General features: G+C 35.0%; 97 protein-coding genes, 2 tRNA genes and 2 riboswitches (1 of these 101 running past the window's edge). Of the genes, 89 read left to right on the top strand and 10 right to left on the bottom strand.

Annotation, left to right across the window (positions count from 1 at the left end; genetic code table 11):
* Nucleotides 1–576 precede the first annotated feature (576 nt).
* The 15 genes from AC1VAQ_RS05125 (at nt 577) to AC1VAQ_RS05195 (ending at nt 20,598) form a co-directional block, all read left to right on the top strand.
* Nucleotides 577–3,273: a glycoside hydrolase family 48 protein gene (locus tag AC1VAQ_RS05125; protein ID WP_302595942.1), complete on the top strand. Its 2,697-nt coding sequence runs from the start codon at nt 577–579 to the stop codon at nt 3,271–3,273.
* Nucleotides 3,274–3,389: 116 nt separating this feature from the next.
* Entirely contained in the window at nt 3,390–6,788 is a 3,399-nt protein-coding gene (locus tag AC1VAQ_RS05130) for a glycoside hydrolase family 9 protein (RefSeq protein WP_302595940.1), read from the top strand.
* A 452-nt stretch (nt 6,789–7,240) separates the two neighbouring features.
* Nucleotides 7,241–7,960: a LytR/AlgR family response regulator transcription factor gene (locus AC1VAQ_RS05135; protein WP_302595939.1), complete on the top strand. Its 720-nt coding sequence runs from the start codon at nt 7,241–7,243 to the stop codon at nt 7,958–7,960.
* A 1-nt stretch (nt 7,961) separates the two neighbouring features.
* Nucleotides 7,962–9,299, top strand: a complete 1,338-nt coding sequence (locus AC1VAQ_RS05140; RefSeq protein ID WP_479903582.1) for a sensor histidine kinase — start codon at nt 7,962–7,964, stop codon at nt 9,297–9,299.
* Nucleotides 9,300–9,402: 103 nt separating this feature from the next.
* The gene (locus AC1VAQ_RS05145; RefSeq protein WP_479903564.1) at nt 9,403–9,540 is read left to right on the top strand and encodes a hypothetical protein; all 138 of its coding nucleotides are present in this window, start codon (nt 9,403–9,405) and stop codon (nt 9,538–9,540) included.
* 402 nt (nt 9,541–9,942) lie between these two features.
* On the top strand, nt 9,943–10,197 hold the full coding sequence (locus AC1VAQ_RS05150; RefSeq protein WP_302595935.1) for a hypothetical protein: 255 nt from the start codon (nt 9,943–9,945) through the stop codon (nt 10,195–10,197).
* A 233-nt stretch (nt 10,198–10,430) separates the two neighbouring features.
* Entirely contained in the window at nt 10,431–11,732 is a 1,302-nt protein-coding gene (locus AC1VAQ_RS05155; protein ID WP_302595934.1) for an ATP-binding protein, read from the top strand.
* A 388-nt stretch (nt 11,733–12,120) separates the two neighbouring features.
* Nucleotides 12,121–13,083: a GHKL domain-containing protein gene (locus tag AC1VAQ_RS05160; RefSeq protein WP_302595932.1), complete on the top strand. Its 963-nt coding sequence runs from the start codon at nt 12,121–12,123 to the stop codon at nt 13,081–13,083.
* A gap of 283 nt (nt 13,084–13,366) precedes the next feature.
* On the top strand, nt 13,367–14,683 hold the full coding sequence (locus AC1VAQ_RS05165) for an ATP-binding protein (RefSeq protein WP_302595930.1): 1,317 nt from the start codon (nt 13,367–13,369) through the stop codon (nt 14,681–14,683).
* Nucleotides 14,677–16,029, top strand: a complete 1,353-nt coding sequence (locus AC1VAQ_RS05170; RefSeq protein ID WP_479903565.1) for a GHKL domain-containing protein — start codon at nt 14,677–14,679, stop codon at nt 16,027–16,029. Before AC1VAQ_RS05165 ends, AC1VAQ_RS05170 begins: the two co-directional genes overlap by 7 nt.
* A gap of 394 nt (nt 16,030–16,423) precedes the next feature.
* The gene (locus AC1VAQ_RS05175) at nt 16,424–16,729 is read left to right on the top strand and encodes a Dabb family protein (RefSeq protein WP_302595926.1); all 306 of its coding nucleotides are present in this window, start codon (nt 16,424–16,426) and stop codon (nt 16,727–16,729) included.
* A gap of 370 nt (nt 16,730–17,099) precedes the next feature.
* Nucleotides 17,100–17,885, top strand: a complete 786-nt coding sequence (locus tag AC1VAQ_RS05180; RefSeq protein WP_479903566.1) for a basic amino acid ABC transporter substrate-binding protein — start codon at nt 17,100–17,102, stop codon at nt 17,883–17,885.
* A 118-nt stretch (nt 17,886–18,003) separates the two neighbouring features.
* Nucleotides 18,004–18,747, top strand: coding sequence for an amino acid ABC transporter permease (locus tag AC1VAQ_RS05185; protein ID WP_302595923.1), 744 nt, complete (start codon nt 18,004–18,006; stop codon nt 18,745–18,747).
* An 11-nt stretch (nt 18,748–18,758) separates the two neighbouring features.
* Complete coding sequence (locus AC1VAQ_RS05190; RefSeq protein WP_302595921.1) at nt 18,759–19,481, top strand: amino acid ABC transporter ATP-binding protein; 723 nt, start codon at nt 18,759–18,761, stop codon at nt 19,479–19,481.
* Between the two features lie 127 nt (nt 19,482–19,608).
* Complete coding sequence (locus tag AC1VAQ_RS05195) at nt 19,609–20,598, top strand: hypothetical protein (RefSeq protein WP_479903567.1); 990 nt, start codon at nt 19,609–19,611, stop codon at nt 20,596–20,598.
* 46 nt (nt 20,599–20,644) lie between these two features.
* On the opposite strand, the gene AC1VAQ_RS05200 is transcribed toward AC1VAQ_RS05195, so the two are convergent.
* The gene (locus AC1VAQ_RS05200) at nt 20,645–22,900 is read right to left on the bottom strand and encodes a diguanylate cyclase (RefSeq protein ID WP_302595917.1); all 2,256 of its coding nucleotides are present in this window, start codon (nt 22,898–22,900) and stop codon (nt 20,645–20,647) included.
* Between the two features lie 318 nt (nt 22,901–23,218).
* A riboswitch (cobalamin riboswitch) is annotated at nt 23,219–23,432 on the top strand.
* A gap of 239 nt (nt 23,433–23,671) precedes the next feature.
* Between AC1VAQ_RS05200 and AC1VAQ_RS05205 the strand changes: the two genes are divergently transcribed.
* The 32 genes from AC1VAQ_RS05205 (at nt 23,672) to AC1VAQ_RS05360 (ending at nt 52,893) form a co-directional block, all read left to right on the top strand.
* Complete coding sequence (locus AC1VAQ_RS05205; RefSeq protein WP_302595915.1) at nt 23,672–25,225, top strand: cobyric acid synthase; 1,554 nt, start codon at nt 23,672–23,674, stop codon at nt 25,223–25,225.
* A complete protein-coding gene (locus AC1VAQ_RS05210) occupies nt 25,218–26,618 on the top strand; it encodes a cobyrinic acid a,c-diamide synthase CobB (protein ID WP_302595912.1) in 1,401 nt (466 codons plus the stop codon). The genes AC1VAQ_RS05205 and AC1VAQ_RS05210 overlap by 8 nt, the downstream gene beginning before the upstream one ends.
* Nucleotides 26,608–27,570: an adenosylcobinamide-phosphate synthase CbiB gene (gene cbiB / locus AC1VAQ_RS05215; RefSeq protein ID WP_330697483.1), complete on the top strand. Its 963-nt coding sequence runs from the start codon at nt 26,608–26,610 to the stop codon at nt 27,568–27,570. Before AC1VAQ_RS05210 ends, cbiB begins: the two co-directional genes overlap by 11 nt.
* A 14-nt stretch (nt 27,571–27,584) precedes the next feature.
* Nucleotides 27,585–28,706, top strand: a complete 1,122-nt coding sequence (locus tag AC1VAQ_RS05220) for a pyridoxal phosphate-dependent aminotransferase (RefSeq protein WP_302595910.1) — start codon at nt 27,585–27,587, stop codon at nt 28,704–28,706.
* Nucleotides 28,693–29,325 carry a cobalt-precorrin-8 methylmutase gene (locus tag AC1VAQ_RS05225; protein ID WP_302595909.1) on the top strand — a complete coding sequence of 211 codons (633 nt, stop codon included), beginning with the start codon at nt 28,693–28,695 and terminating at the stop codon, nt 29,323–29,325. The genes AC1VAQ_RS05220 and AC1VAQ_RS05225 overlap by 14 nt, the downstream gene beginning before the upstream one ends.
* Nucleotides 29,326–29,528: 203 nt before the next feature.
* The gene (cbiD, locus tag AC1VAQ_RS05230; RefSeq protein WP_302595908.1) at nt 29,529–30,671 is read left to right on the top strand and encodes a cobalt-precorrin-5B (C(1))-methyltransferase CbiD; all 1,143 of its coding nucleotides are present in this window, start codon (nt 29,529–29,531) and stop codon (nt 30,669–30,671) included.
* A complete protein-coding gene (locus tag AC1VAQ_RS05235; protein ID WP_302595905.1) occupies nt 30,668–31,282 on the top strand; it encodes a cobalt-precorrin-7 (C(5))-methyltransferase in 615 nt (204 codons plus the stop codon). Before cbiD ends, AC1VAQ_RS05235 begins: the two co-directional genes overlap by 4 nt.
* On the top strand, nt 31,272–31,841 hold the full coding sequence (locus AC1VAQ_RS05240) for a decarboxylating cobalt-precorrin-6B (C(15))-methyltransferase (protein WP_302595903.1): 570 nt from the start codon (nt 31,272–31,274) through the stop codon (nt 31,839–31,841). Before AC1VAQ_RS05235 ends, AC1VAQ_RS05240 begins: the two co-directional genes overlap by 11 nt.
* Nucleotides 31,834–32,586, top strand: coding sequence for a cobalt-precorrin-4 methyltransferase (locus AC1VAQ_RS05245; protein WP_302595902.1), 753 nt, complete (start codon nt 31,834–31,836; stop codon nt 32,584–32,586). Before AC1VAQ_RS05240 ends, AC1VAQ_RS05245 begins: the two co-directional genes overlap by 8 nt.
* Complete coding sequence (gene cbiG, locus AC1VAQ_RS05250) at nt 32,570–33,700, top strand: cobalt-precorrin 5A hydrolase (RefSeq protein ID WP_302595901.1); 1,131 nt, start codon at nt 32,570–32,572, stop codon at nt 33,698–33,700. The genes AC1VAQ_RS05245 and cbiG overlap by 17 nt, the downstream gene beginning before the upstream one ends.
* 120 nt (nt 33,701–33,820) lie before the next feature.
* Nucleotides 33,821–34,546, top strand: a complete 726-nt coding sequence (gene cobJ, locus AC1VAQ_RS05255) for a precorrin-3B C(17)-methyltransferase (RefSeq protein ID WP_302595898.1) — start codon at nt 33,821–33,823, stop codon at nt 34,544–34,546.
* Entirely contained in the window at nt 34,543–35,301 is a 759-nt protein-coding gene (cobK, locus tag AC1VAQ_RS05260) for a precorrin-6A reductase (protein WP_302595896.1), read from the top strand. Before cobJ ends, cobK begins: the two co-directional genes overlap by 4 nt.
* A 69-nt stretch (nt 35,302–35,370) precedes the next feature.
* Nucleotides 35,371–36,162: a sirohydrochlorin cobaltochelatase gene (locus AC1VAQ_RS05265; RefSeq protein ID WP_302595893.1), complete on the top strand. Its 792-nt coding sequence runs from the start codon at nt 35,371–35,373 to the stop codon at nt 36,160–36,162.
* 66 nt (nt 36,163–36,228) lie between these two features.
* Nucleotides 36,229–36,942 carry a cobalt-factor II C(20)-methyltransferase gene (locus AC1VAQ_RS05270; RefSeq protein ID WP_302595892.1) on the top strand — a complete coding sequence of 238 codons (714 nt, stop codon included), beginning with the start codon at nt 36,229–36,231 and terminating at the stop codon, nt 36,940–36,942.
* A gap of 165 nt (nt 36,943–37,107) precedes the next feature.
* Nucleotides 37,108–38,355: a glutamyl-tRNA reductase gene (gene hemA, locus AC1VAQ_RS05275; protein ID WP_302595890.1), complete on the top strand. Its 1,248-nt coding sequence runs from the start codon at nt 37,108–37,110 to the stop codon at nt 38,353–38,355.
* A 23-nt stretch (nt 38,356–38,378) separates the two neighbouring features.
* The gene (hemC, locus tag AC1VAQ_RS05280; protein WP_302595887.1) at nt 38,379–39,284 is read left to right on the top strand and encodes a hydroxymethylbilane synthase; all 906 of its coding nucleotides are present in this window, start codon (nt 38,379–38,381) and stop codon (nt 39,282–39,284) included.
* A complete protein-coding gene (cobA, locus tag AC1VAQ_RS05285; protein WP_479903568.1) occupies nt 39,271–40,818 on the top strand; it encodes a uroporphyrinogen-III C-methyltransferase in 1,548 nt (515 codons plus the stop codon). The genes hemC and cobA overlap by 14 nt, the downstream gene beginning before the upstream one ends.
* Nucleotides 40,819–40,838: 20 nt before the next feature.
* Nucleotides 40,839–41,807, top strand: a complete 969-nt coding sequence (hemB, locus tag AC1VAQ_RS05290; protein WP_302595884.1) for a porphobilinogen synthase — start codon at nt 40,839–40,841, stop codon at nt 41,805–41,807.
* 2 nt (nt 41,808–41,809) lie between these two features.
* Nucleotides 41,810–43,111, top strand: coding sequence for a glutamate-1-semialdehyde 2,1-aminomutase (gene hemL, locus AC1VAQ_RS05295; RefSeq protein ID WP_302595883.1), 1,302 nt, complete (start codon nt 41,810–41,812; stop codon nt 43,109–43,111).
* A 78-nt stretch (nt 43,112–43,189) separates the two neighbouring features.
* Nucleotides 43,190–43,404: riboswitch (cobalamin riboswitch) on the top strand.
* A 34-nt stretch (nt 43,405–43,438) separates the two neighbouring features.
* The gene (locus AC1VAQ_RS05300) at nt 43,439–44,164 is read left to right on the top strand and encodes an energy-coupling factor ABC transporter permease (RefSeq protein WP_302595881.1); all 726 of its coding nucleotides are present in this window, start codon (nt 43,439–43,441) and stop codon (nt 44,162–44,164) included.
* The gene (locus AC1VAQ_RS05305; RefSeq protein WP_302595878.1) at nt 44,154–44,462 is read left to right on the top strand and encodes an energy-coupling factor ABC transporter substrate-binding protein; all 309 of its coding nucleotides are present in this window, start codon (nt 44,154–44,156) and stop codon (nt 44,460–44,462) included. Before AC1VAQ_RS05300 ends, AC1VAQ_RS05305 begins: the two co-directional genes overlap by 11 nt.
* A 1-nt stretch (nt 44,463) precedes the next feature.
* Nucleotides 44,464–45,141 (top strand): cobalt ECF transporter T component CbiQ, encoded by a 678-nt coding sequence (cbiQ, locus tag AC1VAQ_RS05310; protein ID WP_302595876.1) that lies wholly within the window; start codon nt 44,464–44,466, stop codon nt 45,139–45,141.
* A 1-nt stretch (nt 45,142) separates the two neighbouring features.
* Nucleotides 45,143–45,406, top strand: a complete 264-nt coding sequence (locus AC1VAQ_RS05315; RefSeq protein ID WP_302595874.1) for a cysteine-rich small domain-containing protein — start codon at nt 45,143–45,145, stop codon at nt 45,404–45,406.
* Nucleotides 45,407–45,448: 42 nt separating this feature from the next.
* Entirely contained in the window at nt 45,449–46,261 is an 813-nt protein-coding gene (locus tag AC1VAQ_RS05320; RefSeq protein WP_302595872.1) for an energy-coupling factor ABC transporter ATP-binding protein, read from the top strand.
* 127 nt (nt 46,262–46,388) lie between these two features.
* Nucleotides 46,389–47,429 carry a nicotinate-nucleotide--dimethylbenzimidazole phosphoribosyltransferase gene (gene cobT / locus AC1VAQ_RS05325; protein WP_302595870.1) on the top strand — a complete coding sequence of 347 codons (1,041 nt, stop codon included), beginning with the start codon at nt 46,389–46,391 and terminating at the stop codon, nt 47,427–47,429.
* A 102-nt stretch (nt 47,430–47,531) separates the two neighbouring features.
* A complete protein-coding gene (gene cobU / locus AC1VAQ_RS05330; protein WP_302595868.1) occupies nt 47,532–48,119 on the top strand; it encodes a bifunctional adenosylcobinamide kinase/adenosylcobinamide-phosphate guanylyltransferase in 588 nt (195 codons plus the stop codon).
* 6 nt (nt 48,120–48,125) lie between these two features.
* Nucleotides 48,126–48,884, top strand: a complete 759-nt coding sequence (cobS, locus tag AC1VAQ_RS05335) for an adenosylcobinamide-GDP ribazoletransferase (protein WP_302595867.1) — start codon at nt 48,126–48,128, stop codon at nt 48,882–48,884.
* A 311-nt stretch (nt 48,885–49,195) separates the two neighbouring features.
* Nucleotides 49,196–49,513, top strand: a complete 318-nt coding sequence (gene ppnP / locus AC1VAQ_RS05340) for a pyrimidine/purine nucleoside phosphorylase (protein WP_302595866.1) — start codon at nt 49,196–49,198, stop codon at nt 49,511–49,513.
* 66 nt (nt 49,514–49,579) lie between these two features.
* Entirely contained in the window at nt 49,580–50,461 is an 882-nt protein-coding gene (locus tag AC1VAQ_RS05345) for a DMT family transporter (protein ID WP_302595863.1), read from the top strand.
* A 433-nt stretch (nt 50,462–50,894) separates the two neighbouring features.
* Nucleotides 50,895–51,428, top strand: a complete 534-nt coding sequence (locus tag AC1VAQ_RS05350; protein ID WP_302595861.1) for a QueT transporter family protein — start codon at nt 50,895–50,897, stop codon at nt 51,426–51,428.
* A 479-nt stretch (nt 51,429–51,907) separates the two neighbouring features.
* A complete protein-coding gene (hpf, locus tag AC1VAQ_RS05355; protein ID WP_302595860.1) occupies nt 51,908–52,453 on the top strand; it encodes a ribosome hibernation-promoting factor, HPF/YfiA family in 546 nt (181 codons plus the stop codon).
* An 80-nt stretch (nt 52,454–52,533) separates the two neighbouring features.
* Nucleotides 52,534–52,893 carry a hypothetical protein gene (locus tag AC1VAQ_RS05360; protein WP_302595859.1) on the top strand — a complete coding sequence of 120 codons (360 nt, stop codon included), beginning with the start codon at nt 52,534–52,536 and terminating at the stop codon, nt 52,891–52,893.
* Between the two features lie 285 nt (nt 52,894–53,178).
* Here AC1VAQ_RS05360 and AC1VAQ_RS05365 read toward each other — a convergent pair whose 3' ends face one another.
* Together AC1VAQ_RS05365 and AC1VAQ_RS05370 are read right to left on the bottom strand one after the other, a co-directional pair.
* Complete coding sequence (locus tag AC1VAQ_RS05365; protein ID WP_302595857.1) at nt 53,179–54,969, bottom strand: ABC transporter ATP-binding protein; 1,791 nt, start codon at nt 54,967–54,969, stop codon at nt 53,179–53,181.
* Nucleotides 54,966–56,708, bottom strand: coding sequence for an ABC transporter ATP-binding protein (locus tag AC1VAQ_RS05370; protein WP_479903569.1), 1,743 nt, complete (start codon nt 56,706–56,708; stop codon nt 54,966–54,968). Before AC1VAQ_RS05370 ends, AC1VAQ_RS05365 begins: the two co-directional genes overlap by 4 nt.
* 406 nt (nt 56,709–57,114) lie before the next feature.
* On the opposite strand from AC1VAQ_RS05370, the gene secA reads away from it, so the two are divergent.
* The 19 genes from secA (at nt 57,115) to lysS (ending at nt 82,708) form a co-directional block, all read left to right on the top strand.
* Nucleotides 57,115–59,685: a preprotein translocase subunit SecA gene (gene secA, locus AC1VAQ_RS05375; RefSeq protein ID WP_479903570.1), complete on the top strand. Its 2,571-nt coding sequence runs from the start codon at nt 57,115–57,117 to the stop codon at nt 59,683–59,685.
* 816 nt (nt 59,686–60,501) lie between these two features.
* Nucleotides 60,502–60,861, top strand: coding sequence for a hypothetical protein (locus AC1VAQ_RS05380; RefSeq protein WP_302595849.1), 360 nt, complete (start codon nt 60,502–60,504; stop codon nt 60,859–60,861).
* 406 nt (nt 60,862–61,267) lie between these two features.
* Nucleotides 61,268–61,344: transfer RNA gene (locus AC1VAQ_RS05385), tRNA-Met, on the top strand.
* Nucleotides 61,345–61,347: 3 nt separating this feature from the next.
* Nucleotides 61,348–61,420: transfer RNA gene (locus tag AC1VAQ_RS05390), tRNA-Val, on the top strand.
* Nucleotides 61,421–61,969: 549 nt separating this feature from the next.
* The gene (locus AC1VAQ_RS05395) at nt 61,970–66,436 is read left to right on the top strand and encodes a stalk domain-containing protein (protein ID WP_479903571.1); all 4,467 of its coding nucleotides are present in this window, start codon (nt 61,970–61,972) and stop codon (nt 66,434–66,436) included.
* Nucleotides 66,437–66,603: 167 nt separating this feature from the next.
* Nucleotides 66,604–67,596, top strand: a complete 993-nt coding sequence (locus AC1VAQ_RS05400) for an aromatic acid exporter family protein (RefSeq protein ID WP_302595954.1) — start codon at nt 66,604–66,606, stop codon at nt 67,594–67,596.
* Between the two features lie 141 nt (nt 67,597–67,737).
* Entirely contained in the window at nt 67,738–70,134 is a 2,397-nt protein-coding gene (locus tag AC1VAQ_RS05405) for a SpoIIE family protein phosphatase (RefSeq protein ID WP_479903572.1), read from the top strand.
* Between the two features lie 157 nt (nt 70,135–70,291).
* Nucleotides 70,292–70,564: a hypothetical protein gene (locus AC1VAQ_RS05410; protein WP_479903573.1), complete on the top strand. Its 273-nt coding sequence runs from the start codon at nt 70,292–70,294 to the stop codon at nt 70,562–70,564.
* Between the two features lie 532 nt (nt 70,565–71,096).
* Nucleotides 71,097–72,476 (top strand): tRNA lysidine(34) synthetase TilS, encoded by a 1,380-nt coding sequence (tilS, locus tag AC1VAQ_RS05415; RefSeq protein ID WP_302595842.1) that lies wholly within the window; start codon nt 71,097–71,099, stop codon nt 72,474–72,476.
* An 8-nt stretch (nt 72,477–72,484) separates the two neighbouring features.
* Nucleotides 72,485–73,003, top strand: coding sequence for a hypoxanthine phosphoribosyltransferase (gene hpt / locus AC1VAQ_RS05420; RefSeq protein ID WP_302595840.1), 519 nt, complete (start codon nt 72,485–72,487; stop codon nt 73,001–73,003).
* Nucleotides 73,004–73,040: 37 nt separating this feature from the next.
* Nucleotides 73,041–75,005, top strand: coding sequence for an ATP-dependent zinc metalloprotease FtsH (gene ftsH / locus AC1VAQ_RS05425; RefSeq protein ID WP_302595839.1), 1,965 nt, complete (start codon nt 73,041–73,043; stop codon nt 75,003–75,005).
* A gap of 82 nt (nt 75,006–75,087) precedes the next feature.
* Nucleotides 75,088–76,065, top strand: a complete 978-nt coding sequence (locus AC1VAQ_RS05430) for a biotin--[acetyl-CoA-carboxylase] ligase (RefSeq protein ID WP_302595838.1) — start codon at nt 75,088–75,090, stop codon at nt 76,063–76,065.
* A gap of 22 nt (nt 76,066–76,087) precedes the next feature.
* Nucleotides 76,088–76,528 (top strand): DUF6145 family protein, encoded by a 441-nt coding sequence (locus AC1VAQ_RS05435; RefSeq protein ID WP_302595836.1) that lies wholly within the window; start codon nt 76,088–76,090, stop codon nt 76,526–76,528.
* Between the two features lie 170 nt (nt 76,529–76,698).
* Nucleotides 76,699–77,325, top strand: a complete 627-nt coding sequence (locus AC1VAQ_RS05440) for an ECF transporter S component (RefSeq protein WP_302595834.1) — start codon at nt 76,699–76,701, stop codon at nt 77,323–77,325.
* 18 nt (nt 77,326–77,343) lie between these two features.
* Nucleotides 77,344–78,570: a bifunctional phosphopantothenoylcysteine decarboxylase/phosphopantothenate--cysteine ligase CoaBC gene (gene coaBC / locus AC1VAQ_RS05445; protein WP_302595832.1), complete on the top strand. Its 1,227-nt coding sequence runs from the start codon at nt 77,344–77,346 to the stop codon at nt 78,568–78,570.
* Between the two features lie 121 nt (nt 78,571–78,691).
* The gene (locus tag AC1VAQ_RS05450) at nt 78,692–79,462 is read left to right on the top strand and encodes a type III pantothenate kinase (protein WP_302595831.1); all 771 of its coding nucleotides are present in this window, start codon (nt 78,692–78,694) and stop codon (nt 79,460–79,462) included.
* Nucleotides 79,463–79,474: 12 nt separating this feature from the next.
* A complete protein-coding gene (gene dusB / locus AC1VAQ_RS05455) occupies nt 79,475–80,449 on the top strand; it encodes a tRNA dihydrouridine synthase DusB (RefSeq protein ID WP_302595829.1) in 975 nt (324 codons plus the stop codon).
* 226 nt (nt 80,450–80,675) lie between these two features.
* Nucleotides 80,676–81,149, top strand: a complete 474-nt coding sequence (gene greA / locus AC1VAQ_RS05460; RefSeq protein ID WP_302595828.1) for a transcription elongation factor GreA — start codon at nt 80,676–80,678, stop codon at nt 81,147–81,149.
* A gap of 35 nt (nt 81,150–81,184) precedes the next feature.
* Nucleotides 81,185–82,708, top strand: a complete 1,524-nt coding sequence (gene lysS / locus AC1VAQ_RS05465) for a lysine--tRNA ligase (RefSeq protein ID WP_302595826.1) — start codon at nt 81,185–81,187, stop codon at nt 82,706–82,708.
* A gap of 95 nt (nt 82,709–82,803) precedes the next feature.
* On the opposite strand, the gene AC1VAQ_RS05470 is transcribed toward lysS, so the two are convergent.
* Nucleotides 82,804–83,367 carry a TetR/AcrR family transcriptional regulator gene (locus AC1VAQ_RS05470; RefSeq protein WP_302595824.1) on the bottom strand — a complete coding sequence of 188 codons (564 nt, stop codon included), beginning with the start codon at nt 83,365–83,367 and terminating at the stop codon, nt 82,804–82,806.
* A 118-nt stretch (nt 83,368–83,485) separates the two neighbouring features.
* Here AC1VAQ_RS05470 and AC1VAQ_RS05475 point away from each other — a divergent pair, with 118 nt between their 5' ends.
* The 18 genes from AC1VAQ_RS05475 to AC1VAQ_RS05560 all read left to right on the top strand — a co-directional run bounded on the left by AC1VAQ_RS05475 (nt 83,486) and on the right by AC1VAQ_RS05560 (nt 104,234).
* Nucleotides 83,486–84,538, top strand: a complete 1,053-nt coding sequence (locus AC1VAQ_RS05475; protein ID WP_302595822.1) for a zinc-dependent alcohol dehydrogenase — start codon at nt 83,486–83,488, stop codon at nt 84,536–84,538.
* Nucleotides 84,516–84,713, top strand: a complete 198-nt coding sequence (locus tag AC1VAQ_RS05480; protein ID WP_302595820.1) for a hypothetical protein — start codon at nt 84,516–84,518, stop codon at nt 84,711–84,713. Before AC1VAQ_RS05475 ends, AC1VAQ_RS05480 begins: the two co-directional genes overlap by 23 nt.
* Nucleotides 84,714–85,019: 306 nt before the next feature.
* A complete protein-coding gene (locus AC1VAQ_RS05485) occupies nt 85,020–86,246 on the top strand; it encodes a putative glycoside hydrolase (protein ID WP_479903574.1) in 1,227 nt (408 codons plus the stop codon).
* Nucleotides 86,236–86,679 (top strand): hypothetical protein, encoded by a 444-nt coding sequence (locus AC1VAQ_RS05490; RefSeq protein WP_303243824.1) that lies wholly within the window; start codon nt 86,236–86,238, stop codon nt 86,677–86,679. The genes AC1VAQ_RS05485 and AC1VAQ_RS05490 overlap by 11 nt, the downstream gene beginning before the upstream one ends.
* Nucleotides 86,666–87,673 carry a hypothetical protein gene (locus AC1VAQ_RS05495; RefSeq protein WP_479903575.1) on the top strand — a complete coding sequence of 336 codons (1,008 nt, stop codon included), beginning with the start codon at nt 86,666–86,668 and terminating at the stop codon, nt 87,671–87,673. The genes AC1VAQ_RS05490 and AC1VAQ_RS05495 overlap by 14 nt, the downstream gene beginning before the upstream one ends.
* 147 nt (nt 87,674–87,820) lie before the next feature.
* Nucleotides 87,821–88,696: a diadenylate cyclase CdaA gene (gene cdaA, locus AC1VAQ_RS05500; RefSeq protein ID WP_302595815.1), complete on the top strand. Its 876-nt coding sequence runs from the start codon at nt 87,821–87,823 to the stop codon at nt 88,694–88,696.
* The gene (locus AC1VAQ_RS05505) at nt 88,689–90,077 is read left to right on the top strand and encodes a CdaR family protein (protein WP_302595813.1); all 1,389 of its coding nucleotides are present in this window, start codon (nt 88,689–88,691) and stop codon (nt 90,075–90,077) included. The genes cdaA and AC1VAQ_RS05505 overlap by 8 nt, the downstream gene beginning before the upstream one ends.
* A 199-nt stretch (nt 90,078–90,276) precedes the next feature.
* The gene (locus AC1VAQ_RS05510) at nt 90,277–91,281 is read left to right on the top strand and encodes a LacI family DNA-binding transcriptional regulator (protein WP_302595812.1); all 1,005 of its coding nucleotides are present in this window, start codon (nt 90,277–90,279) and stop codon (nt 91,279–91,281) included.
* Between the two features lie 360 nt (nt 91,282–91,641).
* Nucleotides 91,642–92,994, top strand: a complete 1,353-nt coding sequence (locus AC1VAQ_RS05515) for an ABC transporter substrate-binding protein (RefSeq protein ID WP_302595811.1) — start codon at nt 91,642–91,644, stop codon at nt 92,992–92,994.
* A gap of 207 nt (nt 92,995–93,201) precedes the next feature.
* Complete coding sequence (locus AC1VAQ_RS05520; protein ID WP_302595810.1) at nt 93,202–94,128, top strand: carbohydrate ABC transporter permease; 927 nt, start codon at nt 93,202–93,204, stop codon at nt 94,126–94,128.
* Nucleotides 94,121–94,969, top strand: coding sequence for a carbohydrate ABC transporter permease (locus tag AC1VAQ_RS05525; RefSeq protein ID WP_302595808.1), 849 nt, complete (start codon nt 94,121–94,123; stop codon nt 94,967–94,969). The genes AC1VAQ_RS05520 and AC1VAQ_RS05525 overlap by 8 nt, the downstream gene beginning before the upstream one ends.
* A gap of 22 nt (nt 94,970–94,991) precedes the next feature.
* The gene (locus tag AC1VAQ_RS05530) at nt 94,992–96,071 is read left to right on the top strand and encodes an SGNH/GDSL hydrolase family protein (RefSeq protein WP_302595806.1); all 1,080 of its coding nucleotides are present in this window, start codon (nt 94,992–94,994) and stop codon (nt 96,069–96,071) included.
* A 95-nt stretch (nt 96,072–96,166) separates the two neighbouring features.
* A complete protein-coding gene (locus AC1VAQ_RS05535) occupies nt 96,167–97,189 on the top strand; it encodes a glycoside hydrolase family 130 protein (protein WP_302595805.1) in 1,023 nt (340 codons plus the stop codon).
* Nucleotides 97,190–97,288: 99 nt separating this feature from the next.
* Entirely contained in the window at nt 97,289–98,491 is a 1,203-nt protein-coding gene (locus AC1VAQ_RS05540) for an AGE family epimerase/isomerase (protein WP_303243822.1), read from the top strand.
* Nucleotides 98,484–99,650: a glycoside hydrolase family 130 protein gene (locus tag AC1VAQ_RS05545; RefSeq protein WP_479903576.1), complete on the top strand. Its 1,167-nt coding sequence runs from the start codon at nt 98,484–98,486 to the stop codon at nt 99,648–99,650. Before AC1VAQ_RS05540 ends, AC1VAQ_RS05545 begins: the two co-directional genes overlap by 8 nt.
* A gap of 188 nt (nt 99,651–99,838) precedes the next feature.
* On the top strand, nt 99,839–100,798 hold the full coding sequence (locus tag AC1VAQ_RS05550; RefSeq protein ID WP_479903577.1) for an ROK family protein: 960 nt from the start codon (nt 99,839–99,841) through the stop codon (nt 100,796–100,798).
* 84 nt (nt 100,799–100,882) lie between these two features.
* The gene (gene glmM / locus AC1VAQ_RS05555; protein ID WP_302595797.1) at nt 100,883–102,235 is read left to right on the top strand and encodes a phosphoglucosamine mutase; all 1,353 of its coding nucleotides are present in this window, start codon (nt 100,883–100,885) and stop codon (nt 102,233–102,235) included.
* 394 nt (nt 102,236–102,629) lie between these two features.
* A complete protein-coding gene (locus AC1VAQ_RS05560; RefSeq protein WP_479903578.1) occupies nt 102,630–104,234 on the top strand; it encodes a hypothetical protein in 1,605 nt (534 codons plus the stop codon).
* A gap of 7 nt (nt 104,235–104,241) precedes the next feature.
* Here AC1VAQ_RS05560 and AC1VAQ_RS05565 read toward each other — a convergent pair whose 3' ends face one another.
* From AC1VAQ_RS05565 to AC1VAQ_RS05580, 4 genes are read right to left on the bottom strand one after another with little or no spacing between them, the layout of a single operon-like run.
* Entirely contained in the window at nt 104,242–105,642 is a 1,401-nt protein-coding gene (locus AC1VAQ_RS05565; RefSeq protein ID WP_302599441.1) for a DUF4340 domain-containing protein, read from the bottom strand.
* Nucleotides 105,642–107,087 (bottom strand): GldG family protein, encoded by a 1,446-nt coding sequence (locus AC1VAQ_RS05570; protein WP_302599440.1) that lies wholly within the window; start codon nt 107,085–107,087, stop codon nt 105,642–105,644. Before AC1VAQ_RS05570 ends, AC1VAQ_RS05565 begins: the two co-directional genes overlap by 1 nt.
* 12 nt (nt 107,088–107,099) lie before the next feature.
* Nucleotides 107,100–107,963, bottom strand: coding sequence for an ABC transporter permease subunit (locus AC1VAQ_RS05575; RefSeq protein WP_302599439.1), 864 nt, complete (start codon nt 107,961–107,963; stop codon nt 107,100–107,102).
* Nucleotides 107,944–109,020 (bottom strand): ABC transporter ATP-binding protein, encoded by a 1,077-nt coding sequence (locus AC1VAQ_RS05580; protein ID WP_302599438.1) that lies wholly within the window; start codon nt 109,018–109,020, stop codon nt 107,944–107,946. The genes AC1VAQ_RS05575 and AC1VAQ_RS05580 overlap by 20 nt, the downstream gene beginning before the upstream one ends.
* Nucleotides 109,021–109,257: 237 nt before the next feature.
* Between AC1VAQ_RS05580 and AC1VAQ_RS05585 the strand changes: the two genes are divergently transcribed.
* From AC1VAQ_RS05585 to AC1VAQ_RS05600, 4 genes are all read left to right on the top strand, one after another.
* Nucleotides 109,258–109,557 carry a DUF3892 domain-containing protein gene (locus AC1VAQ_RS05585; protein ID WP_302599437.1) on the top strand — a complete coding sequence of 100 codons (300 nt, stop codon included), beginning with the start codon at nt 109,258–109,260 and terminating at the stop codon, nt 109,555–109,557.
* Between the two features lie 787 nt (nt 109,558–110,344).
* Nucleotides 110,345–111,271, top strand: coding sequence for a ribonuclease HIII (gene rnhC / locus AC1VAQ_RS05590; RefSeq protein WP_479903579.1), 927 nt, complete (start codon nt 110,345–110,347; stop codon nt 111,269–111,271).
* A gap of 136 nt (nt 111,272–111,407) precedes the next feature.
* Nucleotides 111,408–111,722, top strand: coding sequence for a hypothetical protein (locus AC1VAQ_RS05595; RefSeq protein WP_302599435.1), 315 nt, complete (start codon nt 111,408–111,410; stop codon nt 111,720–111,722).
* Nucleotides 111,723–111,773: 51 nt separating this feature from the next.
* Entirely contained in the window at nt 111,774–111,929 is a 156-nt protein-coding gene (locus tag AC1VAQ_RS05600) for a hypothetical protein (RefSeq protein WP_302599434.1), read from the top strand.
* Nucleotides 111,930–112,100: 171 nt separating this feature from the next.
* On the opposite strand, the gene feoB is transcribed toward AC1VAQ_RS05600, so the two are convergent.
* Entirely contained in the window at nt 112,101–114,101 is a 2,001-nt protein-coding gene (feoB, locus tag AC1VAQ_RS05605) for a ferrous iron transport protein B (RefSeq protein WP_479903580.1), read from the bottom strand.
* Between the two features lie 132 nt (nt 114,102–114,233).
* On the bottom strand, nt 114,234–114,458 hold the full coding sequence (locus AC1VAQ_RS05610) for a FeoA family protein (protein WP_302599432.1): 225 nt from the start codon (nt 114,456–114,458) through the stop codon (nt 114,234–114,236).
* Nucleotides 114,459–114,725: 267 nt separating this feature from the next.
* Between AC1VAQ_RS05610 and AC1VAQ_RS05615 the strand changes: the two genes are divergently transcribed.
* Nucleotides 114,726–115,343 carry the 5' portion of a ribonuclease Z gene (locus tag AC1VAQ_RS05615; protein WP_302599431.1) on the top strand. It continues 294 nt past the right edge of the window, so 618 of the gene's 912 nt are visible here — the first part of the coding sequence; the start codon lies at nt 114,726–114,728; its stop codon lies beyond the right edge, outside the window.

Below are 115,343 nucleotides of genomic sequence, written 5' to 3' on the forward strand. Positions count from 1 at the left end.
TGAGGTTTTTAAGCAGAAGCTGAGTGAGTGGAAAAGATGAGTTAAGGGTGTATATATTTTTGCTGCTCCGTCGCTGCGCTCCAAGTCGCGATAAAAACATATATTCAAATTTATCCACACGTCGAAGTTAAGAGAAAGGCCTCAGGAAGTTATGCTGAGGTTTTTAAGCAGAAGCTGAGTGAGTGGAAAAGATGAGTTAAGGGTGTATATTTGCTTCTCCGTTGCTATGCTTCAAGTCGAGACAAACCTATATGGGGGAAAGTGGAAAAAATATCGCCTAAAACATGGGTAAATGAGTAAGAAATGAGGAAAAAGGTGCAAAAATTACCATCTTAAAAACACCAAAAAACACCAAGCGTAACAAAACCATACATCTCATTCGGAAAATATTGAATTATTTATTCAAAAATTTATAATGAAACCATACAAGGGGTTAAAACTTTTAGCAAAATGTATAATCTAGCTTAAGGGGTCATTAAGAGAGTTGGTAACAACTACTAATGAAATAAGTAGGTACAATAGATAAAACATGAGCAAGAAGGGAAACCCACTTTAAAAAACTAGGAGGAGTAATAAATGAAAAACAAAAAACTTTATGGTTTCGTAACAAGCGTTCTTGTTGGCGCACAATGTTTAGCACCTCTTACAACACTTGCAGCAACACAAGCAAGCGACAGTATCGATTATGGTGATCGTTTCTTACAATTCTATGACAAAATCGTTCCTGAAAAAGATGCAAGTGGTAAAGCAGTAGGGGCATTTTTCAGTGAAGATGGTATTCCTTATCATTCAATTGAAACAATGAACTGTGAAGCTCCTGACCAAGGACATGAATCAACTAGTGAAGCTGCTAGTTACTATGTATGGTTAGAGGCTATGAGAGGTAGATTAACAGGAGACTTCTCTGGTATCGAAGAATCTTGGAGAGTTATTGAAGACTACTTCATTCCAACAGAGAAAGATCAACCAACAAATAATGTAGGTAAAGCTACATATGCAGCTGAGTATCCATTACCAGATTATTATCCAAGTGAATTAAAATTCAATCAAACAGCTGGTACGGACCCAATTGCAAATGAACTTGCTAATGCATATGGTAACAAAATGATGTATGGTATGCACTGGTTAATCGACTGTGATAACTGGTACGGATATGGTCAAAGAGGAGATGGTACATCTACACCATCATATATCAATACTTTCCAACGTGGTGAACAAGAATCAACATTTGAAACAGTTACTCATCCATCATGGGAAGCTTTCAAATGGGGTGGTTCAAATGGATTCCTTCCATTATTTACAATTGATGCTAACTACTCTAAACAATGGCGTTACACAGATGCTCCAGATGCTGATGCACGTACAGTTCAAGCTATGTACTGGGCTAAAGAATGGGCTAAAGATTACAATGTAGACCTTTCTACATACACAGCTAAAGCTGCTAAGATGGGTGACTACTTAAGATACGCTATGTTTGATAAATACTTTGTAAAACAAGGTGCACAAAGCTTCACACCAGGTACAGGATATGATTCTTGTGGATACTTATTATCTTGGTACTATGCATGGGGCGGCGCTCTTGATGGATCTTGGGGTTGGAGAATTGGTTCAAGCTACAATCACTTTGGTTACCAATCACCAGTTGCAGCTTACATCCTTTCTACAGATGATGAAATCAAACCAAAATCAACAAATGGTGCAAGAGACTGGGCACAAAGCTTAGACAGACAAATTGAATTCTATCAATGGTTACAATCTGCTGAAGGTGGTATCGCTGGTGGTTCTTGTAACTCACTTGGTGGTCAATATCAAAAATATCCATCAGGAGCAAGTACATTCTACGGTACAATCTATGATGAAGACCCAGTATATCATGATCCATCAAGTAACAGATGGTTTGGTATGCAAGCTTGGTCAATGCAACGTATGGCTGAGTACTACTACTTATCAGGCGATTCAAGAGTTAAAGACTTACTTGATAAATGGTCTGCTTGGGCTGCATCAGAAGTTCATGTATATGATGACAGCTTCGAAATTCCAAGTAACTTAGCTTGGGAAGGTCAACCAGACACATGGACAGGATCATCTACAGGTAATCCAAATCTTCATGTAACAGTTGACACATATGGCGAGGACCTTGGTGTAGCTGGTTCATTATCTAATGCACTTCTTTACTATGCAGCAGCTACTAAGAAATATAGCCCAGAGCAAGATTGGGAAACATACTACAATACAGCTAAAGACTTATTAGACTGTATTTGGGATAACTACCAAGATGATAAAGGTATCGTATCTTCAGAAAATCGTCAAGACTTCGTTCGTATCTTCGAACAAGAAGTATATGTTCCATCTAACTTCCAAGGTAAAATGGCTAATGGCGATGAAATTAAATCTGGTGTAACATTCCTTGATATTCGTTCTAAATACAAAGAAGACCCAGACTTCCCAAGACTTCAAGCAGCTTATGAAGAATACCAGAAGACTGGCGAATTCAACTTCGAAATGAACTACCATAGATGGTGGGCACAATGTGACTACGCTGTTGCTTTAGGAACAATGGACTTCTTATTCGGTGAACACAAAGAAGTAGTACTTCCACAAGTAAATGTAACAGTAACACCAGCTACAGTTGATATTAAAGATGGTGCACAAACAGTAACAGTTAAAGTAGATTCTACAATTGCAGAAGGTTCTGTAGATAAAGTAGTCCTTAAAGCAAATGGTGAAGAAATCGGAACAGTAAATGCTGCAAGTGGTACATTTACTTACACAGCAGATACAGTTGGCGATGTAAAATTTGAAGCAGTAGCAACATCTGATCAAGGTAAAGATGGTAGAGGTAATGCAACTCTTACAGTAGTAAATACAGATGTACCACCTGTAAATGAAAATGTAAATGCAAATGTTTCTCTTACAGGCAATGGTAACACAGTTAGTGCTAAAGTAACTGTTACAGCTAACAAAGAAACAGCACTTAACACATTTACAATCAAACAAACATTCAAAGCTGATGGTGTAACAGGTACTCCAGTAGTATATATTGATAACGTTGGTGGTCAATTCAATAGTGCTCCTTGGTACTTAAGCCTTAACGGTAATACAAATGCTACAGTTGAATCACTTGGTAATGGTGAATACTGCTTAACAATAACATTCTCAAGCAGTCAAACAATCGCACCAAACAATGGTACAATTACAGCTGACTTACGTATCTGCCAAAGCAACTGGGCTAACTTCTCTAATGTAACTACAGGTACATTAACAGTTCAATAAGAAATAGTAAGAGTTAAAAACTCATTATATGTAACTAGAAAACCCGGCAAATAAGAGAGTTTGCCGGGTTTTCTAATAGTAAATTATGCAAATAAAACATAGGAAGGAAGAATGCTATGAATAAAGGTAAAAGAATATGGAGCAGTATGATTTCCGCTGCAATGGTTGCTTCTACAGTAGCAATGCCAGCTGCGAATGTTATGGCAGCATCTAGTAATTTTAATTATGCTGAAGCATTGCAAAAAGGTATTATGTTTTATGAATTCCAAAAGTCTGGTGATTTACCAGATAATCAACGTAATAATTGGCGTGGGGATTCATGCTTAGAGGATGGTGCTGATGCAGGATTAGATTTAACAGGTGGTTGGTTTGATGCAGGTGATAATGTTAAATTTAATTTACCAATGTCTTACACATCTACAATGCTTGCTTGGTCATATCTAGAAGATGAAGACATTTATAAAGCAAGCGGTGAAGATGAATTTTTATTAGATGAAATCAAATGGGCAAATGATTACTTCATTAAATGTAATCCAGATGCTAATACATATTATTTTCAAGTAGGTGATGGTAATGCTGACCATGCATTCTGGGGTGCAGCAGAAATCCTTCAAATGGATAGACCATCTTATAAAGTAACAGTAGGTCAGCCAGGTTCAGCAGTAGCTGGCGAAACAGCAGCTTCACTTGCCGCTTGTGCTATGGTATTTGAAGATATTGACCCAGCTTACTCAGCAGAGTGTTTAGCACATGCAAAACAACTTTATGCACTAGCAGAAGCTATGGGCGGTGATACATATTATGATAGTATTGCTGGTTCATTCTATAAATCATGGAGCGGTTATAATGATGAACTTGCATGGGCAGGTGCATGGTTATACAAAGCAACAGGAGATGAAAAATATTTAGCAAAGGCTGAGACAGCTGCAGCTAAATTTGGCCCTGAAGATCAAGGTGGTACAGAAGTAGCCTATACATGGGGACATAACTGGGATGATGTACATTTAGGCGCATCACTTCTCTTAGCACAAATTACAGATAAAGATGCATATAAAACAAACATTGAAAACCATTTAGATTATTGGGCAACAGATCATAATGGAAAATCTATCACACGTACACCTAAAGGACTTGCATGGCTTACAGAATGGGGTCCACTTAGATATGCAGCAACAGTTGGCTTCATGGCATCTGTTTATGCGGATTGGGATGGTTGTAGTGCACAAAAAGCAGAAGAATACAAAACTTTTGCTAAGACACAAGCTGATTATATGTTAGGAAGCACAGGTCGCAGCTTTGTAGTAGGATTTGGTGAAAATGCACCTGAAAGACCACACCACAGAACAGCACATGGTGGTTGGGAAAATAATCTTAATGGTGAACCAAAACAACACCGCCACACATTAGTAGGTGCATTAGTAGGTGGTCCAAATAGTAGTGATGGTTATAATGACGTTATCACAGACTATGTAGCAAATGAAGTAGCATGTGACTACAATGCAGGTTTTGTAGGTCTTATGGCTAAGATGTACAAACAATATGGTGGTACACTTGTTGAAAACTTAAATGCAATTGAAGAAGTAGGAGAAGAAATTTTCCTTGAAGCAGGTATTAATGCACAAGATAATACCAATGCAATTAACTTTGTTGAGTTTAAATTCATGCTTCGTAACCATACAGCATGGCCAGCAAGAGTAACAGATAAATTAACATACAGGATTTTCTTAGATTTATCTGATGTTATTGCAAAAGGTTATACAGCAGATCAAATGACTGCACAAGCTAATTACAAACAATACAGTGGCACAAAAGTATCTAAAGTATTACCACTTGATGAAGAAAACAATATTTATTATGTAGATGTTGACTTAACTGGTGCTAAAATTTACCCAGGTGGTCAATCAGAAAGTAGAAATGAAGTACAACTTAGAATTGCAGCACCATGCAAATGGGATTACACAAAGAGCTATTCATACCAAGGTTTAGCAGGTAGCAGTTCAAGTAATATGGTACGTGCTACAAATATTGCTGTATATGATGATGGCAAATTAGTATATGGTAGCGAGGCTGTTCCATCAGCACCACAATATGCACCAGTTGTATCACTTGTTACACCAAAAGATGGAGACGTATATGACTTCAGCGATGGTAATATTAGTGCAATTAAACTTGCTGCTAATGCAACAGTTCAAGATAGTACAGTTAAATCAGTTACATTTTATGTAAATGGAAAAGCTACTGAAACAGTAGTACCAACAGGGGATATGGCAGAAACACAGCTTACAGTACCAGACTTTAGTACAGCTAAAGATGGTGTAGAAACATATACAATTAAAGCAGTAGCAACAGCTGAAAACGGCAAGAAAACAGAAAGTGAAACAGCTACAATCACAGTAAAATTGCCAGTTAAAGAAGCACCAACAGTTGTAATTACTGAGCCAAAAGATGGTGATGTAATTGACTTTAGCAAAGGTAGTGATGAGATTACAGTTAAAGCCGATGCTACAGTAAAAGGCAGTACAATTGATAAAGTAGAATTCTTCGTAAATGGTGAAAGCATTGGAGAAGCAACTACAGATTATGCAGCAACATTCAAACCAGCTGGCTATGCTGATAAAGCAGGTGTAGCTAATGAATATGTATTAACAGCTACAGCAACAGCAGCTAATGGTACAGTAACTACATCAGAACCAGTAACAATTAAGGTACAATTACCAGAAAAACCAGCTCCAGTAGTAGAGATTATTACACCAGATGCTGGAGAGAAATTTGAAGAAGAAACAACAACAGTTCAAGTTGTAGCAACAGCAGATATTGCAGAAGGCAATGTTGACAAAGTAATCTTCTATGCAGATGGTAAGGCATTTGCAACTGTAGATAATACTGTAGATGGTGTATATACAGCATCATATACAGTAGAAGGTACAGTAACAGAAATGGGTATATTAACACCAGTTGTATTTACAGCTGTAGCAGTATCTGATTTAGGCGCAGAAACAACAAGTGAAGCAGTATCAGTAGAAATTCAAAAACCTGTTAAGGCAGCACCAGTTGTAAGCTTTGATTTAGGTATTGCAAATAGCAGCAATGGTGGAACAAATACTAATACAATTACAAATAACTTTGTAATTAGTCATTTAGGTGGAGATGAAGTAGATTTATCAAAACTTTCACTTCGTTATTTCTTTACAAAAGATGGTACAGCTGACCAAACTGTATGGGTTGATAATGCAGCAGCACAAATGAATTATGATCCTTGGTATGTATCATACACAGGTAAGATTCAAGGAAAAGCTGTAACGATGACAGCGCCAACAGAAGATGCTGACTCATATATTGAAATCTTATTTAATGGCACAGATACGCTTAAATCAGGTGCACAATTAACTATCGCAACAAGAACAGCCAAAAATGATTGGAGCAATTATGACCAAACAAATGACTTCTCTTATGGTGATAGCAATAAGATAGCAGTATACTATGATGGTGAATTAATAGCAGGTATGGAACCATAAAAAAGTAAGAAAAAGTCAATAAATTACTTTGTAAAGACAAAAGGAGGTGCACGAGATTTTAAATAATTTCGTGAGACCTCCTTATTTTTTTTAATAGCATAGGAAAGGCAGATTTTTAACTTTCTTATCTCTAAACTTAAAATGTGGGGTGAAAAATATATGCTATTTTGCAGCCAAAAAAATAGTATATATGAAGGAAAAGGAAGAATTGATGGTTAGATACTTTTAAGTTAAAAATAGATAGAGAAGTGAGTCAATGTAAACTGTACAAAAATTAGTTAATGTAAACTATAAAAATATACAATTTTTTATCAAAATAAAATTAAAAAACAATAAATTATATGAAAAGTCTATAAAATTATGTTAGAATAGTCGTAGAAGCATTATAGAGGGAAGTACTGATGTATTAGCTACAAAAAAAATCATTGAAAGAAGAAGGATGGGGGACAAAGATGATTAGAATAGCTATATGTGAGGATGAAAAGATTTTTAGAGATCATTTAATCAAACTATTGAAGGATTACTTTGAAGAACGAAAAATTGACTATTTCATAGATGACTTTTTAAGAGGAGAAGACTTACTTAAAGTGTCACTTGATCAATACGATATATTTTGCCTTGATGTAGCCATACAAGATGGTATGAGTGGTATAGAGACAGCTAAAAGAATACGTGAAAAAATTCATACGAGTGACATTATCTTTACAACAAGCCATCAAGAAGAAGCATATAAGGCTTTTGAGGTAAACACCTTGAGGTACTTATTGAAACCGATACAGAAGGACGAGCTAGAACAAACATTAGACTTAGCCCTAAAAAGAAAGGAGGAGAGAGAAAGCCAAATTCTTGTTTTAAACCAAGGACAAAAATTTATACAAGTACCGTTGGTAGATATTCTTTACTTTGAAACACAAGACCGTAAAATTAAAGTAAATACTATGAAAAAGCCATATGTTGTAGACAATAAAATTAATGAACTAGAAAAAAAACTAGTTGACCGTAATTTCTTTAGAATCCATAAATCATACTTAATTAACATGCACTATATTCGCGAACACGATCAAAGTACTGTTACCATGCAAAATGGCGATGTCGTCTACATAAGCCGACTCAAACTTAAGAACTTCAAAGAAAAATTCAGCGCATTCTTAAGGAGGGAGCGTGGTGAATAGCATGATAAGAGAGCTATTTATATGTGCCGTGCAGCTCTGTGCGTATGCAATTTCTGCATATTTAGTTATGGATTTATTTTCAGTGAGAGCGAAGATTACTAGGAAGAGAATTAGAAATTATATTATATATGGCATCATCATGTATACTGCGCTGATTGGTGTCCTAGGGATGCCTGTACCAAGGGGGCTTGTATTATACACAGGGGTATGGATCATTTGCTTTTTATTTGAAGAAAAACAAGTTTTAACGAAGGCATGGAAAGTAATAGCAGCTGTATGTATTGAAAGTTTATTAGAATTCGTATGTAATCTTTTTGGAGATTGGTTTTTTAATAATGTATGGAATCATTGGGTGGTATATAATTTAATGGTAAATGTATTGACTGCTTGTATCATAACAACTGCAGTAATAATAGTAAGGAAACTTAAAATATTTAAGCAAACAAAGGTTGAAAGCATCATATTTTTAAAGTCAGAAGCGATACTCCTATGTATGTTAGGCATCTGTGCATTAGTTACTAATCTAATAGCTAATGCAATATATGTGTATGATGGAGAAATATACATAAGTACGGTAAACTTAGCAGTTTGGGGAATAGGGAATACATTAGCCGCAATATGCTTGATATTAGGGATTGATAAAAATATTGCTGAAAATTATTATCAAAAGGTAAATGAACTTATTGAAAAGCAGTTTAAAAATCAAGTAAACTATTATGAAAAAATAGAAGAAAGCAACAAGGAAATCAGGGCTATTAAGCATGATATGAAAAATCACTTAATAAGTATGCAAGGCTTGCTTCATAATAACCAGTTACAGGAATTAGATGAGTACATAGAGGATATTCGTACGACAATTAGCAAAAAGGTGTCCCTTATAAAAACGGGAAACACGATTGTAGATGCCATATTAAATGAAAAAAGTGGCGTAGCTCATGATAAAAATATTGTTATGGAGATAGAAGCAAGCGTTCAGCAAAATATGGGCATTGAACTGATTGACCTTTGTATTATGTTATCAAATAGCATTGATAATGCCATAGAAGCCTGTGAGCGTATTGAAGATATAAGCAGTCGTAAGATTAAAATAAAGTGTAATTATCAAGCTGGTTATTTCTTTTATGAAATTACTAATCCCATGAAGGAAGAGAAAATATCGGGTGTAAAAAATAAACTGCGTACAATTAAGAAGGATAAGGAAAATCATGGATTTGGCGTAGGTAATATTACACAAAGTGCAAGGAAATATGGGGGGGAAGTTAGAACAAGTGCTGATAATTTTGTGTTTAAATTAGAAATAGAGATTAATACTAGGGAAATAGTTGCACTTCAGGCATAGAAAGGTTACATTTTAAACAAAAGTGTACAGTTTGTACTAAAAACATTGAAAATTAAAAATAAAATTGTATAATGTAATTAATAAATGAAGTTATCAAGGGAGGATGAAGGATATGTTAGATAATTTAAATGTTGAATTCGAAGAGATGGATATGGAAGAGTTACAGGAAGAAGTAGATGGAGGATTAGCTTGTGTATGTGATGGAGCCGCATATTTGGTTGTTAGACCTAAAAGACCTTAAGGTAAGGAAAAATTACCAACTTAAATAATACTTATCGAAATAAGTTCTGATTTCTTTTTATAATAGTTTTAAAAACGCCTACATAATGAACTAAAGGATGAAATAAAAAATAAGCTAACATACAAGTTAGCTTCAGATTGTTGACAAATGAATTTTCCCAAAATAAACTCACAAATTAAGTGAGGATTATTCAAGAAAATCTATTAAAATAGGGGTAAAAAGAGCAGTTTAGGTCCATTTTTACCTCTGTTTTCTATTTCTAGACTAGTAAAATACTATGGAAAAGTTAATTGTCTACAGCCTGAAGCTAACATACAAGTTAGCTTATTTTTTTGTCTGTAAGAACTTGTTATAATTAAAAAAGGTAGTACGAAAATGTATAGTGACTAAAGGAGGCATAGAATGTTTTTTAAACATAAATTTAAAAATTCACTAGAACAACAAATAGAAACGCTAATTAATGACCTTAAGCTTTATTTAGAAAATAATTATAAGGATTTGGCGATTCAATCTAGAAGAGAGGCTGTTGCATTAGTGGAGGAGAGCTATGAACAAGGAAAGCTTTCGGATAAGAGTTATGCCAAATATAAAGCTATTTTGAGTGAGTATACAGAGAATATGAAGGGGTATAATCATCAACAATTTTACAGAAGTTAAAGGGGAATATTATATAAATATATATATATTTATGGTAAAGGGATAGTGTACTAATAATATTTTAGTATATTATCCCTTATTTTTTTGTGAAAAATAATTGTTGAGGAGAAGAGTGCATAAATTTCTATTAAAAAATTCGGAATATTTTAGTATACTGAAGAAAAACGACTAAGGAATCTAAAGATAATATAGAGAATAAATAATAGTTGAAAGGGGAATGGGATGAGACACATATGATGAATTTTTTAAAGATTATTGGTTTGAGTTTAGAATGTGCTTTTTGTATGGGGATTATTACGAGGGTGTTTTTAGAAAGGAGTAAGATTACTTTTGAACGAACGTTGTTTTATGGCAGCATAGGAATCATAGGAACTATATTTATTCATTTTAATGTAGCAGATGCCGAGAGTGCAGAAATTCTTATATATGCGGCGTGGGCATTGCTGATTGTGTGCTTTATTTATAAGGGTGGTGTATTTTACAAAGCCTGGGCTATATGGGTTGCGAATATGATTATGTATATGGCCATAGGGATTGTGGACTTAATTGTACGTGTTATATTTATGCAGCTACTTGGATTTTCGCTAGCAAGGATGCAAGTCGTAGAGAATTACTTTTGGATCCCAGAGGTAATAGGCGCCATAGCTGGTGTATATATATTTAAGAAGACGCCTTTTTATTATAAAGATAAAGTGTGTTATAAGCAGCTGCCAATCATGAAAAAAATTATAATATTAGTCATTATGACGGGCGTAGGTGCTGTTGTACAAGCTAGTGTACTTGCACTAGATGGTGATGTAGCAGGTATTGCAAAAGGAAGTATTAAGGCATTTGTGAGGATCTATGCAGGGATTTTTGCAAGTGTATATTTAATTTTTGAAACGTATAAGGATATTCATAAGACGTATAACAATAGGGAGGAGTTGCTCATTAATAGCTTTTCCAAAAAGCAGGTAAAGACGGCTCAGCAAATGGAGAAGGTAGATAAGCAGCATCAATTGACTAAGGAAAACTTACATAAACAAGTGGTTCATTTAGCAGAAGCAGCGAATGAGGCGGGTCTGGAAGGGGTTCGGAATTATGCAGAACAAATAGCTATGACAGTAGAGCCAATGAATCAGGAATTTTTATTGACAGGCCATAGTGTACTAGATGCAGTATTAAAGGAGAAATATATTGCAGCACAGGAAAAAGGAATTAAGCTTGCAAATAAGATTAGCATTCCTGATTATGTGACATTAAGCAGTACAGATTTAAGTATTATTGTGGGGCAAACTTTAGATTATGCGATTAGAAGTTGTGAGGAAGTAAAAGGAGAAAAAAGTATTAAAGTAGAAGGTGTTTGGTACAAGGGATATATCATATTAAAGGTATGGTATAGTACCTTAAATGGGGAAGTAGAAGAAAAGATAAAGTGTAGGCAATCTGAGATTGGTATAGTACAGAAATATATTTTAAAGTATGAGGGAGATCTTAAAGAGAGTATAGAGGCATGTAAGCATAAGGTAGAGATTAGCTTTAATGCAACAAGATAGAAAAATATAGAGATAATAGGTGATAGAGATGGTGGGAATCTTAACCTGGAATTTGGATGAATGTATAATGTGGGTGCTTTATTTTTTTGGAAGCATGATTTTAAGTAGTGTATTCTTTGAAAAGAATAGATTTGATTTAAAAAGAGTGGTAGTACATTTAAGTTTAGTTACTATAGGCGTTATTTTGTATATAATGTTTTCTCACTGTAAAAGAGTTCTAGCAGTTATTATATGTATCATATTAGTGGACATGTTTTATAAAGGAAAGTATAAGTGTAAGCTATGGGCGATTTGCATAACCCAGTGCGTATATTTTATTATTTTTTCATTTATATGGGTACTGTGTGATTATATAGGGAAGCAGTTGGATATTAGGGTGTTACAGGTAATGAGTATTTCTGGAATTGTGACTATAGCCATATGTATTGTTATTATCAAAATCTTTAAAGGCTCATTTTTATATTATAAGAATAAGAATTTATATGAGAGTATAACTTGGGGACGAGGAGGATTTTATATTATTGTAAGTATAGCGGTTACTTTAACAGCTAATTTGAGCGTTAGGATTTATTGGGAGGGAATGGCTTTTCGTGGTGGAGATGTGAGAATTGCCCTTGTAGGTTATACAGCTTTATTTGGTGTTATTATATGTTATTTAAATAGCCGTAAGATAGCAACGCAGGAATGTGAGGAAGAAGAGGCTGCATTAATTAATAGCTTTTCTGAAAAGCAAATAGAGGCTTATAAACGCTTGGAACGTTTAGAGCGGGAGGGTAAATTTGTAGAGACAGAGTTAGAAGAGAAAATTACCAAGCTGATGGGGGTTGCAGAAGAGGAGGATTTAGTTTATGTAAAGCCTTATGTAGATGAAATACAAAGACAGCTGAGACATGAGAGCAATTATATTTTAACAGGGAATACGATTGTAGATTCTATTATAAATGAGAAGTATAAATTAGCGTGTGACAAACATGTGTTTATCAGCGTTAATATTAGTTTGCCAGAAGAAATTGCGGTAGAGGTAGGGGACTTATGTTTAATAATAGGAAATAGTATAGATTATGCGCTAGAAGCCTGTGAGCATATTAGTCTGGGAAAGGGTAGTAAAATTAAGATTCAAGGGATGTTATATAAAGGATATATACTCTTTAGAATCTGGTTTAGTAAAGCTAGGAGTCTAGAAAATGAAGAACATTTAAGTGTAGAAGAAGAAACAAGAAGTGCTACCCAAAATGATATATATGGTTTAGGGGCAGTTGCTAAATGTCTTGAGAAGTATGATGGAACACTTCAGTTTTATACAGAAGGTAAATGGCATAAGTTAGAGTTTTGTTTTAATACAGTAAAGTAGCATAATAAACAGTCTCTAGAAGGTAATGTCGTTAGATTTCTAGAGACTGTTTTTTTCTAGATTTCATATACTAGATTCCGTATAAAAGAAAGAAGAGAAGCAGAGAATGGAAAGATTTTGTTTATCATGTGTTAAAAACTGGATTAAGCTGAGTTTAAAAATTAAGTCAAATTAAATATAATATATTTATAAGCTAAAAAACTGATGATTTAGAAAAAATAAAGTAAATATAGAGTGAAAATAAAGTAAATCTAAAGAAACTAAGGTTAAAGGGGCTGATGAAGTGGTAGCAGTGCTAGGATTTATATTTCGTACCTTAATAATATGCACCTTATATACAGGCGAGTTATTTGTACTTACTGATTTATTTATGCCACATGCTAAATGGCGACTAAAGAGAGGCTTAGGACATGGTGTTATATTATTAGCACTGTATAGTTATCTGATTTATAAGTATGGTATGAGTGATGATTTGTGGTATGTAGGTCTTAGTGCTTTTGTGATTAATAACTTTTTACATGAAGGTAAGCTTAAGACACGTATATGGGTATTCTTTGTATCGTATGCAATTTCTGTAGGTGGAGAAGGCATTGTGTGCATTCTACTAGATCAGTTATATATGGCTGTGGGATATGAAGGGACGAGTTGGATACTAGATGATGTCGTACCTCATTTAAGTGCATTTTTAGTAGCTGTAGGAACAAGTAGTTTATTGAAAAAAACACCACTATATCATAAGAACTTATATATTTATAATGATTTAACGAAGCTCAAAGTTATAGGACTTGCTTTAATTGGTGTGATTTATGCTGTGATTTTTAATACGATAAGTATTATGTATATATATGAGGAGAATGTACAATTAGCATCAACTGTTATTTTCTTTGGTGTATATTTTACTTTGTTTCTTGTTGTCCTTGCAGTACTTCATAATTACTTTAGCTTAAAGAAACAGCATTCTTTTAGAGAAGATGGCATATTAAATAGGTTATTTGAAAAGCACATAGATGCCTATAGCCACTTAGAGGAAGCAGATAGAGTAAGTGAAAGTATAAAAGAAGAAATTGAAAAGGAAATCGAAGCGTTAACGCATTTAGTAGGGGAATCAGAAAGCAAAACACTCTTGCCTTATATAGAAAACATTAAAAAGCGTTTACAGCCCAATTTAACAAAGGTCATAACAGGTAATGAAATAGTAGATGCCATTTTACATGAAAAGGCACTAAGTGCAAAGGCATTAGGCATTGATTTTGAGACTAATGTGAGTATACCGAATACATTAAAATTAAATATCGTAGATTTATGCATTATCATAGATTGTACGATGGACTATATCATAGCTGCTTGTCATAAGGGAGATAAGACAGAGAAAAAAATTAAAGTAAAAGGGGTATGGTTTAAGGGGTATTTAATGTTTGAAGTTTGGTATACATTAGATGAAGAAGAGAATATAGAAATCGGATATGCTCAATTGCCACATGAATTAGGAAGCGTTGTTAAATGCTTGAATAAGTATGATGGTGATATAGAAATTGCAGCAGAGAATAATGTAGGGAAAGTAGAATTGAACTTTAATACGGTGGGAGGCGTCACATGTTAAATATAGTGGTAAGGCACATAATGATTCAGGGGCTGCTGTTTATGCTTATAGTATTAAATAGTATAGTGTTAGGACAAGTATTTTTAGAGAAAAGTAAGATTACACTAAAAAGGACGTTCTTTCATCTATTGGCATTAGCAGGCATATGTCTAGTAATATGGGATAAGAGAGATAACTTGAATTTTTCATATATAGTAAGTGCCTTATCTATTGTTACAATGAGTTTAGTTTTTAGGGGGAAGGTAAGTCATAAATTATGGGTTTATGTTGTTGTGAGTGATATTATATACACTTGTAATTTGTTTGCAGGTAAATTAATGAGAGTCATATTTAATATATCAAATTTAGAAATACATACAAATTTGCTAGTGATAGAAGGGTTAAGCACTGTACTCATTTTAATACTTATAAAATTATTTCAAGACATTGTATGTGAGCATCGGGTGAAAGATTTTGGGATGTCATCTAAAAGAAATTTGATGATTTTGGCCTTAGCGCTCATATATCTTTGTGTAATTGCAACTACGGATTATACGCTTAAAAATGGTAGTGGCATTGTGACTAAATCGGTATTTCCTTTACTAGGAATATATATAGTAGCTATAGGTGGGGCATGGTGTGTATTAATGAGTCATCATAGTATTAAAGCAGTCTATGAAGATAAAGAAAATACATTACAGAGAAATTTTTTTAAGAAACATCTCAGAACATATGCACAAATCAATAAGATTGAAAAGGAACAAGAAAGTTTGAAACAAGAAGCAACCCAAGGTGTGAATGCATTACTTGAAGCAGTAGATGAGGAGAAGCTGGAAGAATTAAAGCCTTTAGTTGAAAAAATAGAGGATAAAATGAAATCTTGTAAACCTTATATTATAACGGGAAATACAATGTTAGATATGGTGATTAATGAGAAGTATGATACAGCATGTAAACATAATGTAGAGATGAAAGTGAATATTAGTTTGCCAGAGAAAACAGGAATGGGAACTGTTGATTTGTGTATGTTGTTAGGGAATACTTTAGACTATGCTTTAGAAAGATGCGAGCGTATTGGAGAGGAAAGAGAAAAAAGCATTAGCGTAGAAGGTGTATGGTATAAAGGGTATTTAATGTTTAAGCTCTACTATACTACACCTAAGGAAGCATTAGATAAGGCGGAAAATAATTCAAATAAGTTAATTAAGAAGGCTATAGAGCAGGATCCATATGGCATGGGAAGTGTGATAAAACATATCAGGAAGTACGAAGGAGAGTTAAGTTTACAAGAATGTGGATGGGGAGAAGAAAAGTTGACCTTTAGTTTAAATGCAGCAAATAGTTATTCAAAAGTATTTGGATATTAGGTGAAAGAACTGAAAACGGTTAAATATTTAAGGGGTATCTCAAACTAGAGCATTGGTTTTGAGATACCTCTTGTTATATGTGTAAAAATGAATTAATATTTAGAATATAAAGGTTAAAATCGAAAAATTATAGAGAAACAAACTAAAACCTTGAAATATACATGTAGGCAAATAAGTTTCTCTCAATGATTTCACATAACTAAAAGCTATGAATAACTAAATTTTATAAATGTGAAATCTATATAGAGAAACCAAGTAAGACCTTGAAATATACATGTAAGTAAATAGGTTTCTCCCAATGATTTCACATTGCTAAAGATTATGAATAACTAAATTTTATAAATGTGAAATCTATAAAATTAGAAAACTTAAGGTATAAAGGAGAGAGAATGAGATGATTAAGCATATTGTAATGTGGCAAGTAAAAGAGCATGAGATACATGGAAGTAAAGAAGAAGTAATTAGCAAAATGAAAGTAGCATTAGAAGGTTTAAAAGGAAAGATTGAAGGGCTTTTAGAAATTGAGGTAGGGGGAAACTTTAATACAACTGATAGTGCTTATGATGTCGTACTATATTCAACATTTACAAATAAGGAAGCACTAGTAGGGTATCAAAATCATCCACTACATGTAGCAATCGGGCAAGAATTAGTAAGACAGGTTGCAATAAATCGTGCTGTAGTTGATTATGAAGTATAAACAACATTTCCACAAGTAGAGCTTGTTCAAATAACGTAAAATCAAGTTATGCACAAAGTTATACACATTATCCACAGGTTGATTCGGAGTTGCATTGAGGCTTATGTCAACAGAAAAGATGATAAACTGTGGATAAGTGTATTTAAGTGTCAGAAATCCTATATATAAAGGGGTTTAAATAGAAAATACAAGTTTGTAGAATTAGATTAGGAGAGTTTGTTACATAAAATAATATAAAAACTTATTGACTATAAATTCATATGTATGTATAATTATTCATAGATATTAACATAAAAATCAATAAAAATATAAATATTAAAGAATTTTTGGATTGAAGTAAGAATAAATAACTATTAAAGGGGCGATTAAAATGAAAAAAAGTAAATTATTAAAAATGATAACTGTATTAAGTACGAGTGCTTTACTTATGGGAATGTTAGCAGGATGTGGTAATCAAAGCGCTCAAACAAATGGTGAAGCAGGAAGCGGTAAAGACTATATTATAATGGGAACAAATGCTGAATTTGAACCATTTGAATATCGTGAAGGAACAGAAATTGTAGGATTGGATGTAGAAATCGGTAAAGCTATTGCTGAAAAACTTGGTAAAGAGTTAAAAGTTGAGGATATGGAGTTTAGTACATTATTAGCACAGTTAGATGCAGGCAGTGTAGACTTTGTAGCAGCAGGGTTATCTATAGATGAAGAAAGAAGTAAACAAGTAGACTTTTCAGATACATACTTCGAGTCTAAACAAGTTATTATCGTAAGAGAAAATAATACAGATATTCAAGTAGCAGAAGATTTAGCAGGTAAAACAGTTGGTGTACAGTTAGGGACAACAGGAGATAAATTTGTAAGCGATAATAAAGATATAACTTGTGTACCATTTGATAAAGGAGCACTTGCAGTAATGGACCTTGCAAATGGTAAAATTGATGCAGTTGTAATCGATGCAGAGCCAGCTAAACGTATGGTTGAAGCGCAAGGCGGATTAAAAGTATTAGATGCACCATTTGTAGAAGAAGAATATGCTATAGCTGTTAAAAAAGGTGATGAAGCGCTTCAAAAAGCTATTAATGAAACTTTAGCAGAAATTAAAGCAAATGGTAAATATGACGAGATTTATGCAAAATTCTTTAACGCAGCAGAATAATTCGATAAAACGAGAATAATTAGATAAACCGAGAATAATTAGAAAAACCAATAATAATTAGAAAAAACTAGAATGATTCAATAAACCGAAATAAAATAATTTAAAGTGAGGCAGCCATATGGAAAATTTCTTTTATAAATTATTAGGGCAAAAGACCTTTGATTTTTATGATACTTTTATAAATAATGCGTTTTATGAATTGATATTAAATGGTATTTTATGGACATTAGGCCTTACCATTATTGCTGCCTCAGTTGGTTTAATCATTGGGGTAGTGGTGGCACTAATTGGGTTTATTAAACCGAGTCGTAAAAGAGGGTTACTAGGTAAAGTGATTCGTGTGATACAAAAGATTTTAAAATGGATTGCAAGTGCTTATGTCTATATTATTAGGGGAACACCTACTACAGTTCAAGTTATCTTTTTATGGACAGTAGTTTTTGCGGCAGTACCCTCCGAATATCGTATTTGGGTAGGTGGGCTTGCCTTTGGGATTAATAGTGGCGCATATATGTCAGAACTTATCCGTGCGGGTATTCAGGGCATTGATAAGGGACAAATGGAAGCAGGACGTTCACTTGGTTTTACTTATGCACAAACCATGAAAAGCATTATCTTACCTCAAGCATTTAAACAGATGTTACCAGCTTTTGTAAGTGAATTTATCGTTCTTATTAAAGAGACTTCTATTGTAGGTTACATGGGTGGCATGGACCTGACACGTGCAGGAAATATCATTATCAGTAGGACATATAATGCAGTACAGCCTTTACTGATTGTAGCTATATGTTATTTAATCCTTACAGGAACACTTACATTCTTTATGAAACACTTAGAGAAAAAGTTGAACAGTAAAAATTAGGAGGGGCAAATATGATTGAAATTAAAAACTTACATAAAAGCTATGGCGCTCTAGAAGTTTTAAAAGGCATAGACGACAGCGTGAAAAAAGGGGAAGTCGTTGTAGTGATTGGTCCTTCTGGTTCAGGAAAGTCAACTTATTTAAGATGTATTAATCAAATGGAAGAAGTAACATCAGGAAATATCTTTATTAATAATGTGGATATCACAGATCCAGATGTAGATATTAATAAAATTCGCCAACAAGTAGGCATGGTATTTCAACACTTTAATTTATTTCCTCATATGACGGTTCTTGAAAATATTACGTTAGCGCCTATGAAGTTAAAAAAACTTTCAAAGGAAGAAGCAGACCATATTGGCATGGACCTTTTAAATAAGGTAGGACTTGCAGATAAAGCAGATGTTTATCCAAGTACCTTATCAGGAGGACAAAAACAACGTATTGCTATTGCTAGAGCTTTAGCAATGAAGCCAGAGGTTATGCTTTTTGATGAACCTACCTCAGCTTTAGACCCTGAGATGGTTAAGGAGGTACTAGAGGTTATTAAAGGTTTAGCAGAAGAAGGCATGACTATGATGATTGTTACACATGAAATGGGCTTTGCAAAGGAAGTTGGAACAAGGTTGATTTTTATGGATGGTGGTAAAATTATAGAGCAAGGAAATCCAGCAGATGTCTTTGCGAATCCACAGCAAGAAAGAACTAAGTTATTCTTTAGCAAGGTATTATAGAGAAATAGTCTATAAGATATAAGATTATAAATAGAGGAATTATTGCACTGGAATATAGTGTAATAATTCCTCTATTTTTCATATTATGCTAATAGAAATAATCAAAGTATAGTTTAAGGAGGATAAAATGAAATATAATTCGTATGATAGTCCTGAACATATATGTGGTATGAATAGTAGCTGCTCTTTTTTGGGGCCAACCGGGCCAACCGGTCCGACGGGGCCTCCAGGTGTAGGAATGATAGGCCCAACCGGTCCAACGGGACCAACAGGAGTAGGAATAATCGGTAATACAGGCGCCACAGGTCCAATGGGTCCAACCGGAGGTATAGGAGCAAGAGGATTAGCTGGACTTCAAGGGCCTACAGGCGCTACGGGACCAACAGGAAACATAGGGGTTATGGGACCAACCGGTCCAACAGGCCCAATAGGATTTATAGGTCCAACGGGAGTTACGGGCCCAACAGGACCACAAGGTGAGATAGGGCTTAGAGGAGCTACGGGTCCAATAGGGCCAACAGGAAATACAGGAATAAGAGGGGTGACAGGAGCTACAGGTCCTACGGGAGCAACAGGGGCAATAGGAACAAGAGGATTAACGGGCAATCAAGGATTAATAGGAGCGACAGGCCCAACAGGGCCAACAGGTCCCACGGGAGCGGCAGGCGTAAGAGGATTAACAGGGGCTACTGGTCCAACAGGAACAACACAGTATAACTATGCAAATTATGTAGTAAATGGAGTGGTACTTAATGGTGATTCATATTCATTAATAGAAGGATACAATTCAGGAGGAGTAATCAGTTTGGGTAGTGATGGCACTACGATTACTCTTCAACCAGGATATGTTTACCTTATCCTATATACTATTTCGGGTACACCAGGATATAATTCCTATTTTCAAACATTGCCATATATAAATGGTCTGTTGGGAGGATATTATACATCAACAGGTAATACGATAATATCACCAATAAGCCAAAATGCTACAACAACAGGAAACTTTATACTTAAGGTAACGAGTACAACAACAATTGCATTTAGAATAGGAACCAATGTAAGAACTAGAGTTTCGGTGATGGGTAATATTACATTTATGACGATTGCGACAGTATAAGAAAGAGAAAGGTGCTATGAAACTATAAATAGTTTCGTAGCGCCTCTTATCTGTGTTGCTTTTTGGATTTTTTGATGCGATAGAGCTTTTTATCAGCCGCACTTAAAAGTTCTTCTAGGGTAAGCCTAGAATGGGGAGAAAAGGTGACACCACCTATTGAAATGCTAAAGTGATAAGTTTTATCATGCTGCTCATTATATTCTTCACATAACGTATGAACTTGTTTTTGGATTTCTTCAATATATTCGGCATCACGACCTAGGCAGAGCATGGTAAATTCATCTCCTCCCATACGGGCAATGATATCATCAGGGCTTTGGAACACCTTTTTAAAAATGGTAGACATAGCTTTAATAGCAACATCTCCTTCATTATGCCCACAAGTATCATTAATGAGTTTAAGACCATCCATATCTGCATAGAATAAAACGCCGTGACGATTTTCAAATTTAGAATCACTATAACTACTAAGTGCCTTACTAAAGAAACCACGGCGATTAAGAAGACCAGTTAGTTCATCTGTTTGAGAGAGTGTTTCCAATTTGGTTTCAGTATTTTTTTGCGTCATAAAGATAGAAGAAAGTTTAAGGGCACAGCCCAGTTCTACAGTAAGTGTTTCAATTAAATTATAGTTATCAGGGGGTAGTTCTAGGACAATCATACCTAATTGCTCATTACCAAAGAAGATAGGATGAATAAAGGAAATATAGTTCCTATCACGCTTGGTTAGGCCATAGGTTACAACTTCATTAGGGGTGACGGTGGGTAAAATGTCTGAGGTATCAATAATTTCTTCATCTATATACCCCATATATAGAGAGAGATGAGAGGGCATTTTCCAATCGTCAGTTAGGTTGTGGGTAATACCTTGGTCATAAAGATAAATGAGACAGGTAGGAATGCCACAAGCAATAAGGCTTTTGGTAATTGAAGCAAGTTGTAGTCGTTTGTCGTGAATGTTAAGTGTAATGGTTAAGAGAACTTGACGAATAAAGGCAAAGTTATTTGTGAGCTTGTCCGTTTTATGACCATAATATTTAAGCGCATCATTAAAAAGTTGCTCTGTAAGTGTTTCAAATAAATCTGAGATGATAGTAGCTATTTTTAAATCAGGACATCTAAGGAGTAGATCTTTTTTTAGCGCAGCGAGAAAATGTTTTAAGTTTAATGTTGTATGTAAGGAGGGGGATAATTCATTTTTATAGGCTAAGAAGTCCGTGGTAAGTTCTTTTTGAAAGTCACTTTGTGCAGTGGGTAAAAATAAAAGCGAATACATTTTAAATACGAAATCCTTAAGTCTATAAGCGGTATGGTCTGGTAAAAAGTAAAGGCAATGTGCTAAGAAACAATCGGTTAATAGAGCAGCTTCTTTATGCGTAGCAATTAATCCTTTAACCGGTGCTGTGGAAGAAAAATCACAGCCACAAGATTCACGAATGATGATTTTACAAGGAACTAATTTATTTTGAACGACTTTACCTTGAATGCAGTCAAAAAGAAGGTTAAAAGCACAACGCGCAAAGTCTTCTAAGGGTTGCTCAATAGTAGATAAGCTAGGGACACAGTAAGACGAGCTATGAATATTATCAAAGCCTGTGAGTACTACTTCTTCAGGGACTTTGATGCCTCTTTTTTGAAGTTCATTTAAAACGGTGAGTGCCATGGAATCATTGGCACAGACGATGGCATCAATAGGCAACTTTTTTTTGTCAAAAAGGACCTTAACAGCTTCAATGGCAGAGTCTGGTGTGAAATCCCCAATTTGGATATATTCTTCACGAAAAGGAAGATGATTTTCAAGCAATGCTTCTTTGTAGCCTTTATAACGCTCAAGTGCATCACAGTTGCTGCTTGGGCCAGAGATAAAGGCGATATTTTCTTTGTGATGAGCAGTAATAAGATGAGAAACGAGTTCCTTTAATACTGCTTTATTATCAGTATAGACACTTGGAATGCCCTTAGCAGTTGCCCCAAGACTTACCATAGGAATAGGGGCATACTTAGAGTAAAAGTGGCTATATTCTGAAGAACTTAAAAACGAAGAAAGCACACCAGATGCCAGAATAATTCCATCTAATACATCCTCAGTAGCATAATTGAATGCAACATTACATTGATATTGATATTTATATTGTTGAAAAGAAAAATCAGGATTTAAAGAGCCACCTAAAAAGTTTATCAGATTTACATGGTATTCTTGGGCAACTTTTGCGACTGATTTAAATAATATATAAGAATATTCAAGTTCAACGCCTGTAGTAAAAAAGCCAATCGTATAAGATGGATGGACCTGATTGCTCACTTTTATCTCCTCCTAAAATATGTATATAGATTTCACATTTATAAAATTTAGTTATTCATGATTTTTAGTCATGTGAAATCATTTGGAGAAACCTATTTACCTACATGTATATTTCAAGTTTTTAGTTGGTTTCTCTACAATAAAAAGTATTGAATATTTTAAATTATACAATATTATACAGACGATTAATAGTCAAAGTCACATAAAAATGTGAAAGTTATATTTAGAGAATAAGTAATAAGAACAAGATTTGAGAGGAGGAGGTTGATTTATAAGGATAATATGCTAGAATAAAAAGATATAACAAAGAAGAGAAAATAGAATAGTAACGTTTTGGGTGTAAAGTTGATAGATGCATAGGCTAATCAATTAACTTTCGTAACAGGGAAATGTGTGAAACACTGCAGCCCCCGCTACTGTATATGAGGAGATGTATTTAATATGTCACTGAGACTAAAGGATATTAGACTTGGGAAGGCAAATACATTGATGATGCATAAGCCAGGAGACCTACCTAAAATAAGGATAATGCTTTCGGAGGGAAAGAAATTATGTATGAGGCAATCAGTGCCTAATCAAAAGTGTAAAATCTTATATATCTTACATAGATCACAAAAATAATTTTTTGAATTTTAGATTTAAAATAAGAGATAGCACCTTATTGAACATGCGTAAATTAGAGTTCCCGTGAGGGAACTTTTTTATTGGAATTTTTTAAGTGAATGACAATATAAATGAAGAAGTATAGTCGTATTAAAAGGAGAAATGATGATGAGTAAATGTATTATGTTTCAAGGTACTTGTTCAGATGCAGGCAAGAGCCTTATAACAGCGGCCTTTTGTAGAATTTTTAAGCAGGATGGATTATCACCTATTCCTTTTAAATCACAAAATATGGCACTTAATTCGTATATTACAGATGAAGGCTTAGAAATGGGAAGAGCACAAGTATTTCAAGCAGAAGCGGCAGGTATGAAACCACAGGTTTGCATGAATCCTATTTTATTAAAGCCTTCTTCAGACAGAAAATCTCAGGTCATTATCAATGGGAAAGTTTACAAAAATATGAGTGCTAGGGAGTATCATGAGTTTAAACCTGAACTTGCTGGAATGATTCGTGAGATTTATGAAGACATTAGCAGTAAGCATGATGTAGTCGTTATTGAAGGGGCAGGTAGCCCAGCTGAAATTAACTTACGTGCTAAAGATATTGTTAATATGGGGATGGCAGAAATTGCTGATGCACCAGTTATTTTAATTGGGGACATTGACCGTGGGGGTGTATTTGCTTCTTTAGCAGGAACGATTATGCTACTTACAGAAGAAGAACGTAAACGTGTTAAAGGGGTTATTATCAATAAGTTCAGAGGAGATAAGACGATTTTAGACCCAGGCATTAAGATGCTAGAGGATATTATTAAGATTCCTGTTCTTGGGGTTATTCCTTATACACATTTAAAACTTGAAGAGGAAGATAGCTTATCTAGTCGCTTTAATAATAAACGAGATAAGAGAAAGCCTATTGATGTGGCTGTTATTTACTTACCTCATATCTCAAATTTCACAGACTTCAACATGTTTGAGACGCAAGAGGATGTAAACCTTCGTTATGTAAGACGTGGGGAAACAATTGGTGAGACAGATATGGTCATTATTCCAGGGAGTAAAAATACAATCAGTGACTTAATGTATCTGAAGGAAAGTGGCTTAGATATAGAAATTCATAAGCTTCAAAGCCAAGGTAAACTTATATGGGGTGTATGTGGTGGTTATCAGATGCTAGGACATAAAATATATGATCCATATGGTGTAGAGGGAAGTCATAAAGAGTGTTATGGTTTAGGTCTCTTAAATATGGAGACAACATTTGCAGCAGAGAAGGTTACTACACAGGTAGAAGGTAAAATTAATCCGCATTTACCAGGAATTTTAAAAGATTTAGGTGGAAGAAAAGTAAAAGGTTATGAAATTCATATGGGTGTGAGTACAAAGATAGGGCCATGTCAGGACTTATTAACTATTGAAAATAGTTTAGGCGAAAAGGTAAGTCACTTGGAAGGCTGCATAAATGAGGAAGGCAATGTGATTGGTTCTTATATGCACGGTATCTTTGATGAAGCAGAGTTTTTAAGAAGTCTGCTTAATAAAATCAGGGAGACTAAGAATTTAGAGCATATTGAAAGTGAAGTAACTTCTTTTGCAAGCTTTAAAGAAGGTGAATATGATAAGCTTGCACAAGTTGTACGTGAAAACATGGATATGCAGGCTATTTATGAGATTTTAGGATATGAGCATATAGGACAGCAAGGAGTGTGTCATGAATAAAAAATTAAATAAGACAGGAAAGAAGCTATTAATTGCTGGTACAAGTAGTGGTGTAGGCAAAACGACGATTTCATTAGGGATTATGCAGGCATTGAAAAATAGAGGCATGATTGTACAGCCTTATAAAGTAGGGCCTGATTACATTGATACAGCTTATCATGGATATATTACAGGGCGCCCTTCGAGGAATTTAGATGCTTATATGTTAGAAGAAGAGCAGCTTAAATATCTTTTTAATAAGGCAAAATCAGATGCAGATGTGGCTGTTGTAGAAGGCGTTATGGGCTTATATGATGGCAAGGGTATAGATATTAATGTATGCAGTAGCAGCAGTATGGCGAAGCTTTTAAATATCCCTGTTGTGCTGGTAATTAATGCAAAGGCTATGGCAGCTTCTAGTGCAGCTATGGTATTAGGTTATCAGCAAATTGACCCACAGCTTAATATCTGCGGTGTTATTGCCAATAATGTACGTACAGAGGGGCATTATAAGTTAGTGAAGGAGTCTATTGAGAAGTATTGCAATGTAGAGGTATTAGGTTATTTTCCGCCAAACGAGAACTTTAGATTACCTTCAAGACATTTAGGGCTTGTACCAAGTGATGAGATGGAAGCTTTGGAAGAGAAGTTTATGTGTCTTGGAGAGGAGATTGAAAAGTATATTGATATAAATCGTCTCTTAGAACTTTGTGATACAGAAGATATTAGGGCAGACTATGAACCAGCATTACCGGAGCTAAAGAAATTAGTGAAGGGGAAAAAGATGGCTGTAGCTTATGATAAAGCCTTCAACTTTTATTATGCAGATAACTTAGATTTATTAAGGGATATAGGGTTAGAGTTAGAATACTTTAGTCCATTAAAGGATCCTAAGCTTCCAGAATGTGACTATATTTATATTGGTGGCGGCTTCCCTGAAGTATTTGGGAAGGAGTTAGCAGCTAATAGGTCAATGAGGGAATCAATAAAAGCTGCCCATGAAATAGGCATACCTATTTATGCAGAATGTGGGGGACTTATGTATCTAGGAGAATTACTTATGGACCATGATGAAAATACTTATGAAATGGTAGGTGTTTTTGAAGGGGTAAGTCGTATGACAAAGTCACTTAAACGCTTTGGCTACTGTTATGGTACAGCAAAGGAAGAAACGCTTCTTTCAAAAGCAGGTGAGGCTTTAAGAGGACATGAGTTTCATCACTCAGAGTTTGAAAGTAAAGAGCAAGGTATTTATATTATGCAAAAGACAGCTAAGGCGAGAGAAGAGGATAAATGGCTAGGTGGTTATAGCAAAGGAAATACATTAGCGACTTATTTACACATTCACTTTTATAGTAACTTAGCAGCATTGGCGCAATTTTTAAGTAAAGGGTGTGAGAGGGATGATAAGTAGTATACAGATTATTGTTGGCTATATACTGGATTTAATCTTTGGAGACCCTTATGAATTTCCACACCCAGTACGTTTCATAGGAAAGCTGATTCGTTTTGTAGAAAACAAGGTAAGAAGGACAGCGAAGTCTTCAAGGGGACTTAAGATTGGCGGTTTTATACTATGGTTTATCACAGTGTTTACAACTTATATCATCGTTTGGGGCATTGTAAAAGCTGCAAGTATACACCCAGTATTAGCCTTTGTAGTCAATGCGTTTCTTATTTATACAACACTTGCCACAAAGTGTTTAAAGGATGAAGCAGTTAAAATTTATAAGGTATTAGGAAATGGTGATATTGCAGCATCTAGAAAGCAGCTTTCTTATATTGTTGGACGTGATACAACCCAGTTAGATGAAGGTGAGATTGTACGTGCTACAGTAGAAACTGTTGCAGAAAATACAACGGATGGTATTATTGCGCCATTATTTTATGCCTGTATTGGCGGGGCACCATTAGCCTTTGCTTATAAGGCTATTAATACATTAGATTCTACGGTAGGGTATAAAAATGAAAAGTATGCTGATATCGGATTTGCATCAGCTAAAATTGATGATATTGCTAACTACATACCAGCTAGGATAACAGCTTTATTAATGATGATTGCCAGCTTTTTATTAGGATATAATGCCAGGGATTGTATAAAAATCGCAATGCGTGACCGTAAAAATCATAAGAGTCCTAACTGTGCCTATCCGGAAGGTGCTGTAGCAGGGGCACTGGGAATTCAGCTTGGTGGCACGAATGTGTACTTTGGAGAAAAGGTATATAAGCCAACTATAGGTGATAAAAAGCGTGAGACAGAAAGAGAAGATATTGTGAGAACTAATAAGCTAATGTATATGACATCCGTGGTAGCAGTGATTCTATTTGTTGGCGGGAAAGTTGCCCTTTGGTGGATGCTTAAGTAGGAGAGAGAAGGTGAATGAAGATGAAGGCTTTGGGACATGGTGCAAATGTGGAGGAAATGGCACAGGCTTATGGGAAAGAGGCTGGGGCTATTATAGATTTTAGTTCGAATATTAATCCAAAGATTCCCGAGGGACTGGAGGATAAATTAAAGGAAGCTTTGTATAAAGCTACAGCTTATCCAGATATTCACTATACGAAGTTAAGAAATGAGATTGCAAAATACTTGGGTGTAGCATCTCATGAGATTATCGTTGGGAATGGTGCGACAGAAGTAATGTATTTGCTCATGAAGACACTTAGTGAAAAGTTACCTGCTGGTGGGACTTTGGGCATTGTGAATCCTACTTTTTCGGAATATGAGAGAAGTAGCAGATTAAGTGGTATGTCAGTTTATGATTTCTATTTAGAAGAAGTACATAGTCATGAGGCAACAAGCAGCTTTAAAATTAATGAGGTGAAAATTAAAGAAGGTTTAGAAAAAGTCGATGCTTTATTTATTTGTAATCCTAATAATCCAACGGGAAATACAGTGTATTTAGCAAGTATATTGGAGATGATGGCAGAGCAAGAAAAGCTTCTGATAGTGGATGAAACCTTTATGGAATTTGTACCAGCAGAGGGAGAATACAGCTTAGTAAGTAAAGTGAAGGATTACAAAAATCTAATCATTATTAAGGCGGTAACTAAATTCTTTGGCTTACCGGGGCTAAGATTAGGTTATGGTGTAAGCAGCAATCGTGAATTACTAGAAGGTATGTATGAATATAAGGAGCCTTGGACTGTAAATAGTTTTGCAGAAACATTGACGCCAACATTATTTCAAGATGTAGCCTATATTAAAGAAAGTAAAGCTTACTTTGACTTAGAGCGCAAACGTATGATGACATCTTTAAAAGAAATAAGAGGACTTAAAGTCTATGAGACGGATACGAATTTTATACTTCTTAAACTAGAGACACTTAAGGCTTATGATTTAAAGAAAATTTTGTTTGAAAAATATGACTTACTGATTCGAGATGCTTCTAATTTTAAAGGATTAGATGCGCATTTTATCCGTATAGCAGTTAAAAGCGAAGAAGAAAATAACAAGTTAATAACAGCACTTAGAAAGGAAATAGACCATGAGTTATATTAAAGATCCAATGGCTATTGAACAAAAGAGTTTTGAGATTATTCAAGGGATTATTGATGAAATTAGTCCTGGTTATCAGTTCAAAAATGAAGTAGAAGAAAAGATTATTAAGCGTGCCATTCATACGACAGCTGACTTTGATTACCTAGAAATTCTTAAAATTTCAGAGACAGCTGTAGCAAGTATTAAAGATGCCCTTTTAAATGGTGCAACAATTTATACAGATACAAATATGGCGCTGAGTGGCATTAATAAAAATAGATTAAAAGCACTAGGCGTAGAAGTAAAATGCTATGTAAGTGATGAACGTGTAGCAGCTCTAGCAAAAGAAAAGGAGATGACACGTTCTATGGCGGCAGTAGAATATGCAGCTACCAAGCCAGGTCGCAAGCTCTTTGTATTAGGAAATGCACCAACAGCGCTTTATAAAGTAATGGAACTTCATGAAGAAGGCAAATTACAGGTAGATGCAGTGGTGGGGGTGCCTGTAGGATTTGTAGGGGCAGCGGAGTCTAAAGATGCTTTAGAAGCAACTGATATCCCTTATATTCTCTCTAAAGGAAGAAAAGGTGGCAGCAATTTAGCAGCAGCTATTATTAATGCTATTGTTTATAGTTTTTAAGGATAAATTATAAGCTAGATGCTAAGTAAGCCTTGTAAAACAAGTTTAATGCAAGGTTTACTTAGAAGGCTTATGAGATGTAAGCGTATGTAAAGCTAAGAAGTTTTGTTAAAGAATTTGTTAGATGACAGTTAAGGAGTTTTTTAAGAAGACTTTTTAGGAAGAATAAGTAGGATAGGAAGAATAAATAGAAGGAGATGCCTATGGAGGAATTTGTATATATAGATGGCAAGAAATATCGCAGGGGTTATACCACGGGAAGCTGTAGTGCAGCAGCAGCTAAGGCCGCAGCAATTATGCTTTCAGTAGGGAAAGAAATTGATGAAGTATATATTGATACACCTAAAGGAATTCCTCTAAATCTTAAGGTACATGATATTACAAGAACTAAGCAATCTGTGACCTGTGCTATTCAAAAAGATGGTGGTGATGACATTGATGCTACTCATGGGATGTTAATTTATGCTACAGCTAGATGGCAAGAGGAGATAGGTATCACCATAGAGGGTGGAATAGGTGTAGGACGCATTACTAAAAAAGGGCTAGGCTTAGAAATAGGGGCACCAGCAATTAATAAAACGCCACTTCAAATGATTAGATTAGAAGTAGGGCGAGTGATTGGTGAAAATAAAGGGATTCACATTACAATTTTTGCCCCACAGGGTGAAGAAATAGCTAAGAAGACTTTTAATCCTAGACTAGGCATAGTAGGTGGTATCTCTATTATTGGAACGACTGGCATTGTAGAGCCTATGTCAGATGAAGGCTGGAAGCGGTCTTTATCCATTGAATTAGAAATGAAGAAGGCACAAGGTATAGAAAATATTATATTAGTACCAGGAAATCATGGAGAGCGCTTTGTGGCAGATACCCTTCAACTAGAGAGCAAATATGTGGTACGTATGAGCAACTTCGTCGGATATATGCTTCTAGAGTGTAAGCGTATAGGGTTTAAAAATATTATTTTAGCAGGTCACCTAGGAAAATTTGTAAAGGTGGCAGCAGGAATCTTTCATACCCATAGCAAGGTAGCAGATGCTAGAAGTGAAGTGATGATAGCTAATTTGGCATTAATGGGGGCAAACTTAAATATTCTTAAAGAGGTAGAGCAATGTCCAACAACTGAGGCAGCTATGGAGATTATTGAAAGAGAAGGTTTAGAAGAGGTATACACCCTCTTGGCTGATAAATGTGAGCGCAGATGCAAGATGCATTTAAATGATGACACGATCAATGTAGGCGTACTGTTATTTTCAATGGCAGGAGAAGAATTAGGTCGCTCAAAAAGTACGAATGCACTTTTAGCGGAGTATAGTAAGATTGACGGCGGTGGAGGTGAAAGATGATTAAGATTGTAGGTTTAGGGCCTGGAAATATAGCATTATTAACGGTTAAAGGAAGAGAAGCAATTATAGAAAGCGAGGTACTTATAGGCGGAAGACGTAATTTAGAAAGCCTACAGTCACTTTTTAGCGGTGAGACTTTAGAAATAGGAAATAATCTTAAGGAAATCCTTCAGTTTATTAAAGCAAATAGTAAAGAGAAGAAGATAACAGTTGTAGCTTCTGGTGATCCTATGACTTATGGCATAGGTAAGTACTTAAGCGAGCAGTTAGAAGAAGGCAGTTTTAAGATTATTTCAGGCATCAGTGCTATTACGTATATGTTTAGCCAAATACCTATGAATATGAATGATGTTTATATCACAAGCAGTCATGGAAAAACACCTAACTTTCCTTTTATATTAGCCCACGAAAAGGTGGCTATGGTAACAGATGAAAAAATAGGGCCTTATGAAATTGCAAATGAGATTATAAAGAGCGGCTTAAAAAAGGTTATGTGGATCGGTGAGAACTTATCTTATGAGAATGAATGCATTACAAGGTTAAGACCAGAAGAGGTAATGAGACGTAAAAATTATGAAATGAATGTGGTGGTGATTGCAGATGAAGAATAGTGAATTTATTACAGGCCAGGTGCCTATTACAAAGGAAGAGGTAAGAGCCATTGCGATTAATAAGTTGGATTTAAAAGGTAAAAAACACTTTTTAGATATAGGTGCTGGAACAGGTAGTGTATGTATAGAAGTAGCTAAAACATATGAGGATATAGAAGTAGTAGCTATTGAGTGTAAGGTGGAAGCCTTGAGGCTTATTGAAAAGAATAAAGAAAAATTTCAGCTAGAAAATATAAAGATTGTAGAGGGCTATGCCCCAGTGTCCCTAGAAGATAAAATGGATGGCATCTTCATTGGCGGGACAGGTGGGAACCTAGAAGCAATCATAAAATGGTGTCATGAGCTTTTAAATGAAGGCGGCAGGGTGGTCGCAAACTTTATTATTTTAGATACATTTAATGAATGCTTACGTCTTATGAGACAGTATGGCTTTGTAGATATAGATGCAACGATGCTAAGCGTATGTAAGCTAGAGAAGTTAGGAAAAGGTGAATATTTCAAGCCCCACAATCCTATATTTTTAATTGAAGCAACGAAAAGGAGTGAAGAAAATGAATAAAGTACATTTTGTAGGTGCAGGACCTGGAGATAAAGAATTAATTACCCTTAAAGGATATAAGGCGTTATCAACGGCAGATATTGTTGTATATGCAGGTTCTTTAATTAATAAAGCATTATTAGATTACTGCAAAGAAGGCTGTGAGCTACATGACAGTGCTTATATGAATTTAGAAGAAATCACTAAGGTATTTGTGGAAGGCATTAAAGCAGGCAAAGAAGTTGTACGTCTTCAAACAGGCGATTTCTCAATCTATGGTTCAATACGTGAACAAGTAGAAGAGCTGGCAAAATATGACGTGGGCTATGACTGTATTCCGGGGGTGAGCTCTTTCTTAGGTGCAGCTTCAGCATTAGGCGTAGAGTATACTGTACCAGAAGTTTCACAAAGTGTGATTATTACACGAATGGAAGGCAGAACACCAGTACCAGCACTTGAATCATTAGAGTCCTATGCACAACATCAAACATCTATGGTCATCTTCTTATCAACACAGGAAATCGAGAAGGTAGTAGAAAAGTTAGTAGCAGGTGGTTACCCAGAGACGACACCAGCAGCAGTTGTTTATAAGGCAACATGGGAAGATGAAAAACAAATTCGCGGGACGCTTCAAGATATTGCAGTAAAGGTCAGAGCAGAAGGCATTAATAAAACAGCTCTTATTATGGTAGGTCGTTTCTTAGGCAAGGAGTACAATTATTCAAAGCTGTATGATAAGGACTTCAAACATGAATTCAGACCTTAATATTAAAAAGATAGCTTTCATTGCTGTGACTGAAAAGGGAAAGGCATTGGCTTATGAGTTAAAACAATTGATAGGAAGCGGAGAAATTTACGTTTCAAAGAAACTTGCTGGTGAAGGCAGTATAAGCTTTGGAGAAAGCCTTAAAGTGGAAGTTGGCAAACTTTTTAAAAACTATGAAGCATTAGTTTTCATTATGGCCACAGGCATTGTTGTAAGAAGCATTGCACCTTATATTGAAAGTAAATTTACAGACCCGGCTATTGTAGTCTTAGATGAACAAGGTCAAAATGTCATCAGCTTACTAAGCGGTCATATGGGCGGTGCTAATGAACTGACAAGGTTTATAAGTGAGGCAATAAGTGCCCATGCAGTGATTACCACATCTACAGATATAAATGAAGTGGCAGCTCTTGATAACATTGCTAAGAAGATGCATGGGTATATTGCAGACTTTAGAGAGAGTGTAAAAGAGGTTAACTATGCTTTGGTTCATCATGAGAAGATAGGACTTTATATTCAAGATGTGCCAGAATATGAAATAGATCAGCGCGGATTTATTGTACTAGAGCAGATTGATTTAGCAAGGGGGATAGGTGTTTCTAAGGCGTCAGGGCAAGCGGTGTTATTAAATGAACTAAAGATATTAGTTTATATTACACGAAAGCAGCTTAAGATATTGGAAAATCAAGACATAATAGAGAGAGCTAAACTGCCAAGGATTATTAAAGTGGTGCCTAGAGACTTAACTTTGGGAATGGGCTGTAAGCGAAATACCCTAAGTACACATTTTATAAATAGCTTTTATCAGTTTATGGATGAAAATGATATTGATGCAAATGCCATATACAAAGTAGGCAGCATTGACTTAAAGAAAGATGAAAAGGCAATGCAAGATTTAGCGCATATGCTTAAGGTACCCTTTGAGATTATAGACCGTAAAGAAGTTTTAGAGGTTGAAGACCTTTTTGAGAAATCCGAATTTGTGAAGAAGAATGTAGGCGTTTATAGTGTAGCAGAACCAGTAGCTTATTTGCTGAGTGGCAGACAGCTTGTGGTACATAAAGCAAAAATTGCAGGGACTACGTGGGCAGTGGGAAAAACAGTGAAAAGATAAAAGTGAAAAGATAAAAGAGCAAAAAAAATTAAAAGTGAAGAATTAAAAACAAAGAATTAAAAGCAATAAAATGCAATGAAATAAAATTTAAAATAAGAAGTAAGAGGAGAAAGAAAACGTATGATTTCAGTTATAGGGATAGGACCTGGCGGTAAAGAAACAATGACAGTGGAAGCTATTGAGGCCATTGAAAAAGCGGATATTATTGTAGGATATAAGACTTACATTAAATTGATTGAGGATATGCTGACACATCAGGAAGTTTTACAAAATGGGATGCGCCAGGAAGTAGCACGTTGCAAGGAAGCTATAGAGATTGCTAAGCGTGGTAAAAATGTAGCTGTTGTAAGTAGCGGTGATAGTGGGATTTATGGCATGGCAGGGCTTATCTTAGAGCTTGCCAGTAAAGAAGAAACACATATAGAAGTAAAGGTGGTACCAGGGGTGACAGCTAGTATTGCGTCGGCAGCTATCTTGGGGGCACCTATTATGCATGATTTTTGTCATATTAGTTTAAGCGATTTATTAACACCTTGGGAAGTCATTGAAAAACGTTTAAGACTTGCAGCTGAGGCAGACTTTGTAATTTGTCTTTATAATCCAAGAAGCAAGGGACGTAAAGACCATTTAGAAAAGGCCTTTGAACTTATGCGAGAATTTAAAGCAGGTGATACCCCAGTTGGCATCGTTAAAGATGCAGGACGTAAGGAGGAAGAGAAGATTATTTGTACTTTCGATACAATGAACTATGAAGTTGTAGATATGACAACAATGGTTATTATTGGAAATAAATCAACTTTTATTGCAGGAGATTTAATGATTACACCTAGAGGATATACTGTATGATTTTAGTTTTAGGTGGGACGTCAGATAGTCTTAGAATATGTGAGGCATTAAATGAATTGCAGCTAGACTACATAGTATCTGTTACAACAGAGTATGGCAAACAATTAGCACTTAAGGTAACAGCGTGTATTTTAGAAGGCAAAATGGATAATCAGCAGATGATAGCCTTTATGAAGGAGAAGCACATACATTTAATCATTGATGCAACGCATCCCTATGCCATAGAGGTTTCAAAAAATGGCATGATGAGTGCCCAAGCACTTAGTATTCCATATGTGCGTTATGAAAGACCTTCACTTTTAGAAGCAATAAAGGATGAAAATCTATATGTTGTGCAAAATACAGCCGAAGCCTGTGAGGTTGCATCACAAATAGGTCAAAATATTTTCCTGGGGACAGGTAGCAAAACATTAGGCGAGTTTATAAAAGCGTTGCCAGACAAAAATATCATTGCAAGGGTGTTACCAACGAGTGAGGTACTTAAAGAATGTGAAGCATTAGGACTAAATCCAGACCATATTATAGCGATGAAAGGGCCATTTTCAGAAGAAATGAATGCACTTCTTTATAAGGAATATGCTATTGATTGCATGATTACGAAGGAAAGTGGCAATGAAGGTGGGTTCTTGGAAAAGATTAGACCTTGTAAGCAGCTAGGGATTAGGACTATTGTTATAAAAAGGGCAGGTTTAGCGTATCCTTGTGTGTATCATGAAATTAAAGAACTTATAGCCTGTATCGAGACATTAAGATAAAAATGAAATATTAGATTAGATTAGATTAGATTAGATTGTGAAGTTAAGAAAGAAAATGAGGGAATAATTATGAAAAAAGCCGTATTAGTTGTGAGCTTCGGAACGAGCTATAAAGAGACAAGAGAAAAGACAATTACAGCCTGTGAAAATGAAATTAAAGAAGCTTTTAAGGACTATGACTTTTTTAGAGCCTATACATCAGGGATGATTATTAGAAAGATTGCGAGAGTAGAAAACTTAGTGATTGATAATCCAGGGGAGGCATTAGCGCGAATTTTAGAACTAGGTTATGAGGAAGTTGTGGTACAATCACTTCACATTATTTGTGGGGATGAATTTACTAAGTTAAAAAAAGAAGTAGAAGCTTATAAAGATAAATTTAAGAAAATTACATTAGGACGTCCACTTTTAACACGTATTGAAGACTATAAATTGGCTATTGAAGCCATCAAAGATGAACTGCCAAAGTTAGAAAAAGGGGAAGGCATTGTATTTATGGGACATGGGACACAACATGAAGCGCATGCTGCGTATTGTGCCCTTGATTACATGTTTGACCAAGAACATATGAAGGTTTATGTAGGGACTGTAGAAGGGTATCCTGAGATTGATGAAGTATTTCATAAGCTGAAGAAAGACAAAATAGAGACAGTTTATTTAACACCATTTATGTTAGTAGCAGGAGACCATGCGATTAATGATATGGCAAGTGATGAAGAGGATTCATGGAAGACTATTTTTGAAGAAGCGGGATATAAAGTGAAGATTATCTTAAAAGGTCTTGGTGAATATCATGGGGTACAACAACGTTTTATCGTCCATGCTAAAGAAAGTTTAACCCATGAAAATATGTGCTCATAGAATAGGATAATGCGTGAGATATAAGGTAAGGACTATGAATAGTTAACTTTAATAAAGGAGAAGATTATGGCAAAGTTTTATGGAATCGGAACAGGGCCAGGGGATAGTTCATTACTCACCCTAAAGGCTGTAGAAGTTTTACATCAATTAGATATTTTATATACACCTGAATCAAGTAAGGATGAGGGGAGTTTGGCACTTTCTATTGTGAAGCCACACTTAAAAGAAAACTTAGAAATTAAAACAAGACATTTCCCAATGACTTTTAATACAGCCGAAAAGGTAAAAGCATGGGATGCCATTGCAGATGAAGTCGTAAAAGATGTGGAAGATGGTAAGGAAGTAGGTTTCATCACATTAGGGGACCCTATGATTTATAGTACCTATGTATACATTATGGAGCGCCTTATGGAGAGAATAGAAGTAGAAACAGTACCAGGTATTTCATCTTTTTCTCATATTGCGTCTAACCAAAATTTTCCATTAGTTATGGATAAAGAGCCGCTAATTGTGTTACCATGTACTGCGGCAGAGGAAAAAATTGATTATGCTTTAGCAAATTATAATTCATTAGTGCTAATGAAGGTTTACCGTAACTTTGATAAAATCATTAATAAGATTGAAGAAAATAATCTATTGGAGTATGCTATCTTAGTGAGTAATTCTTCACAGGATAGTGAAGCTGTATATAGAGATTTAAAAGAAGTTGGATTAAAAGATAAAATTTCATATTTCTCAACAATACTTATTAATAAAAATGTATCAAAGTCTGCAATGTAGAGGTATAAAAAAGGTATGTCGCCAAACTATAAAGTTTGGCGGTAGCCTATTGTATGATTTAAGGTAAAAGAATGAAGTGTTATGAGATTTCTTAAGAAGATTTAAGAGAGAATAAGTCGTTTTAAGAAAGGGCATAAAGCTAAAAACGCTAGAAGGAGGTGCAATGTGGAGATTGCTGTAATAGGGGTTAATCATAAAGTTTGCCCTATTGAAATAAGAGAGTGTGTAGCATTTACGGAAAGTAAGAAAATAGAAGCTTTAAGCTTTTTTAAGGCTGTAGGTGTGGAAGAATGTGTTGTTTTATCTACTTGTAATCGTAGTGAAATTTATATTTGTGATGCACAGATTGAAGATAAGATTAGTTTAGTTCAGGATTTCTATGAGACTTATTTTAATATAAAAGAGATTAGAAACTATTTATTTGCCAAACAAGGTGAAGAAGCGCTGTTACATTTATACCGAGTAGCAGCTGGACTTGATTCTATTGTATTAGGTGAAGATCAGATATTAGGTCAAGTGAAGGCCGCGCAGATATTAGCTATGGAAGAAGGAACAAGTAAGAAAGTGCTTAATAAGGTCTTTCGTGAAGCTGTCACTACAGCTAAGGAGATTAAAACAGCGACAAAAATGTCAGAGCATCCGCTTTCAGTAAGTCATATTGCAGTAAAGTTTTTAAAGGAGATGCAAGGCGGACTTGAAGATAAAAAGGCCCTCATTATAGGTGTGGGTAAAATGAATGAAATTACTATTAAGTATTTAAAGGCTGAAAAGGTAAAGACGATTTATGTCACAAATCGCACCCATGCAAGGGCAGAAGCTTTAACAGACAAATATGAGGGGCTTACACCTGTAGTTTATGAAGACCGCTATAAGGTTTTAGAAGAGGTGGACTTCGTAGTTTCAGCTACAGCATCACCTCATGTGATTTTAAAGAAAGAAAATATAAAAGTACCTCATAAACCTCTTTATATTATGGATATTGCTATGCCAAGAGATATTGATCCAGCTATTAAGGAGCTAGAAGGTATACACTTATATGATATTGATGATTTAAAGGAAATTTCAAGTAGTAACAACGCTTTAAGGCAGCAGCTTGTAGGTCAGGCGGAAGAGATGATTAAGGTAAGTATGGAGAAGCTTAAGATATGGTTAGAGAACTTACGCATAGATCCGATTATATGGCAGCTTAATGAAAAGTGTGAAACTATTGGTAAACATACAATGCATCAAATAAGTAAAAAGGTTATGCTTTCCCAGGAGCAAGAAGAGGTTATTAATAAATATTTAATGAGCGCCCTTAGAAAGGTCATTCGTGAGCCTATAGTTAATTTAAGAGAAGCAAAACAGCAAAGTGGGGCTTATATGGATGTTGTAGAAAAGTTATTTGGCATTACGATAAACAACGAAAAGTGAAAAGAAAGGTAGGTTGAGGCGAGATGAAGGTAAGAGTTGGAACAAGAGGAAGCAAATTGGCACTGACACAGACAAATTGGGTTGTGGAGCAGCTTAGAGCACATAATCCAGGTGTAGAATTTGAGATACAGATTATCAAGACAAAGGGAGATATGGTGCAACATATTCCTCTTGATAAGATTGGTGATAAAGGATTATTTACTAAAGAAATAGAGATGAAACTTTTAGATGGCAGCATTGATATTGCAGTGCATAGTATGAAGGATATGCCATCAAGCTTACCTGAAGGGCTTAAGTTTTCTTATACACCACCTAGAGAAGACCCACGTGATGCTTTAGTTTTAAAAGAAGGATATCATAGTTTAGAAGACTTGCCACAGGGGGCCACTATTGGAACAGGAAGTAAACGTCGAAAGTATCAGCTTTTAACTTTAAGACCGGATTTGAATATTGTACCGATTCGAGGTAATGTGGATACTAGAATTCGTAAGATTGAAACAGAAAATTTAGATGGCGTAGTACTAGCGGCAGCGGGGCTAAAACGTGTCGGCCTTGAAGAGAAAATTAGCTGCTACTTAGAACCAGAACAGGTATTACCAGCACCAGCACAGGGGGTACTTGCTATTGAAGTGCGCAAGGAAAATCCAGAAGTAGATGCACTTATGGCGACGATTTACGACGAAGTTGCTGCGCTTCAAATAGAAGCAGAACGTACCTTCTTAGATACATTAGAAGGCAGTTGCCATATTCCAGTAGGGGCATATTGTAAAGTGGAAAGTGAAAACATTACCTTAACAGGCTTATATGGCGATGAGGAAGGCCATATTTTAATTAAAAGAAGTTTAAGTGGCAAAAGAACAGAAGCTAAAGCGCTAGGAAGAAAACTGGCAAAAGAGGTAAAGGAGGCATTTGAAAATGAAAAAGGGTAAGGTTTACCTCATTGGTGCAGGGCCAGGTGATTATAAATTATTAACATTAAAGGCATTAGAATGTTTACAAAAAGCAGATGTTATTGTTTATGACCGTCTAGCTAATAGTGAGTATTTAAAACAAGGTAAAACGGGCTGCGAATATATAGATGTAGGTAAGGCATCTAGCAACCATACAATGCCACAAGATGAAATTAATGAAGTGTTAGCTACAAAGGCAGCAGAAGGTAAAATTGTTGCAAGGCTCAAAGGTGGTGACCCTTATGTATTTGGCCGCGGCGGTGAAGAAGGGGAGTACTTATATGATAGAGGGATTGCCTTTGAAGTTATTCCAGGGATAACTTCTGCTATTGGCGGTTTATGTTATGCGGGAATACCAATTACACATAGAAATTGTGCCTCTTCATTTCATGTGATTACAGGTCACTTAAAAGATGAAAATAGTGAACTGGATTGGGAAGCTTTAGGAAGACTGCAAGGGACTTTAGTATTTTTAATGGGTGTAGCTAATCTGCAAAAGATTACTTCTAAGTTAATGGAAAACGGTAAAGATAAAAAGACGCCAGTTGCGCTAATTAGTTGGGCAACGCGTTACAATCAAAGTGTAGTTACAGGCAACTTAGAAAACATTTATGAAACTGCACTTAAAGAAGGTGTAAAACCACCAACACTTATTGTAGTAGGCGAAGTTGTCAATTTAAGAGAGAAGCTTAATTTCTTTGAGGAAAAGCCGCTTTTTGGAAAAAGCATTATGGTGACACGTGCTAGAACACAAAGCAGTACACTCGTTTCATGCATTCAAGATGAAGGCGGTAGAGTTATTGAGTTCCCAACGATTTATATCAAAGAAAATGAAGAAAAAGAAGCTTTAAAAGCAGCAATAGCAGAAATAGATACTTATAACTACTTAGTGTTTACAAGTCAGAATGCAGTAGAGATATTCTTTGAGCGTTTATTACAAGAGGGCAAAGATACGCGAGCACTTGGGAATATTAAAGTGGCAGCTATAGGTGCAGTAACACAGAAGGCACTTAAAGATAAAGGGATTTTAGTAGATATCATGCCAGAAAAGGCAGTAGCAGAAGCGTTGTATGAAAGTCTGGCAAAGGTGATTCAGAAGGAAGATAAAGTACTGCTACCACAAGCTATAAATGCAAGAGATTACTTACATGAAGCGTTAGAGAAAATCTGCAAGGTAACATCACTTCCAATTTACGAAACTGTAATAGAGACAAAAGCTTCTCTTGTAGGAAATGAGAATGTGAGCAGCTTGGAAGAAAGACGCAAGGAGCTTATAAGTCTGCTAGACCATAAAGAAGTAGATTATATTACATTTACAAGCGCGTCTACAGCAATTTATTTTATGGAGATTTTAGGTGAAGACAATCTTCATAAACTTGAAGGGGTAAGGCTTATTTCCATTGGTGAGATTACCTCGGCTAAGATGAAGGAATTAGGCATGAAGGTGTATAAAGAATCACCTAAGGCAAGAATAGAAAGTATTTTAGAGACAATTGCAGCAGATGAGAATTAAAGAAGAAGGGAAGTCTAAAAATGATTAAAAGACCAAGAAGATTAAGAAGCAGTCAGGCAATCCGTAACTTAGTACGTGAAACAAAGCTTTGTGTAGAAGACTTTATTTATCCACTTTTTGTAGTAGAAGGGGAAAATATCAAAGAAGAAATTTCATCTATGCCAGATGTATACCATTTTTCTATAGACCGTTTAAAAGAAGAAATTATGGAACTAAAAAGTTTAGGAATCCGTTATGTGATTTTATTTGGGATTCCAAATCATAAAGATGAATGTGGCTCAGAAGGCTTTGCACATGAGGGGATTGTACAGAAAGCTGTACGTGCCATTAAAGAATGGGACCCTGAAATGTTCGTTATTACAGATGTATGCATGTGTGAATACACAAGTCATGGTCACTGCGGCATTTTAACAGAATCTGGTTATGTGGATAATGATAAGACATTAGAATATTTAACTAAAATTGCTGTAAGTCATGCAGAAGCAGGAGCTGATATGGTAGCACCGTCCGACATGATGGATGGCCGTATTTCTTCCCTTAGAAAAGGACTTGATGAAGCAGGTTACTTAAATGTATCTATTATGGCATATAGTGCGAAGTATTCATCTAGTTTTTATGGACCATTTAGAGAAGCAGCCCATTCAGCACCAAGCTTTGGTGACCGCAAGACATATCAAATGGACCCAGCTAATAGTGATGAAGCCTTACGTGAAGGGGCTTTAGATTGTGAAGAAGGGGCAGACATTATTATGGTTAAACCAGCCCTTTCTTATTTAGATATTATCAGACGCTTTAAAGATAACTTTAATATGCCAATTGCAGCTTATAACGTAAGTGGTGAGTATTCAATGCTTAAGTTAGCTGTTAAAAATGGGCTGTTAAGCGAAGATGCTATTTATGAAAGTGTCATGTCTATTAAACGTGCAGGGGCAAGCATTATTATTACTTACTTTGCAAAAGATTTAGCTAAAAAGATAAAGGGGTGCTAAAAATGAAAAATGAAAGATCAAAAGCTATTTTTGAAGAAGCAGTTAAATATATTCCAGGTGGGGTAAATAGCCCCGTTCGAGCTTTTAAAGCAGTTGGTTTAGACCCTGTATTTATTGACCATGCCCATGGCAGCCGTGTAACAGATGTAGATGGCAATGAGTTTATCGACTATGTTTGTTCATGGGGGCCACTTATGCTTGGGCATAGCCCAGAAGCTATTGTAAGCGGCATTGAGGAAGTGGTTCGAAAAGGCACAAGCTATGGTTTCCCTACAGAGATTGAAGTAGAGATGGCAAAGCTTATTGTAGAGGCTTATCCAGCCATTGATAAAGTTAGAATGGTTAACTCAGGTACAGAAGCTACTATGAGTGCACTTCGTGTGGCAAGAGGATTTACAGGTCGTAATAAAATCCTTAAATTTGAAGGTTGTTATCATGGACACTCAGATGCCTTACTTGTTCAATCCGGTTCAGGGGCTTTAACATTTGGCGTGCCTACAAGTCCTGGTGTACCAGCTGATGTTGTAAAAGATACATTAGTTTCAAGATACAATGACTGCGAAGCTGTGAGAGAAATCTTCGAAAGCCAAGGCAAGGAGATTGCAGCTGTTATCGTAGAAACAGTAGCAGGTAACATGGGTGTTATTGAAGGAAAGAAAGAATTCTTACAAACACTTAGAGACTTATGCAGCGAATATGGTGCTGTTTTAATCTTTGATGAGGTTATCACTGGCTTTAGAATTGCCTACGGTAGTTCAGTAGAATATTTCGGTATTAAGCCAGATATGGTATGCTTCGGTAAAATCATTGGAGCAGGTTTACCAGTAGGTGCGTATGGTGGAACAGATGAAATTATGTCTATGGTATCACCACTAGGTCCAGTTTACCAAGCTGGTACATTATCAGGTAACCCACTTGCTATGTATATGGGTAAAAAGAATCTAGAAATCTTAAGAGATCACCCAGAAATTTATACAACACTAAGTGCTAAAGCAACACGCCTTGCAGAGGGCTTAGAAGCCAATATTAGAGACCTGTCCCTCAATTTTACTGTGAATCATAGTGGGTCATTAGTATGCTTATTCTTTGGGCCAGGGCCTATTGAAAATTACGATGATGTTAAACATTGCAACACAGAGTTATTTAAAATTTACTTTGAAGAAATGTTGAAACGTGGCATTATTTTACCACCAGCACAATTTGAGGGAATGTTCCTCTCATATGCGCATACAGATGAAGATATTGAAGCAACAATTAAGGCAAGCTTTGAGGCACTTAAAGTTGTGAAAGAACATATGGCGTAGTGAATGTTAAATGCTACTGCATAATGGACTGTGATAGACTATTTAGCTAGCATAGGACATTATAAATCAGTATAAATATATTATGATATAAAATAAGGTGCCCTTATGGGCTTAATAGGGAAAGTTAAGAGCTGCAGCCCCCGCTACTGTTACTGAGGATACGAAGCGCATAAAAAGTCACTGCAGATTAAATTTTAGAAGTTTATAAGAAGCTCTAAGATGAAGGTCTGTGGGAAGGCAAGCTAAGTAGATGAATCATGAGCCAGGAGAACTGCCTTATTTTTATATAAAATCTACTTTCGGAGGGAAAGAGGGAGGAATAAGAGAATGAAAAAATTAAATCATTCAGTTGTCACCGCATTATTATTTTTGGGGCTGGTTCCAGTCACCACTTATGGAATGCACATTATGGAAGGCTTTTTGCCTGTGAAATGGTCCATTATTTGGACGATTGTGTATTTACCATTCTTTGCATTAGGGTTAAAATCCCTTAGAAAAATTTTTAAAGAAAGTCCACAAAAGAAAGTACTTATTGCTTTAGTAGGCGCTTTTGTCTTCGTGCTTTCTGCACTTAAGATTCCATCAGTTACAGGAAGTTGTTCACATCCTACAGGTGTAGGCCTTGGGGCAATTATGTTTGGCCCATCAGTTATGTCTGTAGTAGGTTTACTTGCACTTGTTTTTCAAGCTGCACTTTTAGCACATGGTGGCTTTACGACACTTGGCGCTAATGCCTTTTCAATGGCAGTAGTTGGGCCTTTTGTAAGTTACGGTATTTATAAGCTTTGTCGTAAGCTTAAAATGAATGTAGGATTTGCTGTATTTTTAGCAGCAGCACTTGGAGATTTAGCCACATATGCAGTTACATCTATTGAGCTAGGTTTAGCATTTCCAGATAGTACAAGTGGGATAATGGGTGCAGTTATTAAATTCTTTGGTGTCTTTTTAATGACTCAGCTTCCTATTGCCATTGGTGAAGGATTACTCACAACAGTTGTTTATAATTTAGTACATAAGCATGAAGAAGAGGGGGTAACACATTATGAAGCATAATACCAGAGTAAATGTTATTTTAATTTTATTAGCAGCTATTTTGATTTTTGGACCATTATTTATTAACCCACATGCAGAGTATGGCGGCTCAGATGGGCAGGCAGAAGAAGTGATTGGAGAGCTTGCGCCAGAGTATGAGCCATGGTTTGAACCTTTTTATGAACCAGCTAGCGGGGAGATTGAAAGTTTATTCTTTTCATTACAAGCAGCACTTGGAGCAGGAGTTATTTGTTATTACCTAGGGTATCAGCAAGGTAAAAAACGAAAAGCAGCTGTGCCAATGACTCAAGGAAATTAATATGATTAAGATTGATTATATTGCTTATAATAACCCATTAGCTAATAAGAACCCTTATGTAAAAAGTGGTTTTGCCATGGGGCTTCTTATAGCAGCTATTAGTTTTAAATCAGTTTATTTATTAGCGTTCATTATTTTTATAATGAACGCCCTTATATTAGTGGGCGTACGTATTGAATTTAAGTTTTATTTAAAGCTTCTCATGATTCCCGTAAGTTTCTTAGGGCTTAGTACCATGATGATTTTGATAACGTATAATACGCAGGCCGCTAACTTTGTTATAAAATGTCATGCATTTGGCGGATTTATTGGTATAACCCATGAGACACTACGTACAGCGTGCTATTTATTTTTAAGATGCTTTGCAAGTATATGCTGCATTTATTTTATGACACTAACCGTGGGAATGAATCAGCTGATACAAGTACTAAGAAAATTACATTTGCCTCATGAGATTATTGAGCTGCTTATTTTAATGTACCGATTTATTTTTATTTTCTTAGAAGAGATGGAAGAAATGAAAAGAGCGCAAGAAATGAGATTTGGTTATACCGATTTATATACATCTTATCATTCAACTGGCATGCTGATTAGTCAACTTTTTAAACGCATTATGCAGCGTTATGAAGAACTTTGCGTGGCGCTTGAAATGAAGCTATATGAAGGGACTTTTTATTAAAATGGAACACTATAAATTTACACAAAATAAACAATGCGAATATTTTCCTTGTCATAAGGTGGAGAATACTGAAACATTTAACTGTCTTTTTTGCTTTTGCCCACTTTATACGTTAGGAAATCAGTGTGGAGGTGACTTTGAATATACAGCAAAGGGTATTAAAAGTTGTATGAAGTGTACGAAGACACATGGATTAAATGCACATGAACATGTGATGGGAAAGATGAAGCTGATTATGGAGATGGCAAAAGAAAGTAAAAAATGATAATTAGAAGGATGGCATTAAGAAGGAAGGAGGCGAAGTGGTGTGATTGAAGTTAGGCGCGTGACCTATGCTTATGATAAGGAATGTAGGGCGTTAGAAGATGTGAATATGGACTTTGACAAGGGGAAGATTATTGGCGTTATTGGTGTGAATGGCTCTGGAAAGTCTACTTTGTTTCAGAGTATTGTAGGACTTTTAAAACCTGATAAGGGAGAGATTCTTTGTGAAGGGATGCCAATTAGATATGATAAGAAGAGCTTATATGAACTACGTAAAAAAGTAGGGATGGTTTTTCAAGACCCTGATAAGCAAATTTTTTATGATAATGTATATGAAGATATAGCCTTTGCACTTCGCAATATGAAGCTTGATGAGACTGAAATTAAGAAACGTATAGAAGAAGCCTTAGAAAGAGTTGGCGGTATAGAGTGGCAAAAACGCGGTGTACATTTTTTAAGTCATGGTCAGAAGAAGAGAGTAGCAATTGCGTCAGTTTTAGCAATGAAGCAGCAGCTGATATTAATGGATGAGCCTACTGCAGGACTTGACCCTAGAAGTGTACGCAAGATGGTTCAGATTATAAAAGAGATTGCCAGTGATGGAACAAAAGTAGTTATTTCCAGCCATGATATGGACCTTATTTATGAAATATGTGATTATATTTATGTTCTAGAAAAAGGTAAAGTCATTAGTGAGGGAAAGATAGAAGAAGTTTTTTCTAAAGATAACACATTGGAAGAGATAGGATTAAGTAATCCATGGTTAGTGAAAGTACATAAGTATATGGGCTTACCGTTATTTAGGACAGAAAAAGAACTTTATAAGTATTATGAGAAGCAGCGTTCAGAGGCCTAATGGTACTTATACAATAGAAAGAATAGATAGAAAGAATAGATAGAAAGAATAGATAGAATAGAAATAGTAGACGTTGTAGAGAAAAGTATACTATGCATTTAGCAAGATATTTAAAGTGGAGGATAAGATGAGTAGATTAGAGGAAGCCTTACATAATATTACACCTCTTGATGAAGAGGCAATGCAAAAAGCACAAGAGAAGCTAGATAATTTAAGTAAGCCACTTGGAAGCATGGGAAGGTTAGAAGATATTTGTCGCACTTTAGCGGGCATTTATGGTGAAACAAGCTTTGATATTTCTAGAAAAGTCGTAATAGGTTTTGCTGGAGACCATGGTGTGTATGAAGAGGGCGTGGCAGTAGATCCACAGTGGATTACTAAGGCACAGATTCCAAATTTTGCAAAGGGTATTTGCGGTGTAGGAACACTGGCTAAGTTTATAGGTGCAGATATTGTAGCTGTAGATGTAGGTGTAAAATGTGATGAGCCTCTACCAGGTGTTTTAGATTATAAAATCAGACAAGGCACAAGTAACTTAGCTAAAGGGCCAGCAATGACACGAGAAGAAGCCATCCGTTCTTTAGAAGTCGGAATTGAGGTTGTAGAGAGATGTGTGAAAGAAGGTTATAAGGTCATTGGCATTGGTGAAATGGGTATTGCCAATACAACGCCTACTAGCGCTATTATTTCTGTGTATGGAGAATGTGACCCTAGTGAAGTTACAGGCAAAGGTGCAGGTTTAAGTCCTGAGGGGGTTAAACATAAGGCAGATGTCATAAGAAAGGCAATTGCACTAAATAAACCTAATAAAGAAGATGCACTAGATGTGCTTTCGAAGGTAGGCGGTTTTGAAATAGGTGCTATGGCGGGTGCTATTTTAGGTGGGGCTTTATATAAAGTACCTGTTGTATTAGATGGCTTTATTTCGTATGCGGCAGCAATATTAGCTTATCATTTATGCCCATTAAGTCGTGAATATATGATAGGATCTCATTATTCAGCAGAACCAGGTTCTAAAAAAGCGACAGAGCTTTTAGGTGTTGCCCCGATGCTGAATTTAGAAATGCGACTAGGAGAAGGTTCAGGTGGAATTCTTGTTTTTAATATTATGGATGCTGCACATTATGTATATGAAAACATGGCGACACGTGCTGAGAGCAATTGTTAAGTGATACTTGAATAAGGGAATGCGGCAAAATGATGAGTTGGAGATACTCTGGCTAGATTTTTGACCAAGTAGGAATAGAATAAAAAAGAAAAGAGGTAAGATATGAGTCAAATTATATTAGTTACAGGTGGTGCTAGATCAGGTAAAAGCAGTTTTGCAGAAGAGTTATGCCGCATGCAAAATAATAGCACAGCTTATATTGCTACAAGTATCCCGTTTGATGAAGAAATGAAAGACCGTGTGAAAAAGCATAGAGAAATGAGGCCGGGGACCTGGAAAACTTATGAAGTTTATCAAAAGGTATATGAAAAGATTTCAGAGATTGCAGCAAAACATGAAACAGTTATTTTAGACTGTGTTACGTTGATGGTTAATAATTTAATGTTTGAAGAAAATATTGATTATGACTGCATAACACCAGAAGAGGCAAATAAATTAGAAGCTTATATTAAAAATGAGTTTGAAAAACTTCTTGAAGAGGTCTGCAAGACGAATTTATATTTTGTAATTGTAACGAATGAAATAGGTATGAGTCCTGTGGCTGCCAATAAGCTTACGCGTATTTATACAGATATTATAGGACGAATGAATCAGCTTATTGCTAAGCAGGCAGACGAAGTATATTTCGTAGTGAGTGGTATTCCGATGAAGATTAAGGATATGCAAGCAATCAATAAGGTAGAAGGGTAGAGTAGAATGAAAAGATTTATAGGGATTATACAATTTTTAACCCGTATACCTATACCGATAGATGTAGGTTTTGATGAGGAGTTTCATAAGAGTACAAGGTACTTTCCTCTAGTAGGACTTATTTTAGGCCTTTGTTATTATTTGATAGGCGTTGTGAGTCGTATATTTTTTGAGGACTATATAGTAGCAGTACTTATTTTATTAGGAACCGTGGTATTAACAGGTGGGTTACATTTAGATGGGGTAGGAGATACCTTTGATGGGCTCTATAGTTATAGAGATAAGGACCGTATTCTAGAAATTATGAAAGATTCAAGATTAGGAACTAATGCGCTATTAAGCATTTTATTTTTGATTTTATTAAAGTTAGGATTCTTAGTAAGCCTCTTAGCACAAGATAAGTTATGGGTTGTCATTATTATGCCAGTGCTTGCAAGAACATTTCAAGTTGTAGCTTGCTATAAAGGTAAGACGCCAAGAACACAAGGTATGGGAAACATATTTATTGGCAAGGTAAGTAACATTTCGCTGGGGATTGCATTAGGATTAGCAGCAGGGCTCACTATAGGGGTTGTGTTGATTTTCAATCCCTTTTCATGGCAGTTAATTTTAAAGGTGGCATTGGCAGTAGGTGTGGTAGCATTAGCTTTAAAGCTTTTTGAAAGAAGTGTTTATAAAAAAATAGATGGGATTACAGGAGACATACTAGGCTGCATTTGTGAAATGGCAGAACTAGGTATATGTATTGTCATGTATTTTTTATAGACCAAAATAAGTTTGTCACTGTACATGTATATTCCAAGATTTTAGTTAGTTTCTCTTTTAAAATATGGCCAAGATAAGCTAATAAATGAGCCTTTTAAGAATGGCAGCGTATGCTATTTTTAAGAGGCTTATTTGATGATATAAGTGGTAACAAAGGTGAAAGAAAGTAATCTAGGCAAAATATAACAATAATTTAGTGAAGAAGTTGGTTATAATTAAATAAAAATAATACAATATTTGTAAAAAGTATAGAAAAAATGGATTCGTATTGTACAATATAAAAAAAGTAAAACGATAAAGGGGTCTAGGTTATGAGGCAATTTGAAAATGTAACATTGATGAAAAAAGCAAATGTATATTTTGATGGCAATGTAACGAGTCGCACTGTGTTTTTACCAGATGGTGAAAGAAAGACATTAGGAATTATGCTTCCTGGTGAATATACTTTTACAACAGGGCATAAAGAAGTAATGGAAATCGTAGAAGGCTATATGGAAGTCAAACTTCCTGATAGCGAAAGTTATGTCAGTTACAAGACAGGAGACAAGTTTGAAGTACCTGGTCACTCTAGCTTTGAACTGCGGGTAAAGGAGGTAAGTGACTACTGTTGTTCTTACATAAAAGAATAAGAGGAGAAACATAGTTTGGCATGCGAGTAGAGTTTCACACAAAATAAGACTAACAAGGATGAGGCGATGAATAAAACAAGAAAAGTACCAGCATGGGTTGGCGATGTATTATTAATCATTACGGCAGTAGTATGGGGCGGAGGATTCATAGGTGTAGCAAAGTCGCTAGATACGCTAGGACCGTTCTATATGATTGCATTACGTTTTCTTATAGCAAGTATATTAATGCTTATTGTATTTGGAAAAAAGTTAAAAAAAGTTACTAGAAATGATATATGGGCAGGTATATGGAGTGGCACATTTTTATTTTTAGGTTTTGCAGGACAGACCTTGGCTGCTAAGTATTTAAGTGTAGGTAAGTTAGCCTTTTTAACAGCTCTAAATGTGCTTATTGTACCGTTTTTAGCACGACTTGTTTTTAAAGAGCATATTAAAAAACATAATATTATTGCCAGTATAATTGCAGTTATCGGTTTTGGTTTTCTAAATCTGACGAAGGATACAGGATTTAGTATGGGCATAGGTGAAGTATTAGCAGTAGTAGGTGCTATATTCTTTGCAGGGCAGATTACAGCATTAGGTCATTATACGAAGAAAATAGATGTATGTATCTTATCTGTTATTCAGATGATTGTATGTTGTATCTTAGGATTTACATGTGCCATCTTTTTAGAGGCGCCGCCCACTCAGCTTAATATAGAGATGCTTTTACCAGTAGGATATTTAGGTGTGTTTAGTACATTTGTAGCATTTCTCTGTCAAACTATTGGGCAAAAGTATACTTCAGCAGCAAGAGCGGCGATTATACTTTCTTTAGAATCTGTATTTGGGACACTCTTTTCTGTCATGCTGTTAAGTGAAGTTTTAACAGTGAATATGACGATAGGTTCATTTCTTATTTTATTAAGCGTTGTTTTAGCAGAGTATATGCATATTAAAATAGGCTAGAGGTACAGGAAAATAGCGAAAGTTTCATACGTAATCAGGTGAGTACTTGAAAAAAAAGTAATAGCTTAGTATAATAAGAGAACAATTGCATAGAGACAGTTCGTGAACCTCCTGTCTTAAAATAAAACTACGGTAAACAGATTGAAAAGTATAGCTTTATAAATCAAAAATGTTTATAGGGAGTGTGAGTTAAGGAACTTGCACCCTTTTTGTTTGCGAAAGTATATGGTAATATACTTTGGTATAAATGATGAAAGTTTTTCATAAAACATATAAGAAGAATCTTTTATATTTATGAAAAATGTAGTTAATGAGGTCATTGATAGGGGGATTCTAACCTTTATGAATGACCTTTTTATTTGGATTATTTTATGTGAGTAAGCGGGTTATTTATGCAAGATAAGAATATAGAGCATTATAAAAGGAGCGTATTATGAGAATTACAACGAAGGAACTTGTTCAAATTGCAGTGATTGCAGCTATTTATGCCGTACTGACAGCAGTATTTGCAAGCATTAGCTTTACACCATTACAACTTAGATTATCAGAGATTATGGTATTTTTAGCATATTTTAATCCGATTTATATTGCGGGTCTTACATTAGGATGTTTCATTGTAAATATTCTGATGTCACCTTACTTATTAATGGATGGCGTATTTGGTACAATGGCAACACTTTTAAGTGTAATAGCTATTTATTATACAGGTAAAGCTTTTAAAGGAAGCAAAAAAGGTATGATTATAGCTTCTTTATGGCCAACTATTTTTAATGGGATTATTGTAGGATGGATTATTTATACATGCAGCATTATGGAAGGCAGTATGACTAAAAATATTACAGCACTTGTAGGTCTTATGGGAAATGTAGCAATTGGTGAATTTATTGTAGTATCCATTATTGGTGTGCCAGTAGTATATTTCATTATGAGTCGTTACAAAGCGGTTATTAATAAAATTAGCAGATAATATTAAAACGGCAAAAGATACTGTGATAGATAAAGAAATAAAAAGGGTCAGGTTTCACGAGTGTGATCTGGCCCTTTTACTATATTCAAATCCTTAAATCAGTTTGTTTTAGGAAATTATACAGAGGATGTAACATTACGAGGCATGTATAGTTGAGGCATTTATAGTTAATGTGAAAACAACTTTAATTTTACTTAATATTAAACATTTAATTATATAATAATATTTTTTTATAGAAAAAAAGGAAAAGGGGGAGAGGCGTCGAATATATATAATATAACCAGTTGTTTTAGGACAAGCAGCTAGCAAAGGTAGTTAGACTAAAGTGCTAGCGAAGTTCATATATAAGTAATATGAACTACTTTCTCCTAAATTGATATGTAACTATTAAATAAGACTATAGTTACTCCTACAAGTAAACTTTAAGTTCACAAGAAAGAGACGTAGGCAAGGACAAGTGGTTGAAAGGAGAGATGCATATGAAATACAATATTATTGGGAAAAACATTGAACTTACAGAAGCATTAGAAAATGCAGTAGTAGAAAAACTTGAGAAACTTGATAAATACTTTAATGATAGTGTTGAAGCTCAGGTAACCCTTATTGTAGAGAAACTAAGTCATATCATTGAGATAACAATTCCATTTAATGGTTCAGTTTTACGTGCCGAAGTAGAAGGCAAAAACATGTATAATATTATGGATGATGCAGTTGATGTTATCGAAAAACAAGTTAATAAATTCAAAAATAAATTAAGAAGTAAACATAGAAATGGTATTAGTCAATTTACACCAGATTTCCTTCGTGAAGAAGTAGAGGAAAGTAAAGATCAAGAAATCAAAATTGACCGTAAAAAGAAATTTGCTATCAAACCAATGGACGCTGAAGAAGCAGTGCTCCAAATGGAACTTGTAGGACATAATTTCTTCGTATACTTAGATGCTGATACAGAAGAAGTTAATGTCGTTTATAAAAGAAAAAATGGCACATATGGTTTAATCGAACCAGTGCTTGATGAAGAGTAAAAATATGAAAAGGCTGTGGCACAAAAGTGCCACAGCCTTTTTTAGATGTAATCATAATACTAATTATAGGTGGATTTGGTATGGCTAATATTCTACATAATGTAGACTATGCACCAAATAATTTAGCTATAATGAATGTGGAAAGTAATATAGGCAATAAGCATGAAGAAAGTTTTTACTATAAAAATGGTGAAAGTACACAAACATTCAGAGTAAGTTCTGATTCACAGCAGTGCCTAACAGGAGAAGTCTATGTAAAGCAAGGAAGCATTGCTATTAATATAGAGGACGATAAAGGAAGCAGTATTTTCAGCCAAGAATTTACGCCACAAAAAGAACCTTATACAGTACAAATTTCCCTAGATAAAAGTAACACTACCTACAAGGCACATATTACCTACAACAAAGCAAGAGGAAGCGTAAACCTCAAACCAGAATAAAATATCAGCAATAACAAAAAAGCCATAAACTCGAGACCATCTCAAGTTTTATGGCTTTTTATTATATATAAAGCTAATATTCCATTATCCATTAATACAAGTAAGATATTAATGGATGATGATCTTCGTGAAGTGCTTCAAAGTGTTTTTAGGTGGAGCGTCCAAAGCACGAGGAATGGAGCGCTGCGTTTTCTACCGCTGCTTTGAAACACAAGCTTAGAGCATCACAGATTACGGAGAGTGTAGTCCATCAGTGCCCCAGTGTCTAGCGGCTTTAATTCATGACTATGCAAACTGGCTATTATAAAGTCCGGCGTATAATCCGCCTTCTTTTAGGAGCTCTTCATGAGTACCTTTTTCTACAATATTACCTTGTTGCATAACTAAAATCATATCCGCCCCTTTAATGGTAGATAATCTATGTGCAATGACGAAGCTTGTGCGTCCTTGCATGAGGCGATTCATGGCTTCTTGAATATGAATTTCAGTACGGGTATCTACATTGCTGGTGGCTTCATCTAATATAAGGATGGTTGGGTCGGATAAAACAGCACGAGCAATGGTGAGAAGTTGCTTTTGACCTTGAGAGATGTTAGAACCCTCTTCATTAATGATTGTATCATAGCCATCAGGTAATGTTTCAATGAAATGATCCGCAAAGGCGGCTTTAGCTGCCGCTTTAACTTCTTCTAAAGTAGCATTTTCTCTTGAATAGGCAATATTATCTTTGATACTTCCTTTAAAAAGCCAAGTGTCTTGTAGAACCATGCCAAATAAATTACGTAAATCTCCTCTTAGCATATGGGTAATATTAATGCCATCAATATTAATACTACCATCTTGAATTTCATAAAAACGCATAAGAAGATTGATTAAAGTAGTCTTACCAGCACCGGTAGGTCCTACGACAGCAACGGTTTGACCAGGACGTACAAAAAGAGAAATATCTTGCATAAGGGGCTTTTCTGGGTTATAGCCAAAGCGGACATGATTAAAGGTGACTTGACCTTTGGCATGAGTGGGTACTTGAGGTATGCTAGGTTCAGGTACTTCATTTTCCGCATCTAAGACTTCAAAGACACGTTCAGCAGAGGCTACTGTAGACTGTAGGATGTTAGCAATATTAGCAACTTGGTTGATAGGTTGCATAAACTGTCTTGTATATTGAATGAAGGCTTGAATATCACCTACAGAAATTTTGCCGTTAATAACGAAGTTGCCACCTATAACGGCAATAAATACATAACCTAGATTACTGGCAAGACTCATAACAGGCATAATAAGACCTGAAACGAATTGTGCTTTTACACTCACTTCAAAAAGTGCATCATTTAATTGAGCGAAGTCTTTCATGTTTCTTGATTCTTGGTTAAAGGCTTTAATTACTGCATGACCTGTATAGGATTCTTCTACATGTCCATTTAATAAGCCAAGTTTTGTTTGCTGGTCTAAGAAGAAAACTTGTGAACGCTTAATGATAGGACGGCTTAGAATAGCACCTAAGGGTAAGGTGATGACAACAATTAAAGTTAAGACTGGGCTAATAGTGAGCATCATAATAATGACACCTATGATAGTGATAACAGAAGTAATGATTTGAGTTAAACTCTGCTGTAATGTGGTACTGATATTATCAATGTCATTAGTAACACGACTGAGTAAGTCTCCAGTTGAATGACTGTCAATATATTTAAGAGGTAAAATACCTAGTTTTTTATCTACTTCTTGACGTAGGCTAAAGACAGTTTGTTGTGCTACATCAGCCATAACATACTGTGCAAAGTAAGAAAATAACCCGCTTAATAAATAAAAGGCAATAAGCCAAATGAGAAAGCCTGTAATTTGCCTAAAGTCAAAAGTACCTGTGGCAGCACCAGTAAACAGTGTCGTTGTGACATTACCTACAAGCTTAGGTGTTAAAACAGAAAAGATTGTACTGATGATGTTAAGAATGATGACTGTAATAAGCTGTACCCTCTTGGGAGCTAAATAGCTTAACAGTCTCATTAAGGAACCTTTGAAATTTTTGGCTTTAGCACCAGGATGTTTTGGGTGGGGACCACCATGTTTCATCATAAGGCTGCACCTCCTTCGAGTTCTTCTTTAGAAAGTTGAGACTGGGCAATTTCACGATAGGTCTCACAAGTCTTAAGAAGCTCTCTATGCGTACCTTTACCTACAATAGTATGATCGTCTAGTACTAATATGGTTGAGGCATTCATAATAGAGCTAATACGTTGTCCTACAATAATAATGGCAGCGTCTGTAACTTCTTTAGCAAGTGTCTTTCTAAGTTTCGCGTCAGTTTTAAAGTCTAAGGCAGAAAAACTATCATCAAAAAGATAAAATTCGGCCTTTTTAATAAGTGCACGGGCAATAGCTAAACGCTGCCTTTGACCGCCAGAAACATTAGTACCGCCTTGTGTAATTGGGCTATTAATGCCTTCAGCCATACTAGAAACGAAATCAATGCCTTGTGCTGTTGTTAAAGCAGCATTAATTTCGCTATCCGTAGCATCAGCCTTGCCAAATTGTAAGTTACTAGAAACAGAGCCGCTAAATAAGAAGTTTTTCTGAGGAACGTAGCCTATTTTTTCGCGTAAATCGGTTAAAGAATAATCTTTAATATCTATGCCATCTATTAGAATTTTGCCAGAGGTAATATCATAAAATCTTGGAATAAGATTTAAAAGTGTACTTTTACCAGAGCCTGTGCCACCGATAATAGCCAGTGTCTCACCAGGGACTACCTCAAATGAAATGTGTTCTAAGATAGGTTTTTTACTACCTGGATAAGCAAAGGAGACATCATCAAAGATAAGCCTTGCATGTCCATTTGGAGCAGTACATTTACTAGGTTTGTCTTGAATGTAGTTAATGGTATCTAATACTTCAGCAATGCGTGTTGCTGAGGCTAAGGCTCTTGGAATAAGAACGAAAATCATGGTAAGCATAACAAGGGAAAACATAATCTGCATAACATATTGAATAAAGGCAATTAGTGAACCGACTTCTAGCAGACGCGCACTTACCTTGCGGCTTCCAAACCATAGAATGACTACTGTTGTGAGATTTAATACAATCATAATGCTAGGCATTAAAATAGCCATAAGTTTATTAACGCGAATGGCATTATCAGTTAAATCTTGGCTAGCCTCTTCGAAGCGTGCTTCTTCATGTTTTGTCTTATTAAAAGCCCGAATAACGCGAATACCAGTAAGATTTTCACGTAAAATAAGATTTACTTTATCTAATTTTATTTGCATTTGATTATAAAGCGGTACCGTTTGCCGACCTATTAAAAAAACGAGTAGTGCTAGGAGCGGGATAGAAACAAGTAAAATGAGTGATAAATTAGCATTAGTAGAAATAGCCATGATGATACCACCAATAGCCATAAGAGGTGCAGTAACCATCATTCGAAGGGACATAACTACTAATTGTTGCACTTGATACACATCGTTAGTTGTTCTAGTAATTAAAGAAGATGTACCAAGTTTATTAAATTCTCCTAAGGAAAAACTTTCTATTTTTTCAAAGAGTGCATGTCTAAGGTCTCTCCCAACGGACATGGCAACCTTAGCAGAGGTATACATGGCAGTAGCACCTACAATAGCCGTAATAAGTGCAGCAATAATCATATAAAAACCTATACGTATTATATAATTCATATTGCCAGATGTAATACCGTTGTCAATAATATTTGAGAGAAAGCTTGGCAAAGATAAATTACCAATGGCTTGGCATAAAAGAAGTAGACAAGTTGTAATAATAAGTACTGTATAAGGTTTAAAGAAATGTAAAAGTTTGCGCAAAGAAGTCACCGCCTAACTAATTTAATATAGGAGTTATTTTTGCCATATTTAATAGGAATATCCATAAAACGAATTATTCGGTTTATCTTGTGTTGTGAAAAATAACATGTTGTAAAAATCATTAGAAATGATTGAAAAAAGGAATTTTTTGAAATATAATAGAATGGCTATAATTGGATGAATCACTAGGTTGTAATAGAATTTAATTTTTGATATACTTAAGGCTAACGTTTATTATAAATTTACAACATTTTAATAGTATAGATACTAGGAATCAAGGAAGTGGCTAATAATAGGTATTATTAATTAATGAGGGCCACTGACATTCAAAATAGAAACAAAAGACTTAAATGAACTAGGCAGAGTTAGCATAAAAGCATTTAAATAAACAAAGAGGGTGAAAAATTTGAAACTAATCGATAGAATTTTTGGGACTCACTCAGAGAGAGAGCTCAAAAGAATTGAACCAATCGTACAAAAAATCGAGTCATATGACGAAGCAATGCAAAAGCTTTCAGATGATCAGCTTAAAGCAAAAACAGAGGAATTTAGAGGTCGTCTTGCAAATGGCGAAAGTTTAGATGATATCTTACCAGAAGCTTACGCCGTATGTAGAGAATCAGCATGGCGTGTACTTGGTAAAAAACATTTCCGTGTCCAATTAATGGGTGGTATCGTACTTCATAATGGACGTATCGCAGAGATGAGAACTGGTGAAGGTAAAACTTTAACAGAAACATTACCAGTTTATCTTAATGCTCTTTCAGGAAATGGTGTACACGTTGTAACAGTTAATGATTACCTTGCACAACGTGATGCTGAAGAAATGGGTGAACTTTACAGATGGCTTGGCCTTACAGTTGGTTGTATCTTAAGCCAAATGGATAATAACGCAAGAAGAGCGGCTTACAACTGCGATATTACTTATGGTACAAATAATGAATTTGGTTTTGATTACCTTCGTGATAACATGGTGCTTTATGCAGAAGAAATGGTACAAAGAGAACTTGCATATGCTGTAATCGATGAGGTTGACTCTGTTCTTATTGACGAGGCGCGTACACCTCTTATTATTTCAGGACAAGGGTCTAAATCAACTCACCTTTATAAAGCGGCAGATATCTTTGCACGTCGTTTAACAAAAGGTAAACTTCTTGGTGAAGAAACAGCAATGTCTACATTAATGCGCGAAGAAATCGAAGAAGAAGGCGACTACATTGTAGATGAAAAACAAAAAACTGTTACTTTAACACAAGATGGTATCAGAAAAGCAGAACAATACTTCGGTCTTGAAAACTTAGCTGATCCAGAAAATATGGAAATTCAACACCATATCAATATTGCACTTAAAGCACATAGCTTAATGCATAGAGAAAAAGACTACATCGTAGATGAAAAAGGTGAAATCGTAATCGTAGATGAATTTACAGGACGTCTTATGGATGGACGTCGTTATTCAGATGGCCTTCACCAAGCAATTGAAGCTAAAGAAGGCGTAGAAGTACGTAAAGAAAGTCAAACACTTGCAACAATTACTTTCCAAAACTACTTCAATAAATATGCTAAAAAAGCAGGTATGACAGGTACAGCTCAAACAGAAGAATCAGAGTTCAGGGACATTTATGGAATGGACGTTATCGTAATTCCTACTAATAAACCAATTCAGCGTATTGACCATCCAGATGTAGTATATAAAACAGAAGAAGCGAAATTTAAGGCTGTTATTGCGGATATTAAAGCATCTCATGAAAAAGGACAACCAGTACTTGTAGGTACAGTAACAATTGATACATCAGAACATTTAAGTAAATTACTTAAAAGAGAAGGTGTAAAACATCAAGTCCTCAATGCGAAATATCATGCAAAAGAAGCGGAAATCATTGCACTTGCTGGTAAAAAAGGTGCGGTAACAATCGCAACTAACATGGCAGGTCGTGGTACGGATATTAAACTTGAAGAGGGCGTACAAGAACTTGGCGGTCTTAAAATCATCGGTACAGAACGTCATGAATCAAGACGTATTGATAATCAGCTTCGAGGACGTTCTGGACGTCAAGGTGACCCAGGTGAATCTAGATTCTACCTTGCACTTGAAGATGACTTAATGAGACTGTTCACACCAGAGAGCACACTTAAAATGTTCGATGCAATTGGTCTTCCAGATGATGAACCAATCGAACATAGAATCCTTACAAAAGCTATTGAAAGAGCACAAACAAAAGTTGAAGGAAATAACTATGGTGTACGTAAACACTTATTAGAATATGACAAAATCATGAATGAACAAAGAGAAATCATTTATGGTGAACGTTATAAAGTGCTTAAAAATGAAAACCTTGCAGGTAAAATCAGAGAGATGGCAAAAGAAGTTATTTCTACAATGGTAGACAATACTACAAACGGTATTGAATATGCTGAAGAATGGAACTTAGGTAACATGATGGAACACCTTCGTTCAATCATTCCTATTGAAGATGTAAGTTATACAAAAGAAGAACAAGAAAGACTTACAGTAGAAAAATTAAAAGAAGATTTAAATGCAGCAGCAGATAAAATTTATGATGAAAAAGAAGCAGAGTTCGGAGATGAACTTCGTGAAATCGAACGTGTGATTCTTCTTAAAGTAATCGACCAAAAATGGATGGATCACTTAGATAACATGGATCAAATGAAACAAGGTATCAACCTTCAAGCATATGGTCAAAGGGATCCACTTGTAGAATATCGTTTCTTAAGTTTCGATATCTTCGAAGAGATGGTAAACAATATTCAAGAAGAAACTGTAAAAGCACTTTACCACATTAGAAAAGTGGTTAACAAAGAAATTAAACGTGAAAGAGTTGCTGAGCCAGTAGCTGTAAATCATACAGACGAAAGCTTAGGCGCTAAACCTATCGTTAAAAAAGAAAAGACTGGCAGAAATGATCTTTGTCCTTGCGGTAGTGGGAAGAAATATAAAGATTGCTGCGGTAAATAAGTAGAGTAGGGGGTCGCTGGAGGTGTTGATGCCTGCTAGCTACTCTCTCCGAAAATTGTGAGCACCTAAAGCTCGATATTTAAAGAAACGGGATGAACTCGCTGCGCTTGGTTCACCACGCTGCGCTCAGACAGCAGCACTAAGACCTCTTTAAATATCTCGCTAAGGTGCTCATCAATTTTCTCTGAAGGTAGACTAGCCGGTGCCAACACCCCCAGCTAGGCTACTTCTACTTAAGTACCTTCGCTAAGAGAAAAGCGAATGGGTTGATTTTGAAATAGGGTAGAGGGAGTAGATATGGTAGGCTAGTCTATCTCTAATTGAATGTCTTTGCTTAAAAGAAAAGCGAATTGGTTCATTTTGAAGTAGAGTAAGTAGAATAACTGTATTTTGGAAAATAGAATAGTTTAGTTAGAAGATTAGAGGAGACTGCAAGTGAAGCTGAAGAGAGGTGGAAGTTGCAGCCTTTTTTGTTTACATAGGAGGAAGATAACGCTATATATTATTTAGGGGATGAAAGGGCGCTTATGAGTATTGATAGTGAGTGGCTTATTATAACGTTTAAAGATGATGTGGTTGTAGGAGTGGAAATAAGGATGGATTAATAAGGGAGACTGTAGCGTGAGCTGGATGAGGCTGATGTTACGGTCTTTTTTGGCAATTTAGTCAAATGGGGTTGTGCATAGTGTATAGAAAATAAGTTTTGTTTTGTGAGGAAAATAGAAAAATAAATAAAAATCATAAAAGTGGACGGGTAGCTCGTATACTAATAGTAAATTATTGGTAAAGGTGGTTGGGAGATTGGAGGTATGTTTTATGCAGCAAATCAAACATTTATTTGAGAGAATTTTTGCACCTTGGCAGATTACTATTGAGGATAAGGAGCTATTTATTGGAAATAGACAAACAGTGTCTAATGGTAGTGGTTGGCAAATTAAGTGGGTTATGGGAAAGAATGAGAAGGGAACCTATTTAGAATATTATGCTATTAATTTAAAGCGTGGTCATTTGCATGGGCGTATTTATGAAGATGGAAGAGAAGAGAAGTTGGATGTATTAAGGGAATATATAGTTTACTCACCAAGTATTCCTGGTGATCGTGAGCGTAGTACGCAAGAATTTGAAATATATAATAAGAGATTAATTAAAGAGTTAGAGGAGAAAGGGCTTTTCTAGAGATAAAATAGAGCGGACTTATCTCAAAGGATAAATGAGGTCACATCATTGTGGCCTCATTTATATTTTGAGATAATAATGCCGTATGGTATTATAAGAATTCTGAGGAGGTCATCCGGGAATTTGATATACTACCACTTCGTAGGGTGAGGGATCGCTAAAAGCATAAAGAGTAACATAAAACATTGTTAAATGTGTGAAAGTCCTAGTAGAAATCTCAGCACATATAAGTTTTGTGTTACAATCTTATTATGAGTAAAAACATAAAAACTCATACAAGGAAAAATTTGAGTGACATAAAAACAAAAAAACTTGTAAAAAAAATAAAAAAGTACTTGCATTATGACAAGTAATAGGATATACTATATATGTGCTTGAGGCACGGAAGAAAAACAAATAAAAATATGGCGGAATAGCTCAGTTGGCTAGAGCACACGGTTCATACCCGTGGTGTCGGGGGTTCAAATCCCTCTTCCGCTACCATATGGTCGCTTAGCTCAGCTGGGAGAGCACCTGCCTTACAAGCAGGGGGTCATAGGTTCGAGCCCTATAGCGACCACTACTAAAAAAGGTCTTGTCAGAAATGACAAGGCCTTTTTGTTATGCGCATTTATATCATATTTCTTATCTTTTTAGGAATTGGTCTAATAAGGGAAAAAGCAATGAAACAAGTAAAAAGTATGCGACTAATGATGTGACTGCTTATCTTTACAGAATCTAATGACTAGGAAAAATAGTAAATCTAAAAAAAATTTATAGAAAGTACTCGTGGAAGATTTTAAGTAGGAGTATTTACACAAAAAATATAGGCATAAGTTATAAAAAATGAGGTATAAAATAGAACTATTTGTAGAAATAGTTGTTAAAAGTAAATAAAATGACAAGATAAATAATAGAAAATATAATATAATTCAAAAAAAGTGTTTTATGTTTTAGGGGTTTGGTATATAATGTAACAAAAGCAAGTGAATTCTATATTAAAATCAGACAAAATGTATAATTTGATGAAAGTTCTATGCAAGTAATCTGATTAAAGAAGAATATGAGAATAGGCGTAGAGAGATAGAACTACGTTTATGGTGAATGGTTGACTTAAGGAGGAAATAGAATGAGCAAGAGTATGAGAAGAAAAATGGCAGGTGTACTTAGTACTGTAGTAATTGCAGGAAGCATGCCAGTAGTAGCAAATGTAACAGATACCAATAGTAATTTAGAAACTACATACATAAAGGAAGTAGCTACAGAAAGAACAACAAGTGGGGGGACAGAAGCAGGCGATCAGCATGAAAAAGCTAGTGTGAAAGTATTAGATTTCAGTGAAGTAGAAGCAGGCGATTACAGCAAAGATTTTACTGTTGGAGATTTTACTGTAAAAATTAAAGAAGGAGAAAAAGTTCTTACAGTAGATGAAAATGAACAAACTAGTGAGTATTATCATACTCTTGCAAAGAGAATTAAGTTAGGTGGTAAAGGGACTGCAGAATATAGAAGTATTCATTTTGAAACTAGTGGACCAGCAACAATACAACTTTATGCATTTAGTACTTCAAATGGAACGGCTAGAGATCTAGAAGTTTTTGATGCAGATGGTAAGTCACAAGGAACAGTAACTGTGTTAGGTGAAGGGGATCTTACAGGTGATAAGAAAATGCCTGTAAAGACAATTACTGTAGACAAAGCTGGTAAATATTATATTATGCCAAAGGCAAATATAAACCTTTACTACATGAGTGTAACAGAGGGAACACCAGAAGAAATTACTTTTGAAGATGGTACAACACCAGAAATTGTAGAAGCAAAGCAAAATGCTGAAGATGGTAATAGGATAGATGTTACTGTTAAAGGTCAAATTGCAGATGCTAAAACAGATAAATTATGGATTAAAATGTATGATGCAGATGATAAATTAGTTGCTAGCCAAAAAGTTAGCGAACTAGAAAATGATTTAGCTAAAGTGCAGTTTTCTCCTAGCCAAAATGGCACATATAAATTTGTTTGTGAAGCTATAAGAGAGGGTGCGACAAGAGGATATTCAAGTAACGAATCAATGCTTGACGTAGTATTACCTTTAGGTGACGTTAAATTTGAGAATGTAAAAACAGGTAAAGACAATACATTAAATGTAGATTGGAACGATGTTAGAAATGCTACATCATATGAAATTTCTTTAGTAGGTGAAGATGGAAAAGAAGAGGTTGTAAAAGATCTTAAAGAATCGAAATATGTGTTTAAAAATCTTACACCAGGTGTTCGATATACACTTACATTAATAGCTACAGATGGTAATGGAGTGAAAAAAGCAACCTGTGAAAAGGTATTAGCACAAAAGGAAGAACGTTTCTTAGCTGCAGAAGTAGGTTCAGGGGCATCAGGTTATATTACTGAAAATACAGATGGTTCTATAACCATGGCAGCTGTACCAGTAGGTTCAGGTTCAGGTGGTAAACTTGCAGATAGTGAAGATGGCTTCCTTTACTACTATACAGAAATAAATCCAGAAACAGAAAACTTTACTTTAACAGCTACTTTCCATGTAGATGATTCAGCAAGTAAAGATAATCAATCTGGATTTGGTGTAATGGCTATTGATACATTTGAAGCAGGAAGTTCTTCAGCACGTTACTTTAACTCAGCAGGTGCGATGCTTAGAAAATATAGCCGTACAGTAGATGGAGCAGTAAGCAGTATTATGGGGGCGCCAGGTGGTTACTTCGTAACTGGTTATACAGGCAAACCAACAACTTCAAGTAGTAGTAGAAAAAATATTGATACAGCACCATTTGATTGGGATTACAAAGATGATTATGTAATTTATAACCCAGATGGCACAATTAAAAATTCTAATCCTCCAAGATTTGAAGACGGAGAAGAATATACATTAACACTTAGAAAAAGCAATACTGGTTTCCATGCTTCTATGATTGACCCTAGAACAGGTGAAAAAACAGAAGAAGTTATTTGTTATGAACCAGATTTATTATTACAACAAGATAAAGATAAATATTATGTAGGTGTGGCGGTAAGCCGTAAGATTACAGTAACAGTTAAAGATATTAATTTTACAACAATTGCACCAGAAGATGATGAAGCTAAGCAAGAAAGACCAGTAAGTTACATTAAACCATCATTTAACTTTAATGGTTCAACAACAAGTGGTAGCGCAAACTATGAAGCTGGATTTAAAGCAGACTTTGCTGGGAAAATTGATGTTTTAGATAGTAATGGAAATGTTGTGGCAAAAGATATCACAGTTGACCCAAGAAATGCTGAAACAGTTAGAGCAGTAGCAGACTTAAAACTTACTAAAGGAACAAATACATATACAGCTATTTACACACCGCTTGCAAAAGAAGGCCAAGGAGAATTACTTGGTCAATATGAAGAGTTAACTTCATATGAACCAATGGAAATTAAATTTACTGTAGATCATAGAAATTATGGAACAGAGGCAAATGCAATATATGTTTCACCAACAGCTACAGCAGAAGGAAAAGGAACAAAAGCAAGTCCACTTGATATTTATACAGCTGTAAATTATGCTCAGCCAGGACAAGAGATTGTACTTTTAGGCGGTACATATAAAATGTCTAAAGGAATCACAGTAAATAGAGGAAATAATGGAACAGCAGAAAAACCAATTGTGCTTATGTCTGATCCAAGTGAAAGAGCAGTTTTAGATTTCACAGGATGTAGTGATATCGGTATTACATTAGGTGGTGACTACTGGCATATTTATGATATGGAAGTTATGAATTCAGGTAAACAAGGAGTACAGGTTACAGGAAATCATAATACAGTAGAAAAATTAACTGTACATGGTAGTGGAAATACAGGTATTCAAATTAGCGGTAGTGCAACAGAACCAAAAGAAATGTGGCCTTCATATAACTTAATTCAAAGCTGCGAGTCTTATGATAACTGTGATGCACTTGCAAATGATGCAGATGGTTTTGCTGCAAAACTTACAGTAGGCGATGGTAATATCTTTAGATATTGTATTGCACACCATAATATTGATGATGGTTGGGACTTATATGCAAAATCAACAACAGGAGTAATTGGTGAAGTAATCGTTGAGAAATCAGTGGTTTATGCAAATGGTAGATTAACAACAGGTGGTATTATCGGAGAAGGAAATGGATTTAAGCTTGGCGGTGAAAGCATGCCAGTAGCACATATTTTAAGAGATAGTATTTCATTTGATAATCTTAAAAATGGGGTATTCAGTAATAGTAATCCAAGTTGTAAAGTAAGTAATGTTATTTCATTTAATAATGGTAGTGAATCTGAAGGTGGTAAGAACCTTTACTTCAACACAAATGCAAGTACAACAACATGGGAATTAGATAACTTTATTTCATATAAAGGCTATGAAAGTGATGCGACAGACCTTAAAAATCAGGATTCTCTTGAAAGTACAACAAACTACTTAAATGGTGTAAATAGCAAGGGTGATAAAGTAGAAGATAGCTGGTTTGAAAGCTTAGAATCTGTAGTGCCTACTATTGCAGCAGATGGTAGCATTGACATGGGAGATTTCTTAAAACTTACATCTAATGCACCAGCAGGTGTTGGAACAATATTTGGACCAAATCCAAACCCAACAGTAATTCAAATTGGCGGTGAAATTAGTACAGGAAGCACAGGAAGCACAGGTGGTTCTAGTAGTTCAAGTAGCAAACCTACAACTGTGGTAACAACTGGGGATGCACAAAAACAAAACATTGAAGCAGCTATTAAGAATAATAAAGTACCTACAATAGCAGTAGATAAAAATAATCAAGTAGCTTTAAACAAAGAATCTGTAGAAAGTTTACTTACAAATAAATCAGATGTAATATTCACAGCAAATGGCACAAGCCTTACTATGAACAACATCTTATTAAATAGCATTGTGAATAAAGAAGCAGTAGCTATGAAAGTACAAGTAGCACCAACAAGTGAAGCAAATTACAAAAAGCTTCAAGATACACTTAAACTTATGGGTGACCAAAAAACAACTATGGAAATCACAGTAAACACAGATAAAGCAGTAACAAGCTTTACAGAACCAGCTAAAGTAAGCTTTGATTTATCAAATGTAACTGAGTTAAATCCATCTAAACTTACACTTGTAAGATATGAAATCGCAGAAGATGGCACAGTCACTACTGTAAAACTTGGCGGTAGCTATGATGAAAAAACAAAAACATTCACAGGTAGAGTAGATCAAACTGGCAATTATGCAGTGGTAGAAGCAAATGAACTTCTTAAAATCAATATGACAATTGGCGATAAGACTTCAGTTGTAAATGACAGTAATATCAATAATGATATTGCACCACAAATCATTAATGGTAGCACAATGGTACCAGTGAGATTCATTGCTGAAAACCTTGGTGCCGAAGTTAAATGGGATGGTAAGAAAAAACAAGTTAACATTAACTTAAATGGCGAAGTTGTTACTGTAAATAGTAATGATGGCATGTTGATTAAAGATTCAAGAACATTAGTACCTATCAGATATGTATCAGAAAATCTTGGTGCAAATGTCCTTTGGGTTGGCAGCAGTAAAGAAATTGAAATCGTAAAATAGACGTAAGATAGATATGAAAAGGTTAGGTTGCTTAGAGGAGTAACCTAACCTTTTTTCTATTAGGAAAGGATGAAGGATGTAGCAGGATGAAAGAATATGGTTTAAGATAAATAAGAGTATGAGACAATAGTTTATATAAAAGAGAGGTTTATGCATTAGTGAAAAATATGATAGGTTTTAGAACGCTTAAGACAGGGATAGGGGCAGCAGGCGCTATGATGTTGGCTGAGGTTATGGGACTACAGTTTAGTGCTTCTGCTGGGATTATTACAATTTTAAGTATTCAAAATACGAAAAAGGCATCTTGCGAGATTGCCATTAGAAGATTAGTGGCAACGGTAGTAGCTTTAGCAATTGGTGGTGGATTGTTTGAAATGATGGCATTTCATCCTGTAGTGTTTGGGATTTATATTATCTTATTTATCCCATTAGCTGTGAAGCTAAAAGTAACAGAAGGAATTGTACCGGCTTCTGTACTTGTGACGCATTTATTAGGAAATGGGGATGTGACAGCAAATCTTATTATGAATGAGATGTTATTGATGATTGTGGGGGCTGGTGTTGCATTACTTTTAAATTTATATATGCCTAGCATCGAAAGTGAACTTTTAGAAGATAAAAGGCATATTGAGGAATCAATGTATGAAATTTTGATGGATATGTCTCTTGCACTTAAGGGCGAAAGATTAAAAAAGAGTGAAAACCATAAAATGGAAGAACTTAAGAGTTATCTAGAAATAGGAAGAAAAAGAGCACATCAACACAGTAATAATTACTTTATCAATGAAATGGCTCATTATGAGAAGTATTTTGAGATGCGAAGTGGGCAATTTCAAGTGATGGAATATATGATTAAGCATTTTGACAAATTTTCTATGAGTGTGGAGCAAGGGGTGAAAGTTGGAGAATTAACAAAGCAACTTGCAGAGTCTACTAAGGGGAAAGTGACAGTAGAAGAGCTTAGGCGTATATTGGAAACACTGCGTTTGGGCTTTAAGGAAAGTGAATTACCTAGGGACAGAGAAGAATTTGAAAATCGTGCCATGCTTTATCAATTTTTAAATGATATTGAGCTTTTTATTGCTATAAAAGCTAACTTTAAACAGCGTTTAAGTCCTAAAGAAAGAGAACAATATCAAAAGTATTATGATATATACTAGGATTTTCTAGAATAAATGGGAAATAAACTTTTGTGTTTCACACAATCTGTCGGAAAATTTTTGGAAGAAGTTACCATATATTTACAAAATTAACGACAACTCCTCGGTATAATTAAAATACTGCAGGAGGGAGAGATATAAGTGATAAATACAAAAGAAGAAAAAGAAAAAGTAACATTATTGGAAGTCCTTAGACAGATAAAATGGACAAGCATTATCCTATGCATTGGTGTGTTTCTCATGAGCCGTGTAGCAGTATTTGATAATTTTTATACCTTGGGTATTTGTTACATTGGTGCATTGTTTTTTGACAAAGATATTAGAAGATGGGGAGCACTTATTGGCATACTAGGGCTCATTTCAATGGGACTTGGTCAAAGTGTAACAGTCAAATATATACTTATGATTCTACTTTTATGGAGTATTAGAGGGTATATGGGACTTTGTAAAATGGAGTTTAATACGCAAAATCAAAGTATTATAACAGGCTTATGTATATTTGCTATTAATTTAATTGCAGTGATTATAGCAGAACCTACTATATATAAAGTGCTTATTGTAGCTTTAGAGGGGGCAGTAGGTGTAGGCCTTGTCATTATATTTAGTTATAGTACAGAGATTATTTATACGAAGAAATGTACCCATCTGACAGATAAAGAAAGCATCAGTATGATTTTTTTAATAGCCTGCATGTTGGGAGGTACTTTGGATTTTTATGTACAGGTACCAGTGTTTAATCGTATTTTCTTTAGAGATGTGGTGATTTTTATCATTATGATTGCGGCTACATATTTAGGAAATATGCATGCAGGAACCACACTGACATTGGTATTAAGCATTTTGCTTGTACTGATTGGTTATGTATCACCAGAAATGGTGGTTGTATATGCTTTGGCAGCTTTTATTGGCGGGTTATTTTCTGTACTAGGACGCATAGGTGTTATGATTGCTATGGGACTAGGACTTATTTTAGGATTTAACTTATTTAATCATCAAGTGATGGATTTAAGCATTATAGGGGCATATTTAAGCGGAGCAGTAATTAGCCTTGTGATTCCTAGAAATTATTTTGGCATGGCAGAATGGTTTAAGGTGAAGGAAAGTACAAAAGATGAACAATATTTCTTAAGGCTACAAAATATTATGATTGAACAGGTAAATGGATTTTCTAAGGCGTTTGCAGATTTGAGTCAGTCATTTGATAAGATTGTAGATAAGAAGTTAGTATTAAATGAGAAGGATATTAAAGATATTATTGAATCTACTGGTGAAAAGATGTGTATGGACTGTGCTATGAAAAACTTCTGCTGGAAAGATTATTTACAAGCAACTTACAAAAGCGGTTATGAGATGATTAATTTAATCGAAAAGAAGGGAACATTGCAGCTTACAGATATACCGGAACGTTTTTCTAAATCCTGTATTAATCCGGAGAACTTTGCCTTTAGTTTAAGTTTTAGTCTAGAAATTTTTAAACGTAATATGATTTGGAAAAATCGTTTAGTTGAAATGAGAAATTTAATTGGTAGCCAATTTGAAGCTGTTTCTTCTAGTTTACAGACGCTAGCAAGCACTGTTAAAAATGATATTAATTTTAATAGAGAATATGAACGTATGATTAAAAATTACTTATATAATAAGGGAATCAATGTACAAGATGCTATTGTACTTGAATTAAGAGGACATGTTGAGGCAATTCATCTATTTATAGATTATCGTATTGATAAAGATTTAAAGGAAAAGTTAGTGAAATATATAGCTACGGCAATAGATGAACATGTGGAAATGGAAAAGTTCGAATATGCCCAGCCTAAAGGTTATTGCTATTTCAAATTAAAACTTCAGAAGCAATTTGGTATTTCAGCTAGTGCAGTTATGAGGCCTAAGGAAAAGGTGTCAGGGGATGTCTTTAGTTATAGACAAATTGTAGATGGTCAGTATTTACTGGCACTAGCAGATGGCATGGGCAGTGGGGAGGAAGCACAAGCGGAAAGCACGGCAACGATGGAACTATTTGAAGATTTGATGGCATCAGGATTTGAAAGACCACTTGCTGTGCAGATGATCAATTCCATGTTAGTGCTGAAATCTGATATCGAAAGCTTCTCAACGATGGATGTCACCATAGTTGATGAATATACTGGCATTGCAGAATTTCTGAAGATGGGGGCTGCATCTAGCTTTATTTTAAGAGAAAATGAAGTGACCACTATTCGTTCAGATTCCTTACCATTAGGTATACTCGAGCATATTGACGTAGAAGTTTATCAAAAGCAACTTCAAGATGGTGATATTATCGTCATGGTAACAGATGGTATGCTAGAAAGCAAAAATGAGTATGGCAGTAAAGAAGATACTTTTAAACACTTCATTTTAGAGATGGAAAGCCATAACCCTGAATATATGGCAAAACACCTAATGCAAAAATGTGTAGACCTTTTAGGTGGAGGCGACCAGGATGATATGACAGTATTAGTTGCAAGAGTGTGGAAACAGCAAGAAGCATTAAGACCATTAAATAATAAGCAAATTGGATAAAATTTTTACCAAAGGGGCTGAGAACATAGAAGTGTTCTCAGCCCGTATTTATTTTGGGGCTGTAATATTAAACACTGGTGAATAGTTTCACTCAAAAGTGGCAAGTTTTAAAAGAGTAGGTTATTTAGGTATATCTTTTAGTGATAAGAGGTGAGATATGAAAAAAGAGATTATTATAGATGGGAAGAAAAGTGATTGGTATAAGAAGGCTATATTTGTTTTGAAGGATGATGTCAAGAACCCACCCATGGCATATAAGCTTTCTTCTTATGCTGATGAGCTAATAGAAAGTTATCTTAAAAAAGTTCCTCAAAGCAGAAGGTCGAAATCACAAATAACTTTACAACGAAATATTAATTTGTTTTTTTATGGATGCATATTAAGTGCCATTATTGCGGTAATATTATTGGGTGTTAGGATATTTTCATAAGATAGGAAAAGCAATTGAGAAGGTTATTGCATGACTGTGGGGAGAGCAATAGCCATTTTTGCGTGATGTTATAATGCACATATAAAACAACATGGCATAACTTAGCATGATAAGGAACATTAATGTAAAAATGAAGAAATATAGGTGAAAGTAAGGCTCAGAACAAAAGTGCGTTTTGAGTCTTATTGCATTTTAGAAGATTGTTTTTGATTAAAATACTAAGTATGTTATTAATATTAAACGATAGTGAATATTTTTTATTCAAAATGGCAAGTTTTAAAAGAGTAAATTATTTTATTGATTATATTGTTATTATATTCTTAAGGAAACAAGTATTGAAATTACGATTAAATTTGATTTATAGTATAAGAGATAGCCGAAGTTTAGTAAAGAAGGACAAAGAGTCATAAAGAATAAAGCAAGTGAGTAAACATTTACTAATACAAATTTATAAGATAAGTCTATCAAAATATAAAATATGGCTATACTAAAGACGAGCCATGAAAATGGTGGTCTATAAAGGAGACAAAGGATGTCTAGAAAGATAGAACATAAACTCCAGAGATATATTGAGAAACATGAACTCTTGAAAAAAGGGGATGAAGTTGTCATTGGTGTATCTGGTGGAGCAGATTCGATGATGCTTTTTCATTATCTATATTCTCATCAGGAGCAGTATGGCATTCAGATTAAGGTTGCACATGTACATCATGGGATTAGGCAAGAAGCTGAAGCAGATGCTTTATATGTAGAAGAAGTATGTAAAAGGTGGAAAGTCCCATTTTATAGACATAATTGTAATATCAAAGAATTAGCTAAAACGAGACAGATGTCTGAAGAAGAAGTGGGACGAGAGGAAAGATATAATTTCTTTATATCTTTATTAAATCATAATGGTAAAATAGCAACAGCACATAACATGAATGACCAAGCTGAGACGTTAATGATGCGCTTTATAAGAGGAACAGACATTAAAGGATTAGGTGGCATTTCTCCTAAGAGAGGGGAGATTATAAGACCACTATTATGTCTTACAAGAGATGAAATTGAAAGCTATTGTAAAGCATATGACCTAAACTATAAAGATGACCATACCAACTTTTTACCAATTTATACACGCAATAAAATTAGACTGCAATGTATGCCGTATATTCAGAAGGAACTGAGCCCAGGTGTTATCAGGACATTAGGTGAGCATAGTGAACTTTATAGAGAAGAAGAAGACTTCTTAAGAGAGCATACCGAAGGTTTATTTAAAGCTTGTAGCAACATGGAGAATGATACAATACAGCTTCAGATTCAACTTTTAAAGACGTATCATAGTTATATGCAAAAACGTATAATTATGCTTGCTATTTATACATTCACGCATCATGGGAAGAATATTACTTCTAAACATATTGAATCTGTAGTAGGTCTTCTATATGGACAAAGTGGTAAAGAAGTGCACTTGCCGTATGAAACGATTGTAACAAGAGAGTATGATACTTTGATATTCAAAAAGGAACATATACAAAAAAAAGCATATAGCTATTTGCTTCATATGGGTAGACAGTATATAAAGGAAGCGAATTTTGAAATTGACCTAAGAATTGTAGGAAGTGAAAGAATTCAGCAAAAAGCCGAAAATATATATACTAAATATATTGATTATGGTAAAATGAAAAATGACTTTTGTATAAGAACAAGACAGCCTCATGACTACATTCAGCTAGGCATGGGCAGTAAAAAGTTAAAGAAGTTGTTTATAGACGAGAAGATTCCGAAAGCAGAAAGAGACTATGTGCCACTTATTGCAGTAGGAGACGAAATCGTATGGGTAGTGGGTAGTAATAAACTAAATACTAGTTACTATGTGACTGACCAGACAACACAAATTTTACAGATACAAATAACTTACAGAAATTCATAGGAGGCATTATGTTAAATTTAGATACGCTCATTTCAGAAGAACAATTACAAGGACGCATCAAAGAGTTAGGAGCGCAGATTTCAAAAGATTACGCTGGTAAAGAAATCATTGTTTTATGTATTTTAAAAGGTGGCGTTATGTTTATGACTGACCTTGTAAAACATATTGATGTACCATTAAAAATGGAGTTCATGGTAGTATCTAGCTACGGTGATGAATACAAAAGTAGTGGTGTTGTAAAAGTATTAAAAGACTTAGATGAACCAATTGTTGGCAAACATGTATTAATTGTAGAAGACATCATTGATTCAGGTAGAACATTAAGCTGTATTCAGAAAATGCTTCAAGAGCGAGGCGCTGAAAGTATTAAGTTATGTACACTACTTGATAAAAAAGAAGAACGCGTAACAGATGTTCATGTGGATTATGTAGGTTTCCCTATTGGCAATGAATTCGTAATCGGTTATGGGCTTGATTACAAACAATATTACAGAAATCTTCCTTATATTGCTGTAAATAGAGGTTAAAAAATAAAAGAGGGGAAGAGGAAGGAGGAATTTACGAGTGAAGAAAAAATTTAAAGGCACCTATATATATTTATTGCTATTAGCTGTGCTGATTATATTTATTTTCTATGGCACAAGTAGAGATTTATCTAGTACGACTAATCCAATGTCTTATGGTGAGCTTCTAACAGCTATTGAAAATGGGCAAATTAAAAGCATTGAACAAGTTGTATCAGATGGTGACTTAGGTGAATTTATTGTTATCGATAAAGATAATAATAAATCAACTGTGGAAGCACCTCAAAATGCATTTAGTACTTATTATTTAAGTTTATCACCTGAGGTGAGATCACAATTTACATTTGTAACCCGTGCTGTTCAAGCAAATATGTGGTTACCAATTTTACAAATTGTACTTATAGTGGGAATGTTTATTTTCATTATGGTATTCTTCGTTCAACAGATGCAAGGTGGCGGAGGCGGCGGAGGCCGTATCATGTCGTTTGGTAAAAGTCGTGCGAAGATGACTATTGATGATAAAGGGAATGTAACATTTAAAGATGTTGCAGGTCTAGATGAAGAAAAAGAAGAAGTTGCAGAGATTGTAGACTTCCTTAAAAATCAAAATCGCTACGTACAAGTAGGTGCTAAGATTCCAAAGGGTATTCTTTTAGTAGGACCTCCTGGTACAGGTAAAACACTTTTAGCAAAAGCTATTGCTGGTGAAGCAGGTGTACCATTCTTCAGTATTTCAGGTTCTGACTTCGTTGAAATGTTCGTTGGTGTTGGTGCTTCTCGTGTAAGAGACTTATTTGAGCAAGCTAAGAAAAATGCCCCTTGTATCGTATTTATTGATGAGATTGATGCAGTAGGCCGTAAACGTGGTGCAGGCCTCGGCGGTGGTCATGATGAAAGAGAACAAACACTTAACCAACTCCTTGTAGAAATGGATGGTTTCGGTGCGAATGAAGGTGTTATCGTTATGGCAGCTACTAACCGTGCTGACGTACTTGACCCAGCTCTTCTTAGACCAGGTCGTTTTGATAGACAAGTAACAGTAGATAGACCAGATATCACAGGTCGTAAAGCTATCTTAAAAGTACATTCAAAAGGTAAACCACTTAGTGAAGACATTGATATTGATGTTATTGCTAAAACTACATCTGGTTTCACAGGTGCAGATCTTGCTAACCTTATGAATGAATCAGCACTTCTTACAGCACGTCATAATAAACGTGCCATTGATATGGAAGAAGTACAAAAGGCCCTTATTAAAATTACAATGGGTACAGAAAAGAAAAGCCACATCATCACAGATGCGGAAAGAAAACTTACAGCTTACCATGAAGTTGGTCACGCGCTTACAAGTGAGTTATTAGATGAAATGGAACCAGTTCATAGTATCTCTATTATTCCAGTAGGTCGTGCAGGTGGATACACAATGCAGCTTAATGGTGAAGATAACTTCTACACTAAGAAAAAGATGTTACAACACATTATCGTATTCTTAGGTGGTCGTGCAGCAGAAGAATTAGTATTAGATGATATCACAACAGGTGCATCTAATGATATTCAAAGAGCAACGCAACTGGCTCGTGATATGGTTACAACTTATGGTATGAGTCGTCTTGGACCTATCAAATATGGCGATGAACATTCAGAACCATTCTTAGGCAGAGACTATAACCATACTCGTAACTATGGTGAAGCATTAGCTACAGAGATTGATAAAGTAGTTGGTGAAATCATTGAAGATTGTTATGAGCAAGCTAAAAGACTTTTACAAGAACATATGGATGTGCTTCATAAAGCTTCAAAAATCTTAATGAAAAAAGAAAAACTTACTGGTCAAGAGTTTAGAAAGATTATGAAGGGTGAAGAAATAGATGAAGAAAATGTAGCAGAGTTTAACATTTTTGAATCTATTGATGAAGTAGAAAAAGAAGGTAAAGTAACAGCAACTAAAGATGATGAAACACTTTCTACCATTCAAAATGCTTTTGAGAACACAGATACAGAGTAAGTAAATAATAGAAGTCAAAAAGCCGAAATTAGTTTTCGGCTTTTTATTTTAACTAAATTAGTTATAGTGGGGAGAAAGAATAATGAGAGAAAAAGTACTAGGCTATTTAAGAAGTCAATCAGATTATGTGTCAGGTGAAGAGATTAGTAAAAGCTTAGGGGTAACTAGAGCAAGTGTATGGAAGATAATTAATAAGCTTAAAGATGAAGGATATGAGATTGAATCAAGTACTAAGAAAGGGTACAAGCTCATAGAAACACCTAATGTTATTACAAGGGAAGAAGTTTTAAATATTATAACAACAAAAAGTTTGGGAAGAGATATACGCTACTTTAAAGAAATTGATTCTACTAATGAGGAAGTTAAAAGGATAGCAAGAGCAGGAGAAGTAGAAGGCGTTACAGTTATTGCGGATAAGCAAACAGCAGGCAAGGGACGTTTAGGAAGAAGTTGGGATTCACCAAGTGGCAATAGTATCTTTATGAGTATATTATTGCGTCCTCAAATCAGGCCAGATAAAGCAAGTCAGCTTACACTTATGGCTGGACTTGCTATGTGTGAAGCTATTTGCCTAGTAACAGGATTAGATGCTAAAATTAAGTGGCCTAATGATATAGTCGTGAGTGGAAAGAAGGTTTGTGGTATTCTAACAGAGATGAGTGCTGAGATGGATGGAATTAATTACATTGTGGTTGGCATTGGTGTCAACGTTAATAATACAGATTTCCCAGGCAATTTATCTTATGCGACATCACTTAAATTAGAAGGACAGAAAGAATATCAAAGACGTGAGATTATCAAGGTATTTTTAGAAAAATTTGAACCATATTATATGGCATATAAAGAGATGCCTACACTAGAAATGATTATACCTATCTACAAAAGATACTGTATAACACTTGCAGATAAGGTAAAAATAATAGATAGTATAAAGGAGTACGTTGCAACACCGTTAGATATAAACGTAGATGGAAGTCTTGTGGTGAAAACAGAAGATGGAGAGATAAATACTATTTTATCAGGTGAAGTATCCGTGCGAGGCATCTATGGGTATGTATAAAAAGAAGAAGGAGAATTAGAAAATGGATAAGCATGTATTAATATCAGTGTCACCTTATGTGCACAAATATTATTTAAATGAGAAATATAAGGATTTACCAGAGGGTATTGTAGAAACGCTTCGTGCAAAACTTGGTGTTATCGCAGAAAAAACAAACTGCATTATTACAGTTGGTTTTTATGAAAATGGAGAAATCTTTATTGAGGAACGTCAACAAGACCCTATGTTTTATGATGATATTGGAGCAAGTCTTGAGATTAAAAAATTACAGCAAGATGAAGCAGAGACTTTTAAGTCTATAAAAATGTGGTATATGATTTATCATACACCAAATGGCATGATTATGAGAGATGTGTTATTAATGCAAAGCGAAGGAAAAACGCCAGCAGAAATCATTGAAGCAGTTGTAGAAAAACATGGTGAAGATTACCGTCAATTTGTACAAGTTTTATTAGAAGATTAGGAAAAAGATTTGGTTCTAATGATGGCTTTAAATAGAGCTGTAATTATATACTAGTATAAAATATTGTGATATAATGTAGGCTGTCAAAATTAAGCGTTGCATCATAAGTGAACGAGAACCTAAAATATTAGGCGTTCACCTTAAAATGAGCGACAGCTAGGAGGAAAATCATGAAAACAATAAAGAACACGAAGACATTAGCACTAATGGGGGTATTAATTGCAATTGAACTTGTACTTACATTTACACCCTTAGGATTTATTCCCTTAGGCTTTATGAATGCGACGACATTACATATTCCTGTAATCATAGGAGCCATTTTCTTAGGACCTGTAGCTGGAGGAGTATTAGGCGGCGTATTTGGACTTTTATCAGTTATTACAAATACGATAAGACCAGGAGTTACTTCTTTCGTATTTTCACCATTCATCACAATAGGTGGTGTGACAGGTAACTTTATGAGTTTAGTGGTAGCTATCGTCCCACGTGTATTAATTGGTATTACAGCATACTATGCTTTCAAATGGATTAGTAAAATTGACAAGACAAAAATTACAGCATATATTGTTGCTGGTGTTGTTGGCTCACTTACAAATACTATTTTTGTAATGAGCGGTATCTATTTATTCTTTGGTGAACCATATGCAGCAGCAAAAGGGGTGGACTTTGGCGCTTTATTTGGTGTGATTATGGGTATTGTCGGGATAAATGGTGTGCCAGAAGCAATTGTCGCAGGTGTTTTAGTCCTTGCAATAGGTAAAGTGCTTGGACAAATATTCTTTAGAAACAGAGTGTAAAATGAGGTTAGGTGACATATGAAAAAGCATATTTTAATTGGTGTAACAGGTGGTATTGCTGTATATAAAATGCTAGATGTAGAAAGTAAGCTAAGAAAGCTTGGGTATGAGATGAACACAATTATGACCAAAAACGCTTGTGAATTTGTGCAACCTATGGCCTTTCAAACAATCTCAAATAATTATGTTGTAACAGATACTTTTGAGAGACCACATAAATGGGAGGTTGAGCATATTGCATTAGCAAAGAAGGCAGACTTAATGCTAATTGCACCAGCCACTGCTAATGTAATAGGTAAAATTGCCCATGGTATAGCAGATGATATGCTTACGACAACTGTAATGGCTGCAAAATGCCCAGTTGTTATTGCACCAGCTATGAATACAGCTATGTATGAAAATGAAATTGTACAAGAAAACATAGCTTATTTAAAATCAAAAGGATATTTATTTATAGAACCAGTAGCAGGAATGCTTGCTTGTGGGGATGTAGGTGCAGGAAAACTTGCTTCACCCGACGAGATTGTAGCATTTGTGTTAAAAGCTTTAGAAGAAGATGAAAAGAAAAATTTAAAAGAAGTTAATAATATAGCACAAGATTTAGAGGGAAAACATATTCTTGTAACTGCGGGGCCTACCATAGAAGCCATTGACCCATTTCGTTATATTACAAACCACTCTTCAGGTAAACAAGGCTATGCTATAGCTGAGAGAGCGGCAAAGCGAGGGGCAGAGGTAGTCTTAATTTCAGGACCAGTACAAATTCCAGTGCCAGAAGGCGTAAAGGTAATTAATGTAAAAAGTGCAAGAGATATGTATGCAGCAGCCCATGATTATTTTGAATGGGCAGATGCAGTAATAAAAGCTGCAGCTGTTGCAGATTATAGGCCTAAAGTAGAAAGTCATCATAAGGTTAAAAAAGGTGATAATGAAGAAATGACATTAGAACTTGTGAAAAATCCAGATGTGCTTCAAAGTTTAGGTGAAAGAAAAGAGAAACAAGTATTAGTTGGATTTGCGGCAGAAACGGATAATGTGATAGAATATGCAATGCAGAAGATTGCAAAGAAGCATTTAGACTTTATTGTTGCTAATAACATTGCAAAAGAAGGTGCCGGCTTTAAAGGTGATACCAATATTGCAACGCTTATTGAAGCAAATGGACAAATAACCGAGTATGCGCAAATGTCAAAACTAGATCTTGGAGATGCTATACTAGATAAAGTAAAGTGCTATTTTAAATAATTATAAGCAGGTGCCTAAACTCAAAGCTTGAGTTGATAATGTGATGCAAGTTACGTTATTTGGCCCTGCTTTCTTTGAACTTTTAATGATAGCATAAGAAGAAACGGAAAGAGGTAGAAAGATGTTATTAGCCATAGATATAGGGAATACTAATATAGTAATGGGGGTTATGAAAGGCTTAGACCTTATCGCTAGTTTTAGACTAACGACACAAACGCCACGTACATCCGATGAATATGGTATTATGATGGTTGAGATGTTAAGAGAGAGAAAAATTAATATTAATGATATTACAGCGGTTATTATGTCTTCTGTAGTACCGGATATTATGTACTCTCTAAATAATGGTATTAAAAAATATCTACATCATAAACCGCTTATTGTAGGACCTGGTGTGAAGACTGGCCTTGCAGTTAAGACGGATAATCCCAGAGAAGTGGGGGCAGATCGTATTGTAAACTGTGTAGCTGCCTATGAAATGTATGGTGGACCTTGTATGGCCATTGACTTTGGGACATCTACTACTTATGATATTGTTAATGCCAAAGGTGAATTCATTGGTGGTCTTATTACACCAGGTATTAGAATTTGTGCAGATGCTTTGTGGCAAAGAGCAGCACAGCTTCCTCATATGGAAATTAAAAGAACAAAAGGTATTTTAGATTGCAAAAATACTGTATCAAGTATGCAATCTGGACTTATCTATGGTTATATAGGGCAAGTAGAATACATTGTTAATAAAACCAAGGAAGCTATGGGATGCGATGACCTCAAAGTAATTGCTACAGGTGGACTTGCAAAAGTAATTCAAGATGGCACAAAAGTAATTACAAAGTATGACGGGTTACTGACTTTAAAAGGACTCGCTTTAATTTACGAAAAAAATAGATAGGATGATACAAAAATGAAATTTGGTACCGTAGAAACGGCTAATAACGTTTTTTTAGCCCCTATGGCCGGCATTACAGATTTACCGTTTAGGATAATCTGTAAAGAATTTGGTTGTGGGATGATGACCACTGAAATGGTAAGTGCAAAGGGCTTACTTTATGAAAATGGGAAAACAAATCAATTATTATCGGTCGATGAAATGGAACACCCAATAGGTGCACAGTTATTTGGTAGTGATCCAAAGATTTTGAGCGAAATGGCAAAACAAGTAGAGCAAAGCCCGGTTGACTTCATCGATATTAATATGGGTTGTCCTGCACCTAAGATTACTAAAAATGGAGAAGGTTCAGCACTACTTAAAAATCCACAGTTAATTGGTGAGATTGTACACGCTGTATCTAGCGTACTTACAAAACCACTCACTATTAAGATTAGAAAAGGCTTTGATGAGGATAACATTAATGCAGTAGAAGTTGCTAAAATCATTGAACAGGCAGGTGCAAGTGCCCTTGCACTACACGGTAGAACAAGAGAGCAATTTTATAGTGGCGTGGCTGATTGGGATATTATTAAAGAAGTAAAACAAAATATTAGTATTCCACTTATTGGAAATGGTGATATTAGAGGCCCAGAGGATGCAAAACGCATGATAGATCATACGGGCTGTGATGCTGTTTTAATCGCAAGGGGAGCACAAGGTAACCCTTGGATATTCAAGAGAACAGTACATTATTTAGAAACAGGTGAGCTTTTACCAGAGCCAACCTTTGAAGAACGCGCCGAAGTTATTTTAAGACATGCGAAAATGCTTGTAGAGTATAAAGGAGAATTCGTAGGAATTCGTGAAATGCGCACGCATCTTACATCATATGTAAAAGGTTTACATGGTGCGACGGACCTAAGACGTTCACTCACATCGGTAGAAACTTATGATGATGTAAAACGTATGTTAGAATACTGTGATGCAAGGCTTAGGGAATTCTCATAAGCTATACTTTTGTGACGCTAAAAATAAGTTTGTGCATAGAGTTTTAAATTCAAGGCAACCTATACACAAGCTTACTTATAAAGTGTTATGAAATGTAGCCCTTAAGTTGACAAACATAAGCAAGCTACGGTATAATTGTTAAATTAAAAAATGTACTATAATAACACAAATTATAAGAAACTAAAATATAAAAATATAGTAGTAAGCTAAGAAAGGGAGTACAGATATGGCTGGCAAAAAAGTATTACTCACATATGAGGGGATTAAAACATTAGAGGAAGAACTTCAAAACTTAAAAACAGTTAGACGTAACGATGTAGCTGAAAAATTAAAAGAAGCAAGAGCACAAGGTGACCTTTCTGAAAATGCAGAGTATGATGCAGCTAAAGAAGAGCAAGCTGAAATCGAGGTTAGAATCGTAGAACTTGAGACAATGCTCAAAAATGCTATCGTAATTGAAAATGAAGAAAAAGTTGAGGTTGTAAAACCTGGTTATAGAGTTAAACTTTATGATTATACTTTTGAAGAAGAAATTGAATATCTTATCGTAGGTTCAACAGAAGCTGACCCAGTAAATGGTAAGATATCTAATGAATCACCAGTAGGTATGGCATTACTTAACCACAAAGTCGGTGATGAAATCGAAGTTGATACTACTGATGGTGTAGATAAATATAGAATCTTAGATATCACAAACTAAGAGATAAGTGTAAAAGCACAAAGGAGGAATCAGTTTTGTCTGATCAAAATCAAGTACAAGAAAATGTTAGTGAATTAATCAAAGTAAGATATGATAAACTTGCTGCACTTCAAGAAAAAGGAAAAGATCCTTTCAAAGTGACAAACTTCAATGTAACAGCACACAGCGAAACAGCTAAGAAAGATTTCGAAGCTTTAGAAGCTACTGGTACACTTGAAGAGCATGAAATGTCAGAAAGAACTATGCTTTCAGTAGCAGGTCGTATCATGGCAAAACGTGATATGGGTAAAGCATCTTTCATTACAATCCAAGATCAAGAAGGTCGTATTCAATCTTATGTTAGAAAAGATGAGATTGGTGAAGATGATTATGCTGACTTTAAAAAATATGACATTGGTGATATCGTAGGAATCACAGGTTATATCTTTAGAACTCAAAAAGGTGAAATTTCTGTTCGTGCAAAAGAAGTAACACTTTTATCAAAAAGCTTACAAATCTTACCTGAAAAATATCACGGTCTTAAAGATGTAGAGATGAGATACCGTCAACGTTATGTGGATCTTATTGTAAATCCAGAAGTTAAAGATACATTCTTAAAACGTAGTGCGATTATCCGTTCTATGAGAAACTTCTTAGATAACCAAAACTTCATCGAAGTAGAAACACCAGTACTTCATGAAATCGCAGGTGGTGCAGCAGCGCGTCCATTCATTACACACCACAATGCATTAGATATCGACATGTACATGCGTATCGCTCCAGAACTTAAATTAAAACGCCTTATCGTAGGTGGATTTGAAAAAGTATATGAAATCGGTAGAGTATTCCGTAACGAAGGGATGTCTGTAAGACATAATCCAGAGTTTACAATTATGGAGTTATATCAAGCATTTGCTGACTTCCATGATATGATGGATATCACAGAAGCACTTATCAGAAATGCATCTCAAGAAGTTAATGGTACAGCTGTTATTGAATATGACGGTGTAACTATTGACCTTGAAAAACCATTCAAGAGAATTTCAATGGTAGATGCAGTTAAAGAATACACAGGTGTAGACTTCAGAGCAATTAAAGATTTAGAAGAAGCAAGAGCTATTGCTAAAGAAAAACATGTTGCATTTGAAGAACATCACATGAAAGGTGATATCTTAAACTTATTCTTCGAAGAATTCGTAGAAGAACACCTTATCCAACCAACATTCATTACAGAGCATCCAGTAGAGATTTCTCCACTTGCAAAACGTAAACCATTAGATCCAGAATACACAGAAAGATTCGAGCTCTTCATCGTAGGTCGTGAACATGCTAATGCGTTCTCAGAACTTAATGACCCAATCGATCAAAGAAGTCGTTTCAAACGTCAAGAAGAACTTCGTGCAGCTGGTGATGATGAAGCTTGTGAAATCGATGAAGATTTCTTAACAGCACTTGAATACGGATTACCACCAACAGGTGGACTTGGCATTGGTGTAGATAGACTTGTAATGTTACTTACAAACTCAGCATCAATCAGAGACGTATTATTATTCCCAACAATGAAACCACTTAACGACTAATCTCGTTAATATACTAATAAAAGCTAGTAAGATAGTTTAACTTATCTTGCTAGCTTTTTGTTTTATAGAAATTATTATATTTAGGAGCCACATTTTTAGATTCTCAAAATAGTTGGAATGCAGTTTCCTATGATTTCAGCCATTTTTGATTCGGTTTCTTTACAATCATTATCTACCCAGTGCTTTAATGCAAAGGTAAATCCTGCTTGAAAAGCAATGAAATAGTACATCATTTCAGATTCATCTGTAATGCCAGCATGTTCACAGCGTGGTTTGATAATTTGATGCCACATACTGTCATATCCTTGTTCCAGTGGAAAGGTACGTCTGGTCTGTAGATTGATTTTATAAAAGTAACTGTGCTTTTTAATGTGCTGTAAAAAGGGAATGAAAGATTGGACAGAAAAAATCTGACGACTTTCATTTGAGGCTGTAGAATAGCTATTTAGTAATTCCTTTCTTAATTCTAGTTCCATTTTGTCTAAAAGATCATAAATATCTATAAAATGTGCGTAGAAAGTAGAGCGATTTACATTGGCTTTTTCACAAATTTTTTTAACCGTTATTTTATCGAAAGCTGTGTTTTTCATTAGTTCTAACATAGCGGATTGCATGCGAATTTCCATATCTCTGAAACGTTGGTTATTTTTTTTATTCATATGACTCTTTCCTTTATTATTCCAACACAAATTGGAGTATTGATGGTTGATTTTGATATTTTAGCATTGGATAATAAAGAAAGCAAGTGATAATCAGCAAGAGAGGCGGAGGAATTGAATGAAAGCAGCAATTTATGGCGGAAAAGAAACTATAGAAATAAAAGACATACCTATACCAAAGGTAGGAGAAAATGATGTCTTATTACAAAATATATATTCTAGTATTTGTGGGACAGATGTAGCAGTCTTTGAACATGGCCCAGGTACTGGACATAAAATTACCGTAGGACAGGAATTTGGGCATGAGACAATTTCACGAGTGGTAGCAGTAGGTAGCAAAGTGACAGACTTTAAAGTAGGGGAAAGAGTTTATCCTTATCCACGATTAGTAACAGGTGATTCAAAGAGGGCTGGAACAATTGGCGGATTTTCTGAGTATATTCTGGCGCCTAATGCAAAACGAGACATTACATTATATGAGGTGGATGAAACAATCACAGATAAGATGGCATGTTTAATTGAACCATTTACTGTAGGTTGCAGAGCAGCAAGACGGAGTCAACCAAAACCAGGAGAAAAGGCGGTTGTCTTTGGTTGCGGAACTATTGGTATAGCGGCAGCTATTGCCCTTTGCTACTTTGGGATAGAGCAGGTGATGATTTGTGATAGATCAGATTATCGCTTAAAGATTGCCAAGGATATGGGGTTTACTGTGTGTAATACAGCGAGAGAAGACTTTGAGCAGGTGGCAAAATCCTATTTTGGTATGGCACCATCTTTAAATGGATTAGTAGCAGATATTGACTGTTTCATTGATGCAGCAGGAGCAGAAAAAATTCTACAGATATTCATGGATTTTGGGAAGATTGAAAGCCGATTTGTGTCAGTAGCAGTAAATAATGCAATCCGAGATCTTGACCTTTTACACATGACTTATGCTCAGAAAAGCATTATTGGTTCTGGCGGATATATGCCAGAGGATGTTAGAGATGTCATGGAAATTATGAAAAGCAAGAGATGGGATATTGAATCTATCATTACTCACGAATATCCATTAGAAAAGATAGAGGATGCAATCAGAAAAGCTTCAGATTCCAATCAGGCATTCAATGTCATGATAAGTTTAAATACGGAGAGGGGGAAGAAGGATGGAAGGAAAACCGTTTATTAAACTCTCCTTAAAAATGTTGGGTACAATCCTTATAGCAATCATTGGTATTCTACTACTAGGTATAGGTTTATGCTCAGTTATGGTGTGGAACGCCTTAATCATTGGAATTATCATTGGGATCATAGGAATTATAATGCTTATTGCTTTAATACCACTAGTTAAAGGATTAAAATAAGTATTTTTACACTATAATAAGACACATGTTCCACAAAATTTAAAATAACACATAAATAAAAAGCTGTCCTATTTGGATCATTTAACTAAACGACATGATTCAAATAGGACAGCTTTTTTATGTTCTAGGAAAATTTAAGAAGCACCAACGGGGCATTTTGCTACTTTTGTTTTTATAACACTCCTTTTAAAATAGAAATTTTTGTAAATTACTATAAAAATGCGTAATAATATTGTAAAATATAAATAATCGAATATTAATTCTGTCTATGGTATAATGAGTTGAATATATTTAGGGGTGCTACAAATGAAAAAATATAAGATAAAACCGCTGAATGGTTACTATCATTACAAGGTAAAAAAAATTTGGCTCAAGAGATTACTTTTCTTGATTATAGGCTTTAGTGTTATTTGTTTTGGCATCATAGGAAATAGACAAGATTTTGGGGAAGATTTGAAAGAACTTAACTTAGAGAGGGTAGAAAATAAAAATGTAGAGTCTATTTATATAGACGGTAATAAGGTGGAATATGGCTTATATAAGCAGAAGCAGGAAGTTAGGGGGATTTATATTCCAGCTAGTAAAGTAGAAGATTATGAAGAATATATTGCTATGGCAAAGCGCACTAATGTAAATAGTTTTGTTATAGATGTCAAGAATGATCAGGGCTATTTAACATTTGCATCTAGCAATAAAAAGCTTGTAGATAGGGGATGTGTGCTTGCTAGTCCGCCTATTGAGGATATTCAAAAGGTTATGAAGCGACTTTATGAGGAAGATATTTATCCTATTGCACGTATTGTAACCTTTAAGGATAATGTAGCAACGGAGCATTTTCCTGGTTTGGCGATGAAGGATTTAGAGGGGGAAGTTTTTGAGACTAAAACAGGGGATAAATGGCTTAATCCTTATAATAAGGAAAATTGGGAGTATATATTAGAGGTATGTAAAGAAGCGATTAAAGTTGGTTTTAAGGAAATACAGTTTGATTATATTAGATTTCATGAATCTATGACAGAAGAAAGGGTACAATTAGGAACTGATAAAAGTAAATCAGAGGTTATTACGGAATTTGTAACATACATGTGTGAGAGCCTTAAAGAATATGGTGTAAGTGTTTCAGCTGATGTATTGGGGGCTGTAGTAATGAGTAAGGTGGATGGAGAAAATGTAGGACAAGATTTTAATGAGCTCTGTAAGCATTTAGACTATATATGTCCTATGGTGTATCCTTCTCACTATGCAGCTGGAACGTTTGGAATAGAGTACCCACATATACAATGTTATGATATAATATTAAGGTCAATGGAACTTGCACAGGATAGATTAATGGAGAATCCGCGAGATGAACGAAAAGCACAAATTAGGCCGTGGCTTCAGGATTTTACATTAGCAGGAATGGAGCCTTATCAATTTTATGGTGAAGAGCAGATCAGAAGTCAAATTCAGGGAACTTATGATGCAGGAATTGATGAATGGCTATTCTGGAATGCATCTGGTAAGTATACAGAAGCAGGGTTAGATGATGAATAAAGGATGTGATTCTTTGATAGATCAAAATAAAATCATTCTTATGACAAAGCTTGAAATGTACAATAAGAAATACGGCAATGAAGATAGAAAGCGCTGCAAGTATTTTCTTGAGGATTATATATATATTAAGAATTTTAAAACGAGAGTATGTTTTACCTTGGTGGTATTATTTTTCTTAGTAGTAGGAGCAACAAAGATTGTAACTCAAAATATTATAATACCAGAATCACTAGAACAGTTTATGGGTACCTATATAAATCCCTATATATTGCCTTGGCTAATTGGAATTGTGGTCTATACATTAGTTTCTTCATGGGTGTATAGTAAAAAATACAGAGCGTCTCAGAAGCGACTAAGGCAGTATCGTAAAATCTTAAAGGAGTTAGATGATTATGAGAGTGGTAAAGAGGAGGCGTTAAATGAAAGCAATTGAAAGGTTATTAACGTTAAGACAAAATATCATTAAGTGGTACAAGCAGTATGAATATATTACCGCACCTATTTTAAAGTTTATCATGATTTATATCATACTAAATATGTTAATCATAAAAACAGGATATCAAGGTGCCCTTAGCAATCCTATAATTGTATTATTTATTAGCCTTATAGGAACAGCACTTCCGGAAAAGGGAATATTGCTAGGCAGCGTAATTTTAACACCTCTTTATGGCTTGACATTAAATCCTATATTAGCTGGAATTGTATTTTTATTCTTGGTGATTTTATACTTATTATTTATGAGATTATTTCCTAAGGAGAGCATCTTAATTATTCTTACAATAGCCGCATTTGCCCTAAAGATGGAAGTTTTAGTACCCGTTGTGGCAGCATTAGTAGGTGGTTACATAGGCATTATAGGAATACTGTTAGGTGTATTCATGTGGTTTGTGATTCCTAATTTGGCGGAAGCAGTGGTTATTACAGGAACCGGTAAAGCGGCCTTAATGGAAGCAGCAAAAAATCTAACAACTATAAATGTTAGTAGTATTGTTGTAGATCAAACAATGCTTTGTGTAATGATTATATTTTTTGTAGTTTTTAGTACGGTTTATTTTATTAGAAGATTGGCAGTAGATTATGCTCCTTATATTGCTATAGGTATAGGGGCTGTTATGAACATAGTAGGCTTTAGTTTAGCAATATTATTTTTAAAAATCGATGTTAGTTTAACAAGTATGTTGTTTACAACATTACTTTATACTTTAATAGCTATTATTGTAGAGTTTTTCTCTAAGGTATTGGATTATGAACGTTCAGAAGTTTTAAACTTTGAAGATGATGACAACTATTATTATGTTAAAGTAGTGCCTAAAATTTATCTAACAACGACTAGTCGCAAAGTAAAGCGTGTTTATAATAATAAACCGAATAAAAATACAACTATGCCATATAATATGATGGAAGATGAAAAGGATACAAGTCTCTAAAATGAGCTTGTATCTTTTATTTTTTCAATTTATGTATATTATATAGACGGATTAACAAAAATAAAAAATATTTCTAAGCTTAAACACACGAAGCGAAAAAAACATGTTATAATAAAGTGTAAATAAATTATAAAGGAGTTTTGGCCAGTGGATGTAATAAAAGAAGTAATTAGTAAGATACCTAATATCGGCATCCCACATATTGGCATTCGGGATATAATAGATGTATTGGTGGTTGCTTATTTAATATATATTTTGCTCAAGTGGATTAAAGATACAAGAACGTGGGCACTTTTTAAAGGTGTGGTTGTTGTATTAGCCGTGGCCATCATAGCATATGTTTTTCAGCTGCATACATTATGGTGGGTCATTTCTAAAACCATTACATTTGGTGCATTTACCCTATTAGTTGTTTTCCAACCAGAGCTCAGACGTGCACTTGAACAGATTGGTCGTGGCAATATGTTTGCGACGGTGTTCAGTATTACAGATAATAATGAGCAAGATGGTATGACAGATGAAGCAATTGAGGGAATTGTGAAAGCGTCACTTCATATGTCTAAGTATAAGACAGGTGCCCTTATGGTAATCGAACAGGAGACTAAATTAGGGGATGTAGAGCGGACAGGAATTAGTATAGATGCAGTACTTACAAGTCAGCTTTTAATCAACATATTTGAAAAAAATACACCACTTCATGATGGCGCAGTCATTATAAAGAATAATAGGGTATCTGCGGCAACTTGCTTCTTACCATTGACTGACAGTATGGACGTTAGCTTAGAACTTGGTACAAGACATCGTGCGGCTATTGGCATTTCAGAAGTTACAGATGCCATTGTTATTGTTGTATCAGAAGAAAATGGCACCATTTCATATGTAAGAAATGGGAAAATCAGACGTAATCTGGATGCGGACATGATTAGAAAGATTTTACTTTCAACAAGAAGGAAAAAACGCACCGATAAGAAGATACTCGATCGAAAACGTGCTATTTGGAAAGGAAGGGTCAAAGATGAATAAGATATCAAGAGAAGACCTTTCATGGAAAATTTTATCATTAGCATTAGCAATGATATTATGGTTATTTGTTATTAATACACAGAATCCTACCCAGCCTCAGACCATTAAAAATGTACCTGTGACAATTAAAGGCCTTGATGCATTAGAGGCACAAGGATATGTACTTAAAAATGAAGATGAGATTAAAAATCAAGCCTTTGCTGTAACAATCAGAGGACCTCGTTTAGAGATTGATAAGGTTTATAACAATAATCTAATTACAGCAACGCTAAATCTAAATCAATATCTAGGTGATTTGAATCAAGATTCTATTCAGTGCCTAGCTAATTATACAATTGATATTATGCTAGATGGACACTCGATTACAGTGACAGATAAAAAGCCACAATTCACAAGTATTGTGCTTGAGCGTGAAGCATCTGTAACACGTAATGTTGAGTATCAGATAGTAGATGGCAGTACAAATGGCTATGAACTTCTAGGAGACCCAGTACTAAGTCCAACAACTATTGAAATTAAAGGTGCTAAATCAGCAATTAATGATATCGCATCTGTAGTAGTAAATATTGATGGCAGTACATTTTCAGATGAAAAGCTAGTACAACGCTTGCCAGTTACCATATATGATGATGAAGGTAATGAGATAACAGGTCTAGTAACATCACCGCAGAATATAGAGGTAAGGCTTTTGATTGGTAAACTTAAAAATGTACCACTTAAAGTAAGTGTAACAGGTTCCGCACAAGAAGGATATGTTTATGTAGGAAATAAGTGTGAGCCACAAATCGTGACTATCGTAGGAAAAGCTGAAATTGTAGATAACATAAATGAAATTTCATTAGAGCCTATTGATATTAGTGAGATTACCCAAACAACAGTTATACCGGCAAAGTTAGAGCTACCAGATGGCGTAACGACAAGTAATGCAAAAGAAGTTAATGTAACTATTGAAATAGACAAGGAAAATACCTATATTTATAATATTCCAGTATCAATGTTGAATGTAGAAGTGACAGGTCTTAGTAGTAGTTTAAGTTATGAAATACTTACAAGTGAGATACAGGTAGGTATTTCAGCAACAGCAGAAGAAATCTTATCATATAATGCTGCACAGATTGCGGCGGAGCTTAAGACAACGTTGGATTTAAGTGGCTATAGTGAAGGGGATTATACATTACCACTGAAAGTACAAACTACAGCTAAATTTAAAGTGTTGAATGATACGATAGATTTAGAGGTAAAGCTTGTAAGCTTAAGTAATGTGGAGGAAGAAACACCACCACCTTCGGAAGAGGAAACGCCAACACCTTCAGAAGAGGAAACACCGACACCTTCAGAGGATAATACAACAGCAACACCAACGGAACAAACACAAGAATAAGAAGAACCTGCCACGAAAGTAATTTCGTGGCAGGTTCTTCTTATTCTATTAAGTTCAATTTGATTTACTTAATAAAAGATTGAAAATAAAGTAAAGTTGTAATAATATATTAATATATAAAAGTAAGACGAAGTGGCCGAGGCATGACTAAGGAGCATATAATGTTTAAAGTAATAGGCTTGGGGAGTGAGGGAATAAGATGAAGAAGAATGTGACTATGTCAGATATAGGTAAAGCATTAAATGTAAGTACTGTAACAGTATCTAAAGCCTTAAGTAACAAAGAAGGAGTTAGTCAGGCTGTAAGAGAGCAAATTATAGAAATGGCACAACAAATGGGTTATACCTATAATGGCGGTAATAAGAATGAAGGTAAGGATACATATTTTAATATTGGTATTTTAGTACATGAACATTTCATGAATGAAACAGGTAATTCATTTTATTGGAAAATATATCAAAATATCACGAGTAGTTTAAAGGATAATAATAGTTTTGGGATATTGGAGCTGTTGGATCGTCACTACAAAAATCATTTGCCTAAAATAATTAGTGAGAATAAGGTGGATGGTATTATTTTATTAGGCCAAATGGATGATGACTATGTTGAACGATTATATAATACGGGAATCCCTATATTATTGCTAGACTTCTATAATCAGGATGCTAAGTATGATAGCATTATTAATGATAGTTTTTATAGTGCTTATATGCTAACAAATCACTTAATAAACCAGGGGCATACGAAGATTGGGTTTATAGGAGACATACATGCAACGAGTAGCATTTTAGACAGATATTTAGGGTATTGCAAATCGCTCATAGAACATCATATTCCATTAAATGAAGCATATGTTATTTGTGATCGTGATGCAGATGGCTTGTATATTGAGTTTGACTTGCCAGAGGACATGCCAACAGCTTTTGTATGTAACTGTGATGAGGTTGCCTATGTATTTATTAATAAACTTAAAAGTATGGGACTTAATGTACCAGAGGATATTTCAGTAGTAGGCTTTGATAACTATATGTTTTCTACATTTATTAGCCCAGCGCTTACAACTGTTTCAATTAATGATGAGGAAATGGCAGAAGTAGCCGTAACAAGCATATTACGAAAAATTAAAGGTGAAAAGAAATCTTTAGGAAGACGTATTATTACAAGTAATATTATTTATAGAGACTCTGTTAAAAAAATTAAGTAAAAAGTTATAAAGAAGCAGGTTGCTGTAACCTATGAATTAGGAGCAGTAACCTGCTTTTTTGTAGTATAGGAAAAAAGTATGTGACAGATTAAAGTTAAGTAAAAAAGAAATTAAATTCAAGTATAACTTAAGAGGAGAAATAAAAAGAATAGCTATTTTATAACAAAACAAAAACTAAAAAATCTAAAACTTATAATAAATTATATAATATAATAAATAATTGTTGATTTAATTTAGTTAATAATTTATAATAAATTTAGGAAATAAAAGTTACTTAAAAATGAATTTGTTACTTAAAATTAACTAGATGTATAAGCTACAGGGAATGACAGTATGAACATATTATTTGGAGGGATACATATGAAATTACAAAAGGTATTATCTTTAGCTTTAGGAGTAACAATGGCAGCAACAGCACTTGTAGGATGTGGCGGTGGAACGGCAAAAGAAACAGCAGGAGAAACTACTGACAATACAGCCACTACGGAAGCGAGTGCAGAAACAGGCACAACAAATCCAGAAGATATTTCAGGAGAGATTACTTTTATTACACACAGAACGGACATTACAGATACATTACTTCAAGAATACATTGATGAGTTTAATAAGGAATATCCAAATGTAAAAGTAAATATAGAGGGGATTACAAACTATCAAGATGATATTAAAGTGCGTATGAATACAGCAGAATATGGGGATGTTTTAATGATTCCTGATATTAATAAAAATGAGTATTCTAATTTCTTCATACCTTTAGGAAGTGTTGATGAGTTAAGTACAAAATATAGAAATATGAATGATAGGGCCTTTGATGGACAGGTTTATGGTATTGCTTCAATGCTTACAGCACCAGGCGTACTTTATAACAAAAAGGTATTTGAATCAGCAGGAATTACAGATATCCCTAAAACACCAGATGAATTCTTAGCTGCAATGCAAAAAATCAAAGACAATACAGAGGCTATTCCTTACTATACGAACTATGTAGCACAATGGACACTCACACAATGGGAAGCTAATAGATGTGCATATGGTGACCCAGAGATACTTATTAAAATGTCACATGACGATGCACCTTTTGGACAAGGGACAGTACATTATGAAATCTATAAATTAATGTATGACTTAGTTAAACAAGGTTTAGTAGAAGATGACCCTATGTCAACTGATTGGGAATCATCTAAACAAATGCTTGCAGATGGTGAAATTGGAACTATGGTGCTTGGTGAATGGGCAGTTTCACAAGTAAAAGCATTAGCAGAAAATCCAGAAGATATTGGCTATATGCCATTCCCTATTACGGCAGAAGATGGTAAACAATATGCAGAAATTGCATCAGACTTTGCATATGGTGTTAACAAAAATACAAAATATCCAGAAGCTGCACTTGCATTCTTATGGTGGATGGTAGATAAATCAGGTTATGCACAACATGAAGATGGTATTCCAGCGCAATTAGATGCAGATTTCCCAGAAGCTTTATCAGCTTTTGAAGATGCAGGCGTAGAGTTTGTGACACTTACACCAGCACCAGCAGGTGAAGAAGACTTATTTGACAGCATTGACAATGGCTCAGAAGTTGGTACATGGCAGCCAAAATGGAAGCTTATTATGATTGAATCAGCAATTGGCAACAGAAGTGAAACTTATGATGAAATCTGTGATCAGATGAATAAAGATTGGGCTGCTAGCAGAGCAGAATTTGATAAATAATATCAGATAGTTAATCATTTTAAAATTTCCTTATAAGGAGGGGGAAACCCTTCCTTATATCAACTCATTAAAAGCAGTTTTTAGAAGTTACTACAATTAATAGGATTAGAAGTTTAAATATAAATTCTTTGACAAATATAAATTGAAAATAGGCTTCTAAGTAAAAATGAGATGTGATTTAGATTTAAACCAATAGGAGGAAAGAGAATGAGTACAGCTACTGCAGCTTATGGTGAGAAAGTTATTGATTATAAGAAGAAGAGAAAAAGAGAAAAGAATTTAGTGATTTTTACCTTTACTTTTATTCCATTAGTTCTTTTGATTTTATTTTCTTTTATTCCACTCGGAAGTATGTTTTATTATAGTTTAACAAGTTGGAATGGAACAGCACCACAAAAAAACTTTGTGGGACTTCAAAATTATGTGACAATCTTTACGAAGCCAGAGTATTTTCAGGTGTTTAAAGTATCTATTTATTACTTTGTAGGTTCATTTATTCAATTGGGACTTGCTTTATATTTCGCAACTATATTAACTTCTGGTATTCGCTGTCAAAATTTATTCAAAGGCTTTTTATTCTTCCCATATTTAATTAATGGGGTTGCTATCGGATTTATTTTCTTATACTGCTTAAAACAAGGTGGTACATTAGATGTGGTTTTAAGTGCACTAGGACTTGAAGGATGCATTCAAAAGTGGTTAGGAAATGCTAAGATTATTAACTATTCATTAGCAAGTGTATCAATATGGCGTTATATGGGAAACAACCTCATTATGTTCATTGGGGCAATCCAGTCCATTTCTGACGAGATTTATGAAGCAGCAGAATTAGATGGTGCCAATAGATGGCAACAATTTAAATATATTATTATGCCAAGCATTAAACGTATTGTACAACTCAACTTATTACTTGCAATTAATGGCGCACTTGCTGTATTTGAAATTCCATACGTTATGCTTCAAGGGGCTAATGGTTCTAAGACATTCGTTATTCAAACTATTGAAACAGCTTTCCAATTTAAGAAAGTGGGACTTGCTTCTGCTATGGGTATTATTTTATTAATGATCGTTATTGTTATTGCGATTATACAAAAGATATTCTTTAAAGAAGAGGAGGCAGAAATGTATGATTAAAAGAAGACATCTAGGCGCGAAGGATATATTTTTTAGCATTTTAAAATATGCATCACTTATTTTAGCAAGTTTAATTGCACTTGTACCTATTTTAGTTGTATTTTTTGCATCTTTTAAGGATTCTAAGGAGTTTAAATCAACAAGTGCATTGGCACTTCCTAAGAATTTCTTTAACCTTGAAAACTATGTAACAGCTTTTGTAAAAGGTAAGATGTTAACTGGTTTCCTGAATACACTTATTATCATGGGAATTTCTTTAATAGGTGTTATTTTAATAGGAACAATGCTTGCTTATGTACTGCATCGTTTTAACTTTAAGTTTAAAAAAGTTATTTTAGGTGCATTCTTGCTGGCTACATTAATTCCTGGGGTAACGACACAAGTAGCAACCTTCCAGGTGATTAGTGCACTTGGCATCTATAACACAAGACTTGCGCCAATCTTTCTTTATATGGGGACGGATATTATTTCGATTTATATCTTCTTGCAGTTTATGGATAATATTTCGATTTCCATGGATGAAGCAGCTATGATTGAAGGGGCATCATACTTTACAATTTACCGCAAAGTCATATTACCACTTTTAAAACCAGCGATTGCAACAGTTGTGATTATTAAGGGCGTTGGAATTTATAATGACTTTTATACACCATTCTTATATATGCCTAATACGAAGCTCAATGTACTTTCAACAGCACTCTTTAAGTTTAAAGGCCCATATTCAGCACAGTGGGAAGTTATTTGTGCATGTATCATGATTGTTGTCATACCTACATTTATTGCATTTTTACTCTTACAAAAATACATATATAATGGTTTCACTTCTGGTTCTGTGAAGTAAAACTTAAATGGGGGAGATATAAATGAAGTATCATTATTATGATTACACTGAGAAACTGAGTTTAGTTTTACAAAGAGCGCATCAAGGCCAACCCATTACAATAGGTTTTTTAGGGGGATCAATTACGCAGGGATGCAATCCATCTGTACCAGAAAATGCTTATGCCGTAAGAACCTATAACTGGCTGAAAGAATTTTTAGCACCTACCCAAGTTAGGTATATTAATGCAGGAATAGGGGCTACAGGTTCTTTGATTGGAGCACACCGCATGGTGGAAGATTTAGTGCAATATAAGCCTGATATTGTCATCGTAGAATTTGCAGCCAATGATGTACCACCTACAGATGGCAGTAAGAAATCTTATGAAAGTGTGATAAGAGGAATTATCAAGCATCTACCAGAAGCAGCTATTATTGAACTCATGATGACACTTGAAGATGGTACAAGTGCAGAAGCGCAACAAGTTCAAATTGGTCACCATTACAAAGTACCTATGGTGAGCTATCGTCAAGAAATCTTTAATGGTATAGCAGCGGGAGAATATACATGGCAAGATATTGAGACAGATAATGTGCACCCTAATGATAGAGGTCATGAAATAGTGGCTGGATTACTAAGCAATTTATTTGAAGTGGCGGATAAGCAGAAGGTACCAACTACATATAAATATGACTTACCTAGGGAAGTTTTATTTAGTAAGAAGTATAGTGACGGCGTGATTTTAAATCGAAATAACTTCAGACCACTTTATACAGGAAGCTTTCTTCCTTGTAATGAGGGCTTTAAGACACTTAACGCAGGATGGAAGGTAGAGCAGCAGGCACATAATGAAGCACTGGTTTGTAAGGTAGAAGCAAAAAATATTCATTTACTTTATAGAAAAAATGTAGGTGAACAAATGGGAGTTGCTGAAATAACACTAGATTATGAGAAGAAAATAGAGGTAGATAGTTCATTCCCAGATGGCTGGGGAGATTATGCTGAAACTGCAATGCTTATAGAAGAGGAAGAATGTAAGGAACATGTGATTGAAATTAAGCTAAAAGAAGGCAAGGCTTCAGATACCTTTACGGTATTAGGCTTACTTGTTTCTAAAGCTTAAGGCAAATTTTATACAGGATTATATTGATACAAGATTATAATGGTAACAAAGCGCCAATTATAAATAAAAATATATATTATAAAGGAGAGTTACATATGTCAAAAGTTAAAATGTTCGTAGATTCATTACCAAATATTCCATGGCAAGAGAAACCAGAGGGGTGCAGTACACCAGTATGGCGTTATAGTGAAAATCCTATTATACCTAGAAATCCACTTAAAGGTGTGGCACGTATCTTCAATAGTGCGGTAGTACCTTATGAAGGCAAATTCATTGGTGTATTTAGAGGAGAAACTTTATCAGGTGTATCTTATTTATACTTAGGTTACAGTGAAGATGCCATTCATTGGACATATGAAGAAGAAAAAATTCACTTTGTTAATCAAAAAGGCGAGCCTTTTGATCCAGGTTATGCCTATGACCCAAGACTTGTAAAAGTTGAGGATACATATTATATCATTTGGTGTACAGATTTCTATGGTGCAGCACTTGGTATGGCTAAAACAACAGACTTTAAAACATTTGTAAGACTTGAAAACCCATTCCCTCCATTTAATAGAAATGGTGTACTTTTCCCAAGAAAGATTAATGGTAACTTTATGCTCCTTTCAAGACCAAGTGATAGTGGTCATACACCATTTGGAGACATCTTCTTAAGTGAAAGTCCAGATATGGAATTCTGGGGCAGACATAGACACGTGATGACAAGAGGTTATAGCAACTGGTGGGAATCTCTTAAAATCGGTGGCGGTGCAGCACCTATTGAAACGAGTGAAGGGTGGTTATTATTCTATCATGGAGTAGCTGGTACTTGCCAAGGATATGTTTATAGCATGAGTGCAGCAATCTTAGATATTGATGAACCATCTAAAGTGAAATATCGTTGTCAACACTTCCTTTTAACACCAGAAGAATGGTATGAAGAAAGAGGTTTCGTAAATAATGTAGTATTCCCATGTGCGACACTTCAAGATGCAGATACAGGTAGAATAGCTATTTACTATGGTGCAGCAGACAGCTATGTAGGACTTGCATTTACAACAATTGATGAGGTTGTAAGCTATGTAAAAGAACATAGCAATATGATGGGTGATGACGATCAAATAGGTATTAAATAGTTTAGGCGATAGGTACTTCTGGCAATAGATAGATTAGAGATTAGATGTGTAATGGTTTGAAATTAGAAAGTGATAGAATTAAGCGGGAGGCGTTAAAAGATGATAAATAGTCCACAAATGGTACAGGAAATCAAAGGACATTTACTTTATAAAATCAATCCTTTTTGGAAGAATCTCAAAGACCCAGAATATGGCGGATTCTATGGGTATATGAATGAAGAATTAGTTTTAAATAAAGAGGCAGTTAAAGGGGTTATTTTAAATTCGCGTATTATGTGGTATTTCGCTAATTTATACTTAACGATGAAAAATACTGAGGATTTAGAGTATGGGAAATGGGCCTATGAATTCTTTAAAAACCACTGTTTGGATAAAGAATATGGTGGTGTGTACTGGATGCTAGATTACAAAGGCAATGTGGTCGAGGATATGAAACATACCTATAATCAAGCCTTTGCAATCTATGCTTTATCAACTTACTATGATGCAAGCAAAGACAAGGAAGCATTAGATTTTGCCATGTCTATCTTTGAAAAGATAGAAACTGTAGCAAGAGATGAATATGGTTACCTTGAAGCTTTTAATAGAGATTGGTCACCCATAGAGGAAAATAAACTTTCTGATAACAAACATTTATGTGCTAAAGGAATTTATGCAGAAAAGACAATGAATGCCCTACTACATATTTTAGAGGCTTACACGGAACTTTACCGTGTAAGCCGCAATGAAGAGGTGGGTAATAAATTACGAGACCTACTTATAGTCTTTGATAAACAAGTTTACAATCGAGAAAAACGTTTACTAGAAGTATTCTTTGACAAAGAAATGCATACGATTTGTGATATGCATTCTTATGGTCATGATATTGAAGCCGCTTGGCTTTTAGATCGGGCAGCTGAAGTGTTAGGGGATGAAGAAATCATTAAAGCAACTAAGGCTTATACCGTAGATATTGACTATAAGATTAAGGAAGAAGCCTTCGTAGATGGCGCACTTAATAATGAACGTTTTGAAGACTTTATAGATACAACTAGAATTTGGTGGGTACAAGCTGAGACCGTTGTGGGATTTACCAATGCCTATGAAAAAACAGGAGATAAATCATTTCTAGCTTTAGCGGAGGAAGAGTGGGAATTTATCAAGAAATATATGATTGATAAAAGAGATGATTCAGAGTGGTGTTGGCAGGTGGATAAAGAAGGAAATCCAGTGCTCCCAGGTCCAATTGTAGAGCCTTGGAAATGTCCATATCACAATGGACGTATGTGTATGGAGATTATAAGGAGGAATAAAAATGTTTAAGGAAAACTACGAGAGGGAACTTGCAAAATATGAAGAACTTATTACACGCAGAAATGTAGTTTCAGATGAATATAATGGAATTTATGACCGCTATACATATCCTGTTCTTACGAGAGAGCATGCACCATTATTCTGGCGATATGATTTAAATCCAGAAACTAATCCATACTTCATGGAGAGATTAGGCATCAATGCAGTTTTTAATGCAGGAGCTATAGAACTTAATGGGAAGTTTTATGTGGTAGCCAGGGTGGAAGGCTATGATAGAAAGTCATTTTTTGCTGTAGCAGAAAGCCCTAATGGCGTGGATAACTTTAGATTTTGGGATTACCCAATCTTACTAGAGGATACTTGCAAGGAAGAAACAAATGTCTATGATATGCGTCTTACAAAACATGAAGATGGTTATATTTATGGGGTGTTTTGTTCAGAGAGCAAAGACCCAAGTAATGCAGACCTTTCTGCAGCAGTAGCACAAGCTGGTATTGTTCGTACCAAGGATCTTAAAACATGGGAAAGGCTTCCTAACCTTAGAACGCAAGCAGAGCAGCAAAGAAATGTAGTCCTTCATCCTGAGTTTGTAAATGGCAAATATGCCTTTTATACAAGACCACAAGATGGATTCATTGATGCTGGGAGTGGTGGAGGTATTGGTTTTGGTCTTTGTGACGATATTACCAATGCTTATATTAAAGAAAAGGAAGTTATCATTAATACAAGAAAGTATCATACGATTACCGAAGTTAAAAATGGGGCAGGGGCGGTACCTATTAAAACAAATAAAGGCTGGTTACATATTGCCCATGGCGTAAGAAATACAGCAGCAGGTTTAAGATATGTAACTTATGTATTTGTGACAGATTTAAATGATCCAACTAAATGCATTGCAGAGCCATCTGGTTATTTCATTGCACCTTATGGCGAAGAACGTATAGGGGACGTAAGCAATGTAGCCTTTACAAATGGAGCAATTGCAAGAGAAAATGGAGATGTGTATATTTATTATGCTTCTTCAGATACAAGATTACATGTAGCTACGACAACTGTAGATAAGTTATTAGATTATGCATTTAATACGCCACAAGATCCACTGAGAAGTGTGGAATGTGTGGCACAAAGGTGTGAGCTTATAAAAAGAAACTTGGGGTTTATGAAGTAATAAGGTGTGAAAAATTAAGACTGTAGGGTTGGCAAAATAAATAGTTAATAGAGAAGAAATGAGTCGCTATTAAAAGATAGTGACTCATTTTTTGATTTTATTGATAAAATATAAAAAATTTAAAGATATAATAACTATAATTTGATATAATTTAAGAAATAAACAAATAAGCTGAAAGGGGAAGCTAGATGTTTTATATAGGGGTAGATTTAGGCGGAACAAACATTGTAGTAGGACTTGTAGATGAAGATGGGCATATTATAGAAAAAATGCAAAAACCCACTTACAAAGCTAGAGGGATTAGGCGCATTTGTGATGATATTACAAATATGTGTTTACATATTATTGAGACATATGGTTTGGATGATATGAATTTAATTGGCATAGGGATAGGAGCTCCGGGAACAATTGATCGTAATAAGGGATGCATTGTATATTCAAATAATATTGCTGTAAGGGATTTTAATATTATAAATTATATGCGAAGAAAACTTGGAAGATTAGGTAAAAAAATCGTAATGGAGGTTGCAAATGATGCGGATTGTGCAGCCTTAGGAGAAGTGAAAGCTGGAGGTGCTAAAGGATATGAAAGTGCTATTGTCATTACACTTGGGACAGGCGTTGGCAGTGGTATCGTCATAGAGGGAAAGCTTTTTAGTGGATGTCAGCCTGGTGGAGCAGAGCTTGGTCACCAGGTCATTGTACATAATGGCAGGCAGTGTAGCTGTGGCAATAAAGGCTGTTTGGAGGCTTATGCCTCTGCTACAGGCCTTACGAATATGGCAAGAGAGGCTGCAAAGGCACATAGTAACTCTTCTTTAAATACATTAGTTAAGGGAAATTTGGATAAAATGAATGCAAGAGTACCATTTGATGCTGCAAAACAAGGAGATGAGGTGGCTAAAAAGTTAGTCGATGAATATATAATGTATTTGGCTATTGGCATTAACAATATGATTAATGCATTTAAGCCAGAAGTCTTATTAATTGGTGGGGGTGTATCAAGGCAAAGGGATGGATTGATAGTTCCTTTAAAAAAGAAATTAAAAAATATGGTCTTTGGTGGAACCTTGATGACCGATATTAAGGTGGCAGCATTAGGAAACGATGCCGGACTCGTTGGCGCTGCAATGCTTTGCGAGAATTAAAATATTGTAAGAATAGTAAAATCAGTTTATAATAAACGAGATAGACTATATTATACCTCAAAGAGAAAGTGAGGAGTTTTTTTAATGGGTAAATTATTCGGAACAGATGGTGTACGTGGTGTTGCCAATACAGAGCTTACAGGTAAACTTGCATATCAAGTGGGGCAAGCCGGTGCGTATGTATTAACAAAAGAAACTAAAAAACAACCAAAAATTATTGTGGCTAGAGATACACGTATTTCAGGAACAATGCTAGAAGCTGCACTTGTAGCAGGTATTTGTTCAGTAGGTGCTAAAGCTATTTCAGTAGGAGTTGTACCTACACCAGCAGTAGCATATTTAACAAGAGAACTCGGTGCAGATGCCGGTGTCATGATTTCTGCTTCACACAATCCATTAGAATTCAATGGAATCAAGTTCTTCAATAGTGAAGGATACAAATTACGTGATGAATTAGAAGAAGAGATTGAAAACCTTATTTTAACAAGAAGTGATAATATTCCTGCACCAACAGGTGAGAACATTGGTACATGGGATATGGATCATTCAGTAATTGATAAATATGTTGATTATGTATGTAATACAATCCCTGGAGATTTAAATGGTCTTAAAGTCCTTGTAGACTGCGCAAATGGGGCCGCTTCAGAAGTAGCACCTATTGCACTCGCACGTTTAGGTGCAGATGTTGAAGTTATTCATCATAAGCCAAATGGTGTGAATATCAATAAACTTTGCGGTTCAACACATATGGGAGACCTTCAAAGTCAAGTAGTAGGACGTAAAGCTGAAGTTGGTATTGCCTTTGATGGGGATGCCGATCGCTGTCTTGCAGTAGATGAAAATGGTGAAATGATTGATGGTGATCAAATTCTTAGTATCGTTGGTTTAGATATGAAAAACAGAGGTATCTTAAAACGTGATACAATTGTTGCCACAGTTATGAGTAACTTAGGTTTCACAATCATGAGCAAAGAACAAGATATCAACCTAGTACAAACAAGAGTTGGTGACCGTTACGTACTTGAAAAAATGCTTAAACATGGCTATAACCTTGGTGGTGAACAATCAGGTCACGTTATTTTCTTAGACTATAATACAACTGGAGATGGGCTTATCACAGCAATCCAATTATTATATGTTATGAAGAAGACAGGTAAGCCATTATCTGAGCTTAAAAAATGTATGCAAATTTTCCCACAAGTGCTTGTTAATGCACATGTTAAAAATGAAAACAAACATGCATATATTGAGGATCCAGAAATTCAAGAAAGAATTGACGCTCTTGAACAAAAATTCAAAGGTGAAGGCCGCGTACTTATTAGACCATCAGGTACAGAACCACTTGTACGTGTTATGATCGAAGGTAAAGACCAAGCCGTTATTGAAAAAGAAGCACAAGAACTTGCAGCTTTCATTGAAGAAAGATTAGGCGAGTAAAAAAATAGAAGGTGTTCGATAAATGAGTCGCTAGACACTGGGGTACTGCCAGTGTCTAGCTAGATTTATGGAACACATGAGAAAAAGAAAAGAAAACAGTTAATGAGTTACTTTTAAAACATATGGAAGAGACTGTGATATATGCTATGTCTGTAATCATTAACAAAGTACTAATAGATAAAGAAGCTATAAGATTGAGGATAACCTTGATTTTATAGCTTTTTTGTATTGTAGAAAAAGAGTGGTTATACATTAATAGAAGGGCTATATGCATTTGTGCAATAGGTCTTTTTTGTGGTGTGGGAATTTGGTGTGGAGTTAAGTTGAGGAGGGGTGAATGAAATAGTGTATGATGGCAATACTTAAAAAAAACTGTGTGAGAAGGGAGTAGTAGATGCCGATTAAGAGAAGAGTAGGGATGATGTTAATTTGGATATTGATGGGACTGTATTTGAGTAGTAAATTATTGGCAGTAGAAGGAGAAATGGCACTTGATGAGGTAAATTATAGCACATGGGATAGGGAGATAGATGAGAGGTATAAGGATTATGTGAAGTATGATATATCCGATGGCGATGTCATGATTACGGAAACAGGAAAGTACTATATTACGGGGACAACTACAACATCAAGCATAACTGTGAGTACAGGTGCTACTGATGTGGAAATCGTATTGGATAATGTTAATATTACACTGCCAGAGGATATTATAAATGGGGCATTGAATGATAATGGTAAGGGACCTACGGAGATTGTGTTATTAGGCGAAAATAATTTACAAGGTGGTGGCTATAGTGCAGCTATTTCTATAAAGTCTAGAGCGAATCTTATAATTTCAGACAGAAGTACTGGAAAATTAGTGGCTAGAGGTGGATGTTATAGTGCTGGCATTGGCACAAGTAATTATACAGTAGGAGGGCATATTAGTATCAATGGTGGAGAGATTTATGCATATGGAGATAGTGGAGGGTGTGGCATAGGGACTGGTACAGGAAGTAAAGGAAATATTATAACTGTAGAGAGTGTAACCATTAATGGTGGGAATGTATATTGTGAAGGAGGAAGCAAAGCCAGTGCATTAGGTGGAGGCGGATATTCTTATACTAAATATGTTTGTATTAATGCTGGACAAGTTATTGCTAAAGGTGGTATGGAGGTTAGTGCTATAGGAAGAGGCGCGCAGCAAGATAGTACCCAAAGCAGTATTGATATATTAGGCGGAACTGTTATTGCTTATCAAGGTGCTAGAAAAGCTAGTAATCCCAATGCTATTGCAGCTATAGATTTATTTAATGGTGGGAGCATAGGGCAGGAGGCTATAGTTATTGCAATGAGCAGTATTGAAACAAAAGCAGAGACAGAAGGAACTTATGAGGTAAGTGTTAAGGATGTGGGACAACCTTTTAACTTATCAATTGACCCCTTAAATATAGTCCTTCAAGATATTTCATTAATTGATGGCGGAGAGGAGATGTATTTTCATCTGCCACAAGGAAAATATCAGCTATGTTTTGAAAGTGGCGGACAGCTTTATAAATGTGATATTGGTAAAGCAGAAGAAGCTGATGTAGAGGAACCAACTAAGCCAGAAGGAGATACTCCTAAAAATGATGAAGTAGAAGGAGATACTCCTAAAAATGATGAAGTAGAAGGAGATAGCCCTAAAGATGATGAAGTAGAAGAAGATAGCCCTAAAGATGATGAAGTAGAAGAAGATAGCCCTAAAGATGATGCACTAGAAGGAGATAGCCCTAAAGATGATGCACTAGAAGGAAGTATAGCCAAAGATAATGAGGCAGAAGAAACCATGCCAGATGATAAACTAATACAAGGAAGTAATAGCAGCACATTTTATAGGAATTCTGCACCACAACATATACGGTGGGATGAAATTAACTTTTATAGGAGCAAGGAATCATTTTATATTCATTTTGGTATTGCCTTGCAGAAAGCATACTATCAAAAAGAGACTGTATGCCATTTGCAACAGTCTCTTTAGAAAAAAGTTATTCAGCAAGTGCTTTATCTAAGCACTCTTTAAGATAATTGAATTGTTTAATGCTGCAGCCTACTATGCTTTGACCTTTAAATTGTGTCTGATAGAATTGATTATCATAGTTATAGTAGTTATAAGTTGTTTTTTCACCTTCTGGTGAAGTGAAGGTAAAGGTAATAATAGGCGCTTTAGTAGGTAATGTGGCCCCTTTAAGTTCGGTGTCGGCAGAAATACCTATAATATTTTTATAAATTGATTTGAAAGTATCTGTAGGTAATGTCTGATCATTTAGAGTATAATTTTCACCATCGATTTTAAGTGTGTAGCTACTATCTGGAAGTACGATATCTATTTGCATGACTTCTGCTATGTTTGTGAGCTGTATAAACTTAGCAGAAAGATAAAATGGATCAAAGGCTTCTAGAAGAGGTGCTAAGAAATCACTATTCATACTATAAATACTTTGCGTATCAGCTTTCATGAAATAGATTTGTCCGTCTTCAGTAGTATTTCCCCATAAGTAATGGATTTCTGTAACGACATCCTTGGACTCCCCACTCGTAGTATCTGTGGTAGTGTTTTGAAGATATAAATCTAGGGTAGGAACATCCAGTCCATAAGGGGTTAAATCAGTAACATTGTCAGCTACAAAGTGTTCAATAGTAATAGGTGAAGGAATTAGTTTAAGAAGCTCTAAGAAGTTGTTCGTACTCATATCGCGTATACTACCATCACTTAGTTGTAATAAGTAGGAGGTAGTATATTCCTGTGTATCTGCATTGAGAGAAATATCAAATGTCTCAATATCCTTACCAGAAGCCTTAAGTGCAGTTACTGTGCTTGTATCAATAGTCTCTAATTCAGTAGTTCTAAATTTTGTTAAATCCCCAGAGAAGCTATCAGCCATAGAAACTGTAATAAGAAAGATTTCATTTGTAGATTCTTTTAAAATATAGACATTTTTATGATTAGGTGTCACATTTCCAAAGAGAATACGACTTGTAGCACCATCTGTAAGTGTATAAGTAACTATTTTAGAAGGCGCCTTGAGTCCAAAATCTTCCAGGTTAGTGGCGTCTATTTTTTGAGAAGCATCTAATGTAAGAAGATTATCACATAGCACTTTAATCGCAGCAGTATTTAGATTGTCTGAAGTATTTACTCCTTCTATGCTCCAATTTTCACCATCTTGAATGAAGGTTAAGCTATTTTCGCCTTCGGTAATTTGAATGCTTTTTAGTTGTTCTTTTGTATAATTTGTAACTTCAATATTACTTTGATTTGCTACAATGGCATCTGTATTAGATATTTCATCAGTTGTATCTGTTTTATTATTTTGGACAAATATGGCAAGGCAAATCAGTATCAGTAATACAACTGTCATGAGTATAAGAAATTTAGATTTTTTCATTATAGATTTTTCCTCCTTACTAAGACAACAATACCTACGATGAGGATGATAAGAGGAATAATAATGACAGCGAGTCCGCCCAATATAAGTAGTTGTGATGTAGTCATGGCAGGAAGAGAATAATCATTATAAGATTTGCCTTCTATAGCGAAGCTTGTAGTACTATCATTTTGAAGCCAACCGAGACAGTTTGTTACAAAAGTTTCATTACCTGTAGAAGCAAGATTAATCTTTGTATTATCGATGAAGTAAGAATCTGCTAAGACCACAAGACGTGTTGTAATAACGTTTGAACTATCTAATGAGTTAACTTCTTCAATCGCATAAGCTAAGTCAAAAGGTCCATCAATATCTGTGTCTGTTTTTTCGGTAGTAGCACCTTCTAATTGTGTTTTTAGAAAAGCACCATTAGAAGTAGAGATAAGAGGTGTAATCGTTACGCCATTACGTACATTGCCAGTTTGGGTAAGGGCAGAAGAAAGTGGAACAAGTAGAGGGAGCTTATTAGAAATTAAACTACTTGTGATATCATGCTGTGTATAATCAGGAATTAAATATGTAGGATAAGAAGTCAGCATATTACTATTAGAAGTTTCAACGATAGCACCAGACATCTGTTTTACACCATAGTAACTGAGAAGCTGATTGAAGTTTGTAAGTTCTGGCATATCATAGTCTGCAAAAATCATAGCTTTACCACCAGCATCTAGAAAGTCTGTAATTTTTGCAAGCTCTACATCATTAAAATCTGAGTGTGGCGAATAAATAATAAGTGTGCTTGTAGCAGGATCCCCTAAGTCTTCAGTAGATAAGCTAACAGTTTGTGTTTGCATATTAGCTTTGCTGATAAGAGATGTAAAGGTACTTGGAAGTTCAAGTTCGCCGTGCCCACTTGTAATATAAATCATGCGGTCTTCATTAGTGGCTACATAACTGATTGCCGAAGTAACAGCATTTTCAATAGCAAGAGATTCAATAGAAGAAGAACCGTATGCAGAAGTAGTGAAGTTATATAAATCAGTTTGTGAAAGGACTTTATATTTTCCAGTAGCAGTATTCTCGACGATAATAGATCCAGTATCAATCTTTGTAACATTATCATCCATATATTTTTTTGTGAATTGAGGATAAAGTACAGGGTCTTTATAGACAAGAGAAATATTGCTATTTAATTTATCATAACGTGTTAAAATTTCTTTAAAAGAAGCAGATTCAGTACCTGTTTCTTCAAGAACGTATATAGAAACGGGATCAGAAAGCCCTTTTACAACTTCCTCAGTTTTATCAGATAGCGAGAAGAATTTCTCTTCTGTTAAATCTACACTAATATTGAGCCCTGAGAAGACGACGTTAACAGCAATAGCAATGGCAATTACAATAATGCAGACAATCGTTTGATAACCACCAAAGCGTATATTTTTATTTTTTAAATTAAGTTTTTTCATCTTGATTCCCTCCTAGCTCCAGCTACGTTTTTCAATAACTTGTTTTGTTAAGAAAAGAAAAACGCCTATGAAAGATAAGTAATAAATGATGGCACTTACATCGAGAAGTCCATTAACGAAGGAATCAAATCGCCCGTAAACAGAAAACCATTGTAAAAATTTAGTAGGAAGACCATCGAAGAGCTCACCCTTAAAGTAGAAGAGAAGGCATGACACAATAATACCTAGGAATGCTATGAATAAGCCAATATAAATATCTTTAACGGCATTATATATAATAAGTGAGACAATAACGATTATAACAAGTATAAAGATTAATGAGGCCATACGTGAAGTTGGAATAAGTGTTGCAATACCATCGGCTAATAAGAGGAACATAAAGGCACCAATAGTCGCAATGGCTGAAACAATTTGATTTTCTGTAAGTGCGGAGATGAATAAGCCAATAGAAATAAGTGTACAGCCTAATAAGAAGAAACCAAGATAAGAACAGAGAATACTTCTTAAAGGAATAGTACCTACAATCATTAATAGCAGTGGATGAATAAATGTAATGAGTAATGTAAGGAACAAGAGAAGTACTGCAGCTAAGTATTTACCCATAACGATTGAAGCCACTGTAATAGGGGCAGTAATAAGAAGCTGATCTGTTTTATTTTTACGTTCTTCTGAGAGTAATCGCATAGTTAAGATGGGAACAGTGAAGAGAAGCATATTACTAAGAGAAGAAAGCACATATGTATAGTCACCATTTTGGCTGAATACGTTAATGGCAGTGAAGTAAAGTCCAAAGATGAGTAAGAAAAAACACATGAAAACATAGCCAATAGGTGAAGTGAAATAAGATTTAAATTCTTTACTGAGCAAGGTTGTCATTTTGAACACCTTCTTCCTTCTTTGTTTCAGCAGTTACTTGCTGATTTTTTTCTTTAGTTTTTTTCCTGCGCTGTTTAAAGGCAGATAATCCTTTAGGTGACTCTACTTTAGTTGGTTCGTTTTTAGTAACTTCTAGGAAAATATCCTCTAGTGAAAATGCTTTAGATTGCATCATAAGAAGTGGATTATACATTTCATAACATAAATTAAAGATTTGCTTACGAATATCTATTTTTTTGTCTGTTTCAATAGTAATATCATGGGTATTTTCTTCAAACGACCCAATGACTTGTATCTGATTAACGCCTTCAATACTGCTTAAGGCATCTAAGAAGTCATCATTAATCTTTTCTACACGAATTGTAATTTGAGAAGTAGAATTAAAGATATTTGCAAGATTTTCTGTTGTGTCGCTGGCTACGATAGTACCTTTATTAATAATCATAACTTGATTACAGATTGCGCTAATTTCAGATAAAATATGAGAACTTAAAATAATAGTATGTTCTTTACTAAGATCTTTAATAAGCTCACGCATTTCGATGATTTGCTTAGGGTCTAAGCCAACAGTAGGCTCGTCCAATATAAGCACTTTCGGTGAACCAATTAATGCTCCACCGAGGCCGACTCTTTGTCTATACCCTTTGGAAAGGTGCTTAATAAGTCTACCTGCTACAGGCTCTAGACTAAGACGTTTAACGATTTTGTCGATGTGAGATTTTAAATCTTTAACACTGACTTTTTTGAGCTTAGCTACAAAACTTAAGTATTCATTTACAGTCATATCTAGATAAAGTGGTGGGATTTCTGGCAGATATCCAATATTTTTCTTTGCTTCTATTGGATTTTCTAAAATATCAATGCCATTAATTTTAATTGTGCCAGAAGTAGAAGAAAGATAGCCAGTAAGCATATTCATGGTAGTAGATTTTCCAGCACCATTAGGTCCTAGAAAGCCTAAAATTTCTCCTTCTTTTACAGTGAAGCTTAAGTCATTTACAGCTGTATATTTACCATATACCTTAGTTAAATTAGTGACTTCAATCAATGTGTTCATCCTCCTTGAATAGATGTAATTGGCATTACTGTATTATAAAAACGACACATTTTCACTATAAACTAAAAATTTGAACAGAATATTAATATTGATACAAATAATATATTTATTTTAATAAATTATATAAATTAAAATCTTTAGACCGGGAAGTATTATTAGGTATATAATTTTGAGATTTATAAAATACTAGTATTGAGTGAGTAAGATGATAATTATTTAACCAAAAGGAGGTAACTGATGTCAGACGAATATAAAGGTGATCTAGTTTTATCTGATGTAGTGAATAAGGTTGTATCAGAAGGCGGCGCAAATGCTGAACAAATTACAAAGCTTATTAAACATGATGGAGAAGTCGTTGGATATGAACTTGCTTCAGGACGTCATGTTTCTGTAGCAGAAGCTATTAACATGGCTAAAGCAAATCAGCTTGACCATGTAGGTGTTTCCACTTCAAAAGATGGCAGTGAATATATTCGTTCCTTAGCAGATGGAGATGAGTCCAACAATTTAGGTAACCTACCATCAATTACAGAATAAAAACATAAAAGTGCTATTTTAGCTAATGTAATATAATCTATAACAATCACGTTATACTCAGCAGCATAGCTAAATAGCACTTTTATACATTTTTAACACAACATAGAGCAAAGCGACTTAATTATAGATTGGTGTATTCGGATAAAATGTCCCTAATCCGGCCGTCTAACCGCTAATCATGGGTGTGGATTTTTTATCGCGACTTCGACCGCAGGGAGGGAGCAGGAAAAATATATACTTAATTTATCCATGCCCTACATAGCCTAACTAAAGGCCGCCACATTTGTTCCTGAACACAAAAAAATAGCGATAGGGGGTCTATCGCTGGAAAAAATATTGTCTGTTAGTAATTGTTTAAATAATATTGGGGTTTGTGAGATAATTGGAATGGGGAGGAATCATAACTATCTCGTAGTTAGTATGTCACCTTCTGAAAAAACTATGCTAAAAATAAATGAAACCTAAATATGGTAATTTATAAAATTTTAGATTATGATATGATAAAAATATAATAGAGGTTTTACAAGTTATTCACATGTTTTAGTGATGTGAAATCATTAGGAGAAATCTATTTATGTGATGTATAGTGTAAAGTTATAGTTGATTTCTCTATAGATTCCACATTTATAAAGTTTAGTTATTCATAATCTTTAGCAATGTGAAATCATTGGGAGAAAACAACTTACGTACATGTATATTTCAAGTTTTTAGTTGGTTTCTCTATATAAAATTTTAGACATAAAATATAAGGTTTAGAAATAGATATGTGTTAAGGAGAGGATTACCTATGAATAAATTTGAGAAGTATCAAGAGATGAGAAATGCTTTAGAATTACAAGGCGTTAGTGTATATGAGTATAAGGAAATTAATTATGGCTTACAATTCGATGTAGAACTTGATGATATGGTTTCTAAAGTGAGGATATATGAGAGTAAAAAAGGCATTAAGATAGATTTATCAACGGTAAAATATGATGCATTAAAAGAAGTTATATTTAATATAGATAACGTAGGGCTTATAAATGGACAAACTACAAGAGGTAAAATGAGCAGTAATAAGGCAAAGAGTGGATTTGCTACAGATATTTTAGAAAATCCGTTGATTGGCGTAGATGAATCAGGGAAGGGTGACTATTTTGGGCCGTTAGTAATAGCGGGTGTATATGCTGATGCTGCGCGTAAAATTGAACTACAAAAAATAGGAGCTATGGATAGTAAGGCCTTAACTGATAAAAAGATTGGAGAGCTTGCAGAAAAAATTAAAAAAATTTGTCCATATAATATGGTAGTTATTGGAAATGAGTCGTATAATAAAATGTATTACAAGATAGATAACTTAAATAAATTATTAGCATGGGGGCATGCAAGGGTAATAGAAAATATGCTAGAGCAAGTAGATGCACCATATGCACTTTCGGATCAATTTGGCAATGAGAATTTTATTAAAAGTGCACTCATGGAAAAAGGAAAGAAAATTACATTAGAGCAGCGTCCGAAGGGAGAAGAAAATATAGTTGTTGCAGCAGCTAGTATTTTAGCTAGAAATGAATTTGTGAGAAAGATGGAGGAGATGAAGCATACATATGATATGACATTTCCAAAGGGAGCAAGCAATCAGACACTTATAGCGGCTAGGGAGTTTGTGATGCGTTATGGACAAGAAGAACTTATTAAAGTAAGCAAGCTCCATTTTAAGACGACACAGAATATATAATATTTACCAATGTACTTATAAGGGATAAGGCCTTATAATAATAATAAGCTTACCCCTTTAGAACTTTAGAAAAAGGGTTTATGAAAAGGCTAAATAAAGATATGTAACGTGTCAATATACTTAGGGGGTGCAGTCATTGAATGATTTAAAAAGGATTAATAGTCATTCAGAGAGTGAAATCTATTGCAATTGTTGTGGAAAACCAATTATGAAAACGGCTTTGAGAAATGTGCCAATGGATTATTTGCATATTGAGAAAAGTTGGGGATACTTTTCTTCAAAAGATTTAACAAGGCAAGTTTTTAATGTCTGTGAACAATGTTATGATAAGTGGGTTTCTAGTTTTAATATCCCTGTAGAAGAATATCCCGTAGAAGATATACACGTCTACTCAGAAGAAGAAATAGAAATATTAAGTGCAGCTTATAAAGAGGCGGCAATAGAAGGATAAAATGGTGGTGCACAAATGTGCATCGCCTTATTTTTTTGGAGGGGGGTTCGTGTGGATAAATTGAAATTATATTTTTCCTGCTCCCTCCCTGCGGTCGAAGTCGCGATAAAAATAAAATTTCAATTTATCCACACTCTACTGGCAAAGAGAATGGCGGCTAAAGCATATTTGTGCAAAGATTACTCTGGGCTGGATGGTAGAGGTTAAGTTAGGAGTGGGCGGAGAATGAGAAAATAGAATTTTTCCTGTGCCCTCCCTGCGGTGGAAGTTGCGATAAAAATATAACTTGCATAAAAGAAGAGGGTGTTATGAAACATTTAAGTAGTTTCATAACACCCTCTTATATATTAAAGTATATTTAATTTACTATTGTAATTTTTAAATGAATAATTGGCCGATGCACATTACTAGGAATGAGACAATCCAAGCTACGGCGACTTGGAAGATTACGGAGAAGGTTACCCATTTTAGGCTGTTTGTTTCTCTTTTGATAGCACCTAGTGTTCCTACGCAAGGAATGTAAAGGAGCGTAAATACTAAGAAAGCATAGGCACTAAGTGGTGTGAATGAACTAGCTAAAGCTTGGTGGAAATTGCTAGCAGTAGCTACTTCTCCTAGGCCATATACAATGGCCATATTTGATACTACGATTTCTTTACCAACTACACCAGCAATCAGTGAGAGAGCTGCTTGCCAGTTACCGAATCCTAACGGTGCAAATAGTGGTGCAATAAAGTGACCGATAGATGCGCCTAAGCTATCTGCCATATCAACTGGTCCGCTGAAGTTGAAGTTAAGGATAAACCATAAAAATACTGAAGCGACGAAGATAGTAGTTCCTGCTTTAATGAGGAAACCACGCACCTTTTCCCATACTTGAAGTGCTGTATTTTTTAAGTTTGGTAAATGATATTTAGGAAGCTCCATGATGAAAGGCATGCTGTCTGACTTGAAGAGTGTCTTTTTAAAGATAAAGGCAATCACAAGGGCTACAACAATACCTAAGAAATAAAGTGAAGCTACTATGAGTCCTTCTTTACCAGGGAAGAAGGCTGATGCAAACAATGTATAAATAGGGAGTCTTGCACTACAAGAGAAGAATGGATTAATTAAAATAGAAGTTAAACGATCATTTTCATCTTCAATTGTACGTGTTCCCATAATGGCAGGTACATTGCATCCAAAACCTAAAAGCATAGGAATGATGGCTTTACCATTTAAACCTAACTTTTTCATAAGCTCGTCCATAATAAAGGCAACCCTTGCCATATAGCCTGTATCTTCAAGGATTGTTAAAGCAATGAATAAAGCTGCAATATTAGGTAAGAAGGTAAGAACGCCAAATACACCATTTAAGGCACCTTCTACAACGAGTGCACGAATCCAATCAGATATACCAAGTGCCATGAGACCATTATTACAAAGTTCTAATACATAGCTAAAGAAACTATCAAATAAATCTGTAAGCGGTGTTCCTACTAAATTAAAAGTAAAAATAAATACAGCGCACATCACAGCAATGAAAATAGGGAAGCCCCAGAAACGATGTGTGGCATATTTATCAATTTTATCAGTCCAAGTTGTTTGAGTCGCCTTTGGCATTGTGACCACTTCTTTAACGATGGAAGCAATATGTGTATATTTACTATGAATAATGCTTTCATTAACAAGAGAGAAGTCACTCTCATCTATATATTGTTTCAGAATAACTTGTTCAGTTTCCGAAACATAGTTTAGGACACTTGCATCACCTTCTAATATTTTGAGTGCAATCCAATGAGTAGGTAGTTTTAAACCATCTGTATGAATGAGAGAAGTGATTTTATTCATTTCATCTACAACTTCATCTTCATAAGTGACTTTATAAGTAGAAGTCTTGTGAAGTATCTTATCATTTGTAATAGTTTTTAATAAATCATCTAAACCTGTTTTTTTAGCAGCTACAATGGGAATAATAGGAATATCTAATAAACTAGAAAGTTTAGCTAGATTAATTTTCGTCCCTTGTGCCTCAGCTACATCCATCATATTCAGTACCATAACGACTGGTTTACCAAGCTCTAGAAGTTGTAGCGTTAAATAAAGGTTACGTTCTAAGTTTGAAGCATCTACTAAGTTTAAGATTATGTCTGGGTTTTCTTTTACAATATAATCTCTTGCAATACTTTCATCTAATGAAAGCGCAGATAAACTGTAAGTTCCAGGTAAGTCTACAAGATTAATAGTAGTATCCTTATAATTAAATTTTGCTTCTTTTTTTTCTACGGTTACACCAGACCAGTTACCTACGGTGTAACGTGCACCTGTTAAGGCATTAAGTAGGGTGGTCTTACCGATATTCGGATTACCAGCTAGGGCAGCAGTAATTTCTCTTTTCATAAAAGCCTCCTGTTGTCGTTGATATAGAGAAACTAACTATCACTTTGGAATATACATTTTATAAATGAGTTTCTCTGAATGATTTCACATGGTTAAATCATAGTAAATAACGATGTGAAATCTATATTATGTTTAAGCAAGTGAAATATATTTGGCATCTTCTTTACGAATACATAAGCTGTAGCCTTTTAAAGATACTTGCAATGGATTGCCCATAGGTGCAACCTTTTCGACTGTTACCTCACATCCTTTAACAAATCCCATATCCATAAAACGCTTCTTGATAGCTGGTGGTGCAGTGATATGTGAAATAGTTGCTAAATCTCCTAATGGTAAATCACAAAGTGTACGTGACATATTAAAACCCCTTTTCATAAATAATGTAAAATATATAAAAACAATCATAAAGTATTTAATTTTGATATCATTTTGTTAATAAAAATGAAAAACATTCTTAATACAAGTATAATGTAGTTGAAAATTGCTGTCAACGAAAGGCGATTTCCAGTGAATGCATTTCATAAATAAATAAGGGCGGAGAAAATAGCTTATCGTATATTGGATTGTAACAATCCATATAAAAGGATATAATACTAGTAGCTAAAAGAAAGGAATTAATAGAATATGTTAGACATTTGTTTACTCGGAACAGGCGGTATGTTGCCGCTGCCAGACCGTTATTTAACAGCAATGATGGCAAGATATAATGGCAGAAAACTTTTAATAGATTGTGGCGAAGGCACACAAGTAACGATGAGGATGTTAGGATGGGGGTATAAAACATTAGATATTATTTGTTTTACCCATTATCATGGTGACCATGTAACGGGGCTTCCAGGATTACTTCTTACAATTAATAATACAGGAAGAACAGAACCACTTACAATTATAGGGCCTCCAGGGCTTCGTAAAGTAGTAGAAGGATTAACGGTTGTAAGTCGCGATATTGCCTTTGAACTTAATTTAATTGAGTTACCATATGAAAGACAAACTTTACAAATAGGGGAATTCCATATTACAGCTCAGCCAGTACCACATAATGTAAAATGCTTTGCTTATACTATTGAGAATCACAGAATGCCTAAATTTATTGTAGATAAAGCTAGAGCAAATAACGTGCCTCAAAAGTTATGGAAACAACTTCAACAAGGAAATACTGTAGAATTAGATGGCAAAACATATACACCTGATATGGTTTTAGGCGCAGCTAGAAAAGGCATTAAGGTAGCTTATGCCACAGAC

It is taken from the genome of Cellulosilyticum sp., assembly GCF_982396655.1.

What these genes read in the sequence shown, in the direction of transcription:
- AC1VAQ_RS05585 (WP_302599437.1), top strand. Translation starts at nt 109,258, where the DNA reads ATGTCAGACGAATATAAAGGTGATCTAGTTTTATCTGATGTAGTGAAT.
- hpt (WP_302595840.1), top strand. Translation starts at nt 72,485, where the DNA reads ATGTTAAATTTAGATACGCTCATTTCAGAAGAACAATTACAAGGACGC.
- AC1VAQ_RS05470 (WP_302595824.1), bottom strand. Translation starts at nt 83,367, where the DNA reads ATGAATAAAAAAAATAACCAACGTTTCAGAGATATGGAAATTCGCATG.
- AC1VAQ_RS05430 (WP_302595838.1), top strand. Translation starts at nt 75,088, where the DNA reads ATGAGAGAAAAAGTACTAGGCTATTTAAGAAGTCAATCAGATTATGTG.
- AC1VAQ_RS05450 (WP_302595831.1), top strand. Translation starts at nt 78,692, where the DNA reads ATGTTATTAGCCATAGATATAGGGAATACTAATATAGTAATGGGGGTT.
- AC1VAQ_RS05195 (WP_479903567.1), top strand. Translation starts at nt 19,609, where the DNA reads ATGAAATATAATTCGTATGATAGTCCTGAACATATATGTGGTATGAAT.
- AC1VAQ_RS05350 (WP_302595861.1), top strand. Translation starts at nt 50,895, where the DNA reads ATGAGAATTACAACGAAGGAACTTGTTCAAATTGCAGTGATTGCAGCT.
- AC1VAQ_RS05180 (WP_479903566.1), top strand. Translation starts at nt 17,100, where the DNA reads ATGAAAAAAAGTAAATTATTAAAAATGATAACTGTATTAAGTACGAGT.
- AC1VAQ_RS05140 (WP_479903582.1), top strand. Translation starts at nt 7,962, where the DNA reads ATGATAAGAGAGCTATTTATATGTGCCGTGCAGCTCTGTGCGTATGCA.
- AC1VAQ_RS05235 (WP_302595905.1), top strand. Translation starts at nt 30,668, where the DNA reads ATGATTAAGATTGTAGGTTTAGGGCCTGGAAATATAGCATTATTAACG.
- glmM (WP_302595797.1), top strand. Translation starts at nt 100,883, where the DNA reads ATGGGTAAATTATTCGGAACAGATGGTGTACGTGGTGTTGCCAATACA.
- AC1VAQ_RS05190 (WP_302595921.1), top strand. Translation starts at nt 18,759, where the DNA reads ATGATTGAAATTAAAAACTTACATAAAAGCTATGGCGCTCTAGAAGTT.
- AC1VAQ_RS05125 (WP_302595942.1), top strand. Translation starts at nt 577, where the DNA reads ATGAAAAACAAAAAACTTTATGGTTTCGTAACAAGCGTTCTTGTTGGC.
- AC1VAQ_RS05210 (WP_302595912.1), top strand. Translation starts at nt 25,218, where the DNA reads ATGAATAAAAAATTAAATAAGACAGGAAAGAAGCTATTAATTGCTGGT.
- AC1VAQ_RS05490 (WP_303243824.1), top strand. Translation starts at nt 86,236, where the DNA reads ATGATGAATAAAGGATGTGATTCTTTGATAGATCAAAATAAAATCATT.
- AC1VAQ_RS05345 (WP_302595863.1), top strand. Translation starts at nt 49,580, where the DNA reads ATGAATAAAACAAGAAAAGTACCAGCATGGGTTGGCGATGTATTATTA.
- AC1VAQ_RS05515 (WP_302595811.1), top strand. Translation starts at nt 91,642, where the DNA reads ATGAAATTACAAAAGGTATTATCTTTAGCTTTAGGAGTAACAATGGCA.
- AC1VAQ_RS05220 (WP_302595910.1), top strand. Translation starts at nt 27,585, where the DNA reads ATGAAGATGAAGGCTTTGGGACATGGTGCAAATGTGGAGGAAATGGCA.
- AC1VAQ_RS05225 (WP_302595909.1), top strand. Translation starts at nt 28,693, where the DNA reads ATGAGTTATATTAAAGATCCAATGGCTATTGAACAAAAGAGTTTTGAG.
- cbiQ (WP_302595876.1), top strand. Translation starts at nt 44,464, where the DNA reads ATGATTAAGATTGATTATATTGCTTATAATAACCCATTAGCTAATAAG.
- AC1VAQ_RS05495 (WP_479903575.1), top strand. Translation starts at nt 86,666, where the DNA reads ATGAAAGCAATTGAAAGGTTATTAACGTTAAGACAAAATATCATTAAG.
- AC1VAQ_RS05240 (WP_302595903.1), top strand. Translation starts at nt 31,272, where the DNA reads ATGAAGAATAGTGAATTTATTACAGGCCAGGTGCCTATTACAAAGGAA.
- cbiG (WP_302595901.1), top strand. Translation starts at nt 32,570, where the DNA reads ATGAATTCAGACCTTAATATTAAAAAGATAGCTTTCATTGCTGTGACT.
- AC1VAQ_RS05610 (WP_302599432.1), bottom strand. Translation starts at nt 114,458, where the DNA reads ATGTCACGTACACTTTGTGATTTACCATTAGGAGATTTAGCAACTATT.
- cobK (WP_302595896.1), top strand. Translation starts at nt 34,543, where the DNA reads ATGATTTTAGTTTTAGGTGGGACGTCAGATAGTCTTAGAATATGTGAG.
- AC1VAQ_RS05175 (WP_302595926.1), top strand. Translation starts at nt 16,424, where the DNA reads ATGATTAAGCATATTGTAATGTGGCAAGTAAAAGAGCATGAGATACAT.
- AC1VAQ_RS05130 (WP_302595940.1), top strand. Translation starts at nt 3,390, where the DNA reads ATGAATAAAGGTAAAAGAATATGGAGCAGTATGATTTCCGCTGCAATG.
- AC1VAQ_RS05580 (WP_302599438.1), bottom strand. Translation starts at nt 109,020, where the DNA reads ATGAACACATTGATTGAAGTCACTAATTTAACTAAGGTATATGGTAAA.
- rnhC (WP_479903579.1), top strand. Translation starts at nt 110,345, where the DNA reads ATGAATAAATTTGAGAAGTATCAAGAGATGAGAAATGCTTTAGAATTA.
- AC1VAQ_RS05150 (WP_302595935.1), top strand. Translation starts at nt 9,943, where the DNA reads ATGTTTTTTAAACATAAATTTAAAAATTCACTAGAACAACAAATAGAA.
- AC1VAQ_RS05435 (WP_302595836.1), top strand. Translation starts at nt 76,088, where the DNA reads ATGGATAAGCATGTATTAATATCAGTGTCACCTTATGTGCACAAATAT.
- AC1VAQ_RS05395 (WP_479903571.1), top strand. Translation starts at nt 61,970, where the DNA reads ATGAGCAAGAGTATGAGAAGAAAAATGGCAGGTGTACTTAGTACTGTA.
- AC1VAQ_RS05505 (WP_302595813.1), top strand. Translation starts at nt 88,689, where the DNA reads ATGAATAAGATATCAAGAGAAGACCTTTCATGGAAAATTTTATCATTA.
- AC1VAQ_RS05570 (WP_302599440.1), bottom strand. Translation starts at nt 107,087, where the DNA reads ATGAAAAAACTTAATTTAAAAAATAAAAATATACGCTTTGGTGGTTAT.
- AC1VAQ_RS05525 (WP_302595808.1), top strand. Translation starts at nt 94,121, where the DNA reads ATGATTAAAAGAAGACATCTAGGCGCGAAGGATATATTTTTTAGCATT.
- AC1VAQ_RS05410 (WP_479903573.1), top strand. Translation starts at nt 70,292, where the DNA reads ATGAAAAAAGAGATTATTATAGATGGGAAGAAAAGTGATTGGTATAAG.
- AC1VAQ_RS05160 (WP_302595932.1), top strand. Translation starts at nt 12,121, where the DNA reads ATGAGTATTTCTGGAATTGTGACTATAGCCATATGTATTGTTATTATC.
- AC1VAQ_RS05135 (WP_302595939.1), top strand. Translation starts at nt 7,241, where the DNA reads ATGATTAGAATAGCTATATGTGAGGATGAAAAGATTTTTAGAGATCAT.
- AC1VAQ_RS05520 (WP_302595810.1), top strand. Translation starts at nt 93,202, where the DNA reads ATGAGTACAGCTACTGCAGCTTATGGTGAGAAAGTTATTGATTATAAG.
- AC1VAQ_RS05380 (WP_302595849.1), top strand. Translation starts at nt 60,502, where the DNA reads ATGCAGCAAATCAAACATTTATTTGAGAGAATTTTTGCACCTTGGCAG.
- cobS (WP_302595867.1), top strand. Translation starts at nt 48,126, where the DNA reads ATGAAAAGATTTATAGGGATTATACAATTTTTAACCCGTATACCTATA.
- ppnP (WP_302595866.1), top strand. Translation starts at nt 49,196, where the DNA reads ATGAGGCAATTTGAAAATGTAACATTGATGAAAAAAGCAAATGTATAT.
- hpf (WP_302595860.1), top strand. Translation starts at nt 51,908, where the DNA reads ATGAAATACAATATTATTGGGAAAAACATTGAACTTACAGAAGCATTA.
- AC1VAQ_RS05550 (WP_479903577.1), top strand. Translation starts at nt 99,839, where the DNA reads ATGTTTTATATAGGGGTAGATTTAGGCGGAACAAACATTGTAGTAGGA.
- AC1VAQ_RS05170 (WP_479903565.1), top strand. Translation starts at nt 14,677, where the DNA reads ATGTTAAATATAGTGGTAAGGCACATAATGATTCAGGGGCTGCTGTTT.
- AC1VAQ_RS05485 (WP_479903574.1), top strand. Translation starts at nt 85,020, where the DNA reads ATGAAAAAATATAAGATAAAACCGCTGAATGGTTACTATCATTACAAG.
- AC1VAQ_RS05510 (WP_302595812.1), top strand. Translation starts at nt 90,277, where the DNA reads ATGAAGAAGAATGTGACTATGTCAGATATAGGTAAAGCATTAAATGTA.
- AC1VAQ_RS05565 (WP_302599441.1), bottom strand. Translation starts at nt 105,642, where the DNA reads ATGAAAAAATCTAAATTTCTTATACTCATGACAGTTGTATTACTGATA.
- tilS (WP_302595842.1), top strand. Translation starts at nt 71,097, where the DNA reads ATGTCTAGAAAGATAGAACATAAACTCCAGAGATATATTGAGAAACAT.
- AC1VAQ_RS05540 (WP_303243822.1), top strand. Translation starts at nt 97,289, where the DNA reads ATGATAAATAGTCCACAAATGGTACAGGAAATCAAAGGACATTTACTT.
- AC1VAQ_RS05270 (WP_302595892.1), top strand. Translation starts at nt 36,229, where the DNA reads ATGGCAAAGTTTTATGGAATCGGAACAGGGCCAGGGGATAGTTCATTA.
- hemL (WP_302595883.1), top strand. Translation starts at nt 41,810, where the DNA reads ATGAAAAATGAAAGATCAAAAGCTATTTTTGAAGAAGCAGTTAAATAT.
- greA (WP_302595828.1), top strand. Translation starts at nt 80,676, where the DNA reads ATGGCTGGCAAAAAAGTATTACTCACATATGAGGGGATTAAAACATTA.
- AC1VAQ_RS05575 (WP_302599439.1), bottom strand. Translation starts at nt 107,963, where the DNA reads ATGACAACCTTGCTCAGTAAAGAATTTAAATCTTATTTCACTTCACCT.
- AC1VAQ_RS05265 (WP_302595893.1), top strand. Translation starts at nt 35,371, where the DNA reads ATGAAAAAAGCCGTATTAGTTGTGAGCTTCGGAACGAGCTATAAAGAG.
- AC1VAQ_RS05145 (WP_479903564.1), top strand. Translation starts at nt 9,403, where the DNA reads ATGAAGGATATGTTAGATAATTTAAATGTTGAATTCGAAGAGATGGAT.
- AC1VAQ_RS05360 (WP_302595859.1), top strand. Translation starts at nt 52,534, where the DNA reads ATGGCTAATATTCTACATAATGTAGACTATGCACCAAATAATTTAGCT.
- AC1VAQ_RS05305 (WP_302595878.1), top strand. Translation starts at nt 44,154, where the DNA reads ATGAAGCATAATACCAGAGTAAATGTTATTTTAATTTTATTAGCAGCT.
- cobT (WP_302595870.1), top strand. Translation starts at nt 46,389, where the DNA reads ATGAGTAGATTAGAGGAAGCCTTACATAATATTACACCTCTTGATGAA.
- cbiD (WP_302595908.1), top strand. Translation starts at nt 29,529, where the DNA reads ATGGAGGAATTTGTATATATAGATGGCAAGAAATATCGCAGGGGTTAT.
- AC1VAQ_RS05535 (WP_302595805.1), top strand. Translation starts at nt 96,167, where the DNA reads ATGTCAAAAGTTAAAATGTTCGTAGATTCATTACCAAATATTCCATGG.
- AC1VAQ_RS05245 (WP_302595902.1), top strand. Translation starts at nt 31,834, where the DNA reads ATGAATAAAGTACATTTTGTAGGTGCAGGACCTGGAGATAAAGAATTA.
- cobA (WP_479903568.1), top strand. Translation starts at nt 39,271, where the DNA reads ATGAAAAAGGGTAAGGTTTACCTCATTGGTGCAGGGCCAGGTGATTAT.
- feoB (WP_479903580.1), bottom strand. Translation starts at nt 114,101, where the DNA reads ATGAAAAGAGAAATTACTGCTGCCCTAGCTGGTAATCCGAATATCGGT.
- AC1VAQ_RS05185 (WP_302595923.1), top strand. Translation starts at nt 18,004, where the DNA reads ATGGAAAATTTCTTTTATAAATTATTAGGGCAAAAGACCTTTGATTTT.
- AC1VAQ_RS05400 (WP_302595954.1), top strand. Translation starts at nt 66,604, where the DNA reads ATGATAGGTTTTAGAACGCTTAAGACAGGGATAGGGGCAGCAGGCGCT.
- hemB (WP_302595884.1), top strand. Translation starts at nt 40,839, where the DNA reads ATGATTAAAAGACCAAGAAGATTAAGAAGCAGTCAGGCAATCCGTAAC.
- cobU (WP_302595868.1), top strand. Translation starts at nt 47,532, where the DNA reads ATGAGTCAAATTATATTAGTTACAGGTGGTGCTAGATCAGGTAAAAGC.
- AC1VAQ_RS05300 (WP_302595881.1), top strand. Translation starts at nt 43,439, where the DNA reads ATGAAAAAATTAAATCATTCAGTTGTCACCGCATTATTATTTTTGGGG.
- cobJ (WP_302595898.1), top strand. Translation starts at nt 33,821, where the DNA reads ATGATTTCAGTTATAGGGATAGGACCTGGCGGTAAAGAAACAATGACA.
- AC1VAQ_RS05315 (WP_302595874.1), top strand. Translation starts at nt 45,143, where the DNA reads ATGGAACACTATAAATTTACACAAAATAAACAATGCGAATATTTTCCT.
- AC1VAQ_RS05560 (WP_479903578.1), top strand. Translation starts at nt 102,630, where the DNA reads ATGCCGATTAAGAGAAGAGTAGGGATGATGTTAATTTGGATATTGATG.
- AC1VAQ_RS05205 (WP_302595915.1), top strand. Translation starts at nt 23,672, where the DNA reads ATGAGTAAATGTATTATGTTTCAAGGTACTTGTTCAGATGCAGGCAAG.
- hemC (WP_302595887.1), top strand. Translation starts at nt 38,379, where the DNA reads ATGAAGGTAAGAGTTGGAACAAGAGGAAGCAAATTGGCACTGACACAG.
- AC1VAQ_RS05440 (WP_302595834.1), top strand. Translation starts at nt 76,699, where the DNA reads ATGAAAACAATAAAGAACACGAAGACATTAGCACTAATGGGGGTATTA.
- AC1VAQ_RS05530 (WP_302595806.1), top strand. Translation starts at nt 94,992, where the DNA reads ATGAAGTATCATTATTATGATTACACTGAGAAACTGAGTTTAGTTTTA.
- AC1VAQ_RS05365 (WP_302595857.1), bottom strand. Translation starts at nt 54,969, where the DNA reads ATGATGAAACATGGTGGTCCCCACCCAAAACATCCTGGTGCTAAAGCC.
- AC1VAQ_RS05545 (WP_479903576.1), top strand. Translation starts at nt 98,484, where the DNA reads ATGTTTAAGGAAAACTACGAGAGGGAACTTGCAAAATATGAAGAACTT.
- AC1VAQ_RS05475 (WP_302595822.1), top strand. Translation starts at nt 83,486, where the DNA reads ATGAAAGCAGCAATTTATGGCGGAAAAGAAACTATAGAAATAAAAGAC.
- AC1VAQ_RS05480 (WP_302595820.1), top strand. Translation starts at nt 84,516, where the DNA reads ATGGAAGGAAAACCGTTTATTAAACTCTCCTTAAAAATGTTGGGTACA.
- coaBC (WP_302595832.1), top strand. Translation starts at nt 77,344, where the DNA reads ATGAAAAAGCATATTTTAATTGGTGTAACAGGTGGTATTGCTGTATAT.
- cbiB (WP_330697483.1), top strand. Translation starts at nt 26,608, where the DNA reads ATGATAAGTAGTATACAGATTATTGTTGGCTATATACTGGATTTAATC.
- AC1VAQ_RS05155 (WP_302595934.1), top strand. Translation starts at nt 10,431, where the DNA reads ATGATGAATTTTTTAAAGATTATTGGTTTGAGTTTAGAATGTGCTTTT.
- dusB (WP_302595829.1), top strand. Translation starts at nt 79,475, where the DNA reads ATGAAATTTGGTACCGTAGAAACGGCTAATAACGTTTTTTTAGCCCCT.